Source organism: Sphingobacterium sp. NPDC055431 (assembly GCF_053644255.1).
Map to the genome: position 1 here is coordinate 57,672 of NZ_JBSHLH010000006.1, position 115,343 is coordinate 173,014.

The 115,343-nt window shown below is 41.0% G+C and carries 81 protein-coding genes and 1 tRNA gene (2 of these 82 cut by a window edge); 36 read left to right on the plus strand and 46 right to left on the minus strand.

Annotated elements, in window-relative coordinates; genetic code table 11:
• From ACWIB3_RS07870 to ACWIB3_RS07880, 3 genes are all read right to left on the minus strand, one after another.
• Nucleotides 1-2,792 carry the 5' portion of a DNA polymerase III subunit alpha gene (locus ACWIB3_RS07870; RefSeq protein ID WP_454291312.1) on the minus strand. It extends 145 nt beyond the left edge of the window, so only the first 2,792 of its 2,937 coding nucleotides appear in the window; the start codon lies at nt 2,790-2,792; its stop codon lies off the left edge, out of view.
• Nucleotides 2,793-2,931: 139 nt separating this feature from the next.
• Nucleotides 2,932-3,861 carry an endonuclease/exonuclease/phosphatase family protein gene (locus tag ACWIB3_RS07875; RefSeq protein ID WP_185210544.1) on the minus strand — a complete coding sequence of 310 codons (930 nt, stop codon included), beginning with the start codon at nt 3,859-3,861 and terminating at the stop codon, nt 2,932-2,934.
• Between the two features lie 70 nt (nt 3,862-3,931).
• A complete protein-coding gene (locus tag ACWIB3_RS07880; protein ID WP_185218237.1) occupies nt 3,932-4,969 on the minus strand; it encodes an endonuclease/exonuclease/phosphatase family protein in 1,038 nt (345 codons plus the stop codon).
• Nucleotides 4,970-5,176: 207 nt separating this feature from the next.
• Here ACWIB3_RS07880 and ACWIB3_RS07885 point away from each other — a divergent pair, with 207 nt between their 5' ends.
• The 3 genes from ACWIB3_RS07885 to ACWIB3_RS07895 are packed head-to-tail and all read left to right on the plus strand — an operon-like array spanning nt 5,177 to nt 8,560.
• Nucleotides 5,177-6,352: a glycosyltransferase family 4 protein gene (locus tag ACWIB3_RS07885; protein ID WP_313260000.1), complete on the plus strand. Its 1,176-nt coding sequence runs from the start codon at nt 5,177-5,179 to the stop codon at nt 6,350-6,352.
• Nucleotides 6,337-7,371, plus strand: coding sequence for a lysylphosphatidylglycerol synthase transmembrane domain-containing protein (locus ACWIB3_RS07890; RefSeq protein ID WP_185210549.1), 1,035 nt, complete (start codon nt 6,337-6,339; stop codon nt 7,369-7,371). The genes ACWIB3_RS07885 and ACWIB3_RS07890 overlap by 16 nt, the downstream gene beginning before the upstream one ends.
• Nucleotides 7,352-8,560, plus strand: coding sequence for a glycosyltransferase family 4 protein (locus ACWIB3_RS07895; protein WP_454291313.1), 1,209 nt, complete (start codon nt 7,352-7,354; stop codon nt 8,558-8,560). The genes ACWIB3_RS07890 and ACWIB3_RS07895 overlap by 20 nt, the downstream gene beginning before the upstream one ends.
• Here ACWIB3_RS07895 and dinB read toward each other — a convergent pair.
• A complete protein-coding gene (dinB, locus tag ACWIB3_RS07900; RefSeq protein WP_185210558.1) occupies nt 8,557-9,747 on the minus strand; it encodes a DNA polymerase IV in 1,191 nt (396 codons plus the stop codon). The two genes, ACWIB3_RS07895 and dinB, sit on opposite strands and share 4 nt — an antisense overlap.
• A gap of 61 nt (nt 9,748-9,808) precedes the next feature.
• Complete coding sequence (locus ACWIB3_RS07905; protein ID WP_313260006.1) at nt 9,809-10,612, minus strand: alpha/beta hydrolase; 804 nt, start codon at nt 10,610-10,612, stop codon at nt 9,809-9,811.
• Nucleotides 10,613-10,735: 123 nt separating this feature from the next.
• Between ACWIB3_RS07905 and ACWIB3_RS07910 the strand changes: the two genes are divergently transcribed.
• Nucleotides 10,736-13,486 (plus strand): DNA gyrase/topoisomerase IV subunit A, encoded by a 2,751-nt coding sequence (locus ACWIB3_RS07910; protein WP_454291314.1) that lies wholly within the window; start codon nt 10,736-10,738, stop codon nt 13,484-13,486.
• Between the two features lie 154 nt (nt 13,487-13,640).
• On the opposite strand, the gene ACWIB3_RS07915 is transcribed toward ACWIB3_RS07910, so the two are convergent.
• The 7 genes from ACWIB3_RS07915 to ACWIB3_RS07945 all read right to left on the minus strand — a co-directional run bounded on the left by ACWIB3_RS07915 (nt 13,641) and on the right by ACWIB3_RS07945 (nt 24,378).
• The gene (locus ACWIB3_RS07915) at nt 13,641-14,666 is read right to left on the minus strand and encodes a clostripain-related cysteine peptidase (protein ID WP_454291315.1); all 1,026 of its coding nucleotides are present in this window, start codon (nt 14,664-14,666) and stop codon (nt 13,641-13,643) included.
• A gap of 143 nt (nt 14,667-14,809) precedes the next feature.
• Nucleotides 14,810-15,853 (minus strand): endonuclease/exonuclease/phosphatase family protein, encoded by a 1,044-nt coding sequence (locus ACWIB3_RS07920; protein WP_254529751.1) that lies wholly within the window; start codon nt 15,851-15,853, stop codon nt 14,810-14,812.
• Nucleotides 15,854-15,858: 5 nt separating this feature from the next.
• Nucleotides 15,859-17,208, minus strand: coding sequence for a DUF5689 domain-containing protein (locus ACWIB3_RS07925; RefSeq protein ID WP_454291316.1), 1,350 nt, complete (start codon nt 17,206-17,208; stop codon nt 15,859-15,861).
• 12 nt (nt 17,209-17,220) lie between these two features.
• Complete coding sequence (locus ACWIB3_RS07930; RefSeq protein WP_454291317.1) at nt 17,221-19,968, minus strand: carboxypeptidase-like regulatory domain-containing protein; 2,748 nt, start codon at nt 19,966-19,968, stop codon at nt 17,221-17,223.
• A 71-nt stretch (nt 19,969-20,039) separates the two neighbouring features.
• A complete protein-coding gene (locus ACWIB3_RS07935; protein ID WP_454291318.1) occupies nt 20,040-21,446 on the minus strand; it encodes a fimbrillin family protein in 1,407 nt (468 codons plus the stop codon).
• Between the two features lie 31 nt (nt 21,447-21,477).
• The gene (locus ACWIB3_RS07940; protein WP_454291319.1) at nt 21,478-23,040 is read right to left on the minus strand and encodes a DNA/RNA non-specific endonuclease; all 1,563 of its coding nucleotides are present in this window, start codon (nt 23,038-23,040) and stop codon (nt 21,478-21,480) included.
• 303 nt (nt 23,041-23,343) lie between these two features.
• On the minus strand, nt 23,344-24,378 hold the full coding sequence (locus tag ACWIB3_RS07945; protein WP_454291320.1) for a N(4)-(beta-N-acetylglucosaminyl)-L-asparaginase: 1,035 nt from the start codon (nt 24,376-24,378) through the stop codon (nt 23,344-23,346).
• Between the two features lie 171 nt (nt 24,379-24,549).
• Between ACWIB3_RS07945 and ACWIB3_RS07950 the strand changes: the two genes are divergently transcribed.
• From ACWIB3_RS07950 to ACWIB3_RS07975, 6 genes are all read left to right on the plus strand, one after another.
• Nucleotides 24,550-25,767, plus strand: a complete 1,218-nt coding sequence (locus tag ACWIB3_RS07950) for a C40 family peptidase (protein WP_313260021.1) — start codon at nt 24,550-24,552, stop codon at nt 25,765-25,767.
• Nucleotides 25,768-25,769: 2 nt separating this feature from the next.
• The gene (locus ACWIB3_RS07955) at nt 25,770-26,822 is read left to right on the plus strand and encodes a dipeptide epimerase (RefSeq protein WP_185210575.1); all 1,053 of its coding nucleotides are present in this window, start codon (nt 25,770-25,772) and stop codon (nt 26,820-26,822) included.
• A gap of 73 nt (nt 26,823-26,895) precedes the next feature.
• Nucleotides 26,896-30,069: a SusC/RagA family TonB-linked outer membrane protein gene (locus ACWIB3_RS07960; protein WP_185218250.1), complete on the plus strand. Its 3,174-nt coding sequence runs from the start codon at nt 26,896-26,898 to the stop codon at nt 30,067-30,069.
• Between the two features lie 18 nt (nt 30,070-30,087).
• Entirely contained in the window at nt 30,088-31,539 is a 1,452-nt protein-coding gene (locus ACWIB3_RS07965) for a RagB/SusD family nutrient uptake outer membrane protein (RefSeq protein ID WP_454291321.1), read from the plus strand.
• A gap of 808 nt (nt 31,540-32,347) precedes the next feature.
• A complete protein-coding gene (locus tag ACWIB3_RS07970) occupies nt 32,348-35,500 on the plus strand; it encodes a SusC/RagA family TonB-linked outer membrane protein (RefSeq protein ID WP_185210580.1) in 3,153 nt (1,050 codons plus the stop codon).
• 11 nt (nt 35,501-35,511) lie between these two features.
• Nucleotides 35,512-36,933, plus strand: a complete 1,422-nt coding sequence (locus tag ACWIB3_RS07975) for a SusD/RagB family nutrient-binding outer membrane lipoprotein (protein ID WP_185210582.1) — start codon at nt 35,512-35,514, stop codon at nt 36,931-36,933.
• Nucleotides 36,934-37,222: 289 nt separating this feature from the next.
• Here ACWIB3_RS07975 and ACWIB3_RS07980 read toward each other — a convergent pair whose 3' ends face one another.
• The 15 genes from ACWIB3_RS07980 to ACWIB3_RS08050 all read right to left on the minus strand — a co-directional run bounded on the left by ACWIB3_RS07980 (nt 37,223) and on the right by ACWIB3_RS08050 (nt 55,568).
• Complete coding sequence (locus tag ACWIB3_RS07980) at nt 37,223-38,731, minus strand: M14 family zinc carboxypeptidase (RefSeq protein WP_454291322.1); 1,509 nt, start codon at nt 38,729-38,731, stop codon at nt 37,223-37,225.
• 1 nt (nt 38,732) lies between these two features.
• The gene (locus ACWIB3_RS07985; RefSeq protein WP_313190295.1) at nt 38,733-39,779 is read right to left on the minus strand and encodes a S66 peptidase family protein; all 1,047 of its coding nucleotides are present in this window, start codon (nt 39,777-39,779) and stop codon (nt 38,733-38,735) included.
• Between the two features lie 3 nt (nt 39,780-39,782).
• Nucleotides 39,783-41,117: a dihydroorotase gene (locus ACWIB3_RS07990; protein WP_185210585.1), complete on the minus strand. Its 1,335-nt coding sequence runs from the start codon at nt 41,115-41,117 to the stop codon at nt 39,783-39,785.
• A 72-nt stretch (nt 41,118-41,189) separates the two neighbouring features.
• Entirely contained in the window at nt 41,190-41,909 is a 720-nt protein-coding gene (locus ACWIB3_RS07995) for an ATP-binding cassette domain-containing protein (RefSeq protein ID WP_185210586.1), read from the minus strand.
• Nucleotides 41,893-42,183 carry a hypothetical protein gene (locus ACWIB3_RS08000; protein ID WP_185210587.1) on the minus strand — a complete coding sequence of 97 codons (291 nt, stop codon included), beginning with the start codon at nt 42,181-42,183 and terminating at the stop codon, nt 41,893-41,895. Before ACWIB3_RS08000 ends, ACWIB3_RS07995 begins: the two co-directional genes overlap by 17 nt.
• A 379-nt stretch (nt 42,184-42,562) precedes the next feature.
• Complete coding sequence (locus ACWIB3_RS08005) at nt 42,563-44,332, minus strand: RagB/SusD family nutrient uptake outer membrane protein (protein WP_454291323.1); 1,770 nt, start codon at nt 44,330-44,332, stop codon at nt 42,563-42,565.
• A gap of 13 nt (nt 44,333-44,345) precedes the next feature.
• Nucleotides 44,346-47,597, minus strand: a complete 3,252-nt coding sequence (locus ACWIB3_RS08010) for a SusC/RagA family TonB-linked outer membrane protein (protein WP_185210590.1) — start codon at nt 47,595-47,597, stop codon at nt 44,346-44,348.
• A gap of 337 nt (nt 47,598-47,934) precedes the next feature.
• Nucleotides 47,935-49,302 carry a sulfatase family protein gene (locus ACWIB3_RS08015; protein WP_454291324.1) on the minus strand — a complete coding sequence of 456 codons (1,368 nt, stop codon included), beginning with the start codon at nt 49,300-49,302 and terminating at the stop codon, nt 47,935-47,937.
• Nucleotides 49,303-49,394: 92 nt separating this feature from the next.
• Nucleotides 49,395-49,811, minus strand: a complete 417-nt coding sequence (locus ACWIB3_RS08020; RefSeq protein WP_185210594.1) for a cytochrome C — start codon at nt 49,809-49,811, stop codon at nt 49,395-49,397.
• Nucleotides 49,795-50,073: a hypothetical protein gene (locus ACWIB3_RS08025; protein WP_185218258.1), complete on the minus strand. Its 279-nt coding sequence runs from the start codon at nt 50,071-50,073 to the stop codon at nt 49,795-49,797. The genes ACWIB3_RS08020 and ACWIB3_RS08025 overlap by 17 nt, the downstream gene beginning before the upstream one ends.
• A gap of 2 nt (nt 50,074-50,075) precedes the next feature.
• On the minus strand, nt 50,076-51,074 hold the full coding sequence (locus tag ACWIB3_RS08030; RefSeq protein ID WP_185218259.1) for a cbb3-type cytochrome c oxidase subunit II: 999 nt from the start codon (nt 51,072-51,074) through the stop codon (nt 50,076-50,078).
• 11 nt (nt 51,075-51,085) lie between these two features.
• Nucleotides 51,086-53,221 carry a cbb3-type cytochrome c oxidase subunit I gene (locus tag ACWIB3_RS08035; protein ID WP_454291325.1) on the minus strand — a complete coding sequence of 712 codons (2,136 nt, stop codon included), beginning with the start codon at nt 53,219-53,221 and terminating at the stop codon, nt 51,086-51,088.
• A 300-nt stretch (nt 53,222-53,521) separates the two neighbouring features.
• The gene (locus tag ACWIB3_RS08040; protein WP_454291326.1) at nt 53,522-54,103 is read right to left on the minus strand and encodes a Crp/Fnr family transcriptional regulator; all 582 of its coding nucleotides are present in this window, start codon (nt 54,101-54,103) and stop codon (nt 53,522-53,524) included.
• On the minus strand, nt 54,104-55,132 hold the full coding sequence (locus ACWIB3_RS08045; RefSeq protein WP_454291327.1) for an SDR family oxidoreductase: 1,029 nt from the start codon (nt 55,130-55,132) through the stop codon (nt 54,104-54,106).
• A gap of 79 nt (nt 55,133-55,211) precedes the next feature.
• Nucleotides 55,212-55,568: a bleomycin resistance protein gene (locus tag ACWIB3_RS08050; RefSeq protein WP_185218263.1), complete on the minus strand. Its 357-nt coding sequence runs from the start codon at nt 55,566-55,568 to the stop codon at nt 55,212-55,214.
• A gap of 376 nt (nt 55,569-55,944) precedes the next feature.
• Here ACWIB3_RS08050 and ACWIB3_RS08055 point away from each other — a divergent pair, with 376 nt between their 5' ends.
• The 3 genes from ACWIB3_RS08055 to ACWIB3_RS08065 all read left to right on the plus strand — a co-directional run bounded on the left by ACWIB3_RS08055 (nt 55,945) and on the right by ACWIB3_RS08065 (nt 63,262).
• The gene (locus tag ACWIB3_RS08055; RefSeq protein WP_185218264.1) at nt 55,945-58,998 is read left to right on the plus strand and encodes a SusC/RagA family TonB-linked outer membrane protein; all 3,054 of its coding nucleotides are present in this window, start codon (nt 55,945-55,947) and stop codon (nt 58,996-58,998) included.
• A 17-nt stretch (nt 58,999-59,015) separates the two neighbouring features.
• Entirely contained in the window at nt 59,016-60,638 is a 1,623-nt protein-coding gene (locus tag ACWIB3_RS08060) for a SusD/RagB family nutrient-binding outer membrane lipoprotein (RefSeq protein WP_454291328.1), read from the plus strand.
• A gap of 218 nt (nt 60,639-60,856) precedes the next feature.
• Nucleotides 60,857-63,262, plus strand: a complete 2,406-nt coding sequence (locus ACWIB3_RS08065; protein WP_454291329.1) for an ABC transporter permease — start codon at nt 60,857-60,859, stop codon at nt 63,260-63,262.
• A gap of 48 nt (nt 63,263-63,310) precedes the next feature.
• Here ACWIB3_RS08065 and ACWIB3_RS08070 read toward each other — a convergent pair whose 3' ends face one another.
• Nucleotides 63,311-64,594 (minus strand): Gfo/Idh/MocA family protein, encoded by a 1,284-nt coding sequence (locus tag ACWIB3_RS08070; protein WP_454291330.1) that lies wholly within the window; start codon nt 64,592-64,594, stop codon nt 63,311-63,313.
• 171 nt (nt 64,595-64,765) lie between these two features.
• Between ACWIB3_RS08070 and ACWIB3_RS08075 the strand changes: the two genes are divergently transcribed.
• Nucleotides 64,766-65,443 (plus strand): response regulator, encoded by a 678-nt coding sequence (locus tag ACWIB3_RS08075; RefSeq protein ID WP_185210610.1) that lies wholly within the window; start codon nt 64,766-64,768, stop codon nt 65,441-65,443.
• Here the strand turns inward: ACWIB3_RS08075 and ACWIB3_RS08080 are convergent.
• Nucleotides 65,440-67,359: a 7TM-DISM domain-containing protein gene (locus tag ACWIB3_RS08080; protein ID WP_454291331.1), complete on the minus strand. Its 1,920-nt coding sequence runs from the start codon at nt 67,357-67,359 to the stop codon at nt 65,440-65,442. The genes ACWIB3_RS08075 and ACWIB3_RS08080 overlap by 4 nt on opposite strands.
• Nucleotides 67,360-67,554: 195 nt before the next feature.
• On the opposite strand from ACWIB3_RS08080, the gene ACWIB3_RS08085 reads away from it, so the two are divergent.
• The gene (locus tag ACWIB3_RS08085) at nt 67,555-68,349 is read left to right on the plus strand and encodes a hypothetical protein (RefSeq protein ID WP_185210614.1); all 795 of its coding nucleotides are present in this window, start codon (nt 67,555-67,557) and stop codon (nt 68,347-68,349) included.
• Between the two features lie 44 nt (nt 68,350-68,393).
• Here ACWIB3_RS08085 and ACWIB3_RS08090 read toward each other — a convergent pair whose 3' ends face one another.
• The 6 genes from ACWIB3_RS08090 to ACWIB3_RS08115 all read right to left on the minus strand — a co-directional run bounded on the left by ACWIB3_RS08090 (nt 68,394) and on the right by ACWIB3_RS08115 (nt 79,498).
• Nucleotides 68,394-69,509: a DUF4861 family protein gene (locus ACWIB3_RS08090; RefSeq protein ID WP_454291332.1), complete on the minus strand. Its 1,116-nt coding sequence runs from the start codon at nt 69,507-69,509 to the stop codon at nt 68,394-68,396.
• Nucleotides 69,510-69,568: 59 nt separating this feature from the next.
• The gene (locus ACWIB3_RS08095; protein WP_454291333.1) at nt 69,569-70,186 is read right to left on the minus strand and encodes a hypothetical protein; all 618 of its coding nucleotides are present in this window, start codon (nt 70,184-70,186) and stop codon (nt 69,569-69,571) included.
• A 1,110-nt stretch (nt 70,187-71,296) separates the two neighbouring features.
• A tRNA-Pro gene (locus ACWIB3_RS08100) sits at nt 71,297-71,370 on the minus strand.
• Between the two features lie 142 nt (nt 71,371-71,512).
• Complete coding sequence (locus ACWIB3_RS08105) at nt 71,513-74,551, minus strand: beta-L-arabinofuranosidase domain-containing protein (RefSeq protein ID WP_454291334.1); 3,039 nt, start codon at nt 74,549-74,551, stop codon at nt 71,513-71,515.
• Nucleotides 74,552-74,760: 209 nt separating this feature from the next.
• The gene (locus ACWIB3_RS08110) at nt 74,761-76,245 is read right to left on the minus strand and encodes a SusD/RagB family nutrient-binding outer membrane lipoprotein (protein WP_237219441.1); all 1,485 of its coding nucleotides are present in this window, start codon (nt 76,243-76,245) and stop codon (nt 74,761-74,763) included.
• A gap of 13 nt (nt 76,246-76,258) precedes the next feature.
• Nucleotides 76,259-79,498, minus strand: coding sequence for a SusC/RagA family TonB-linked outer membrane protein (locus ACWIB3_RS08115; protein ID WP_454291335.1), 3,240 nt, complete (start codon nt 79,496-79,498; stop codon nt 76,259-76,261).
• A gap of 387 nt (nt 79,499-79,885) precedes the next feature.
• Between ACWIB3_RS08115 and rplS the strand changes: the two genes are divergently transcribed.
• A complete protein-coding gene (gene rplS / locus ACWIB3_RS08120) occupies nt 79,886-80,230 on the plus strand; it encodes a 50S ribosomal protein L19 (RefSeq protein WP_093098782.1) in 345 nt (114 codons plus the stop codon).
• A 78-nt stretch (nt 80,231-80,308) separates the two neighbouring features.
• On the opposite strand, the gene ACWIB3_RS08125 is transcribed toward rplS, so the two are convergent.
• Entirely contained in the window at nt 80,309-81,298 is a 990-nt protein-coding gene (locus ACWIB3_RS08125) for a potassium channel beta subunit family protein (protein ID WP_454291336.1), read from the minus strand.
• 240 nt (nt 81,299-81,538) lie between these two features.
• On the opposite strand from ACWIB3_RS08125, the gene ACWIB3_RS08130 reads away from it, so the two are divergent.
• Together ACWIB3_RS08130 and yidC are read left to right on the plus strand one after the other, a co-directional pair.
• On the plus strand, nt 81,539-83,149 hold the full coding sequence (locus tag ACWIB3_RS08130) for a CTP synthase (RefSeq protein WP_185210656.1): 1,611 nt from the start codon (nt 81,539-81,541) through the stop codon (nt 83,147-83,149).
• 38 nt (nt 83,150-83,187) lie between these two features.
• Nucleotides 83,188-85,023, plus strand: a complete 1,836-nt coding sequence (gene yidC / locus ACWIB3_RS08135; RefSeq protein WP_454291337.1) for a membrane protein insertase YidC — start codon at nt 83,188-83,190, stop codon at nt 85,021-85,023.
• Between the two features lie 180 nt (nt 85,024-85,203).
• On the opposite strand, the gene ACWIB3_RS08140 is transcribed toward yidC, so the two are convergent.
• Nucleotides 85,204-86,553 (minus strand): acyl-CoA dehydrogenase family protein, encoded by a 1,350-nt coding sequence (locus ACWIB3_RS08140; RefSeq protein WP_454291338.1) that lies wholly within the window; start codon nt 86,551-86,553, stop codon nt 85,204-85,206.
• A 236-nt stretch (nt 86,554-86,789) separates the two neighbouring features.
• Here ACWIB3_RS08140 and ACWIB3_RS08145 point away from each other — a divergent pair, with 236 nt between their 5' ends.
• From ACWIB3_RS08145 to ACWIB3_RS08190, 10 genes are all read left to right on the plus strand, one after another.
• On the plus strand, nt 86,790-87,008 hold the full coding sequence (locus tag ACWIB3_RS08145; RefSeq protein WP_185210662.1) for a hypothetical protein: 219 nt from the start codon (nt 86,790-86,792) through the stop codon (nt 87,006-87,008).
• Nucleotides 87,009-87,222: 214 nt separating this feature from the next.
• The gene (purB, locus tag ACWIB3_RS08150) at nt 87,223-88,572 is read left to right on the plus strand and encodes an adenylosuccinate lyase (RefSeq protein WP_185210664.1); all 1,350 of its coding nucleotides are present in this window, start codon (nt 87,223-87,225) and stop codon (nt 88,570-88,572) included.
• 74 nt (nt 88,573-88,646) lie between these two features.
• Entirely contained in the window at nt 88,647-89,201 is a 555-nt protein-coding gene (locus ACWIB3_RS08155; protein ID WP_093098771.1) for a NifU family protein, read from the plus strand.
• A gap of 491 nt (nt 89,202-89,692) precedes the next feature.
• Complete coding sequence (locus ACWIB3_RS08160; RefSeq protein WP_185210666.1) at nt 89,693-90,541, plus strand: transketolase; 849 nt, start codon at nt 89,693-89,695, stop codon at nt 90,539-90,541.
• Between the two features lie 24 nt (nt 90,542-90,565).
• Complete coding sequence (locus ACWIB3_RS08165) at nt 90,566-91,519, plus strand: transketolase family protein (protein ID WP_185210668.1); 954 nt, start codon at nt 90,566-90,568, stop codon at nt 91,517-91,519.
• A 6-nt stretch (nt 91,520-91,525) separates the two neighbouring features.
• Nucleotides 91,526-92,071 (plus strand): RNA polymerase sigma factor, encoded by a 546-nt coding sequence (locus ACWIB3_RS08170; protein WP_185210669.1) that lies wholly within the window; start codon nt 91,526-91,528, stop codon nt 92,069-92,071.
• Nucleotides 92,072-92,105: 34 nt separating this feature from the next.
• Complete coding sequence (locus tag ACWIB3_RS08175) at nt 92,106-93,041, plus strand: hypothetical protein (RefSeq protein ID WP_454291339.1); 936 nt, start codon at nt 92,106-92,108, stop codon at nt 93,039-93,041.
• On the plus strand, nt 93,041-93,472 hold the full coding sequence (locus tag ACWIB3_RS08180; protein ID WP_214648388.1) for a hypothetical protein: 432 nt from the start codon (nt 93,041-93,043) through the stop codon (nt 93,470-93,472). Before ACWIB3_RS08175 ends, ACWIB3_RS08180 begins: the two co-directional genes overlap by 1 nt.
• A 118-nt stretch (nt 93,473-93,590) precedes the next feature.
• The gene (locus ACWIB3_RS08185) at nt 93,591-94,778 is read left to right on the plus strand and encodes an aspartate aminotransferase family protein (protein ID WP_313260174.1); all 1,188 of its coding nucleotides are present in this window, start codon (nt 93,591-93,593) and stop codon (nt 94,776-94,778) included.
• A gap of 45 nt (nt 94,779-94,823) precedes the next feature.
• Nucleotides 94,824-95,579, plus strand: coding sequence for an SGNH/GDSL hydrolase family protein (locus ACWIB3_RS08190; RefSeq protein ID WP_254529689.1), 756 nt, complete (start codon nt 94,824-94,826; stop codon nt 95,577-95,579).
• A 172-nt stretch (nt 95,580-95,751) separates the two neighbouring features.
• On the opposite strand, the gene ACWIB3_RS08195 is transcribed toward ACWIB3_RS08190, so the two are convergent.
• Nucleotides 95,752-96,936, minus strand: coding sequence for a class I SAM-dependent rRNA methyltransferase (locus tag ACWIB3_RS08195; protein ID WP_454291340.1), 1,185 nt, complete (start codon nt 96,934-96,936; stop codon nt 95,752-95,754).
• 172 nt (nt 96,937-97,108) lie between these two features.
• Between ACWIB3_RS08195 and ACWIB3_RS08200 the strand changes: the two genes are divergently transcribed.
• On the plus strand, nt 97,109-98,254 hold the full coding sequence (locus tag ACWIB3_RS08200) for a TlpA family protein disulfide reductase (protein WP_454291341.1): 1,146 nt from the start codon (nt 97,109-97,111) through the stop codon (nt 98,252-98,254).
• A 74-nt stretch (nt 98,255-98,328) separates the two neighbouring features.
• Here the strand turns inward: ACWIB3_RS08200 and thrC are convergent, their stop codons facing one another.
• The 3 genes from thrC to thrA are packed head-to-tail and all read right to left on the minus strand — an operon-like array spanning nt 98,329 to nt 103,112.
• Nucleotides 98,329-99,636 (minus strand): threonine synthase, encoded by a 1,308-nt coding sequence (gene thrC, locus ACWIB3_RS08205; protein WP_454291342.1) that lies wholly within the window; start codon nt 99,634-99,636, stop codon nt 98,329-98,331.
• A gap of 16 nt (nt 99,637-99,652) precedes the next feature.
• A complete protein-coding gene (locus tag ACWIB3_RS08210) occupies nt 99,653-100,645 on the minus strand; it encodes a homoserine kinase (protein WP_254529681.1) in 993 nt (330 codons plus the stop codon).
• Between the two features lie 19 nt (nt 100,646-100,664).
• A complete protein-coding gene (gene thrA / locus ACWIB3_RS08215; RefSeq protein WP_454291343.1) occupies nt 100,665-103,112 on the minus strand; it encodes a bifunctional aspartate kinase/homoserine dehydrogenase I in 2,448 nt (815 codons plus the stop codon).
• Nucleotides 103,113-103,593: 481 nt separating this feature from the next.
• Here thrA and ACWIB3_RS08220 point away from each other — a divergent pair, with 481 nt between their 5' ends.
• Nucleotides 103,594-104,169: a C40 family peptidase gene (locus tag ACWIB3_RS08220; protein WP_185210684.1), complete on the plus strand. Its 576-nt coding sequence runs from the start codon at nt 103,594-103,596 to the stop codon at nt 104,167-104,169.
• Nucleotides 104,170-104,272: 103 nt separating this feature from the next.
• On the plus strand, nt 104,273-104,788 hold the full coding sequence (locus tag ACWIB3_RS08225) for a phosphoribosyltransferase family protein (protein ID WP_185210686.1): 516 nt from the start codon (nt 104,273-104,275) through the stop codon (nt 104,786-104,788).
• A 45-nt stretch (nt 104,789-104,833) separates the two neighbouring features.
• On the opposite strand, the gene ACWIB3_RS08230 is transcribed toward ACWIB3_RS08225, so the two are convergent.
• From ACWIB3_RS08230 to ACWIB3_RS08250, 5 genes are all read right to left on the minus strand, one after another.
• The gene (locus ACWIB3_RS08230) at nt 104,834-106,285 is read right to left on the minus strand and encodes a lytic transglycosylase domain-containing protein (RefSeq protein ID WP_185216082.1); all 1,452 of its coding nucleotides are present in this window, start codon (nt 106,283-106,285) and stop codon (nt 104,834-104,836) included.
• Between the two features lie 150 nt (nt 106,286-106,435).
• The gene (locus tag ACWIB3_RS08235; RefSeq protein ID WP_093098747.1) at nt 106,436-106,651 is read right to left on the minus strand and encodes a Sec-independent protein translocase subunit TatA/TatB; all 216 of its coding nucleotides are present in this window, start codon (nt 106,649-106,651) and stop codon (nt 106,436-106,438) included.
• 75 nt (nt 106,652-106,726) lie between these two features.
• Nucleotides 106,727-108,004: a murein hydrolase activator EnvC family protein gene (locus ACWIB3_RS08240; RefSeq protein ID WP_185216081.1), complete on the minus strand. Its 1,278-nt coding sequence runs from the start codon at nt 108,002-108,004 to the stop codon at nt 106,727-106,729.
• Nucleotides 108,005-108,113: 109 nt separating this feature from the next.
• A complete protein-coding gene (locus tag ACWIB3_RS08245; RefSeq protein ID WP_454291344.1) occupies nt 108,114-108,896 on the minus strand; it encodes a DUF4292 domain-containing protein in 783 nt (260 codons plus the stop codon).
• Nucleotides 108,874-110,580: a tetratricopeptide repeat protein gene (locus ACWIB3_RS08250; protein WP_185210691.1), complete on the minus strand. Its 1,707-nt coding sequence runs from the start codon at nt 110,578-110,580 to the stop codon at nt 108,874-108,876. The genes ACWIB3_RS08245 and ACWIB3_RS08250 overlap by 23 nt, the downstream gene beginning before the upstream one ends.
• A gap of 914 nt (nt 110,581-111,494) precedes the next feature.
• Between ACWIB3_RS08250 and rplM the strand changes: the two genes are divergently transcribed.
• The 5 genes from rplM to ACWIB3_RS08275 all read left to right on the plus strand — a co-directional run.
• Nucleotides 111,495-111,938: a 50S ribosomal protein L13 gene (rplM, locus tag ACWIB3_RS08255; RefSeq protein WP_094255220.1), complete on the plus strand. Its 444-nt coding sequence runs from the start codon at nt 111,495-111,497 to the stop codon at nt 111,936-111,938.
• 11 nt (nt 111,939-111,949) lie between these two features.
• Nucleotides 111,950-112,336 carry a 30S ribosomal protein S9 gene (gene rpsI, locus ACWIB3_RS08260; RefSeq protein WP_094255221.1) on the plus strand — a complete coding sequence of 129 codons (387 nt, stop codon included), beginning with the start codon at nt 111,950-111,952 and terminating at the stop codon, nt 112,334-112,336.
• A gap of 18 nt (nt 112,337-112,354) precedes the next feature.
• Nucleotides 112,355-113,161: a 30S ribosomal protein S2 gene (gene rpsB, locus ACWIB3_RS08265; RefSeq protein WP_093098738.1), complete on the plus strand. Its 807-nt coding sequence runs from the start codon at nt 112,355-112,357 to the stop codon at nt 113,159-113,161.
• A gap of 191 nt (nt 113,162-113,352) precedes the next feature.
• Entirely contained in the window at nt 113,353-114,189 is an 837-nt protein-coding gene (gene tsf, locus ACWIB3_RS08270) for a translation elongation factor Ts (RefSeq protein WP_093098737.1), read from the plus strand.
• A 314-nt stretch (nt 114,190-114,503) separates the two neighbouring features.
• Nucleotides 114,504-115,343, plus strand: partial view of an AI-2E family transporter gene (locus tag ACWIB3_RS08275; RefSeq protein WP_185210694.1) — the 5' portion only. The gene runs 225 nt beyond the window's last position; 840 of the gene's 1,065 nt are visible here — the first part of the coding sequence; the start codon lies at nt 114,504-114,506; the stop codon falls past the right edge of the window.

A 115,343-nucleotide genomic window follows, 5' to 3' on the forward strand; every position in this document is an offset into this window, starting at 1 on the left:
TGCACGGTATCCAACCAGTCTCCCTCCACATCGAGAAATGTCCCGAAACACATCCGTTCTTTTTTAATGGTTCGGGTTTCTTTCAAGGTGACCAATCGGCCGATGATCTTGATCTGTTGGCCAAGGAGATCAGGCAACTGATTGACCAAGACCGAACCTTTCAGATGCTCCTTATTCAACAGCTCAAAGAAGTCGCCCACGACAAAGCCCAAGAGATCGAGTTCATCACGCAGGTCATCCATCCTGTTCTTTTCAAAATCAGGCAGGGAAAACTTGATTTCCTCTGTTTGGAAAAGCGTTACAGGATCATCTTTCTCTGTCCGTTTATTCCTGAAGTTTGCTTCCCATAGCAGGGTTTTCTTATCCAAGCCCGTGAACCGCAATGCACCGATCCGGATCAGGATATTGAGCTGTTCGGGAGCCGGATGCAATCGCTGTAGGACATCATTCAAGCTTTTATACGGTCCATTTCGCTGCCTTTCCTCCACGATCTGATGGGCAAACTCCTGCTCCAGACCTTGCAAGTGGATAAAACCGACATAGACCTGTTGCTCGGTAATATTGGTAAGATGATCGCTGTTGTTCAAGCATGGAAGTTGGATGATGCCGCCATTCCTCCGTAATTCATGGAAATAGAATTCCGTGCGATAAAAGCCGCCGAAATTATTGATAACGGCGACATAAAATTCACAGGGGTAATACGTTTTGAGGTAAAGGCTCTGATAACTCTCCACAGCAAAGGAGGCCGAGTGCCCTTTGGCAAAGGAATAACCACCAAAGCTCTCCATCTGCCGCCAAACCTCGGAGGTGACAGATTCATCATAGCCTTGTTCCCTACAGTTTGAAAAGAATTTCGCACGCATCAGCTCAAACTTATTTTCAGAACGGTACTTTCCGCTCATGGCCCGTCTCAGGATATCGGCCTCCTCCAAGGATATCCCACCGAAATGATGGGCAACCTTGATCACATCTTCCTGATAGACCATCACTCCGAAGGTCTCTTCGAGGAGTTCCTTCATTTTAGGGTGCAGGTATTCGATTTTATCGCGATCATGATAGCGTTCGATATACTGTTTCATCATGCCCGATTGAGCGACTCCTGGCCGAATGATCGAACTGGCCGCCACGAGGGTAAGGTAGTCAGAACATTTCAGTTTGCCCAAAAGCTGTCGCATAGCAGGGCTTTCGATATAAAAACAGCCAATGGTATCTGCCTTTCGGATCATTTCTGCAAGCTTGGGATCTTCAAAGAAGCGTTCCACCTGATGAATGTCGACATGCTTACCTTTATTTTTCTGCACCAATCCTAGGGCGTCTTTGATATGCCCCAAGCCACGCTGACTCAGGATATCAAATTTAAAGAGCCCTATCCTGTCGGCCTCGAACATATCCATATGGAGGGTCCGAAATCCCTTTGGCGGTAATTCCAATACGCCGTATTCATTCAATGGTTTTTCACTGATCAGCACCCCACCGGCATGGACACTGATATTGCTAGGGAAATCAACCAACAGGGCTCCATATTTCTGGATCCACCGTTGGATTTTATCCTCAGCACTCCATTCTCGCTTATGCACCAATTCATCGATCTCCTCTTTAGGCAGTCCAAATACCTTTCCCAGTTCCCTCACAATTGCCCTTCGCTGAAAAGTATTGTACATGCCCAGTAAAGAGACATGCTGACGACCATATCGCATAAACAGGTACTCAAAGATGGCATCACGATCTTTCCAGCTAAAGTCAATATCAAAATCGGGTGGAGAGGTCCGGTTGGGATTTAAAAACCGTTCAAAATATAGATCTAGCTTGATGGGATCCACATCGGTAATGCGCAGGCAATAGGCAACGACCGAGTTGGTACCACTTCCCCGCCCCACATGATAAAACCCTTGCTCATTGGCATACCGCAACATATCCCAAACAATCAAAAAATAGGAATTAAATTCAGATTGCTTGATAATGGAAAGTTCCTTTTCCACCCGCTCCATGGCCTTTTTGTTCTTGCTGCCATACCGGATCTTGCAGCCTTCAATAGCCAACTTTCTTAACAGTTCATGGTCATCATCCATGCTCGCAGTGAAGTGTTTCTTGTTTTTATCGATATGGAAGGTCATTTCAATCGAACAGCTCTTGACCACTTCCATTGTCTTGCTGATAACAGATGGGAACTTTGCATAGGCAGAGACCAAGCTTTCTTCATCCATCAAGGTCTCATTTGGTCTGGCATAATCCTCTTTGACCAATTTCGTCAGTAGCGTATTCTTAGCAATTGCCCTTAAGATCCGATGCAGGTCATAGTAAGTCTTATCTTGATAGGTCACAGGTTGCAGCACGACCCAGCAGTCAGCTTGAAGTGCCTCTTGCCAGCTCAATTTATTGAGGTCCTCCTTCCTTAATCCAATGAGTTCATTTGGCCTTAGCTGTTCGATCTCAGGATGATTCTCAAAAGTATAGATGACCCAAAGATCATCGGATTCAAAAGGTGGCTTTTTGGGGAAATCCAACTTCCTCTGTTTATAAAAGGAAAGGAAACTCTGGATGACGTATAGACCGGCATTGTTTTTCGCCAAAAGGATATAACATAATTCGTTTTCATTGCGTATTTCGACCCCTACAATAGGTTTGATGTTTGCTTCCTGACATTTGAGCACAAAATCCCAACAATCTGCCGTACTGTTGATATTTGTCAAAGCCATGGCCTTAATCCCTAAAGACTGCGCACTTTCTACCAAATCCTTTGTAGGAAAGGTTCCATAATGAAAACTAAACCAGGTCTTGCAATTCAAAAACATTTTACAAGATTAAGGTTTTTTTAATTCATTTTACTAAAAATATTAGCAAAAATACTTTCAAAAAAGCTGAACTATTGAAGCCCAGCTAAATCTAATATTACTAATTATATACTAAATGGTCAATCAGCTATTATGGAGATTAATCCTCCCAGGTCCAGTTCAGTTGCATGGAAACCGCCAAGTGGTCAGACAGGGCTTCTCCATCGGCACTTGTGAAATGCTGGATCTCGACCTGATAGTCCATTGGCTGAAATTTCAGGTGGTCGCTATTTCTAAAGAAAATCTTATCTAAACTCTCCGTGTCGTTGTTGAGGCTCAACATATGCTGCGCAATAAACTTGGGAATAACCTCTGGAAAAACACCTTTACGGAGGAATTGGACCCAACCATCAGACAGCCCCGTGGTCAGAAGGAACTCATGCAAATTGTCTCTTTTATAAGCATAATGGGCATTAAAATCACCCATGACGATTAAAGGCCTACCTGCGGAATTATCGTTGATATAAGTCGCCAACTGTCTAAAGTTTTCCCTTCTTGCCCGAGCTGCGCGAGCAACATCGCTTGAGTTTGCATGCACATTATAAACATCGACAGTTACTTGATTGGCCAATTGGATCTGCGCAAAGCTAAACCCTTTCACGGTCCAACAATCAGGACCACTGCAATGGCGCCATGGAATCCTTCTGTATTCAATGATAGGATACTTGGACAAGGTATTCAGACCATCGCCAATTGGAATCTTCCCTTTGGTCTGCGTACGATAAGGATGTAAGTTCTTGGAATAAAATGAAGTATTATAGTTAAAATCTTCTTGGACATTGACAATATCATAAGGCTCAACTTTTTCACCGATTTCGGCAATACTGAATTTCCTAGGGAGCTTTGCTGCCGAGATCCCTTGGGGTAACCCTGCGATATTATAGGTCAACAATGATATTTTCCCTTGCAAAAAACGTTCTGAAGAGGATTCTTCTTGGGGGATAGCTACGGAAATCAGCTTTCCCTTTAAGCTCTTGAAAACAAATAGTAAAACTATAATTACCGCTGCGAGTATAAAAAGTATGGTCATCTATTAACTTATATGAAATAAAAGTATCTTCTTCAAATTATCTAAATGGGAATTCAACATTAAGTTTTTGTTACTCACCACCATGGAAACCTTCTAATTGATCAATGACCTTAGATTTCTTATCAGAAGTCATCAAAGAATCGTTCAATTCCCATTCCAATTTTAATGAGATAGCACAATGATCGGAAAGAGGTTCGCCCGTATCGGTACTGAAAAGCTCATGTTGCACTTGGTAATTTTTTGGTTTGAATATCAACTGTTTGCTATTGCGAAAATAAATCTTGTCGATGCTCTCGCAATCGTCCGTTACGGTCAAAGCGTGCTGTGCAATAAAGTTTTCTTCATGCTCGGGCAACCGGCCTTGGTTTCGAAGAAAAACCCAGGTATCGACTAAGTCCATCTCTTTTTGGAAGGTCCGCACATTATCTTCAGCAAAGGCATAATGTGCATTGAAATCACCCATGATCAACAGAGGTTGTCCTGCAGATTTTTCTTTTATGTAGTTCGCGAACTGCTCTAGATTTTTCTTTCTTGCAACAACCGCAGACCTATTGTCCTGGGCTGTGGCATGTATGTTATAGACATCCAGGAACACATCCTTAGCAATCTCTAATCGGGCATAACTGAATCCCTTCGGTGTCAAGCAATCACTGCCGCTACAGTCTTTCCAGGAAATTCGCTCGGAGTCTTTAATAGGATATTTGGAAAGGGTACTCAAACCATCCCCGAAAGGAACAGTCCCCATGCTTACGGTTCGAAATAAATGCAGATTGGAAGCATACAATTCAAAATTGTAATTGAAATCTTCTTGAACATTGACGATGTCAAAGCGGTTGATCCGTTCACCAATGGTCCGGATACTGGCCGCCCTTGGAGTTTCGGCACTGGAAATCAGTTGCGGAAGCCCTGCAATATTATAGGTCAATAGCGATAATTCTCCAGATGAACGATGTTCCAGTTCAGGATAGTTCAGCAAGGGCATTGCTTTGGAGCCATTGCTGCGCTTGTAACTGAACATAAAAACAAGGGAGAAAATAATCGACATCAGTACTATAAACCTGAAATGCCACGCTTTACTTTTCTGAGGATAAGGAAGGTTGATCAGCATATCTATCAATCGTAATTCCTATAGCAAAACTACCGTACACGGTTAAATCTAATCTTAAGGTAAGATTAAAGGTTTGTTGATTTGATATTTAGGATTTATTAAGACTTCATCATTCCTAAACATTTCATTCACAATAGCATAACACCAAATTAGCAATAAAGAAACACTGAGCCTATACTTTTACCCGATAGACAATTTGAATTCTAAATGAAGAAAGTTGCTTTTTTTTCTGAGATTCTCATAGAAGATTTTGACGGGGCCTCAAGGACCATGTTTCAAATCATAAACCGAATCGATCACACGGCTTTTTCTTACCTTTTCATTTATGGAAAAGGTCCTGAAAACTTCAAGACGCATCAATCTTATCAAGTCCCGACCTTCCGCATTCCGATCAATGATGATTATTCATTGGCAGTTCCCCAATTATCAAAATGGAAACTGGAAGAGGCCTTGGATAATTTTGCTCCGGACGTGATCCATATCGCAACTCCCTCCCTTTTAGGGTTCTTTGCCATGAAATATGCAAGAAAAAGGAACATCCCGATCCTGAGTATCTATCACACCCACTTTATCTCGTATATCGCTTATTATCTCCGCAATCTATCTTCTTTGATCAGGCCTGCAGAATATTGGATGCGCAAGGCTATGCTCCGCTTCTACAACAGTTGCCATAAGATTTATGTGCCCGCCAATAATATCATGGATGAACTTAAGGAAATTGGGATACAGTCCGATCGTTTGACTTTATGGCAAAGGGGTATCGACCTGAGATTGTTTAACCCCGAGAAAGCTGACCGAGCCTATATCCGGGATATCACAAAAAACGACAAACCCAATATTTTGTTTGCAAGCCGCTTGGTCTGGGAGAAAAACGTGCAAACCTTAATCGACGTTTATCAGCATCTCAAAAAATCAAAATTTGAATATAACTTAATTATCGCAGGCGATGGAGCCGCAAGGGAAGAAGCAGAAATGCTGATGCCTACAGCTCATTTCTTGGGAAAATTAGACCATACTGAACTATCAAAACTATATGCTTCTTCTGACGTGTTCCTTTTCACCTCTACTTCGGAAACTTATGGAAACGTGGTAATAGAAGCCATGGCATCCGGTCTTCCCTGTGTCATTGCCAATGGAGGAGGGAGCTCCAGCCTGATTGAACACGGAAGAAATGGGTACAAATGTGTGCCCAACAATGCCTTGGAATACATGTATTTCATCCATAAGATCCTGAGCGATCCCCAAATAAAAAACGAATTCCAACAGGCTGGACTGAATTACGTGAGAAAATTGGATTGGGGGGAGTTGGCACAAACTTATTTTGATGACATCCATGAGTTAGCTTCCGAACCCATAAACGGTATTGCATGGGCAGGAAACTAAGGATCAGCAAAAAAACGGTCAAAACTGGGCTTATCCTCATCATACTTGGTTTTATAGCTGTCTATATCCTCAACACCGATTTCTCAGCTATAAAAAAGGAATTGCTAACAATTGGATATAGATTCATCTATCTCCTTGGGGTTACTTTCTTGGCTTATTTTTTTGGTACCTGGTCTTGGTATGTCTGTCTGGCTGAGGACCGCAAGAAAATCAGTTTGATGAAGATGTTTGCGGTCCGGCAAATTGGCGAAACCGTCGGTCAGTATAACCCGACGAGCATAGTCGGAGGAGATTTACTGAAAGCTGAAATGCTCAAACCTTATGGGATCTCCACCGAAGTAGCTTTAAGTTCTGTTGCGACTTCCAGGATCACAGTGGTACTTTCACAGATCCTCTTGTTCCTGATTGCCTGCCTTTGGCTGAGTGGCATGGAAGCTGGGCAAGCTGCATTGAAGAGCATAGGAGTTGCTTTCTATGTCTTTGTTGCATTCTTGATCCTGTTGAACTTAGTTTTTTTCTATTGGCTCATCTTTAGCAGATCCTCTTCAAAACCCGTGAACAGTGAAGATATCGATGGCTTTTGGAAAAAACTCAGATCAAAGGTCTTGCAATTGATATTCAATATCCGAAAGTCTTACCGGTTTAACCCAAGGTTATTTTGGTACTCTTACCTCTTAGCGGGTATCCATTGGATTATCGGCAGCTTGGAATTCTATCTCATCCTGCTTTTTTTAGGCTTTGAGGTAGAGCCCATGCATGGTTTGCTGCTGGATATGGGCGTCATTGTATTTAAAAGTGCGGGAGCCTTTGTTCCTGGACAATTGGGAGTTGAAGAGCTTGGGAACAAGATGATGCTACAGATCATAGGTATCAGTGCCTCTAGCATCTGGATTTCGGCCTCCATCCTTCGCCGTGCAAGACAGCTTTTCTGGATAGCTGTAGGGTTTATCCTATACCTATTTGTCAAAAAGGACAGTACACAATCATCTACGCTGAAAAATGGAAATATTATTTGTTAGTCATAAATATCCACCTGCAACAGGTGGTATGGAAAAACAAAGCTTTGAACTGATCAACAACCTTAGCAAGCATCCGCAGGTTCAGATCCATATGCTGGTTTATAGAAAAGGGGAAGAGAGCCTGTTGAAGTTTTTCTGGAACCTCAATAGCAATATCCTAAGGACATTGGAACTCCATCCCAATATTCAACTGATCCATTTTAACGACGGACTGATTGCATCGCTTGCGCTCTTTCATTCCGGCTATAAACATTTGAAAAGAGTGGTTACCCTACATGGTCTGGATGTGGTGTTCCCTTTGAGATACTTTCAGAAGAAAATCCTGCCACGTTTCAATGAATATGACCACATCATTACCGTTAGCTCAGCCACTGCAAAAGCTGCCATCCGTCGTGGCATTTCCGAAGATAAAATAACCGTTATCAAAAATGGCGTTGACCATGATATTGCCAAATCCAGACCGGCTCCTTTGGAACAGATCAAGCATTATTATCCACAGATTGACCTCAACAAGAAATACATGGTGACCTTGGGTCGTCCCGTGAAACGAAAAGGCTTCGCATGGTTGTTGAGGGAAGTTGTTCCTCAAATGCCATCCGAATTTCAACTGTTGATGATTGGCCCTTTCAATCAAAAAGCTAGTTTTACGGAAAAAATCCTTCGTCTACTTCCTAAAAAAATATTCCACTTGATTACTCTTTTTTTGGGATACCCTTCAGATGAAAGCGAAATCCGAAAACTTTTGCAAGACCCTATCATCGACTCTCGGGTAAAACATCTTGGCAAAGTTCCTTTTCAGCATCTTCAATCGCTTTTAGGGCATGCATCGGCTTTTTTGATGCCCAACATTCAGGTACCGGGTGATATGGAAGGTTTTGGATTGGTCTGCTTAGAAGCTTCAGTGGCTGGCACCTTGGTCCTTGCTTCTTCTCTGGAAGGAATAACCGACGCTGTTCAACATCAGAAAAACGGGATCCTTCTTCCTTCCAATGATTCAGACCGTTGGGTCGACCAGTTAAATGCAGTCCTAGATAATACAGATGGATATCAGGTCTTGGCAAAATCTTATCAAGCCTTTAGTTTAGAGCACTACGGTTGGGAAATCATGGCCTCATCTTATCTGCAGACCTTTCGACAGTTGACCTATAAGAAATCTTCCTTAAAGCTGTTGCACTCCAAGGAATGTTAAAAATGGGGACTCCGATCCTTTTTATTGATTTCTTTTAAGGATATCGCCCGTTTGATTGCCTCGTCACCATATCGAGCTCGCATGGCATCCATGGCTTGGTACAAGCGCACAGCCTCTTCAGTATCTTCAAATAGATTGATCTGTTGTGATCCCTGCACCAGATGGCTGAACCGAACCCCGATCAACCGGACCAGCATCCGGCGGTCGTAGAGCTTAGCAAAAAGTTCTTTGACCTTCTTCAGCAATACGGTATCAGAGGCGGTATAGGAAATCACCATCTGTTTACTGACCGTATCAAAATTGGCATACCTCAATTTTACCGTAACACAACCGGTCAATCGCTCCTGCTTGCGCAATTGAAAAGTCAACCGTTCTGTCATCCGGATCAATTCACTGTTCAGGAACTGCATGTTGATGGTATCTTGCAGAAAGGTTTCTTCCGTGCCGATGCTCTTTTGTTCAGAATAGGGAATAATGGGTGAAGGGTCGATCCCATTGGCTTTTCTGGAAAGGTCAATCCCGTTTTTCCCTAAAAGGTTATGCATCATTGGAACCGGGATCTCACTCAATATCTTGATCGTTTTGACGCCCATCTGCAGCAGGAGCATGCTGGTCTTATCCCCTATCCCCGGCATCCGTTGGATTTTCAGAGGAGCCAGGTAATCTTTTTCTAGGCCATGCAATATCTCCTTGCGTCCATCGGGTTTTGCATCATCGGTCGCCACTTTGCTGATCAGCTTATTGGATGCTAAAGCATAACTAATCGGCAGACCACTCTCCTTTTGGATCTTCCCTTTCAGCTCTATCATAAACTGACTGCAACCGAAAAAACGGTCAACACCTGTCAGATCCACATAAAACTCATCCACACTCGCCTTTTCCATTACCGGAACAGTCTCCCGAACCACATCGGTCACCACCCTTGAATAATAGCTATAACTGTCCATATCGCCACGTACCACAATAGCATGCGGACATAAACGCAAAGCCAGTTTCATCGGCATCGCACTATGGACTCCAAATTTCCGGGTCTCATAACTGCAGGCCGAAACTACCGCACGGTCGCTCAACCCTCCCACAATCAAAGGTTTACCAATGAACTTACTGTTCTTCAGACGTTCTACGCTTACAAAAAACGTATCCAAGTCCAAATGAGCCACAAAACGCTTATTATCAACCAAATTCATAGTAATTCCGAATATGAAACAATTCAAAATTACTAAAAATATTAGTAAAATAAACTTTTATTTATTTATTCAACCGTTCGATTTCTTTCAATAAAAGCGGGAAAGCGGGATAGGCCATTCCATGATCATACCCGTCTAATTCTAATAATTTAACCTGAGTGTGGCCAACTATCTTAAACATCCTAGCCAAGTAGGCATTCTCTTCATATCGACCGACCATTTCAAGCTCCCGGTCTCCTGTGATCAAGGTCATCGGAACATTGTTTTTCCGGACCCAAAAAAGAGGTGCAAATTCATCAACGACAGGTTGATTGATATGGATCCCTTTTTCGGCACGGGCCGTAAAATGGCTGATGCATTGAGCACTGAAGGGAACTACAGCAAATAGATCGTCTGAATTGACACCTTCATCAGCTAAATAGCGGGAATTTAAAGCAAGCATCAGGTTCAAATACCCTCCAGCAGAATGACCGGAAAGAACAATCTTTTTGTTGCTGCCTCCAAATTCAGCAATATGATCGAAAGTCCAGTGAACCGCTTTTGCAGCATCCTTGATGATATCTTCAACCTTGACATTGGGCGACAGTCGATAACCGACCCCTACTACGGCGACACCTTTTTCTTTCAGGTAAGCCGGAATCTCTTTCCTTCCTTCCGTCAATCCGCCACCATGGAACCACACGATGGTAGCAAAATCTTTCTTGTCCTTCGGGTAGTACACATCCACTTGACAGCGTTCCTTGCTATACGGATCCGCATTGGAAGGCACATAAGAAATATTCTCCTTCAAGCCATAATTTGCACTTTGGGCAAAAAGAAAATTCAGGAGGGAACAAAATAACAAGAGGGTCACAAGTCTTTTCATCTGATAGGGTTTTGATAGATTGTAGAATAATCCTAAAAATAAGACAAATAAAATGAATTTTGTATTTTTACGAGGTTTGCGGAAATCAATCCTGTAAACCCATCAAAATCTTACGAAAATTTCATGAGTGACGAAATCAACGATATAGAAGAGAATAACGACTCAAACCCAAATCAAGACCAACAAAGCAATACCATCCCCTTGTCGGGACTATATGAAAATTGGTTTCTGGATTACGCTTCTTATGTCATATTGGACCGCGCGGTACCACATATCAATGATGGTTTCAAGCCCGTTCAACGTCGTATCCTCCATTCCCTGAAGGAAATGGACGATGGACGATATAATAAAGCGGCAAATGTCATCGGTAATACCATGAAGTACCACCCACATGGGGATGCTTCCATTGGGGATGCGATGGTTCAAATAGGGCAAAAAGATTTACTGATCGACTGTCAGGGTAACTGGGGAGATCCGATTACCGGAGACTCCGCTGCTGCCCCTCGTTATATCGAAGGCCGACTGTCTAAGTTTGCCAATGAAGTGGTCTTCAATCCTGATACTACCGATTGGCAATTGAGTTATGATGGGCGGAATAAAGAACCGATCACCCTTCCTGTTAAATTTCCATTGTTATTGGCTCAAGGAGCAGAAGGAATTGCCGTAGGTTTGGCGACCAAGATCATGCCGCATAACTTTATTGAGCTGATCGATGGATCCATCCAAGTTTTAAAAGGTGAAAGACCGGCAATCTATCCGGACTTCCCAACTGGAGGGATGGCCGATGTAACGGGATATAATGAAGGACAGCGTGGTGGAAAAATCCGTGTCCGCGCAAAGATCGAGGAGCGGGACAAGAAAACATTGGCCATCACCGAAATCCCATTCGGCACTACAACCGGCTCATTGATCGATAGTATCGTTTCGGCCAATGAAAAGGGAAAAATCAAGATCAAGAAAATTGAGGATAATACCGCTGAGTTCGTTGAGATCATTGTGCACCTTGCCCCTGGAATTTCTCCAGATGTAACCATAGATGCATTGTATGCTTTCACCGGCTGTGAAACTTCCATTTCGCCAAATACCTGTGTGATCAAGAACAACAAGCCTCATTTTATGAGCGTGAATGATATCTTGATAGAAAACACAAAGCAGACCAAGAGCTTGTTGAAACAAGAACTTGAGATCAGGTTGCATGAACTTCAGGAAAAGATTTTCTTTAGCTCCTTGCTGAAGATATTTATCCAAGAAGGCATGTATAAGCATTCTGATTATGAAAATGCCGGCGATTTCGACACCGTGGTAGCAGTGTTGAACCAATTATTTGAGCCATTCTTTGATCAGTTCTACCGTGCGATCACACCTGAAGATTTCAAGAGGTTGATCGACAAACCCATGAGTAGCATCACACGCTTTGACGTCAAAAAGGCAGATGAGCAAATGAAAGCCCTTGAAGATGAGATCAAAGAGGTTAAAAAGAACTTAAGAAATCTTACAGAATACACCATTAAGTGGTTTGAATATATCCGTGGAAAATACAGTAAAGGAAGAGAAAGGAAGACTGAACTCCGTGTATTCGATAAGGTAGAAGCAACCCAGGTTGCCCTAGCAAATGCAAAACTTTATGTGAACCGCGAGGAAGGATTTATTGGAACCAATATGCGTAAGGATGAATTGGTTTCAGATTGTTCGGATATCGACGATATCATCGTTTTCCGCGCGGACGGTAAATATTCCGTTGTCAAAGTACAGGACAAGGTGTTCGTGGGTAAAGATATAATCCATGTTGCTGTCTTCAAAAAAGGCGATGACCGGACCGTATATAATGCCATCTATAAAGATGGGGCTACCGGTACCAGTTACATCAAGCGGTTCTCCGTGACAGCAGTCACAAGGGATAAGGATTATGATATAGGTAAAGCTAGTAAAGGCACTAAGATCCTTTACTTTACTGCCAATCCAAACGGAGAGGCCGAAATCGTAAATATCCAGCTCAAACCTCATTCAAAACTACGCAAGCTGAACTTTGATATGGATTTTGCTGAGATCGCAATCAAGGGACGTGCTTCCCAAGGAAACATTGTCAGCAAATACCCCGTTAAAAAGGTTGCCTTTAAAAGCGCAGGGGTCTCAACTCTTGCCGGTAGAAAGATCTGGTATGATGATATCCTAAAACGCTTGAATGCCGATAATCGAGGTAAGTTCTTGGGCGAATTCGATGGTGATGACAAAATCTTAATGGTTGTCAACGATGGAACCTATGAGTTGAGCAACTTTGACCTGAACAATCACTTCGACGAGAAAATGATCCGTCTGGAGAAATTCATTCCTGAACAAATCTATACGGCCATCCATCAGGACAGTAAATCTGGAACCTACTTTGTCAAGAGATTCAACTTTGATGATAATCCAGTAGGAAAACGAGTTCGTTTCATTCCTGAAGAAAGCAAATTGGTTCTGTTGACCAACAATGACACACCAATCGTTTCTCTGGATATCCTGAAAGGTAAATCCCAGACCCACGAACATCTAGAGCAGGAATTAAATGAAATCGTAGATGTGAAAGGAATGAAAGCGCAAGGTAATAGGTTATCATTCCATACGGTACAAAAGATTAAGCTTCTTTCTGAAGAAAAGGACCTTTCAACCTCACAAGAAACTGAGGTAAATGAGATCGCAGCACCTGAAACACAGGCTATGGTCGAAAAGGAAGTCAAGTCTGAAAAAACAACAGTAGAACTAGAAAAACCGAAGGAACCAAAACCTGCTGAACCGGATGATATTCCTTTTGAAATCACCAACCCTGATGATATCCAAATCGATACCAATGGGCAGCTGGGATTGTTTGGAGGCAACGAAGAAGAAGAAAATTAAGATAAAAGGGGACCAAGTCCCCTTTTTTATTTATGAATTACAAAATTTTTGCCCACCTCGTAATCGCAATATTTACTATTTTGGAAACAATGAAAAAAGGAGCCATAGTATCCTATGAACTCCTTTAAAAAAACAAGTAGTAATTATGTGATATTTATGATATCCAATGGAATAGTTTAAAATAGGATGAAGCTGAATTCCAAGCTAATCCTTGATAATATTTAGCAAATTCATTCTCAGATTGTGCAGGAATATAACAGGACACCCCAGAGAAAGAATTAATTGCTGTTCCTAAAAATTGAGGGGTTGCAACCTTAAAGAGGACAGTTCGATCGATTTGACTCTTAATCATGGCTACATGTTCCTTCGAATAATTTTTCTCGCAGAAATCCAAAAGATCAAATGCAGGTACGGTAGAAACCATATTCGGATCAAGATCCAACCTCTGCACATCATTCCTGGAAACTTGCCCATATTTTCCAGTTTGGATAACACTTTCCATGGCCTTAGCCAAATTGGTCATCTCTTTCATATTTATTAAGGAATAACTAGCTGAACGGAACAATCCCTTCTGGTTATTGTAAAAATCAAAGTAAAGCTGTGCTGCCTTTATGAGTCCTTTTTCCACATTCTTATCAAAAAAATGTTCAATGATCTTGTCATATGGCAGACCAACACTGATGACCTCTGTTGGGGAAGCTAATACATAGGGAACAATATCTTTTAATTCATACAGAACCTCCACAGAACCCATGGAGCAGGCATCAAAAATCAAATATTCTAAATTCCTTGGCAAAGCTCTTTTTAGGTCCATTACATCCATGGTCTCCCCATTATCGTCTCCAAATGATTTGACTTTTGCCATTTTCGAGTTCCCAGGATACCAATTGGTAGCATGGGACCATAGTATGGCCGCATAACTTTCTGCCTTTCCGAGTTGCTCCATATCTTCAAATATCATTCTCATGATATTTGGATCTGAGGCATTGTGTTCAGGATAATCTTTTAAAACCTTACTGACAATCTGTGGGGTATCATCATGAACGATTTCGTAAATCTTGGGATTTTGGCCAAAGACCTTGGCATAAACTAATAATTTCCCTCCAAAATCTGCATAGCCGGCCTCCATCTGATTGATATTTGCGTAAGCTTCCGGAGCTAAGTTGTTGTTTGCTGACATATAGACCATAACAGTCTTGGAAACTACTTGCCTTCCTTGAAGGTCCGTTTTGCTGCACGAGGCTAATAAAACACTAAATAACAGGACAAATCCTATTGTAAAACTTTTCTGAAAACATTTTCTCCTGTTGTTCATTTTTTTATTCAATCTAACTCTTTTAACAAATAAATTAATACGGGAAAGTGATCGGAATATCCATTCTGGAATAGATTACCAGAAAACGTCCTTAAGGGATATCCTTTGTACCGACCGTCCTTGGTAATTAAATAATCGGGATTATAGATTTCAGATTTCCAGAATTTCAAACTGCTCCTATCATCTCCTAATAGTGGCTCCGAAATAATAATCTGGTCAAAAAGGCTCCATTTGGCAAGATATCCTAATGTTCCAATACCTTGTGTATAATGCTTAAACATAGTATTGTACAATTCCCCTGGCCTTACATTTTCACTATAGCGTTTTGCTCCTAAAATCTCCTTTACGCTGATATCAACAGGGTCGTCATTGAGGTCACCCATGATGATGATCTTTGCTTTATGATTTTTCCTGTAAATGGAATCCACAGCGTTTCTGACTATGCCAGCAGCATGCTCGCGAAGTTCAGAGGATTTGGACCCAAACCTGGAAGGCCAATGGTTAATGAATACGTGGACCATCTCATTGGCAATTACCCCCTTGACCATTAAAATATCTCGAGTAACGTATTCCGGCCTACTTTCAATATGGTAAGGCAATATCTGGGCATGAACTAAACGAAAAAGCTTGGGATTGTAGAGCATTGCAACATCGATTCCTCGACGGTCTGGAGATTCGTAATGTACAACTTCATAACCATTATCTTTTATAGCACTTTGCTTGATGAGGTCATTTATTACCCTCCTGTTCTCAATTTCAGATAGTCCAATAATTACGGGCCCTGATTTACCATATTTCCTTCCGATACTGCTCAACACAGAAGCAATTTTCTCCTGCTTTTTCCAGTACTTGTCCTGGGTCCAGTTCATCCCGCCTTTTGGTGTAAATTCCTCATCTTGGATACTAGTATCTCTTTCTGTATCAAATAGGTTCTCTACATTATAGAATGCAATGGGATATACAGAATATTTCCTGTGCTGACTGAGGCCGTTCAACCATAGTGCTGCAAAAAGAAATAACAGAAGGTATTTTCTATTTTGAATACTAAACATATCTGTTATTTCAATTGAGGAATAATGATTTCTTTCTTTCCTCCATTTCCTGAATCCGCACCCACCAATTCTATATTATCTAACCTAAAGCCAATTTTGTTGTTAGCAGAGTTGGAAACAAACTCAATCCTCAAATTATTGGCTTGTGGAATCTTAGGAATACTGATGGTAAACCATTTGTTGTTGTCCCCCGCAGCATTCGATATAGGCTTACTTGGGACTGACATCAATTGCCCATTGACCTTGACCTGGATTTGGTTAAGGTCCGCCGATGCAGATGCATCAAACAGGTTTGCTGTCAGTTGATAGCTTAAGGTCACTTCGCCTTTACCTTGGGAATTGATTCCGGAAATCTCTACAGTAGCATCTCTATTGGCTGGCAACCAGATGTGGGCACCATTTCCTCCCGATATACTTCTAACATCGGCAATACTCGCATCTTCCTTATATTGAACCGGAGGCTTCATGTCAAAATCTTTAAAATCATTGATTTTTGGTCGATTTCCTGATGGATAGGTTCCCTGTCCAAAGGTTTCTTTGAAAAAACTGCCGGCAGTCGGTTTGACCTCTTCCGGATTTTCTCCACTAAAACTCAGAACATCGGCCTTTGTCCGCAACAAAAGCTGCCAGGTACCATTGAACCTTCCTAATATCCCAATAAGGCTACCGATCCCCCTAGGCAATAGGTCCTGGGAAAAATTCGAATAATTACTCGTCCGAACAACCAGCACTTTCCCATCCTGATCCCTTATTTCCTCATTGCTGGTGGCATTTTTTTCCGAAAAGGTCCTTTTTCCGCCATTGACAAAACGTATGTCCCTTACTTCAACGATTTGATGGACCAGATCGTCCGTCAGTTTATCAAACGATATTTCTTTATATTTTACATTCGCTGGGTTTGGCCATGAATTCATCTTGACCTTATCCTGAAAACTCTGCCAGGAAATCCTATTGGCATTGGTGGTCCCCAAACCGATCTGCAATTCACCACCATACTTTAAGATATATAAGTCCTTAAGGTTCACATAAACTTCCTGACCAACCTGATAGGTCACATAGACCGAATTTTGTTCCACGCCTAAATAAATGCCTGCCGTTCCATCCTGTACATAGATTTGCTTATAGATGTTGCCAGATTCATCATTTGCAGTCACAATCCCTTTTATGATTAATTCCTCCTCCAAAAATACCGGATCCTTAATATCCTTAAATCGTTCTTTTAACTGTTTTATACTGATGTTATCCGGTTTCCCCTTATAGACCGGTTCAGTCAAAGGTGGTGGGGTATACTCGCGTTCACATGCCAATAAAAGCATGCTGAATAAGAACAAATAGATTAACCTAATATTTTTCATCTAATAACTTTATTAAAACCTATAACTTGTATTAAAAAACACATTGAAACCCTGCATATAGAAATATCGAGAATTGAACCTATCTGGATATACTAGGTCCAACCTACCTTGTTCATAACCGCCAGTCCCAACATTTTTTTGGTTCAGTAAGTTCATAATCGACAGATTGAAGTTCAAGGCACGTCGGTTCCGAAGGTAGATCAACTTCCCAACCGAGGCATCCAAGGTAAAATTTCCTTTCAGCCTCTCTTGGCTTGTCAATTTCCTATATGATTCATAACTTTCTTGATAGGGGTTCACCGTGGAATATACTGAAGCCATTCTCCTCAAAGCAGCAGAGGACATGTAGTTCCAGCTGACAAGATTCCCACTCATCTCGAGGAACCAGTAATCGTAGAAATACCTGGCAGCAAAGATTCCGGCCGCCTGTGGCGTTCCAGAGACAAAGAGGTTCTTCATGTAAACTTTCTCCTCCAAATTCACCATAAGGCCATTTTCTGAGTTCATGGTCCCCATGGGATTGTTGCTATAGTAATATTCAGCTAGGGTACCAATAAAATCGAAATTCCAGTTTTGGTTCAGACTATAGGTTACACTTGCCTCTATTCCTCGATGTTTTCGATCAACTCCACTTAGGTTGTGAAAGACAAAGGTCCGCTGGGAATCATGGTAATAATTCATCCGTTCCAAATGATCATAGAAATTAGTCTGGAAGAGTGACAGCCGCCCAGATAGATGCGGCAAGGAAAAAACATAATTGATATCATTATGGAGGATCCTGCCACTAGAAAGTCCTTTAACGACGCGGTCTGTAACCCGCGGCATCACATATGATCGATCGGGAGCTGGTGGCTCTGTGATATAGGCAGAATTGGCAGAAAGGAAATTCCGGCCATCAAACTTATAGGTCAGGCCAGCTTTTACCGTAAAATCCACAAAGTCATATTTAGGACCTTTCCCATACGAATGGTCAGGGAACCGGCCGTTCCTCATATTTCCAACCCGACGAAAATCGGTATAGCTGATTTTTGTTCCGTAATAAAACTCTAAATTCCTGGATTGAAAACCATTGCTCAACCATGCATTCACAGCCTGAATATCTATATCGTAATCATAGCCGAAAATATCGCCCTCATAAACTTTTCGGTTGGGAAAAAGAAGGTCATTTTGCTTGACATTTTCATTACCTGGATTCTCCCGTTCGGCAAACTTGTCTAGATCAACGACATGGTCGGCTCCCAGCAGATCATCTATGGTCTTATACTGGTATGATCTCGTCTTTCTAGCCTCAATACCTGCTGTTAGATTAAAATTATTTTGATAAAGCTTATTGAATGTTATGTTCACTGTCCCTTCCATCAGGTCAGAATGCCTGCGTTCCAAGGTGTACAAAGCAGCACCGTTCGTTTTTCTAATATTCTCGGGGTTCAGATTCTGACGGTACATTTCTTCCCAGTTCAACTGGGTGACCTTAGGGTCCCTAGATTTCCAAAGCTGGGTATACTGTTCGATAGTCCTCATGTCAAGTCTAGGGGTAAACCTTGAAAAATTGGAGGGCAAATAACGATAATAATCAGGTCGTGGATCCATGGCGTTATACCAGTTCAATGCCGAATTACTGTATCGACCATAATGTATAATACCTCCAGAGGTCAAACTGCTCCTGTCATCAATTTTCCAGCGATGGGAAATGACCAAGGTCGGATCATAGGCATGGACCATTCTTGAATTACGGATCTTACCATTTTGATAGCCCCAATTTGGATTATATAGATTATCACCGACCAAGTCATAGACCTCCTGAAAAGAGGATCCTTGTTGGCCCCGAACTACTGGTGAACCAAAGCTGAGCACGGAAAGCGAATGATCGCCGCCCTGCCATTGTTTTTCCATCGACAATGCATAGGAAAAGTTTCTATAGGATGTCCCCGGAATAAATCCCTTATCAGAAAACCTACCACCGATAGCACCCGTAAATGCCCAACCTTTTTCATTTAGCCCTGTTGAATAACTGAACATGGAGCGTGCATAATAGTTCCTATTCGTGTAGGACAGTGTGAGCTTCCCTCCCTTTGCATAGGAGCTTGCTCGCATATTGATGTTTTCAGAACCTCCAATGGTTCCGAAAGTGTATGTTCCTATTTGATTGTAATTGACCACATCCCCATTTCGGGTCAGGTCATTTAACGCTCCGATTGAAGCATAATTAAAAACTCGGCGGTATTGGTCATTCGCCAAAATGCCGTTGATATAGATCTGTTCGTAATGTGGGTCGTATCCACGAACCCTAAAACGATAAGGAAAGAGCTTAAACCCTACTTTATTCAGGTAAAGGTCATTGGAGAGAATAACGGATGCCTGAATATCTTGTGAGCTCATGTCCCCTTCCGAGGAAATGATATCATCATCTATCACACCCAGAACGGTCTGCACATCGATCTGATTTTCAGCAACCAATTCTATATCCTCCAATCTCATGAAACTGGAATCCTTAATTTCAAATTCCATCTCATAGTTTCTAAATCCAGCTGACTGAATGATTAATTTTTCAGGTCCGGATTTCAAGTTGACAAAGACAAACTCCCCTTCCTCGTTGCTGCTGCTGTTCATCTTGTTCTGTTCCAGGTAAACCGAAACACCCACCAAGGGGATTTTCGTGCGGCTGTGGACCACCTTACCTGATAGTTGAATTCCTTCCTGCCCCAAGACGGCTACACAAAAGCAAGTCAACAAAAAGATTATGGAAAAAATCCTTTGCATATTCTTTAATATTCGAAAGGTTTCATTGAACAAGGAAGGGGAATTTTATCCCCCAACCTTGATTAAAATGATTATTTTGTTCCTACTAATTTGATATTATCGATACGATAACCACCCTCATTTAATGCTGAAATCGCATCAAATTCAATAGTGATCGGAGCTGCAGGAATACCTGTGTTAATAGTTTGAGTAGAGAAAGAATTTTGACCTCCCAATACGCCAGGTTGTTGCATTTCTTGACCATTGATTTTAACTTTCACATTCTCCACCTTCTGTCCAGGACGATTTGAAGCCATTGAATAGGTCAGTTTTAAATTAGTAAAGCCAGTTGTATTAATGTTTTGGATCTTTAACCCTGTGGTTCTATTTGCTGGCAACCAAACATGGGCATCCATGGTAGTGGTCCTACGGATGTCGGCATATTCTGCAGTATACAGATCTGAATAACTTACGGTCTTATTATAAAATCCTGTATACTGACCGATTCTAAACCTTTTAGACCTATCATCCATTGAGATATCACCAAAAGTTTCTTCAAAAATAGTTTGTTCAACACCAGTAGGAGTTGGAGGAGTAACTGTACCACCATCTTTGCCAATAGTATGTGTTCCACCAGTAACTGAGGTCCAATCTGTGATAATCGCATTTCCAGTAACGGCAACTAATCCGCCTACCTGAAGAGTGATATTATAAGTGTATTTCTTACCAGCTTCATAGTTCAAGTTTGCCGGTAAAGTCCATTTATAATTATCAGATCCAACTGTAAACACAACCTCTTTAGCACTATAATCAGAAGGAATTAAGATAGCTTCAACAAATTGATCCGCATTTTGAGCTGTAACCTTCGCGTTGATATTTGCATTGCTAGTTCCTGCTGCGATAGCTCCTGTCGAAAGTTCCATACTTGAAACGGTAGGTACATTATTATAAGCTGCTCTTAAACCTGTTAAATTGTTCACACCAGTTCCAGCCTTAACAATCAACTCGATTTTTGTCAGCTTATGTGCAAATTCCAAACTTGCAGGACCCGAATTTTTCCCCAAATTCTTTGCATTGTCTGAATACATCACATCAATCTTCGCTAAATTGCTCTGATCCGTAACATTAAAATCTAATCTTGTTCCATTTATCGCAGTTGAATAAGGATAATACGCAATAAAATCTACCTGTCCAGTTTCAGGATAATTGATGATATCACCTCCCGTTGCCGTAAAGTTCCCGTTTCCATTGGTGATGTATTTTTTGTTCGCCGCCAAGATATTTGACAATCCTGTACCTTGCTTCATAAATACACCAATTTCATCATTTGCATCCCACGCATTTCCATTTGCTTTTGTTGCAGTTGTACCTAGAATCCTAGAAGTGAACTTAACTTCCGATGGATTGGTTTTCTCCAACTTCCTGTAATCATCTTTTTTACAAGAAGATACCAAGGCGATAAACGCCAGGGTTGCAGCTAATAATTGTTTTGTTTTCATTGTAATTTATTTATTTGATTTATAGTAAGTCCTATCTCCAGATCGCATTATTGATCATGCTTTTTGTCGCTTCCGGAAGCCCCGGAAAAAAGCGATGTCCAGTCTTCCTTTCCAATTCAGCTACAGTCATTCGATAACTGTTAAAATGGGCACTGGCCTGCGTAGCCTTATTTTCCATATAGAAACCTATGGTATAATAATCCTGCCCCCTTTTTACGGCCAAAGCCTTATAGTAATATTTTGGTTTTGCAACATCCTCACCTCTATTATCCTTCACATATTCTACAGGAGCATTGCCATCCCTGATTCCGGCTCCTGTTACTACATACATGGTATCCACCCCCGAATTCCTTGCCCAAGAACGGATCTGATTTTCCAATCTTGCCCACAGCCCCTGGTTCAATGAGCTGTTCTGAGCAGTCATATTGGTATAATAAAATGTCGTGGAGTTTTCGGCATAATTCTTTGTCCTATCTGCACTCGGGATCTGATGACCACGGTCTATTCCTCCGATTCCAAAACCTCTTGATAATAAAGGTTGAGTAAAGTTGGAAAAGCTAGGGTCATAGGCCCAATTGTCCGTACGGGACTGCCCCCCTAAATAGTCACCACTCAATGGATAGGCCACCCAGTGAGCAATCCTATTTTTCTTGTCGTAAAGCATTGAAAAATTTCGTTTGGAACGATCAGGAGTCATCTTAAAATTATATTCAAGGTCTGCTGAATTTGAAATGACTGGCAATTCCATATAAGAGACAGTCGGGTTTGGATCCACCGTACCATCATCAGTCAAATCGATACTATACTGGTATCTATTTCCCCGCACATAATCTGTTGCCAACTTGCCAATTTCCCAGGTATAACGATCTCCTTTATTACTAGTAAACACCATTACAGATTGACCACTCAATTTTCCAGGAAAAATGACCCATTCGATTACCGTTTCTTGTCCTGTAGACAGGACCTTACCCTCCACGTCCTTGGAGACTTGACTAGGGTTTAACTGAGACTGATCAATTTGAAAAATTGCTTCCGTCAGTAAAGACCTTATTTTTGCAGTAACCGCATTGATCCCCGCTCCTTTTACTCGAACCTGGATCTTGGCCATCAGTCTTTCAAAATTCAATTGAACTGGCCCCTGCTGATAGCCCATGGCATTAGCACTGTGCCCAATCATATAATCAATGGTAGCCTGTTGTTGCTGATTGGATATGTTCAATTCCCTCTGCAGATCAGATCTTCGTTGAAAAGGATAAAATGCAACAAACTTAACTTGCTTATCCTTGGGAAAATCTATGGCGTCTGCCGATGTTTTGGGAGAAAAATTCCCGTTCCTTTGCGTTATAAACTGTTTATTGAACCCCGCAGGTATCACATTGCCTGCTGTCAGAGCCTCTCCCTGATACATAAAAATTGAAATGGAATCCTTTTCATCCCATTGCGTACCTGACATACGGGTCTGAACCTGGCCAGTAATCTTACTGGTAAACAAAACAGATTGTTCTTGCTTAACTTGGATATTACTGAAGTCTTTCCGACATGAACCCAAAAACAATAACGCAACTGCGAGAACAAAGAATAACCTCTTAATCATTAACTTAATATTTATTATATAAAAACCAATTATTTCTCATCATAATAAGTTTGGCTCAAAATCAAGACTTTTCCTGAGTTTTAATTTTGAATTCACCACCAAATTTACCTTTGAATTAATACAGTTTAATTAAAAAGATATTAAGAATATATTACTAATGAGGCTTTGGTTAAACTCTATGTTAAGCAACAAGATAAAAACCAAGGAATTAGCAAATTGAACAAGCTTTTAAGCCTTTATTAAGAGGACAAAAAAAGGCAGAAACAAATAATGTTTCTGCCTAGCACCTTTTATAAAAATTTCTTATTTCGGCTTGTAATGGAACTTACCTTTTTCTATCAGATCTTGTTGTTTTTCATCACAGATGGCAAAAGTAAATCCATCTTGCAATGCATACGAACCATATTCACCATTTTTATTTAAGGCTAAAAATCCTACCTGAATATCTTTGGCAATTTCAGGTTTTTTCTTGACGATCCTCATAACCGCTTCCTTGCAGGCATCTTCAGGGGAATAACCTTGACGCATTAATTCTACCACCAGAAAACTACCTACATTCCGGATCACTTCCTCTCCCACACCGGTTGAAGTAGCTCCTCCAACCTCATTATCAACATATAGACCTGCTCCGATAATTGGACTGTCGCCTACTCGGCCATGCATTTTAAAAGCCATGCCACTGGTAGTGCAGGCTCCAGAAAGATTACCGTCAGCATCTAGGGCCAACATGCCTATGGTATCATGGTTATATTTGTTTCCCGGCAGTCTTTCCGTGGCAAATGATTTATTTTCAATGTTCATGACCGGTTTGTAGTTCTTTTCCTTTAACCACTCTTTCCAAGCTTCCTCAGAACTGGGGGTCAATAAATTCTCGGCCTGGAATCCATTCTCCAGTGCAAATTGCCTTGCTCCGGCACCAACCAACATCACATGTGGCGTTTTTTCCATCACTAATCTCGCTACCGAGATAGGATGGGCAATATCTTCCATCGCCGCCACTGAACCACAATTACCAAGCTCATCCATAATACATGCATCCAAGGTCACATGTCCATCACGGTCCGGATAACCACCTTTTCCCACTGTTACATTCTTTAGATCGGCTTCAGGGATTTTCACACCTGCTTCGACCGCATCAAGGGCCCGACCATTTTTCTTCAGGATTTCCCAAGCAGCTTGATTGGCAGCAACACCAAAATCCCAAGTGGAAATCACAATAGGTTTACGAACCAATTTCGTGGATTTCTCTGTCGCTTGACAGGAAATAGCAGAAGCTACTGTACCTATACTGGCAGCCCCTATGATACCTTGTTTTATAAATTTTCTTCTTGAATGCATAGTAATTACAATATTAGGAATACAATTTACAAAGAACAAGGATTAAACAATTGTAAATTATGCGTTATTTCCAGTTAATTATTTGGAAAAAACGTAAAAATACGCTTAATTACAGTCTATTTTTCGCATATTTATGCGGTTTTACCAAGATAACAATTATTAAAGACTAGAATGATGATACGTATCACTGCGCTATTCTGCACATTTTTCTGTTTGAACAATATTTCTTTCGCACAAACAGACTCCACGATCTATAAAAAAGTGGATCAGATCGTACAAGACGCCAAACAACAATTTGCTCCGGATAAACGAACCAAAATCGTTGCCCTTACGCAAGCAAATGCGATCAATAATCAGTATGTCATTGAGTCGAGTGTTGCTGAAGCCAGCAACTTCATCAAGTCTCAAACAGCTAATATTCCTGCAACGATCCGAATCAATGCCCTTCCAGACTCTACCGTAGGTCAAAAAGTTCATGGAGTCGTCAATCTATCGGTGGCAAACTTTAGAACAAAACCAGGAAACGCCTCTGAAATGGCAACACAGGCCATTCTTGGAACAGAGGTTGACCTGTTGCAAAAAGTTGATGGTGAATATAGAGCAAGAACTCCTGAAGGCTATATTTCATATGTTCCAGCCTCCTCTATTGCAGCAATGGATCATGCCGCTTTAGAAAAATGGAGAAAGCTTCCCAAATTAATCTACACAGCTGAATTTGGAAAATCACTTTCTCAAGCTGACCCAAAAAGTGTCCGGGTTTCTGACCTGGTTTATGGAAATATCCTAGGCTTATTAGCTGAAGAAGGTAACTATTATAAAGTAACTTATCCCGACAATCGTATTGCCTTTATCCTAAAAGATGAAGCATTAACATTCGACAAATGGTTAGGCTCAAGAGAACTGACGGCAGACAATGTGATCAGCAGTGCCAAAACCATGATGGGGCTACCTTATCTTTGGGGCGGAACATCTGTTAAGGGTGTAGATTGCAGTGGTTTTACCAAAACTGCTTATTACATGAATGGCTACATCATCCCGAGAGATGCATCTCAGCAGGTATTGGCTGGTCAAAAAATTGACATCCTAGATAAAGACGGACATTTCGACGCTAAAAAAGCACTTAAAAACTTGAAACCGGCTGATTTATTGTTCTTTGCTTCTGGCAAAAACAGCAATCCTAATGCGCGTGTTACCCACGTTGCCCTTTATATTGGAAATGGTGAATTCATACATTCGGCAGGAACCGTTCGTATCAACTCCATGTTGAAAGATGCCGCAAACTACGATGACTTCCAGACCAGGACCGTCGTTGCAGCAAAAAGATATATCGGCGTGAAAGATCAGCAAGTGCAAAAAATACAAGAAAACCCTTACTATAACCAAAAATAACCATGAACAGCAACGAGTGGCAAAGCAAAAATATGGGGAAATTTACCCTGCGTTTCAAGCCCTATACGCTTGAACTACGCCATGTATTTACCGTAGCTTCTTTTAGTCGATCAACAACCCCTGTTGTCTTGACTGAACTCGAATATGATGGCATTATTGGCTATGGCGAGGCAAGCATGCCCCCTTACCTTGGGGAATCCCAGGAATCGGTCATGAATTTCTTGAACAAGATTGATCTTTCTAGGTTCAACTCCCCTTTCCAAACCGAAGAAATCCTTCAATACATCGATCAGGTCGATGCTAAGAACACGGCAGCTAAAGCTGCTGTCGATATCGCATTACACGATGTATTAGGCAAAATAATGGGCCAGCCATTTTATAAAATCTGGGGATTAAACCCTGATCTTATTCCGCCAACTTCCTATACCATTGGAATAGATACGGAAGAAATGATCCGCAAAAAAGTAGCTGAGGCTGAGCAATTCAAGATCTTGAAAGTAAAACTTGGTCTAGATACAGACAAAATGATCATTGATACGATCCGTTCAGTAACGGATGTCCCTTTATGTGCCGATGTCAACCAAGGCTGGAAGAACAAGGAAGAAGCTTTGGAAATGTCCCATTGGTTAAAAGAAAGAAACGTTGTTTTCCTGGAACAACCGATGCCAAAGGAAATGATCGATGAAAATGCTTGGCTAACTGAACGTTCTCCCATCCCTACCATTGCAGACGAAGGGTGCCAACGCCTTGCCGATGTGCCGGCTCTAAAAGATGTTTATACAGGCATCAACATCAAATTGATGAAATGTACAGGGATGCGTGAAGCTAAAAGAATGGCTGAATTAGCCCGCTCTTTAGATATGAAAGTGATGTTGGGTTGTATGACTGAAACCTCCTGTGCCATTACCGCAGCAGCTCAGTTAGCTCCATTAGTGGATTGGGCAGATTTGGATGGGGCCTTATTGATTGCAAATGATATCTACGACGGTATGCAGGTAAGAGATGGGAATTGCATTCTTCCCAACCGTCCTGGAATTGGAATTTTAAAAATATAAATTGGACAAAAAAACCAAAAAAACACATTACCTAGAAAAACAGATTACCTAAGAATAACAAATTACCAAAATTATGAAACATCACTTGCTCACAACTTTGTGCGTAGTGGCTTGCACGTCTATGCAGGTCGTTAATGCGCAACAAATCGCTGTGGCTGGGAAAGTTTCTGGATCAGATGGCACTCCGCTCGTTGGAGTAACTGTATCTGTGAAAGGAACAACAATCAGTACCAGTACCAACGAGAATGGCTTGTTTTCTCTAAATGCAGATCACAATGCCACCTTGGTTGTATCTTATATAGGATACACAAGCCAAGAAATCCCACTGAACGGAAGAAAAGCCATCAACATCACCTTAAATCAGGATGACCAAGCCATCGATGAAGTTATGGTTGTTGCTTATGGTACTGCCAAGAAGAGCTCCTTTACAGGTTCGGCAGCAACCGTAAATTATGAAAAAGAGGCAAAGGACATTCCCGTCACCTCCTTCGAACAAGCTTTAACTGGTCGCATACCAGGTGTTCAGATCAATACGACTTCGGGCCAGGCTGGATCAACCTCCAGTATCCGGGTTAGGGGAATTGGTTCCATGAACGCCTCCAACGAACCTTTATATGTAGTGGATGGAGTACCGGTAGTTTCTGGAAATGTGGGCCAAATGAGTGGAGCTCTTTCGGGAAGCAGCAACAATATCATGGCCACCATTAACCCTAATGACATCGAATCCATTTCAATTCTGAAAGATGCCGCGGCAGCTTCATTATATGGTTCGCGTGCAGCAAATGGGGTAGTGATCATTACGACCAAATCAGGAAAAGCCGGAAAACCAAAAATCGATTTCCGTACCTCCTATGCCGTAACTCCTAATTGGGCGACCGACAACTACAAACCTGGAAATCCTCAGGAACAGATCCAGTACTTCTACCAAATTTTCCACGATTACAGAACCTCCAACGGATATACCCAAGAACAGGCAAATCAATATGCCTTAAACCGTATGAATACGAGATTCGGCATCCACGGCTATGAATTCTCTAGCGAAGGAACCGGCTTGTATGACAAAATTATCATCAAGGGTAAAACGGACGGTGTTGAAAATAGAGACGGTCAATATTTTGATTGGAATGACGCTCTTTTCCGCACTGGAAAATATCAGACCAATGACCTTGCTGTGAGTGGTGCTAGCGATAAAACTAAATATTATTCTTCTTTGTCTTATACAACCGACAAAGGCAGAGCCTATACCAATGAGTTTGAAAGAATCGGCGGCCGATTGAATTTTTCCCAAAAACTTTCTGAAAAAGTCGAATTTGCCACCAACTTCAATTTAAACCATAACAACAAGGAAGGTTACAATGACACGCGTAACACAGGGACAAACTATATGTACCTTGCAAACAACCTATTGTTCCCTTTCTATTGGCCTACGGATTACAAAACAGGCAAAGAATACACAACACGCTATAATTCTTTAGGTTACAACCCATTATACTATGATAAACAATGGGAAAATAATTCAAAGACACTTCGTATTGTTGCTGCTCCATCCTTGACTGTAAAATTCCTTCCGGAATTGACCGGTAAAACCATCTTCTCCTACGATAATGCCGAGGTTAAGGATCATTTATATTATAGCCCTTTGCATTACCATACTACTTATGGTGCTACAGCTAACGGAACTGTTTTTGAGTACAGCACGAATTACAAGAAGTTGATTTCTTCTTCAACCTTGAATTACAACAAAACCTTTGCTACGGAACATACCTTAGATTTATTGGTAGGATTTGAAGCTGAAAAGAATGAAACAAATTATCAATTTGCAAGTGGTTCCAACTTGCCTTCCAGTTCGCTGCATACCGTAGCTACTGCCGGTATCAAAGACGCTGATGCATATATGTGGGGGAATAATATGATGTCTGTATTCTCTAGAGCTGAATACAACTTTAAAAACACTTATTTCCTTTCAGGATCCCTGAGAAGGGACGGTAACTCCAGATTAGGCCCTGATACCCGTTGGGGTAATTTCTGGTCCCTGTCTGCTGCATGGAACCTAAAGAATGAGAGCTTCATTTCGGATATCGAAGAAATCAATCTCCTAAAACTAAAAGCTTCCTATGGTACCAATGGAACTCTTCCTACTTCGAATTTCGGCTGGAGATCCTTGGCTTCGTATGGATATAACTACATGGACCAACCAGGTGGAATCTTGACTACCATTGCAGACAAGGATTTGAAATGGGAAAAGAGCCATACCTTCAACGTAGGTGCTGAATTTGGTTTGTTCAACAATAGACTTTATGGTACCGTTGAATATTTCAATAGAGATTCAAAAGACCTATTACAGGATGTCAACATCTCTTTAGTAACTGGATTTAACTCTACTCTTCTGAATGTTGGGGAAATCAACAATAAAGGTCTTGAAATTTCAATAGGTGGAGACCTCATCAAAAAAGATGATTTCCGTTGGTCCGCTAATGTCAATACCTCTTTCCTGAAATCGAAAGTTTCGAAACTTTATGGCGGTAAAGATATCACTTGGTGGGACCCAACAGGTGGAGATTCAAGAGTGCAATTCATGTACAAAGAAGGGGAAGATGTGTATTCATATTACATGGCTGAATGGGCAGGTGTAGATCCAAGCAATGGTAAGCCAATGTGGTATACCAATGATGGTACAGAAGGAGAATTCTTGCACAACGGACGTGGTGCTACCAATAAGGTAAGCGATGCAAAACAGGTTATCGTTGGCTCTCCGATCCCTAAAGCATATGGAGGTTTCAATACCGATATAGAATACAAAGGTTTCTCTTTGGGCTTAAACTTCACTTATAAAATCGGCGGAAAATTATTTGATGCGGGCTCAAGAGACGTTGCAGAAGATGGTTATTACTGGGAAAGGATCCGTTCATATTACGCCATACAGAACGTATGGACACCAGATAACACAGATGCACTTTATCCTTTTGTCAGTGGAAATGACCCAGAAGATGGTATCACACGCTCCACCCGTCACCTTTATGATGCATCATTCCTACGCTTGAAAAACGTGAATGTATCGTATCGATTGCCAAGTGCAGTAGTCAGCAAAATTGGATTTAGCAATGCTAGGATCTTCTTCAATGGTACTAATTTATTAACCGCTTCTAAATTTAAATGGGCTGACCCTGAGGTTAACCAGTTTGGAACAAGAGGTTGGGAAACTCCTTTCGGAAAAACCTACACCTTCGGATTAGAAGTTAGTCTATAACCTTCAATTATTATCATCATGAAAAAGAATTCATTATTTATCATAGCACTTGCAAGTTTATCGTTGTTTTCTTGCAAGGATTTCTTGGATGTAAAACCAACCAACTCCACCGATTCCAGTGTAACCATTCAAACAGTTGCCGATGCGAAGGTGATGATCAATGGTTTGACAAGACAGATTGTAAAATCAAGCTTATTTGGCCGAAACTTAATACTCTACGGAGATGCAAAAGGAGGTGATCTTACCATTGTCTCCCAAGGGCGCGGGCTGGATGCATTATATGTATTCAACCACTCCGTCAATAACAACAACTATTCTGATTTCTGGGCCGATGGTTATAATGCCATCATGCAAGCAAACAATATCATCAAAAGTATTGATGACCTCCAAGCAGCCGGAACTGAACTGGATTTCAATAATTTTGAAGGTCAAGCTTTGACCATCCGTGCCTTATTACATTTTGAATTGGTCAAACTTTACGGTAAAACCTATACACAAGACCCGAATGCATTAGGGGTTCCTATTGTTACTGAAGCATTAAGTACCTCTGCTCAACCCTTGCGTAATAAAGTTTCTGAAGTGTATGGGCAGATCATAAAGGATCTAACTGCTGCGGCAGAGTTGCTTCCTAAAACAAAGGCAAATGGTTACATAAATTACTATGCAAATAGGGTTATCCTTTCTAGGGTCTACATGACCATGGGAGATTTTGACAAAGCTTTGGCTGCAGCCGAAGAAGTCATTGACTCCAAGGTTTACTCCTTATACTCCAACAGCGAATGGGTACCTTCTTGGGCAAATCAATTTGGCAAAGAGTCGATTTTTGAAATCACCTTAGCCAAAGATCAAGGCGATTTAGGGTCCGCATCCTTGGGTTTCTATTATTTGAAGAATAAGGATAACAATGCACTTGGTAATTTCACAGCTTCAGACTATTTCTTATCACGTTTAGGACAAGATGAAGATGATGTGCGTTGGGGAATATTCACCAAAGATGAATTGGACCGTCAGGCAGCATGTTATAAGTACGTAGGCTCAGTTGAAAAAGATGGAGATGGCAAGGATACTTATACGGCTGTCAATATTAAAGTAGCCCGTTTATCTGAAGTCTATTTAAATGCGGCCGAATCAGCATTGAAAAAACCATCTCCTGACAAAGCTAAAGCGGCGAACTACCTGAACGAAATCCGCAAACGTGCTCCTGAATTGGCAGCAGCAACGGCTGCAACTGTTACAGAAGCCATGATCTTGGATGAAAAGAGCAAGGAGCTTTACGGCGAAGGTCAACGTTATTGGGATATGATCCGTACAAATAAAACGATCACCTTCAATGATGAACATGTTGGAGTTACCATGTCACATAGACAAAAATCCATCAACAGGACTTTCTTCAAAACCATTCTCCCTATTCCACAAGTGGAAATCAATGCAAATCCAGGTCTTGAAGCACAGCAGAACCCAGGATATTAAGAACCAATTATTATACAACATCAGGCGGTCAGATTGACCGCCTTTTTTTGACCCAAAATGAATGAGCAATGTCATTAAGTCTAGGTTTCTGTGTTCATGTTGTGTAACGAAGCATCTCGGATGCGAATTTTCAAAATTTAAGAAAACTAATATTGAATTGGCGTACAGATTCTCCATTGATCGTATAGAATTGCAAATGCACTAAAGAGGGATTCAGAGTGAAACGAAGAATCTATTCTTTAATTTTTTGTGGGTCGTGGTCATCTTGAGCACAGCGAAAGAACTGTTTTTTTTTAGAAGATTTATTGAAAAACATGTCACCCCGCTGGGGGTTGGCCGTAAAACGGTTTAAATTCCTAAAAAGATTTCATCCACGCTGTGGGTTCTAGAAACAAACATTTCACCTTCCAAAGGAAGCCCCTTAGCAACCGGCTCATTTCAATGGCGGAAAAATGGAAAGAATGCCGTTGCCCTGTGCGATGGGATTGCTAAATTAATTGAACCCTTCTAGGGTTCTCTTTATTGCAAGAATTCTGCATTGGCAGTGAGTAAAACAAGCATTTCACCTTCCGAAGGAAGCCCTTTACAAACAAAACCCTATCCTCTTTCCACATCCTATAAATATTCATTATTTATTTCTCTTTTTTAGCAAAATCTTCACAAAAACGCAAGGTTTTTAACAAATCCCTCAATATTTCGCAAATAGAGTAACTTAACAATAATGTCCTTTGCATTTTTTTGCAAATTTTTCATTGTTTTTAACATGAATCCGTTATATTCGTTTATCTAATAACCAATAACTCTAAAGATGAATTTACCAACTTGCTTATCAATTGCGGTTGCATCATTATGTTCCATTCAGATGCTCTCCGCGCAACAATTGTCCATAGCTGGAAAGGTGACCAACGCCGAAGGTGAACCCATTGTTGGGGCCTCCATTTTTGTAAAAGGCACACAGCAAGGTACTTCCAGTAATGAGAGCGGATTGTTTACTTTGAATGCACCAAGCAGCGGAACGCTGTTAATCCGTGCTGTAGGATACGCTCCTTTGGAAGTCCCTATCAGCGGAAGAACGAACATTTCCATTCAACTTCAACACGATGACAGTGAAATCGATGAAGTTGTAGTGACAGCTCTAGGTATCCAAAGAAGTGAAAAATCGCTAGGATATGGCGCCCAAAGTGTGAACAGTGCCACTTTGAACTCCAACAAACAACCCAACTTGGTCAATGCATTACAAGGTAAAATAGCCGGTGCGACCATCAGCTCTACCGGTGGTGCGCCTGGTCAAGGTGCAAATATCCAAATCCGAGGTATTAACTCCATCGACCCTACCCGCGATAATCAACCTCTTTTCGTAATCGACGGTATCCTAATGGATAACTCGACCTCTACACAAGGTGGTGCCGAAGTACGTGGTATGAGTAACCGTTCAGTGGATATCAACCCTGATGATATTGAAACCATCAATATCCTTAAAGGTGGAGCCGCCACCGCACTTTATGGACTTCGTGGTGCAAATGGTGTTGTCATCATTACTACAAAGAGTGGTAAAGCTGGTTCTTTGAAAATTGATTATCAAGGAACAGTTGGTTTTGAAAATGTCAACAAATTCCCTAAAATGCAGGACACCTATACCCAAGGATGGAAAGGTGTTTATGATAAAGATGATTTCTGGCCTGCTTGGGGACCTACGGTAGCTGAAGCTATTAAAGTAGACCCTACGCATCCAACTACACTATACAAACCTTTTGAAGAGGCATTCGAAACCGGAAACCAATTCCGGAACTCCTTAAGTTTCTCCGGAGGATCTGAAAAATTCAGTTTTTTAACGTCTGTATCCCAATTGAAACATAATGGGGTACTACCAGCAACAGATTTTAAAAATTATCAAGCTCGATTGAACACTAATTTCACCTTAAGTGAAAAATTAAAAGGTGGTTCTTCCCTTGCAGTGACCAACTCAGGAGGTTACCGCGGAAATGCCAATCGCTATGCCGAGCAGTTGATCTATTGGACCCCAAGATACAATGTAAGGGATTACCTCATGGAAAATGGAACCATGAAATCTTACGGTGAAACCGACAACCCTATCTATGTCGCACATACCAACAGATTTAAAGACGATGTATTACGCGTAATTGGAGGTTTTGACCTAACCTATTCTCCAGCAAAATGGGTGGATTTGATGTACCGCGTAGGTATTGACGCCTATAGGGATAATCGCGAAGGAACAGCTATTGGTTACCAAGGACTGGCAGATGAGCGTTTAGTTTATGATAATGGTGTTGAGGGTGCTGATGGACGCGGATTTTATAATGTCTACAACAATAATTTCAGGGCATTGACCAGTACTTTCATTGCAACCTTCAAACATGATTTCAACGATGACCTCAATGCTACATTACGTGTTGGACAGGATGTTTACGACCGATTCATTAAAAGAACAGCTACCGAAGGTGGAGATTTAACGGTTTATAACTGGTTTGATCTAGGCAATGCCAACATCATCAAAGCGGCCACATACAATGAAAAATATAGATTGATGGGCTTCTTCGGTGAGTTGAACCTAGCTTACAAAGATTATCTATTCTTAACCCTAACAGGTAGAAATGACATCACCTCTACCTTGAGCAAGAACAATCGTTCTTTCTTCTACCCTTCTGCCACATTAAGCTATGTGCTTTCAGACCAATTCAGTATGCCTGAAGCTATTAACTTTGCCAAATTGCGCTTGTCGTACGCACAGATCGGTAAAGACGCTGCACCTTATTCAACCAGTGCTGGTTTCGCTCCTTATACCAACCTGCCAACAGGTTATATCGGATTTACAAGACCTTCCTTATTGGGTGACCCGCAATTAAAACCTGAATTTACCGACACCTATGAGGTAGGGATGGAAATGAAGTTCTTACAATCTCGATTAGGATTAGATGTGAACTTCTATAACTCGGTAAGTAAGGACCAAATTATTCAAGTCCCTGTATCTTCAACAACTGGATTTGTTACCGCTTCGATTAACGCAGGTAGTATCCGTAACAGAGGTTTAGAGATCACCTTAAATACAACACCTGTTAAGAAGGACAACTTCACATGGAATTCAGACATCAACTTTTCCTTCAACAGAAACAAGATCCTGTACATCCGCGAGGATTTAGATGATGAAATTGTAGTTTCTTCTGAATATGGCTACTTGAACTCAACCGTTTCCATGCGTATCCGTCCAGGAGAGTCCTATGGTACACTTTATGGTAGAACGTACAAGCGTTACTATACTCCTGATGAAATCGCTCAGGGCTTGGATAAAACCCGTGAATACGACGAGAGCCGTCCTCTATTGATCGGTGCAAATGGTTTCCCTGTATTGGAATCAACCTCAGTTCCTAAGAAATTAGGCAATGTTCAACCAAGCTGGGTTGGCGGCTGGAACAACACCTTCAATTACAAGAGCCTATCTTTAAATGTATTGGTCGATGCACGTGTGGGGCAATACCGTTACAACCAATTAGGAAACTTTATGGCTGCATTCGGAGAGGCTGATTATACAGAAGACCGAAATGACTACAAAGTATTTGATGGTGTATTGGCTGACGGGTCAAAGAACACAAAAGAGGTATGGTTAGGCCAAGGAAAAGACCCTAAAAATGGTGTAGATTATGGGAATGGTTATTACCGAGATAACTTCCGTGGAAACTCCCAATTCTTTGTGGAAGATGCTTCATGGTTAAGATTACGATCTGTATCCATTGGCTATAGCTTACCACAACAATGGTTAGAAAACAAGTTTGTTAAGAACGCTAGAGTTTCTTTGATTGGAAACAATCTTGCCCTTTGGACAAAGTATTCAGGATATGACCCTGAAAACTCAACCACGGCAAGTGGATCGAATATCGAAGGTTTTGCAGGGATGACTTACCCTGCTGTCAGAAGCTTCTTATTTAGCTTAAATGTTGGCTTTTAATTCTTAAGATCATGAACAAATTCATCAAAATAGGTAAAATTTCCTTATTGGCCCTAGCCCTGTTCTCCTTGAACAGTTGCAAGGACTATTTCGAAATGACCGATAACCCTAACTTGGTTCAAACCCCGCCTTTGAACGCCCTATTGACTACAGCTACGCATAAGGCTGCATTCAACAACTATAGGATTGCATATTTCAACAATCAGTACTCGCAATATTTCGCGAGCCCTTCTGGTGGTTCGGATACAGATACTTACCAGATCACCAATAACTCCTCAACTTGGAACAACCTTTTTTATTCTTTAGCAGACCTGTATGACTTTATGGTCAAATCGGAAGAAGCTGGAGCTTCGCATCACCTTGCTGTCGCACAAGCTTTGACAGCGTATCAATTGGCCTTGGTCGCTGATACTTGGGGCTCTGTTCCTTTCAGCAAGGCCTTTGGAAAAGAAGAAACCCTTACCGTTCCTTTTGACTCCGAAGAAGACTTATATAAAGCGCAGGTCGACCTTATCAATAAAGCTTTGGAGAATTTCAAAAAAACGGATGCTACCCAAGAGCTGAGTGCCAAGGATGATCTTTTATGTGGCGCAGACCTAGACAAATGGATCAAACTGACCAACGGATTAAAAGCCCGCGTCCTGAACAAGATAAGCAAGAAAGCTGCATACAATCCAAAACAAGTTTTGGCAGCTGCCCAAGCTTCATTACAATCCAATGCTGAAGATATTGGTATGTCTACCTTTGATGGTGTAAATCCATGGGCATCCATCTCGATCAGCAACCTATTGAACAACTTGGACGGCTGGTTAGGAAGTAATTTCATTGATCAAATGAATGGTAAAACTTACGGAATTGTAGACCCAAGAATTTCCAAGATCACAGAAAAAACAGTTCATGGCGTTTATGTAGGTACAATAAGCGGTCAAGGTAACGTAGGTGCTGCCAATACGGTTCGCGATGAATGTTATATCAGTTCCAAATCACCTGTAAGCAGTGAATCTTCTCCATTGATGATCTTGACTTATGCTGAAGTAAAATTCATTGAAGCAGAAGCCGCATTTAGAGACAATAACAAACCTGTAGCTTATGCTGCTTTCCTTGCCGGTGTCAAAGCCAGTATGGATAAATTAGGTGTTCCTGCTGAAGATGCCACAAAATACATTACGGCAATCTCCGTAGGACAGGCAAACCTAACGCTATTGGACATTTTCCGCGAAAAATACATCGTCACCTACCTCAATGCTGAAGCATGGAACGATGTACGCCGCTTCGATTACAAGTACAAAGACTTCAAACTACCGATCGGCGCCGTATTAGGCGACAAATTTATACGCAGAGTAGCTTACCCTGCTGATGAAATCACCGAAAACGGATCCAATGTACCAGCTGAAGTACCATTGAGTACCGAGCTATGGTGGGATAAACCGTAAGGGAGTATTGAGATTTGAGATTTGAGTATTGAGATATTAACTCTACGAGGTATTGAGATATGAGATTTGAGTATTGAAATATCAACTCTAAAAAAAGGGGATCAAAATTGGTCCCCTTTTATAATTTCTATAAAATCTATCTTATCTCATTTCCTACATCTTACCTCTATAGACCCTTTTTATCTCACATCTCACATCTATAGCACCCTTTCTATCTCACATCTCATATCTCCCATCTCACATCTATAGCACCCTATCTATCTCCCATCTCACATCTCCCATCTCATATCTATAAAACCCTATTCTTCAATAGCCCAACCTCACTTAATGGTTTGGAAAGGTCTATGAGGTATCCATTGAGAACTGCGTATTTTAGGGTCCCGCTGGAATCACCGATATAGAAATTGGCGGTTCCACCAAGGTCTATAAAAGGTGTTGCTGCAAAAGCTTGGGTTCCAAAAATATGGATTGGTAAATTATGTAACATGCTGGCCTGTTCAGGTTTTAAGGTTGTTACCTGTACACCCATATATCCTTTTTTCAAGAGGTCATAGGCAATTTCCGGGGTAACGGACTCCAATGTTGGAACGGGTTTTTCGGCAATTTTACCTTGGATAAATCTAAGGCCATTTCCATCCACTTCATCATATCCAAAAGATTCAGGAAGGTCTCCTATATCCTCAACCCTACCCCGCACAAAGAAATCCCTGCCATCTGTCGTTTCACTGCGTCTGATAGCGATATCACTTTTCAATGGAATAGAATCTGATCCGAATTCCAAACCACGAATGACGATATCATGCATATTGCTTGCGTTGAATGGGATATCTTCATAACCTTTGGCATCATAGTTTTCATAGGTTCCTTGGGCTATTTCCATCAATGCATTTAGAATGATCACGAAATTCAATTTCCGGATTTCTTGTTTCTCAGGGTCACCTTTTAAGCCTCCCGACTCAATTAATACGGTACTTGCACCCCAAGATTGGAAGTTATCTCCAAACCCTCGTGGGGTATAGGTATCATCATATTTCGCAACCGCATCTGGAATATATTGCTGCAGGACTTTATTCATTCCCACAATGATCTGCATCGCTCCCTCTCGAACCTCATTGATCTCACGCTCTGTATTATAGGCGGGGGCCAATAAGGAGATGGTCACTGGATTCTTCGTACCTGGAACATTGTAATAAATATTCTGATCATGCAGATTGAAACCATAGCGAGGTTTTATTTCCTTAGCACGTGCTTTTAACAGTGCGCCTTCAACTGTCTGTCCAGCTCTGGCATCCCTATTGAGGTCAATACTCTGCGCATTCCTCCGAAGATATCGCTCTGCACCATCAGGGTTCAACATGGGTATGAAGTGAATATTCAATTGATCTTTCAGCAAGGTCCTGACGCTATCAAAACCATCATCCTTACCTTCCAAGAAATTAAACAGGTCAAACAAGGCCATGGTAGCTGTCGGTTCATCGCCATGCATCTGCGACCAGAGCATTACTTTTTTGTCACCATTTCCATATTCCAACTCATTGATCGAACGACCTTCAACCGATTTACCAATTTCAGAGATCTTAAAAACATTGCTTTTCTTATGCAGTTGCAACAGGGAGTCAACGTCTTTATGTTTAAATCGTCTTGAAAAAAGTGCGGATTCTTTATAGGTTGAATGAATCTTATTCATTTGTGCAGTATCCAGGTTATAACCTGGAATATTACCATTAGAGGATCCTGAAAATGGATTACTGCAAGTTGTTGCGGCCAAAAGGCCTAAGGAAATGACAAAAAATTTCATACTATACTAACGCTTTCTCTAAAATTTCTATTGTACCCTTATTGGCATCTATTCTAGCTCTAACTCCAACGGGCAGCAAGAACTGATCATTGATATGTCCAATTACCGCACCAGAATAGGATGGTATATTCAATGGCTTTATAAAATCCCTTAGGATCTGGTCAAGATTTAAGGAACCATAACCACCTGAGGGAGAACAATCGGTACATTTGCCAAAAACAAATCCTTTGATTTGCGAAAGAATACCAGCATTCATCAACTGGCAGAACATACGGTCCACCTTTTCTGGAGACTCGTTGATTTCTTCCAGAAACAAGATGCTGTCCTTGAAATCTGGCAAAAATTCAGATCCACAAAGGCCTGAAATCAAGGTTAAATTGCCCCCTAATAACTTTCCTTCTGCAACTCCTGGATTAATGGTCGTTATTCTATCTTTATATTGAATGATATCATCTCCTTTTTTCGCAGGGTTGCTATAGCTTACCAATTTGTTATCCACGAATTGGTCGGTAAAGGTCTTCGCGACAAAGTTACTCCATGTACTCGTCCCTACAGGACCATGGAAGGTAACCATGCCAATTTTGGCTTGGAAAGCCATAATCAACGCCGTGATATCACTGTAGCCCAATAAGGCTTTAGGATTCTTAGCGACCATATCATAATCTATACGTTTCAACAACCGGGAAGCACCAGCTCCCCCACGGATACATAAAATACCTGCGACAGATTTATCCGCAAACATATTATGCAGGTCCTCCAATCGTTGATCATCCGTACCAGCTAAATTGCCATAACGTTCGCGGATATATTTCCCTTCTTTTACCTTGAAACCAAAATATTCGAGAACCTCTCTTGTCTGGGTGATGGAATCTTCCCCAGTAACGGCACTCGCAGGGGCAATGATACCAATAGTGTCTCCGGCTTTTAAGACCTTCCCTTTTAGCAAAGGCTGGATCTGATTAGCTACGGCCATGGCCTCTGATTTTCCAAACAAAGGAATGGCGGCTAAACCTATCCCCAATGATTTAATAAATGAACGTTTATCCATAGGTTAACGATTGAAAAGTAAACGATGTCCTGAACCTACCTCTTGTATCTTGCCATCTGTATAGGCCAATAATCCAGAAACAAGCGTATGTTCAATGGTTGATGTAAAGGTATGGTTTTCGAAAGGAGACCATCCACATTTGGATAAAATATTCTCCTTAGTTACCGTATATGGTTTGTTTAAGTCAACCAAAACTAAATCTGCCCAATATCCTTCACGGATATAGCCTCGCTGTTCAATTTGGAACAAAATCGCTGTATTATGGGCCGTTTTCTGGACCATTTGCTCCAAGGTCATCTTTCCTTGTTTTACCAGATCCAATAGCGCCTGTAAGGCATGCTGTACCAATGGACCACCAGATGGTGCCTGTAAATAGGATTGAGATTTTTCCTCAAAAGTATGAGGAGCATGGTCTGTTGCAATAACATCAATATGTCCATCCAATACGGCCTCAAGAATAGCATCACGATCGGCTGCAGTTTTGACTGCGGGATTCCATTTTATGAAATTGCCCTTTGTTTTGTAATCAGCATCAGAAAACCAAAGATGGTGGATACAGGCTTCTGCAGTAATCCGTTTTTGCTCCAAAGGGATATTGTTTTCAAATAATGCTGTTTCCTTAGCCGTTGAAATATGCAGGATATGAAGTCTGGTATTATTCTTTTTCGCTAATTCCACAGCCTTGGATGATGAAAGATAACAAGCTTCGGCAGAACGGATCAAGGGATGCATTTCAATGCTGACATCTTCGCCATATTGCTCTTTGAACTTGGCCAAGTTCGCTTGAATGGTAGCCTCATCCTCACAATGTGTCGCTATTAAGGTTGGCGCTTGGCTGAAGATGGCTTCCAATGCTTTTTCATTGTCAACCAACATGTTCCCCGTGGAAGATCCCATAAAAACCTTGATACCACAGACGTCTCTTGGATTAGTTTTCAGGACTTCATCCAAATTATCATTTGCAGCCCCCATAAAGAAGGAATAGTTCGCCAGCGAATTGTCCTGCGCTATATCATATTTATCCTGAAGTAACTTTTGGGTCAAGGTATTGGGAACGGTATTTGGCATCTCCATAAAGGATGTTGTACCACCAGCTACCGCTGCTCTACTTTCTGTAAAGATATTCGCTTTATGGGTCAGACCCGGTTCACGAAAGTGAACTTGATCATCGATCAATCCTGGAAAAAGATGTAATCCTTCAGCGTTTATGGTTTGGTCGGCATTGGTTTCAATCGTATCGGCTATTTTTTCTATTCTGCCATTTTTAATAAAAAGATCCTGCACCTTAATGCTGCCTTCATTCACAACATGGGCATTCTTTATCAATATTGTAGACATGTAATTTATCTTTAAAGGTTATGCTAAGCAAATATACTAATTTCAAGGAGCCTACAGGAGTATAAGCACGATTTAAAAGCTGTTTTTACTGTCGTTTTCTGGGGAATTTCCACGGTCAAATGTCCCCAGCGGAACATAGAATTGCTCCAACTCTTCCTTTCGGTTTATCTTTCGACAACCACCATTCTCCAAAAGCAGCAACTCGGTCGCAATATCTAATACGTTCATATAATCATGGTCAGAAATCAATAAACCTTTGATTTTGGATTTTTCAACCAATACCTCCTGGATTTTCTCCTTTAGAATGGGCGATATGCCAGAAAATGGCTCATCCAATAAAATAAATGTTGCTTTCTGTTCGATTAATAGCATGATTTCTAAATAGCGTAACTCTCCTCCTGCCAAGTCCGCAATCTTATTGTTCAGGATAGGCATGATCAACTCATCGCTTTCAACTTTCGCCCGGCTCTCTTTATCGGATAGCATAAATTCAATGGCTTTCTTTACTCGAAAGGAAGTGGGCAAAAAGCTATCTTGGGGAAGATAACAAACTTCCCTGGTCGGGAAAGCCTGACTCACTTTATGACCATTTACCCTGATATATGCATTGTGGGCTCGCAAGGATCCAAAAATAATTTTCATGAGAGTCGATTTCCCAGTCCCATTGCGACCTAGTAGTCCGATAATATCGCCTACTTTCAATCCCAGATAGCCCCCTGTCAGCAACTGATTGTTATCAGTATAACTGAACTGCACCGAGTCCACAAATAATTCTTTATCCTTTGTATCCATAATGCATGATGATAATGAGGAGGAAGGAAATCAAAAGATTGGCTAGGAAGGTATATACGACCAAGTGCTTGCGGGATAATCCCAGATTAAAAAACAGGTATTTGGTATTGCCTTCAAAAAATCGAACCAATGCCGCCGAGGCTAAGTAGCCAACGGTCATAAACACAAAGGGAAAGTAGCCAAAATATTGAATGCTCATTGCAAGACTCAACACCAGGTTGATGAATAGAATTGGCTTATAAAATTGCCAGAGGTGTTTCAGTTCAATTGGCATAATTAAATCTACTAAGAAATTAACCAAGTCCAAAATAAATAATCTATTAATCAACAACTTGTTGAAAGTAATTTTTGCATAAACTAAAAACTTTGGCTCTAAAAGTTATTTATTAACCTAATCCTAATGAGCAAAATTTAATTTTACAGGATGAATCAACCTGAATAAATCTGAAGGAAAACTAGGCCTTATTCGAGACATATTCGGGGCAAGTTCCAAAAGTTTCGAACTGGATAGAATTATTCTCGAATATGTCTCGAATGATTCTCGAATCAGGTCAAAATAAAAACCATAAAATAGGATGATAATTTCTAATAAAATCAACCAATAAAGAAAGGGCTACCCAAATGGGCAGCCCTTTCTCCAATAAATGATTTCCTTATTCCATGCTAGGATTGAACTCCCCACCCCAGTCTTTATTTTGCAGCACCTTAGGGTTTCTGTCAATAATAGATTGTTGGATTGGGAAGAAATAATACGTATCAGGTACTTCACTAACCTTAACTCCATTTTTCGGAACTTGAAGAATGCTGTACTTGAAATTAGCTTCCTTCAACTGATAAGTTTTGGCCAAGGTATTTGCCTGTTTGATATCCATTTCAGCTCCATTTGCTTCGATAGCGATGGCTTCTACACCAAATTTGGTTCCTTTATCTAAGGTATTCAATTTCCGGCTTCTTCTCAGATCCCAGAAACGGTGTCCTTCGAAACAAAGTTCAATGTTTCTTTCTGCCAAGATAGCTTCGCGCATTTGATCGCGGTTAGTCGCAGTGATACCGTATTTTCCATCGGTACCAGCCTCGATTCCGGCACGTTTCCTCAATTGGCTCAACATATCCTGTGCTGTACCTAGATCACCGGTTTCGTTAGCAGTTTCTGCATAGTTCAACATCACTTCCGCCAGACGCATCAATACAAAATCTACATCGTATTGGGTTTCCACTTCCGTTTGTTTTAGGGACAGTTTACTGTTCTTTAAGATAAAGAATCCACTGTAACGGTCTTGATTTGTTGAGTTGATACCTGCAGCAGGATTGATACCAAAGTTGTCAAGGGCATCAGCAATACCTAGGGAGGTATATTGGCGTTTGCCAGCTTTTCCAGAAACTTCATACAACTTGCCGTTCCAAACAATGGATTTTTCAAATCTTGGATCTCTATTCATCCAATAGGATTGCAAGAAATCATCATCCGATTTAAAGTATTTGCCGGAAGGATCTGAATAGAGCTTACCATCTTTCATCGGGAATTCTTTTACAAAATCCCAGGTTGGAACCGACCCGGCAGGGCCACGGCTTTCTGAACCTGGACGCACACCATAATCCCAAGCAGCAACCTTATTAGGATAGGTATTGATTACTGCGAATACGACCTCTGGACCTTTTTCTTGCAGGGTGATGTTTGCATAATCAGGTGTCAGGGCATAATTGTTTTTGATCAATTGGTCATAAGCAGCTTTATTGGCTGCATTGGCTTCTTTCCAATATGCATTATTATAGGGATTGGAAGGGTTGAATTGAGGGGAAGCTTTGTAAAGCAATACTTTTGCTTTAAAGGCCGCAGCAAAGTTACCATCAATTCTACCATAGTTTGATGATGATTTTTCGATCGTTTGAGGAAGCAATTTAATGGCTTCATCTAAATCTTTTACCAAAAGCTCGAAAGACTCTTTTGTGGAATTTCTCGGCGAATTTAAATCATCTGTCGCTTGGTCCTGCGGTACGGTTATGTAAGGAATACCGCCATAAAGCCTGACCATATCAAAGTAAACAAATGCCCTTAAGAAATAAGCTTCACCCAAGGTGCTGTTTTTCACCTCTTGACTCAAGCTGCTGCTTTCCTGAACTTTTTGGATTGCGGTATTGATCTTACGGATATTGGTATAGTCCCATGTTTTGAAACCGCCTGCAGTCGGCGATATGGTATTCAATTGGAAAGGAACACCCACCAATTGTTCACTATATACATCTGCACCGGCACTCCAATTACCAAAAACGGTATAAAGGTTTGCCATGTATGCGTTAACTAAATTCGGGTCTTTCCAAACCTTTTCTTCATCCAAGGATTGGAGATCTTCGATATCCAACACATTTTTACAGGAAGTAAAAATGGTTGATAGTCCTAGTGCTACTAATAATATTTTTTTCATGATTCAGTTCCGGTTAAAATTTAATGTCCAAGCCAAAGGTGAATGTTTTCATTAATGGGTATGAGTCATAATTCAATTGTTCAGGATCATGAAACTCGGTCATTGGTGAGAAAACAAAAAGGTTAGTACCATTGAAGAACAAATTGATACTGTTCATTTTGATTTTTTCAGTGAAGCTCGTTGGCAATTGGTAAGCAACATTGAGGTCTTTCAATCTGAAGAAGGCTCCGCTACGCATCCAAAAGCTAGAAGGGTTCGTACCCGACTCTGCCCAGTTATAACCGATAGGTCTCGGATACTGTGCATTTGGATTTTCTGGAGTCCATACATCATCTGCCCAAATCGGGTAATAAGGACGGAAAGTTCCACCATGTTGACGCATACCGCCACCCTCTTGATTGGAGATCATACGGTCGTAATTAAACACCCCTTGGAACAGGGCATTGATGGAAATTCCTTTCCATGAAGCGTTCAAACCTAATCCATAATCCCATCTTGGAGAATTGTTGGTCGACAATAAGGTAACGTCATTTCCATCGATCTTTCCATCTGGGGTATCAGAATAACCCTGTCCACGGATATCTTCATATAAGATCATTCCTAAATAAGGATCCCTCCCATAAGTTTTGAATCCCTTGGCCAATAAATCATCCAATTGGGCTTGCGTACGCACCAACCCTAATGAATTTAATCCATAGATTACGTTGTTAGGTCTACCGATCCTGGATCTGAAATGTTCAAGTCCGCCTTCTGCATAAGCAGCAGGTTCATCGAAAATATCCCATTGATCAACGGCATATCCTAAATTTCCAGAAATGCCATAAGCAACCTCGCCTATTCTGTCATTCCAGTTTACAGAAACCTCACCACCTTTATAGCTTCTCGCAGCATAGTTTTCAGGCGCCAAGGCGCGACCATAAGTATCCGGCAACAATACGGTTCTAGGACCTAAGATATTAGTTTCAGCACGTTTGAAGACCTCAATGGAACCATTCAATTTGTTGTTGATGAATCCGTAATCCAAACCTAAGTTGTAGCTTTCTGACCTTGTCCAGGTAATGTTGGGGTTAGGGGTTGAGCCATAAGCCAAACCATTGTAGTATCGATCACCGAATATAAAACCAGTAGTCGTTGCATATTTCTCAGCAAAAGAGAATGGATTGATTGCATTTCCATTCACATCCAAATAGTTACCGGTAGCACCATAAGCAAATCGAAGTTTCAAGTCGGAGAATTTATCCTTGATTCCAGCGAAGAACTCTTCTTCAGAAATTCTCCATGCTGCAGAAATCGAAGGGAAGAAACCGAATCTTTTTTGCTCAGGAAACAAAGCCGCTCCGTCATAACGGAAAGAAGCTTCAGCTAAGTATTTACTACCATAAGCATAGTTGAAACGACCAATAATGGATTGCCTTGCATCAATTCCTTCCAGACCATTGGTATACCTAAAATTGCGGTCAGTTGGGTAGACATGCATTTGATCCAGTGCAGTGATTGGGCTTTGTGCAGTGGAGGTGATATTGGTGTATCCTTTTTCACCTTGTTCAAATACCAAAGTCGCACCTACATCATGCTTTCCAAAAGTCTGCATATAATTGATGAAGAAGTTCATCTGGTATTCCCATTTACGTTGGGTATAATAATCCATAAATGGATTTTGCTGACTGAAGGTGAAGACGTTTATCCTATCTTCCGAAGGTGGCGCAGGGATAAAAGGGTTTCCATCTGGATCCAAAGAAGTGAAAGTATAGTTCTTTTGGAAACTCATATAGCGCTTACGCAGATAATCTTCAGCGATATAGCTACCAACAAATTTCGTTGATAGACCAGGAACCAGTTTATCCAGTTTCAGGTTCAAGGAAAGAATTGGGTTGATCTGCCTCACCTTACGATCGATATAACGATCGCCGATCACCTGATCGATTACGTTCCAAGCCTGCCAGCTACCCATTGGCGTCTGTACCGGATATTCCGTTGGTTCATTACTAGGTGTACCATCTTGGGTCAAATAGAAGGGATACATTTTTGGCCAGTTGAAAGTTACGCGATAAAAATCGGAAACATCAAAATCATCATCATTTGATGAGGTACTGAAAGGCCAATAGAAACGATTGGAGTTCTGCTGGTTTGCAGAAATATTCATATCGATACTGAAGGCATCGGTAATATTCGCTGAAACATTGGACCTTAAATTGAATTTCTGATGGTCTACCGATTTATAGGAACCATTTTCATTTCTAAAGCTCAGCAAATTGTAATAGGTAATTTTATCACTACCTCCAGAAACGGAAATTGACTGCCTATGGCTGACAGGATTTCTCCAGATCACATCGTTTACACTATAACTTTTATCCTTGAAGTAAGCAAATTCCTCCTCACCATTGGGGATTGGTAAACCTTGAAATTCGGCAACCCTATTTTGATAGGTTAATTCATCTGTAGCGGTAGTTAAATCGGCCAGCGGTGTCATCGTCGGGTTACTGATGGCCACATTGCTTTGGATATTGAATTCAGGCTTTTTAACCGTTCCTTTTTTAGTGGTCACAATTACAACACCATTACCCGCACGGGTACCATAAACCGCAGCTGCACCAGCATCCTTTAAGAAAGACATCTGATCCACCTCATTGGCCTCTAGAGCGTCGAATGCGGCTTTATCGCGTACAATTCCATCAATAACGAACAAAGGTTCAGCAAAACTACCTCTAAATCTGATTTTAGAGGTAGCTCCCGAAAGGCCAGATGTTCCAGTTACCTTAACACCAGGTGCACGACCGGCGATGGCATTGGAAAGGTTGGAAGGAGAGACATTTTTTAGTGCATCACCATTTACGGTGGAGATTGCCGAAGTAATATTAGCACGTTTTTGGGTACCGTATCCCACTACCACTACCTCATCAATATTAGCATTATCAGGTGCTAGGGAAATATTGATATTTTGGGCATTTGATACCGTAACTTCTTGGGTCAGATAACCTAGGTTTCGGATAATAATGATGTCACCATTATTGGCAGTGATCGAAAATTCTCCCTTGGCATCGGTACTAGTTGCTCTTGTTGTCCCTTTAACGAGCACTGTAGCACCTACAATAGGGTTCCCCGCATCATCTTTAACAGATCCTGAAATACTTTGTTGCCGAACAGCAACAGCTGAATGGGCAAAATTTCCTTTTTCGGCGAAGACTTCCGGTGAGCTCATCAATAAGCACATCGCAAGCAACGACAAGGATTTTGCCCCAAAAAAAACACGATTTTTTTGAGTCATTATAGTAATAATTGAGAATAAAAAGATTGCCTAAAAGGCTTTAATAAAGGTTCTGTTTGTAATAGGTGTTCGGAGTTAGGATAGCTTATTTCACGTTCATAATTTAATAGTTTTTAATTAGATTGGGAGAAAAATAGGAGAATCCAACCTAAATACAAAATCATTTTTTCAGGCAACCAATTTAAATTTGAAATATATTCCCCTAAGAAAATAATAGCAATTTTCAAGGTTTAAAATATCAAAATAATTAAAATATAAACATTAATTAAGCTTAATAAATGTTTTTCAATAAGCAATTGTAACAAGTTAAAATTATAACCAATATCCTTCCAGCAAATTATTCCATTTTCTTAAATGTGGGCAAGTCTTTCCACCATTTCATCAAAGCCTTGCTATATTTTTTCACGAGATGTTTTCTTTCATCAGCAAGATTTACACTTTCGTTGGGATCGGATTTGAGGTTGTACAGTTCGGGGTCACTACCATCTTGATTCATCATAAATTTCCATTCCTGATCTCGGATTGCCAGAGCTGGGCTACGGTTTATTTTCTTGGGGAAGCTGAATACGGTTGAATCATTCCTTCCATATTCCCAGATGAGCGGTTTGTTTCGGGTAATGGGATTTCCAAGGATTGCACCGCTGAGATCTTGACCATCAAGCCTCTTGGTATTCTTCAGCGGAGCTTCTGCCAACTTAGCTAAACTTGGGAACAAATCAAGTGCGGAGATAATGGTCTGATCATCTACCTTTCCGGCTTTAATCCTTGCTGGCCACCTCATCAACAAGGGCATCCGGATTCCGCCTTCATATAAGGAGAGTTTACTACCTCGCAGCCCTGCTGAACGGTCCTGTCTGAAATTAGGCAATGGGCCATTATCGCTGATAAAAATGACCAAGGTATTTTCATCCAGCCCCATCTCTTTCAAGCCTTCCATTAATCTTCCTATTTCTCGATCATATTCTTTGAGGACAAACTTAAAGCTTCTCTCCTCCTGGGGTTTCCAATCAAACTTTCCGGTTTCATCATCACCTGCAATCCAAGGAGTATGCACATCGTCTGTCCAAATATTGATAAAGCAAGGTTTATCTCGATTCTTTTGCAAGAAATCAAGGGTTTTGTCCACAAAGTATTTTGTCCGGTTCCATCTTTTCACACTGTCCTGGTCCGACCAAATCCAATCCGTTGCGGTGATTGCTGGGTCGGGATCGGGGCTTTCATAAGTTCCTGCCCAAGCATCAAAACCGTATTGATCGAAGTTAGGCGCGTCGGTTACGTCGCGACCACCACCGAGATGCCATTTACCAAAATGTGCTGTCTTATAGCCCTCAGCTTTTAGCATATCGGCCATGGTCAGCATATCAGGGTCAAGAAAGTCTACCTGTTCTTTTTTCCTGTTGTCTTCACGGGTATTCAGAAAGGTTGTAAAATGGAGTTTCGCAGGACGCTGACCGGTCAGTAGGCCAGCACGGGATGGGGAGCAAATTGGGGAAGCACTGTAATAGTTGTTGAATCGAATCCCTTCTTTACTCAATTTATCGAGATTTGGCGTTTCATATCGCTCATGGTAAGAACTTAAATCGCCTATTCCAAGATCATCTGCAAGGATCAAGATAATATTGGGCTGTTTATTGTTTTGAGCAATGCTATACTGGACAAACAAGGACAGTAAAACAAAAATAGCAGGTTTTAAGGCGTTCTTCATGACATTAGGGTAAGTATCCTGGATAAACATTTACCCAATTAACGACACAAAGCCCAAAAAGTTTGAAAAAGAACGCCTTGACCTGCTAACACTCAATTAACCGAAGTTGGTAAATACAGGTACATGAATACATAGTACATGGCCCAGCCCATGAAAACGATTATGATGATCCATACCCACCAAGGAATCCCCTGAGGAGTTTCACTTCCATCAATCATAAAGGTTTCGGAATTTCCTTTCCCATAGGCGTTGATCATGATGGGCACCAAGTCATCGATCACGGCGTTTTCTTTGATTCCGGTAATTTCGATCGCTGGACCGTTTCGGACTTCAAAAGGAATAATCCTTACCCCTTCTTTTCCTCCAGGGTCTTGGCTGACAATTCGAAGTTGGTGTTTTCCGTCGACTAGTTTGCGAGTATCCAGTTCAAAATTAACAGGACTATATGTTTCAGCTATTGGGATCTTTTCATCGTCGATGAAAATAAATATTTTACTTCTTTGGCTCATAGTTATCAGAATTTAGAATAAACCTTTTGATATGGTCAGACTGTTTTTCCCCTGGTTTGATGATCATTTTCAAGAACATTCCCAAAGCGATCAATGAAATCAGGATGATAGCGATGACCATGATGTATTCGAGGTTGCTTTTTGGAGCTGTACCATGTACCCAGCCTCTTAAAATTTTAGGTTGATTTCTTTCACATACCGGGCAAGCCATCAAAAAGGTAATGCAAGTACTAAAAAGCAGTGTCAATTGAAATTTTTTCATGATTATTTGGATTGAGTCTTTACAAAATCTACGATTTGCTTGATATCTTCAGCTTTTACTTTTTCACCATTATTACCCCAACTGGTCCTTTCATAATTGATAATGGCGGCTACTTCTTTTTCAGTAAACCCAGCATTTACTCCTACCGCTGCCATCACACCATAATCAGGTCTGCTATCATAACCGTTCATAATGATATCGATATAAAGCTCCAGATCATCGCCAGTTACGACAGGACTGCCCTTTAAGGGAGGAAAAGCTCCTGGTAGCCCATTGCCATCAGCTTGGTGGCATGCTTGACAATGTGCTACATATAGGGCCTCGCCGTCCAATTCTTCTTCGGCTGTTCCTTGGCCAGCGGCGGCCTGAGCTTTTCTTTTATATAGAAACTCTGGAACATCAGCTTCCAGTTTAACTTGTTTCAAGGACTGTAAATAGGCTATCAATTGCATAGCCTCTTTACTTGCTACGACTTTCTTCCCATTACTGGGTGCAAAGTCTTCGGGAATATTGACCACAACATCTTCCTTGTCTGGTATGGATTTATATTCAAACAGGAAGGGATAAGCGGGCATAATGGATTCCTTGACCACTATACGAGGGTTATAAAGGTGGACCAAATTCCATTCTTTGCTGGGTTGGCGATTACCTACATCAGTCAGGTCGGGGCCAGTTCGTTCTGTTCCCATCAATGTTGCAGTATTTCTCCAAACATCCAGTCTTTCATTATGTGCATAATCAGCTGCTACACTTGGTCGCTGACCAAAAACTTTATCCATATCTACATTTCTGACCTGTTGAGTATGGCAAGCCACACAGCCGTTGGCAATAAATATAGACTTGCCAGCAGCAGCATCTGGTGAGAGCGGTTCGGATTGAGGTAGAGGTGCATTTATCAACTGGTTGTTCAATGCGGGAAGAATGGCAACAAAAATCGTCAATACAATAAAGAAGATTGCTGCAGTAATAAATAGTTTCTTATGATCGTCGAAAAACTCCATGATCGTTTATTTTATTTTTGAACTTTAATAGTTGATTGGTTTTCAAATTGGCTTGTAATTTCTTCAGCAATGTCTAATTCTTTTACATCAGCCATCATCTTATATAAGTTATAGGCGAAAATGAGGTGCGACAGCCACATCAGACTACCTCCGATGGCTCTCCATAACCAGTAAGGCGCCATAAAGGCCACACCATCGATAAATGGCTTGCCTTCTAACCACATAATTCCTTTCAGGGTGGATCCATACATCAATGGTACGGTATACATCAACATTCCGATGAAAGCGAACCAGAAATGGGCTCCAATACTGATTTGGGGCGCCTCTCTTCCAGTAAATCGCGGTACGATGGTGTATATGGATGCCCACAAGAAAAAGCTGATAATGCCGTACATGGTTAGGTGGGAATGGGCAACGGTAAAGTCAGTAAAGTGCCAGATCAAGTTGGTTTCGCGGAAGGCTTCGGCGGTACCTTGCATCGATCCGGTGAAATAAAAGATGATGCCGACCAAGAAAAATGGAAGGATATAACTATCGCCCAATTTATACCAGGATCCTTTAAAGGTCATGAGGAAGTTGGTCGTTCCGGCAATAACGGGAATGGCCATACCGGCACTTCCGACAATAGCAACCGTCTGTAACCACCAGGGAATGGAGCTGAACACAAAGTGGTGGCTTCCGATCAGCGTATAGAATAAAATCTGTGTCCAAAACGCAAGAATCCCTAAACTATAGGAATAAATAGGCCTATTGAGTTGCTGTGGAAGGAAATAGTACACGAGGCCTAGACAAAAAAGCATAAACCACATACCGACACCTTGGTGCATGTAATAGCCTTGAATGATTGTCTCTCCGAGGCCATTCTGCCAAAAAGGCAAATAGGCTGCTAGGCTAATCACAATAGTAAAGATTACCGCAGCGACTATATACCAGTTTGATATATAAATTTCCCGAGTTGTCCTTTTTGCAATGGTTTTATAATAATTGATTAGTGTCAAAACCAATGCAATTCCAAACAGCAACATAATAGGCCAGATATATTCCCTATACTCGCCTCCGCTATTGTTAATTCCTGCCATCAGGGAAATGGTTCCCACGAACACACAGACATTGATCAAAACAAGGCTGTACCAGCCTAGTTTTAAGCTATAGAGTTTGGTGTTACTGACCCTTGGGACCACATAATAACCTAAACCGATCATGGCTAGGGATGCCCATCCCCAGAAGACGGCATTGGTATGGACTGGCCTTAACCTCCCGAAGCTAAGCCAGCTAAAACTCTCCATGTCTGGAGCGACGAATTTAAAACCGAGGTATTCACCGATGGTGGTTCCAAATACCAACCAAACGGTTGCCGATATCAAGTACCAGTTGACCATCTTGGATAGGTCCACGTCAAAGTTGGTCCTATCGGTTGATCTTTTCTTTTTGGATACGATCGGGATTCCATGGTTTTCATTGATGGACAATAGCCCTTTGGGATCCTCCGCTTGATTGGAACCAGACAGTACATCAGCTTTCAATCTATAATCAGCAGCTTCCTGAAAGGCTAATAGTTCATTTTCAACCTCAGCTAAAGGCCTGTTTTCCAATTCTTGGACAATTACTTTTGCTTCCTCTTTTTGAGCGTTAATGTTCAACTTAGATAACCTCCGATTGATTCTGACGAACAATAAAACTAGAATGAAAATGGTCGGTATCAAGAGCAACACTAAGGTGATAATAACGCCTGCCTTAGACCAGATGGATTCACTGGTACCATCAATGGAAACAGTCTGTGCTAAGGATTCCAGGGGGAACAAGGATGTTCCAAGGAGGAAAAAGGCCAGTAACCAAGATTTCAGCTCCTGCCTGCTCTTTTGCTTGATAATTCGCGCAATTTGGCTGGAGTTCATTTTCTTGAGTGAGTTTTTCCAAAGATTAACATTCCGTTTGGATTTCTCTTTTAAGAGAAAGGTGCTGACCTGTTTAATGCGATCGATCAAAAGGAGAACCACAATGAGGATGGAAAGGAAAACTAGCAGTAGAAAACCTATCCAAAACTCAACCGGACTGATCTTAGAATGGAAAAAAATGGATTGTGTGAGTAAATCTTGGACGGAATTACCGTCCGAAAGGATTAAATTAAGAGTTAAAATAGAATTCATGTTAAATTCGATATGATCTTTGAATTTAGATTAAGCCATATTCTTAAATAAAATGAATTTGAAGAATTCGCGATTTGATGAAAATGTTAGTTTTCAGGAAGTCGTAAAAGTATTGCTGGAATGCAACCTACCCTCGCTTGGATTTATTTGAACAATTCAATGACTTAATTGAACAAAGTTAAGACTTGAATTAATAAAAGACAAATTTATCTTTTATTAATTGCAAAGAAATTTAAACGACACTGTTTATAAATGATTTACAAAAACACCAATCCTATTTTCAGAAGGATTAAGCGGAATTTATTGTTTTGGCTGGGCAAGTTCGCGTCTTATCCTGCTCAAGGATTGCGGGGTGATTTTAAGGTAGGAAGCGATATATTGTTGCGGAACCTGTAAAGCTAGTTGAGGATATCGTTTAACAAATTCAAGGTACTTGGTTTTAGAATTGCCAAAATTTAAAAAATCATTGTCTTTAATCTTATTCAACAATGTGGCTTCTGTAATCGTTTTGAGAAAGATAAAGAAATTGGGGATCTCTTGGCATAATCTTTCTACAACCAACTTATGGATAGCATATATTTCTGTTTCGACCACTGCCTGGAAAGCTTCACTCGCCGGAATACTGGAATAGTAACTTTCCAGATCAACAAAGAATTGATTCTCCTTAAAGAAATACTTGGTGATTTCATTCCCTTCATGATCAGGTTTAAAAATCCTGACGATACCGGATTCAATAAAAGCGATTTCGTGAGCAATCTGTCCTATTTCCAAGAAATATTCGGACGCCGCTAACTGTTTCTGCTTGAAGTTGGAGGCAATGACCTCGATGTCTGCATCAGAGAGTATTGCCCCAAATCTCAATATGGATTTTAACCTTTGCATTTACTTAACGATTCCTAGTTCTATAACACTATTTGCACAATCTAAAATGGCCTTCTCCATCGAATGTCCTTTCCAACCTAATTCCCTTTTGGCTTTGGAAGCATCTACCTTTCTTTTTAAACCCAAATCCAATAATACAGGTTTTAAGGCAGGTTCAAAAATTGACATTATTCTAGCCAAAAAATTAGGGAGGATGGCGGTACTGATTTTCCTGTCAGGGAAATGGGTTTTTAGGACTTCAGCTAGCTCCTTCATCGACATGTGACCTTCACTTGCCATATATCTATTTCCAGCAGCATTTTCCAGTTCCATCGCATCTACCAATAATTTTGCAACGGAACGCACATCAACTATTTCAAATCCTATTTTTGGCATGGCAGGCATGCTACCTGATAAGATCTTAACGATAATATTGGCGGAGGTACCATAATCCTCCTCTAACACAGGTCCTAACATCGCACCAGGAAGAATGCTGACTAATTCCATCCCCTTGCCTTCTTCTTTGATAAAGTTCCATGCAGCTTTTTCAGCAATGGTCTTGCTCCTCATATACGGAGCAGTATCCTGTTTATTGCTTTCATCGGTCCAGTGCTCCTCAGTAAAAACCCTGTCCATTTCATCAGTTTGTTTTCCATATACCACTGTGGAAATGGAGGATACCAAAACCACTCTTTTTACATGGTTATGCTTGGCAGCTTGAAGAACATTCAATGTCCCCTCTTTTGCTGGGATGATTAATTCATGCTCATCCTTAGGTAGTTCTCGCGGGAATGGAGAAGCTGCATGGATGACAAAATCCTGATTTTCGCAAGCTTTTAACCATGCTCCTTTATCGAGCAGGTCTGCCTGTACAAAAGATAGGTTATTTATACTCTGGGTATGTTTGGCGATTACGTGCTGTATAGCGTCTGCACGTTTCATGTCCCGTAGAGACCCTGTAACCTGATATCCTCTGTTGAGCAATTCAATAGCTGTATGAGAACCCAAGAAACCGGTCACTCCTGTCAATAATACTTTTGATTTGTTCATGACTTTGAAATTTGATTAATACAAAGTACCTGAACAATCCGATGCCCTCAATTACCAATTGGTAAAAAATGAAAACAGATTAAATAGCTTGCCCAAAGGTAATTAGGTTACTGTCAGGATCGAGGATAGCGAATTCTTTCTGTCCCCAAGGTTTTTCCGTTAAGCTTCCATTAGGATGAATGTTGACGCCACGGTCAATCAATTCTTGGTAAAGCTCTTCGATATGGTTCACACGGATATAAACCTGACCATAATTTTCTTCGGGAACAAGATCCAAAAAGATAAAGAAATGAAGTTCTGCATCATCTTTTTTCAGGATCATATAGCTTTCAAAATTTGCAAAACCAATTTCTTGAAAACCTAATTGCTGAACGTAAAAGTCTTTGGTTACGGTCTTTACGCGCATGGGTAATTTGGGGCAAGCAGCTGTTAACATAATTGAATTATTTAATTGTTAAAATAAGTATAATTTTTGGAGTAGAGAGTTGGCCTTTTCTCTATTTTATCTTCAATATGAATAAATCACCATCCAAATTTCATACCATAATAGTTAATAATTTTACATCAATCGATAATATTTTTAAACATCAAAAAGCATAGGCTATAAAAAATGAGATGGAATAAAAATAGTTCAAAAAATAGAAATCTTTCTAATTGATTAACTATCAATTATATAATACTACCAACATCTGATATTCACCTATATTCAATAAGATTTAACATAATTAGACAAAATATATCCAAAATATGTTCGTTTTTGTATCAATTGTATCATTGCCGTTACAATGATATCTCATACTTAAACTTATATTATGTATAAAACACTAACCCATCTATTTTTATGGCTATTTGCTATACAATTATCTTATGGACAGGATCGAACAGTAAAAGGAAACGTTGTTGACGAACAGACGAAATCACCTATAGTCGGCGCGACAGTCCGTTTAGACGCCAGTAAAAAGGCAACCCAAACCGATGATTCCGGAGCTTTCAGTTTAGAAATTCCTGCAGGCGCTGTAAACCTGACCATCAGTGTGTTAGGCTATAACACAGTGAAACAGGCTATAACAGCAACAGACTCCGTTATTTCCATTTCCATGACCGCACAGACCGCAAGGATTGATGATGTCGTTGTCACGGCCTTGGGAGTACAGCGAAAATCAAAAAGTTTAACCTACTCTACCCAAACGGTTAAAGGGGAAGACCTGACCAAAGTCAAGGATGCAAATCCGATGAATAACTTGACAGGGAAGGTCTCTGGGATGCAGATCAACCGAAGTTCTTCGGGTATCGGAGGTTCGGTCAATATCGTCCTTCGCGGTTTTAAATCCAACCGGAACAACCAGCCACTTTATGTGATCGATGGTTTGCCGATTACCAATACAGGTGGATCGGGATCTGAAGGAGCATTTGGTGGCGGGCCAGACCGTGGAGATATCCTGAGTACCCTGAATGCAGATGATATCCTGAGCATCAACGTCTTGAAAGGAGCCTCTGCCTCTGCCCTTTACGGTAGCCAAGGTGCAAATGGTGCCATCATGATCACCACCAAAAAAGGTGCTGAAGGTAATCTGAAAATCGATGTATCCTCAAGCATTACCGCTGACCAAGCCTTCTACCTTCCGAAGTTACAATACCGCTATGGCCAGACAACAGAGGGATCAGAAGAGAGCTGGGGTGAGAAAGGTTCATTCCAAGATCCTGTAGATGGATTCTATAATACTGGAACAACTTTGATCAATACCGTTTCCTTGAGCGGAGGAACTGAAAAGATGCAGAACTATTTCTCTTATGGCAATACCACCAACAAAGGTATATTGCCAACCAATTCGTTTAATCAGCATTCAGCAACCTTTAGAAATTCCACTAATTTTTTCGATAATAAACTAACCTTCGACGGTAGTATGATGTACTCTAGACAGGATATCCACAACCGTCCAACATCTGGCTTGTACTTTAGCCCGATTGCCGGTCTTTATCTGTTCCCAAGAGGTTTGGATTTTGATAAATACAAAAACAATTATGAGTACCTATCCCCTACGCGGAATCTATACCTGCAGGATTGGTGGAATATCAATGCAGATGCAGGTTTGACGGGTACACACCATTCACAGAATCCATTTTGGGTATTGAACCGCAACCCAACATTCCAATTGCGTGACAATATCATTGCCCAAGGGCAATTGAAATATACCATCAACGATTGGTTATCAGTCAGTGCAAGAGGTACACTGAACAAGCGATGGGATAAATGGGAAAGACATGTCTATGCCGGTACGCAAGGTGTTCTTTCTGGAGAGAAAATAGAAGGTGTTTTAGATGATAATGGTCGATATACCCGTGACCAGACTGAAAGTACCGCTTTATATGGTGATTTACTCTTCATCGGTAACAAAACATTTGCCGAGGATTGGGACCTGAACTTTACAGCTGGAACTTCAATCAATGATACTAGATCCACAGGTTGGAACCTTGATCAGTTAAAACTAGCTGTGGCCAATAAGTTTTTATTGAGCAATATTTACAGGGATGCGCCAATCAATGTATTAAATGAATCCATCAGCAGGCGCCAGTTGCAATCGGTATTCGCGTCGACCAACTTGGGCTATAAGGACAGGATATTCTTGGATTTAACGGCACGTAACGATTGGGCTTCAACCCTAGCCAATACTCCGCAGGAGAAAAAAGGATACTTCTATTGGTCAGCAGGTTTATCGGCAGTGCTTTCGGACATGATCAAAATGCCAAGTTTTATTACCTACAGTAAATTAAGGTTGACCATGGCGGAAGTAGGAAATGATGTCGGAATTTACAGTACTATCCCGACAAACAGCCTGGCAACCGGTATTTTGAACGCAAATGTTTCAGGGCCTTACCAAGGATTACCTTTGCGTCCGGAGATCAGCAGAAGTTATGAAGTGGGCTATGAGGGAAGGTTTTGGAACGACCGCATCAATTTTGATTTGGCCCTTTACAAAACAAACACAAAGGATCAATATTTCTCATACGAAGCCCCAGTTGGACAGGTATTCACGACCGTTTTCCTAAATGCCGGAAATGTACAGAACAAGGGTATTGAGGCAGCCTTGGGTGTTGATGCAATCAAGAAGGATAACTTCAGTTGGAATACGTCTGTGAACTTCACGGCAAATCGCAATAAGATCCTGGAACTGGCACCCAAACTAGGCGAACGTTATTCTGTAGGCGGCAATTTCAATGTGCTTCGTTTAAATGGATCATTTGGAGATTTCTGGGCAAGGACCTTCTTGCGTGATGAGAATGGGGTGATGGTGGTTGATGATACCGGAAGGCCGCAGATTGGACCGGAAGGATATATTGGAAATAACAATCCTAAATCCATAGTTGGCTGGAACAATACCATCAATTACGGAAAATTCGGTTTAAGCTTTACGATAGATGCCCGATTTGGAGGTCAGGTCATCTCAGTGACCGATGGTTATTTGAACTCCTTCGGTGTCAGTGAGGTTAGTGCTGCAGCAAGGGACGCAGGAGGGTTGGATATCCCTGCCGTTAAACTGGACGGTACCCCTTGGTCAGGTAAAATCCCAGCACAGGCCTACTATAGCGCGGTGGGAAACAGAGATGGGATTATCGAAGGCCAGGTGTATGATGCAACAAATATCCGGATGCGTGAGATTTCATTGAGTTATGGTCTTCCTATCAAATGGAAAGGTGTAAAGAGCGCGTCCATATCATTGACGGGCAGAAACTTGTTTTTCTTCCGTAATGACGCACCATACGATCCCGAGCTCAACACCACAACCGGTGTAGGAGGACAGGGCTATGATAGTTTTGCCTTACCTGCTACCCGCAGTTATGGATTGAACCTTAAAGTATCCTTTTAATAACCAAGAGAAAAGAAATGAAGACATTAAAATCATATTATAAACTGTCAGGAATATTATTGAGCAGCCTTTTCCTGACGATGAGCTGCACCAAAGACTTTACGGAATTAAACACGAACCCTGCTGGGGTAACGGATGAAGAAGCCATGGGAGACTTTGCCTTGGTCGCTTCATTCCTTGCACAAGGACAACGAGCTATTCTTTCTGAAAATGTAGGTGAGTATCAAGTTTCAAACAACTTGACCAGCGATGCCTATGGCGGCTATTTTGGGGCTGAGGCGCCCTTTGTTGGGAATGCCAACAACCTGACCTATAGTTTAGTGCCAGGTTGGTATTCTTCCTTATGGGTTGACCGGTATATCCGAGCGATGAATCCCTTATCGAGAGTAGAGTTACTGACCAGGAACGACGAAAAAATGAAAGACATTTTTGCCTTTGCCAAAATATTGAAAGTGTCTGCCATGCATCGTACCTCCGATAAGGTTGGACCTATCATCTACAGTAAATACAATGCGCCAGATGAGAATGATCAGATCCATTATGACAATCAGCAGGATGCCTATAAAAACTTTTTTAAAGATCTGGATACCGCTACGACAATACTAAAAACCTACAAAGGCAAAGAGGTGTCTGCGGCCATGAAAAAGTCTGACTTGGCTTACACAGATAATAATTACGATCGCTGGTTGCGAATTGCCAACACCCTACGATTAAGACTTGCGCTTCGTATCGCATTCAAGGATGCTGCATTGGCTAAAACTGAAGGTGAAAAAGCCTTGAACCCTGAAAACGGAGGTTTATTGGAAGCCACAGCAGATAACTGCTTTATCAAATTAAGTACGGACCATCCATTGAACATCATTACGACCACATGGAGTGATACACGGATGCATGCCAGCATAGAAACATTTCTGGGCGGTTATAAAGACCCGCGTCTAGGAAAATTGTTCCAACCTGCTACGGACCCAGCGGTCAAAGGACAATTTAAAGGAATCCGTACCGGAATTGACATAGATGCAAAGAGCCGATATGATAACTATTCAAAATTACAGCCATTACCAAATAAGATGCAACTAATGGTATCCTCTGAGAGTTGGTTCTTAAAGGCAGAAGCGGCATTGAGAGGCTGGAGCAATGCAGGCAATGCCAAAACCAACTATGAAACTGGGATTGAAAGATCATTTGAAATGTACGGTTTGGGCGCACAGGCAACAGCTTACAAAAACAATGCTACCGACAAACCTATGCCTTACATCGATCCAAAAGCAATCAAGGCCGGACAGAACGATATCAAGGCTGGCTCTCCATATTTGAGCACCATCAGCATTGCTTGGAATGAAGGCGATAGCAAGGACAGGAAATTGGAAAGGATCATTACACAGAAATGGATTTCCATGTTCCCTGACGGAGATGAAGCTTGGGCAGAGTACCGCCGTTCGGGATATCCGATCTTGTTCCCAGTGGTGGTCAACTACAGTAACAACACGATCCCAACAGTCCCAGGAATAAGAAGGATGCCGTATCCGGAAAGAGAATACAACAGCAATAGTGCAGCAGTAAATGAGGCCGTGAAAATGCTGGGAGGGCCAGACAATGGCGGAACTCGGTTATGGTGGGATGTAGAAAACAAGAAATTATAGTAAATGATTCAGTGGTAATTTCAGGAGCGGAGAGGATTATTCCTTCTCCGCTTTTTTATTTCCGTTCATTATCGAACAAATAATGTCCGAAAATGAACAACTTAAGGACTAATCAAATCACAATTAATTGATTATAACCCAATTGATGCAATGGCAATAAAATTGCAAGCTGTTATCCATATCTATAGAACACAACTGCATCTGCTAAAATCTTAACAATGAATTGGAGCTATATAAAAATTGCTTGGCGAAATATCAGTAAGAAAAAACTTCAGAACATCATCAATTTAATCGGATTGATCTGTGGCATTACTTTCATCATGATCGTCGGTGCCTATATCTGGGATGCAAAGCAGGTGAATGCACATCTAAAAAACAAGGATCAGCAATATCTATTGCAGAGTTCATATAAAAAGGAGGGTTTAGGATTAGACATCACCACTGTGGGTGCACTTCCGAAAGCACTGGCTGAGGAGTATCCTCAACTTGTTAAGAATTACTACAGACTCGACGGCCTGACTTGTATTGTGTCCAATGGTACAGATAAGTTTGAAGAAGGGGCAAGTTTGGGCGACCCAAGCTTATTAGCCATGTTTGGATTTGAGCTCCATGCAGGAGATATTAATACGGCTTTAAAAGACCCTTTTTCATTGGTCATAACGGAAGCAGCCGCCATTAAATACTTCGGCAGAACCGATGCCCTTGGTGAACAATTATCCATTAGAAACTTCAATGGGGAAAAGCATGATTTTATGATAACTGGGATAATCAAACCAAGTTATCAAAACTCAGTCCTTGAATTAACCCCTGCCCTACGCAGTGATTTCTTTCTTCCTATTGCTTCTGAGAAATACTTTGGAAGGGACATTGATAACTGGGAAAATCCATACATCATTGGTTTCTTGGAATTACAGCAAAACGTATCTCCAGGGCAGCTCACTACAGCTATAAAAACCTTAGTCAGCAAACATACTGACAAGACTTTTGCAGACAATTATAGTCCGGATCTAAAACCGCTGAAGTCCTATTACCTGGAAAGCAATGATGGAGCTATTCAAAAAATGATTGATATCCTGCTTTACATTGCTGGGTTCATCCTATTGATGGCAATCATTAATTTTATCAATTTTAATCTTGGTCAAAATATAGGTCGTTTAAAAGAAATTGGAATCAGGAAAATAATGGGAGCCCAATCCAATCAGATAGCATCTTTATTGCTAACGGAATATGTAATTCTACTATGTTTGATTTTATTGATCTGCCTTCCATTGTATATCCTAGCCAAACCACTTTTTGAAAATATATTCATGCGCAGGCTACCGCAATTAACAGAATTGCCCTATTATTTCTATTTGGGTATTTTGTTATTTTCGATTTTGATCGGGTTAATTTCAGGCCTATACCCTGCTATCAAACTTTCAAGAAACAGCTTGTTAAATTCAGTAAAGCTTCAGTTTGACAAAGTAAAAAACAAACACAGCATTCGAAAAGCTTTGCTGTTCCTTCAGTTTACTACAGCAATAGTCATTTTGACTTCCACCATAATCATTGCCAGACAGATCCACTTATTTGTCAATAGCGATTTGGGATATAATAAAGAATATATCCTCACGGTCCAGACGACTCGAGATTGGAGCCCTGAAGGTGTTCGGAAAACCCAAACTATCCAGCAGGAATTGGAAAAACTAAATGAAATTGAAGATATCAGCTTATCCTATGAAACCCCAAATAATATAGTTGGGAAGGCAGAAATTGCATTGATGGATAAGTCTGATGAACCAATCAATTCTCAAATGATTATTTCAGATTCCAAATTTGCTGACACCTATCAAATCCCGATGCTGGCAGGTCAATTCTTTAGCTCCAACTTGGTAGATTCCATGGCCCCTCAAGAGGTGGTAATCAATCGAAAAGCGATGAATGTTTTAGGGTATGAGCATGCTGATGATATAATCGGCCGGAATTTAAGAATCAATGGATCAAATGACCCGATAAAAGTCGTTGGGATTACTGAAAATTTCATTCCCAACTCCATGCACAATCCAAATACTGCAATTATCTGGCTGAATGTGGCCCAGAATAATTATTATCGCTATTTCAATATCCGAATGAAACCAGGTTCCATTTCAAATTCTATTCAAAACATTGAGAAGAAATGGCATTTCCTAATGCCCGATGCTCCATTTGAATACCATTTCATGGAAGAAAATATCCGGAAAATGTATGAAACCGAACTGCAGTTGTACAGAGCTTCCATTTCAGCTACGGTTATTACTTTAATTATCGTTTGCTTAGGCATTATCGGTTTGGTCTCCTTATCAATCAGTGCGAGAAGTAAGGAAGTAGGCATGCGAAAAATATTGGGCGCAAAACTATCAGATCTGCTGGTCTTATTTTCAAAAGAATATTACCTGTTGTTTATAGCATCTGTCCTGACGGCAGTTCCTATCAGTTTCTTTATGATGAAGAAATGGTTAACCAATTACGAATTTAGAATTCAGATTTCTGCCTGGAACTACCTATTACCAATCCTTCTGCTTTTGGCATTATTGGCTGGATTAATCCTCTTCATCTTATATAGAAACGGAAGAGGTAATCCTATCCATAGGTTGAAGGAAGATTAATTAATAGATCAATAAAAAAGCCGGCTTGAACCGGCTTTTTTCATATTTCTATACCTTCGGGATTTGATACCCGTTATTGTATTTCGCTGCTAGATAGCCATTCGCTTCTTCATCCGTAAATTTCGCCTTATCCTTATCCCAATAGAGCTTCTTACCAATTCTGTAGGCAATATTCCCCATTTGGGACAAGATAGCAATATGAGCTCCAGCTTCCACAGGAGCATGTAAGATGCTCTTGTCCTTTGTGCGGATTGCGGTCACAAAGTTCTCCATATGTTTCTCCAAACCATTATCTTTTGAAGGTTGATGTGGCACTGCTTCCATCCTACCTTTCTCCGGAATGACTTCCCAGCCACCTCTATTCACCACCAAGGTACCATTGTTCCCAATAAACGAAACGCCATGATCTTTTCCATAAGGACCTAAATCAATACCTGTCGCTTGTTCCCATTGCAGGTAAAAGTCGTCAAATGCGAATACAGTAGTTAGGGAGTCCGGTGTTTCAGCGGCATCATCTGGATAAGCAAACTTACCGCCTGTTGCCATGATGGAGTTAGGGTTAGACACTTTCATACCGATCAAGGCAAAGTCCAACATATGCACACCCCAATCAGTCATCAGGCCACCTGCATAATCCCAGAACCACCTGAAATCAAAATGGAAGCGATTAGGATTGAATGGCCGCTTTGTTGCCGGACCTAACCATTTATCATAGTGCACTCCAGCTGGAGGAGCAGAATCTGGCTTTACAGGGATACTCTTCATCCAACCCTGATAAGCCCAAGCCTTGACAGACCTAATTTTCCCTAATTTGCCACTGTGCACAAAGTCCATCGCATCTCTAAAGTGCTGCTGACTACGTTGCCATTGTCCTACCTGTACAATCTTATCGTACTTTTTGTCCGCTGCCAACATCACTTCACACTCTTTGATGGAATTCCCCAAAGGCTTCTCCACGTACACATGCTTACCTGCCTTTACTGCATCGACCATCATCATGCAATGCCAATGATCGGGCGTTCCAACGATGACAGCGTCTACATTAGGATCTTTCAATAGATCCTTATATTCAATATATTTTTTGACCTTGATGTTTTTTTGTTCCAGTTCCGAGGATCTTTTGTTCAGCACATTTTCATCGACATCACATAAAGCAGTACAGGTAACATTATTTATTTTTAATATCGCATTCAGATTGGACCAACCCATGCCGTTTGTACCGATTAAACCTATACGCAAAGGGGTATTCTGATTAGCGAAAGCTTCCGTTCTAAAAAGCAAAGTCGAGGCGGCGAGCACGCCGGCACTCTTGAGAAAATCTTTTCTTTTCATTTATTGTTGTTGTTTTAGGTTTTAAAAAATTAGGTGTGTAATAAAAGTATTATTTACATTTCATCAAGATACAAAAAATCTGAAAAATTTAAGGCTATTTGATTTCAAAGAATTGACTGTTAGTAGTTAAGGATATTTTAGTATATTGTTATAAGCAAAAAAATGCACCCTATGGAAGAAAGTATCCCTTTTAAGCCGATAAACTTGCTTATTGTCGAGGACCAACAGATTATCGTGGATGGCTTGATCATGATCCTCAGCGGACACCCGAAATTTGGCGAAATCAATGCTTGCACAGATACCAAGGAGCTTTTGCATGCCATCGACACCTACAAACCCGATGTCATCTTAATGGACTTCAACATGCCCCATATGGATGGTATGCAATGTATTGAAGTGGTACTGGAAAGCAATCCAGACCAGAAAATACTGATGCTGACTGGTTATGATGACACCGAACTTATTCGTGAAGCGTTACGAAAAGGAGCTTTAGGCTATGTTCTGAAAAACATAGCAAAAGATGAATTGATCAAAGCTATCGTTGCCGTTAATGAAAGGAAGAGGCATCTGGACCAACAGGTACAGAACAAGGTCGTTGAAGCATTTTTAATGAATGAGGAGCATAATAAAGTCGAACAAACCAGCAATAAAGATGCTTTCAATCTATCGAATCGTGAAATTGAAATCTTGAAATTGATCGCTGAGGGTAAACCGAGCAGCAAGATAGCCGATCAACTCTTTATCAGTGCCAATACCGTAGATACCCACCGAAAAAACATCATGGCAAAATGTGGGGTCAAGAAAATAACAGAACTGATCACCTTTGCCAATAAGAATCAACTTCTTTAGCTTTTGAGAGGCAGGGTAATTGAAAAAAACGAACCTGCATCCAATTTGCTGTCTACTTCAAACTTTCCTCCAATTAACTGGGATCGGGTCAATATACTCTTTAGACCTAACCCTAACGTATTTTCAGGTTCATAAATAAATCCTTTCCCATTATCCTCCAGACTGATGATCAACTCCGATTCATTATCGATCAACTGAATATTGATTTCCGATGGCTGGGCATGCTTTACCATGTTGTTTAGCAACTCTTGGATGATCCTATAGATATGGACTTCCATGCTGGCCGATAGGTTTTTGGAATCATATTGCTGGTAAAGGTTGAACTTGATATTCGGGTAGCTCGATTTGATATGGTTGACCAGTTCCTGAATGGCGGATTTCAAGCCCAGTTTACTGAGCGAAATAGGCATCAGATTATGCGAAATGGTCCGGATATCAGCATTGACCCGATCGACATCCTGCATCAATCTTTGGATATCCTCAGCAGCCTTTGGACTATCCAGATGATCCTCAAGATGGGTCAGTTTCATTCGGATGGCTGACAACTGGACTCCAGAGCTGTCGTGCAGTTCTTGGGCTATCCGCTTCCGCTCCTGTTCCACCGTCGCCATCAAGAGCTTGGTGTCTTCTTCCTGCTTCTTACCCAGTTCCATCAACATGGCATTGTGCTGCTCATACATCTTCTTCAACCGCAGCATCATCAGGGTAAATACAATCAGGACCTCCCAGACCATAGACCAAAGCATCATGTTCTGAACGTGAATGGTCCATAGAAAAAATGGCACCTTGGAGATCACATCGAGCTCCAAATTGAAATAATACTGCCCAAGTTGTCTGATACTTGTAGTCAGGATCGTATAGGCATGAGGTGCAAAGGCAATCATAAACCAAATCGTTTCGGTCTTGTTCCTTTGCCGGGTCAACAATATTACCAATATGTACAAAATAATCCCACAGGTAATGGAGAACATAACCGTATTCAACTTTTGGATCAGAGAAAATATGGAGTGTGGGATCCATTGATAAAACATCGCAATAATGGTCAGCAGCAAAGAACATAAAACAAAAACCCAGAGTACCTTATCCAATCTCTTGACAAAACGACGGGTGACAAAATATTCCCGAAAAAAACTGACCCCAAAAATCAAATACAGGTTGGTGAAGATATAACTGGAGATATTTTGAACCGATGGATAATCTCCCCACAAATACTTATAGGAGAGTCCTAAATCGGAATAGATATAGCTGGCTCCAAAAAATATATAAAAGAAAAAAGCCCATTGCTTTCTTTCTTTGGTCAATACCAAGGTGATGCCCAAGATAAAAAGGAACGCTGTGGTAATGAAAAAGAAGTAGGAAATGGTTGTCGTTTCTTTTAGGTAATAAGCCTCCCGTTCATGTTTATCCCACAGCAATAAATTGAAATTGATGGCCGAATAGTCGGAATGAACCTTCACAAAGTAACTTCCAATTTCCAATGGTTCCAATTCTATGGAGAAGATCAGGTTTTGATGCTTAACCGTACGATTGGCAAAAGGATAACTGGAACCAAGGATCTTGACCAGTACAAAGCGATCTCCAATTTTTTTATACAAGGTCAGCGAATTGAGATTGGGATTGGTAAATTCTAAATATAGGTTTCTGGCAACAGAATCCTGATTAGCCAAATTGACCCGCACCCATAGGTTACCATCTACTTTTCCAAAATTATAAATGGGCTCCTGAAAGGGTTGAAATTGATTCTCAGCAGGAAGGCTATCGCTAGCAGTGTTATCATAGTAGTAGGCTGTAGAAGTGGAAATATTGAGGTGCTCGGTCGTATCAGGCAACAAAATGGTCTGCGCTTCCAATCGACTGGAAAACAAACTGAGGAGCAGACTAACTGCCAGTGTCCATATCAAACCATGCAGCTTCATTATCCTAATTTACAGTTTAATCCTGTAGAAAACCTAGCTAAAGCACTATAAAATAAGGCTATCTGACCGAATATCACCTTTTCAGGTTACTGAAATACACCAAAAAAGGGATTTGATTAAAATCCTCTTTTTGGATGTTTTATGCGGTTAAAATTTGTCGTCATTTTGAGTTAACAAATCAGAAAGGAGAAAAATATGAAAACCTTAAAAATAAAATCGCTCTTATTCGGCCTTGCTTTGATTGGCTTAAATTATCTTCAAAGTTCTTGTAGCCGCTATTACTATCAGCCCAATGCGGTGAATGCTCCAATGATGAAAGAAAAAGGAGATTTAAAAATTGGGATATCAGGAACCACAAGCTCTGAGGATCTGAACGGTACCAATACCAGTTCATCCATTATCAATCTGCAAACAGCCTACTCACCCATCAAACATTTAGGTGTGATGGTCAATTACTCCAATTACAATTACAACTTTAATGAGGAAGATCCATCAATAGGAAATGTGGATGCCCATGCGGGGCTATTTGAAGGTGGCGTCGGTGGTTATTATCCCATTATTGCCCGTGAAAATGGATTTGGTCTGATTGCCGATACTTATGTTGGATACGGCGGAGGTAAATTGAGCAGTGACGTGAACATGAATTTTAACCGGACCTTTATCCAACCAGGTATAAACCTTACTTTTCCATATTTTGATGTAGGTCTAGCGACTAGGATTTCAGGTATCAAATACAGTAATTTTGACGCCAATGGCATGACCCCTGAATATATCACCGAACATAAATTGGACAATATCACAGATAAAAGACATTATTTCTTTGAACCGGCATTTACCTTAAGGGCAGGATATAAATTTGTCAAGGCAGAATTGCAGGTCGTGGGAAGTACCCCAATGAGTGAGATTGATTGGGAAAGCAAAGGAACAGTTGTCACCTTCGGGATCCATTTCTCCTTGATGGATGCTATAAAATTTGCAAAAGATAGATAGTGAATCATCCAAAAATAACGGAGCAAATGTTTGCTCCGTTATTTTTATTTAAGCACCCACTTTAAGGATTTCTTTATCTTTTCATACTCCGCTTCAACAGCCTTATTCCATTCTTCAGCTGTGGTTACCTTTCCAGCTCGATTCCAAACCGCACCATTGTAATACACAAAATCTTCATCGTTCCTAGCCTCGCTTGATAGCAAGAATTGCTCAGGCCTTCCGGAATCTAAAATGACCTTTTGCTTTGGGATGATGACCGCTATTCCGGTCTGTCCATTATTTGCAATTTCCGGCTCCCAATAGGCCAATGTTTCATTTTTTTGCCCAACTGCAATTTTTGGCTGATCTTCTTTCCGTTTAGCAACCCCGATCGCAATTGCAGTGTTACTGGCTTTACTATTTTGAACCTGCAACACTATTTTATTGAAATTACTGCCCGCATCCAAGCTTATTATCTTATTCAATTTCACTTCCTGCCCTTCCAACTCCTCTGGATCATACTCCAATTTAAAGGTGGTCCTTAAGGGTCCGTTATCCAAGATCTGGTATCGACGATAATGCTTTGTAAATTTCAAACCTTTATTGGAAAGTAAAGCTACATCTCCTGCACCAAGCGTTTGCCCCACGGTATAATAATCCATTCCTTCCCCGTTATCCTGATGGTAGTTTTCTACCTTATACCATTTATTTATGATCAATTTATCGGTTCTCTTCGCCCAATAGTCCATCCCTTGACCATCATCTTTTCTGCCTTCCAATGCCTTTCCATATAAGCGGAAAGCCACGACATCATTTTCCCAAGCAAAATCATCAAAACGTTCAGGCACATAGCGAGCAAAGGTTTTTGGTTCTATCACAGTTCCTGCTTCTTTGTCTAGCTTATATTTTATGGTAGTCAGGGCAGGAAGCTCCACTTGGATCAGTACATTCACAGGAATGTCAGCACCCAATCTTTCTAATTGAAAGGGAACATGCTGATTGCTTTCATCGAGAATACTAAAGACCGTATCGACCTTAAAATGTTCCTTAAATTTTTGAAATGGAATGGAAATCAGTTCTTTTCTAGGATGCTTACTTGGATTTTTCACCTCAATATATTGGGCATGGCTAATTGCCAAACAGTGTATTATGATTAGGCAAGTCAATAGGAATCTCTTCATAGCTACTAATTTCAGAAAATGAATCTATCGAAAAAAGAGATATTTTACCCCAACCCTCCTCAAATCGCCTGAATGCTTTTGATATTTACACCATTGAAGCACCCATCTTGACAATTGCCCTCAACATAACCAGCTAAGGAAATCATACCGTTGTTTTTAGTTTCAAAATACAGCACTGCATTTTTACGCTTGATTATCCAATCCGTTTCTGCTAATTTATAAATTTCATCTAGGGTCCTGATTTGGGATGCATACCCTACTTTTGCACCTAATTTCCCAAGATTATTTTCGTTTTCGGTCCACTGTAAGAATTCAAGAAGTGTTATACCCTCCTTTTTTAATTGTTCCTCAAATTCTATCCCCTTTTTCTTAAGGATCTCATCTAGCTCATTCGATGTCCAGCCATTTGCCGGCAATTGCACAGATTCAAACGCAGTAAAATAAAACTCGCGTTTTACAACCTTTCCAGACTTAATCGTCAGCTTTGTCTCCCAAGAATATCCAAAATATGAATTCCCCGTAACAATGTAAAAGTAGCTGTTGTTGCTGTTCGCTTTAAACTTCTGAAAAACATCATAACTGTCCTTAAATTCAGATTCATATTTAAGATCTGACTTCTCACAGGATAAAAATAAAAAAGGAATCAGCAAGGAAATAATAATTGATTTAATTCGCATAACTTTAAATTTTTAGGTGTATAAACATTAGTTTTAAACTAAAACGAAAGACGGATAGATTTTGCCACAGGGAATCAAAAAAACTACTCCAAGTTGAGGTCTTTTGATTTCTGGATTTTTATTAGGGGGAGTGTGTTAATTCAACACACATCGGCATGGAAGAAAATTACTGCATTTCATTTTGACCTTATTCGAGACACATTCGGAATTTTCGCAAGATGTATAAATTGATATCCAAAAAATGTTCAAAAAATATTCGAATAATTGCTAAATGAATAGCAAATTTTGTAAGGGAAATCGTCTAAATAAAACGAGAAAATTTCTGGGCATTTCCCGAATATGTCTCGAATGAGACTCGAATGGAAGTAAGATGATTGGGTAAGTTTTATTGAAAGAGATAAGGGGATGGTCGGATGGAAGATGTGAAAGATATTTTTTCGTTTTTTAAAAGGTCAAACCTTTCTAATTTACCTTAAATATCTGAATACTATTTTTAAAGTTCCTAGTCATTGATGGATTCTGAAGGATTAGAAATTGACATTCTTGTCAATAAAAACATTTGTGCTTCAGTAAATCTAGCCTTATGGCAACCCCAACCTAGACGGCAGAAATAATCTAAACACTAAATACTCTCTACTAAATACTACGAAACCACGGTTCGAATCTGCCACACCCGAACACAAAAAAAGCCCAACCTAAGTCGAGCGTAAACTCCATTATTATACTTTAATAGCACAGCAAAAAGGCTCTAAATACTAAATACTCTCTACTAAATACTACGCAAGGATGGCAGGATTGCTTCAGCCCCACAGACCCCAAACTCTAACCCTGAAGCTCCTTCGGATCGAACCACGGTTCGAATCTGCCACACCCGAACACAAAAAAAGCCCGACCTAAGTCGAGCGTAAACTCCATTATATACTTTAATAGCACAGCAGAAAGGCTCTAAATACTAAATACTCTCTACTAAATACTACGCAAGGGTGGCAGGATTGCTTCAGCCCCACAAGCCCCAAACTCTAACCCTGAAGCTCCTTCGGATCGAACCACGGTTCGAATCTGCCACACCCGAACACAAAAAAAGCCCGACCTAAGTCGAGCTTTTTTGTGTCGGGGTGGCAGGATTCGAACCTACGACCTCCACATCCCAAATGTGGCGCGATACCGGGCTACGCTACACCCCGAAAAGGTATCACCTTTGATTTTGTGTGGCACAAATATAAGGGGATATTTTTTAAATCCAATACCTTAAATAATTTTTCTGTGTAACCCATTGACTATTTGATGGATATTTTTAAAATCCATCGTAAAAAGCAGATAAAAAGACTATTTTAAGGTCACATCCAAATACACTGAATGACGGCCATACATATCATAGAACGGTTTATAAACCACGCCGTCAATCTGGAATTCCAACTTCTCAGGATTGCCACTGATGGATTTTCCTAAATCCTTTGCGTCTAAGGTTACCTTCCTCCACTCCTTTTGAGGTTCGGTTTCTTGTGCCGCCAATAGAATTGGACCATAGAATAAACTCGCAATATTGGGTTGATCCATGACCGGATCCAAATGGAAGTCAAATGGCATGGTCAATTCTATGTTATCGCCATTTTTCCAGTCCCTTTCAATTGCAAGATAAGTACCGGGCTTAGCTTCCACTTTTTGATCTTGACCGTTAATCTTCACAAAGAATCCTTTTGTTGCCCAATTAGGTACACGAACATTTACTGCAAACCTGCCATTTCCCTTGATGTCCAAGCGGGTGCTATTTTGTTTAGGATAGCTGGTAATCTGCGTTAAAGTGATCCCTTTCTCCTCCCAGTTCAGGGTAGATGGAATAAACAGATTCACATAAAGTGCATTATTGTCCTTACTTCTAAAATAGATCGTATTCTGCAATTTTGTACTGCTTTCGATTGCGGTACCATTACAACAGGTAAATCCTTTCATGTCGGGGTTACCAAATTGCTTGTTTGCTCCCGGTCTCAAGGATACGTGGTAGGTATTTGCAGGGCTGTTTTCAGCTACTGAAGCCAAGATATGGTTATAGAGCCCTCTTTCATAATAATCCATGAGTTCTGCGCGCTGATCGAAGCGGAACAGATCACTGGTTAATTTCAACATGTTGTAGGTAGCACAGGTTTCATTCTGCCCACCAGCTGAAAAACCGTTCTCATATAGTGTAGCTGGCTGGCTGATAAAGCACTCTGCATTTGCAGGGTTTCGTGCTCCTGCCACACCACCAATGCTGTACATATAGTCATTGACGGCCTTGTACCAAAAGTTATCCGCAATCTTGAAATAATTCGGATCATTGGAAGCTTTGTACATTTCAATACTTCCTACAATCTGAGGAATATGCTGGTTGGCATGTAATCCACGGAAGGTATCTACGTTCTTTGCTAGGCCATGTGAATGTTCAGGATCACCATAGAACATTTTGATATTATCGAATAACTGGGCCGTAGCAAAGAAATGAGGGTTCTTCGTGATCTCATACAACCTCGCCATGGATTCATTCATCCCTCCAAACTCACCTGCGATATAGGTGTTCCACATTTTGATCAGGTTATCCTTCGGAATCTTATTCAAGCGTTTATAAACCCACTCGCCCATTCCTTCGGCTACCTGAAGCGCTTTTTTATTTCCAGAAACCTGATGGATATCAATAAGTCCAGCCAATATCTTGTGCAGGGTATAATAGGGTGCCCAAACCTGGGTAACCTTGGTGCCATAAGTAGCTCCATTCTCCAGCATGATGAATTGATCCGGTGGATAGGCACTGATAAATCCTTCGCCCCAGTTCCAATAATCGGTACGGATACCAGCTTCTGTTAAATCAGAATCAAAAGCGGTTTTGCCTGGGCCAACTGGTATGGCAGTGGGGTCTGAAACATGTTCGCCTCCATTGCCTTTAGCTTTTCCAGACAACTGAGCTAAATCATACAAAGTATTCACCATGTAGTCCATTTTTTGGGCAAAGTTATCCTGTAGAGTCTTATCATAGGCGGTACTCGCATAGGCCTGAGCAATAGCAGTCAAATAGTGTCCTGTGGCATGTCCGCGGAGTTTGGTATCCTGACTGTCCCACACCCCTAAAGGAATGGCTCCAGCAGGCTGTTTCTGGCCAAAGGCATGGCGAAACATGTACAAGAAAGAGTTTGGGTCGGTGTTGGCTAAAGTATTGACGAACTTATCACGGTTTTCGATAAATTTAGTTTCTTCATTATAGCTATCCGCATTCAATGATACCTGGCTCAGTTCAAAAGGCAATAGTTTCTCGGATGGGGTATTGCTGTCAGCAAAGCCCTTCACCGTTACAAAAGCTTTCGGTTGTAAGGCTGTTCCTGGAATCCGCCCAGTTACCACATATTCTCCGGCTTTCAATACCGCATCGTTATCAATATCTGCTGGCCATAGAACACGAACCTTCGGTCCTTGAAAACCTTCTTTATACTCACCCTCCACGAAAGAAGGCAATCGAGGAAGCTCACCCAATGCAGTCTCCACGTTAACGTCCGAAACTTTAAGCAAATACTGGTTATAAAGCTGTGCTTTTGTCAATTCATAGGTCGGAAGATCATCTTCTGCCTTTCCCATTGTTTTCTTGTCCTCACGAACGGCATTCTGACCGTTAAAATAGATTCCCGAAACCTGTTTTTTGGTCAGGGCAACTCTATAGATTCGGAAATCATGAACTAACGCATTTAAAGTAGACCCATCAGCTGACAAGGATTTCCCGATATTGAACTTTCCAGAGGGTTCAAACAACTTGGCAATTTCTTTAGGGATTTCATTGCCTTCAGCGACCTGTTTTCCATCTAGATAAGTAATGATGTTTTTCGAAAATACATCGACTACAATTGCAACATGTAGCCATTTATTCAATGCAGGGACTGCTGCAATGGCTCCGCCTTTATTTTCTCCTTGCTCGGTGATCAATGCCTGAAAACCCTTTTGAGAGGAAGTCCCAAAAGGTGCAGCAAAGAAATGTTGGTTATTATCCTTTCCAAAGTCAAAGATATACTGTCCTGATCCGTCCGATTTCAAGGAAAGCCAAACCGAAATACTTAAGGACTCCAAGCCGTTTAAGGTCCCAGCAGGCAAGGTCAGATAATCATCCTTTCCTCCAGAAAGTGAAAGCACATTGCCGAACTTTTCATCTTTAATGAATTTGGGCTGGTTGTTTTTCGAATTGGCATGCAAGCCATTCCTTGACCAATCCTTGAGATTACCATCAAACACATACCGTGCGATCATGCCAGTTTCACCGATTCCATCCAATATCTGATCCCCCGACTCTTGAGCTACCAACAGGTTAACTCCGCCAATCCAAACGATCAACAACCCAAATATCTTTGCCATGCTATTTGTAAGACCCATAAAAATTCTTGAATACTTAAATAAATAATGTTTTTCCTGATCTAGATTTCTCAGATTTTAAAGTTGGAAAAAAACTTCCTATATCTTCAATCCCTTTTTAGCCAGTATTTACAGGATTTTAACTTCCGTAAAAAACAAAAGAGCCATCCGTTGATGGCTCTTTCTAGGTTTAGGTTTTTGTTTAACAATAATTAAAATTTTCCAGTTCTTTTATCCCACCACATCTGTTCACCCCAAACAAAATCTTTCAGTTTTTCTGCTTCTTTATTTACATTGGCTGCATTATAAAGGTATTCATTGTTTGGATATGGTAATCGGAATGGCTGATCGTTATGCGCTTTGCCATAAATAGAGTTCAATGAAGGGTAATTGGTAGACGGAATACCGGTACGACGGTACAGGGTCCATGCTTCGAAATTATTCTTGAACAAGGCTACCCACATATCCCAATAGATACGGTCTTTCGTATTATTCCATTTTCCTTTGCCAGCCAAATATTTCACGATATCAGCTTCTGCAATCTGGTTGTCTTCCATAGAAATCCTGACTGCTTTTTCATAAGCCTGTTGAGCGGTCATTTTAACATTATAACCAAGCATCGCAGCTTCAGCTAGGATATAAAAAGTCTCAGAAGATTTATAGAATGGCGTAAATCCAACGGGATCGTTCATGTATTTATCACCAATGAATGAAATGGAAGTTAAGGGAGTAGGTCCGCTTTTCGCTCCATTTTGATAGCCACGATAAACTCCATCGGAGGTTTTGTTTGCTACTTTGGCAATCCTTGGATCTTCTGTTTCCAATAAATGATCGATAAAAATATCAGCCATCCCAAAATTGTCTATACGCTTGCCTACGATACCGTTGTTATACCAAGGTTCGTAATATGGAGCTGCTCCAGGATATTTAAGGTAACAGTTCTCGGCATTGGTTTCCAAAACGGGGTATTTGGTTGAATTGCCTGCAATCTCTTCAATGGTCGATTTGGCTAATGCTGGAGCCACCCCCGAAATACGCATGGCAAGGCGAAGACGAAGGGAATTACAGAACTTCTGCCATTTTTCCATATCACCTTCATAGATGAAATCGCCGGCACCCAGCTCATCTGTCCCTAATCCTGCCGCCATTTCATCAGCAATGGTTTTTAAGTCCTGCAAAATCTTAGGATAAATATCCTCTTGCTTATCATAGGCAGCCTTTAGGATATTGCCCTTATCTTCCGCCCCTTTCAAGGCCTCTGAATAGGGAACATTACGCCATCCATCGGTCAAATAGGACCACATATAATTTTGCCAAATACGGGACACAAAACGGATGTTTTTAAAACCATCCGGACTTGCATCGGTTAATTTCATCAGTTCCTGCAACTGCGTGTTGTTATAATAACATGCCGCCCATCTATTTCCGAAGGTATTATTGGTAGGGACCAATCCCCCCATATAGTCCATATACTGGATCTTCACGATATAACCTGCAAAAGTACCGTAGCCATCCACATCACCCCCAAAAGATTCACCGGTATTGCGCAATACATTGGCCAAGATATTGGTTGGCGGCACCTCGGTCAGCGCATCAGGATCAGTGTTGACTTCTTCAAAAGATTTGGTACAACTAGATGTTGCCAGCCCTATCATCAAAAAGCAAGCAATTGTATATCTATTAAATTTAATTCTCATGATTTCTGTTTTCTTAAAATGTAACCCCCAACTTAAGACCGATACTGCGAGATGAAGGCACTGAAGCTTGTTCAAAACCTACCCCACGGCTATCACTCGATACACCTCCTGTTTCAGGATCTATCCGCATAGTATTGGATTTATGTGTCCAAAGCAGTGCTAGATTGGAACCAATCAAAGACAGATTTACTCGTTTGATACCACGCATATTCTGTAGGTATCTAGAAGGAACATTGTATGAAAGATATGCTTCCCTTAGTTTCAGGAATGAACCATCAAAAACATAGGTCTGAGCAATACCACCGCTTTCAAACCAAGTCTGCGCGTCAGTTTCGATTGTATTTTCAACCCAGTTTCCGTTTGCATCCTGCATAACGAATTTTTCATCGGTCATCACATCTCTACCTGCCACGATCGCCTTTTCACGAATTCCGTTCTCGGCAGTGATGGATGCAACCCCAGCTGTATAAGAGTGGCTCATGGTTTGTGACCAGATATCACCTCCAACGCGTAGGTCAAACATAAAGCCCATGGAGAAGTCCTTGTACCTGAAATCATTTCGCCAACTGGCTAAAAACTTAGGCGTAGTATTTCCAATAATCTGTGCATTCTTATTCACTACCAAACCTCGGTTATTCACCTTGATCGCACCTTTCATCGGTCCGTCTTCAACGCGGTCATATCCCCCGCCAATCAACGAGCCCCAACGTTCGCCTTTACGGGCAACATTGGCTATACCCCAAGTCCATCCAATCTGATAAACATTTAAGTCCAGCTCTGGATAGAGTTCGATAACCTTACTGTTATCTTTGGCATAATTGATATAGGTCGTCCAATTAAAGCCCTCTTCTTTTCTAATCACATCTCCTCTTAATTGCACCTCAATACCTTTATTCTCAATTTCTCCAGCGTTTAGCAGCATGGAACTAAATCCAACCACATTGGAAGTCGTTACCGCCAAGATCTGATCTTTTGTTGATTTATAGTAGTATACGACATCGGCATGGATTCTATCATCCAAGAAACCGATCTCGGTACCGATCTCCCAAGTCCTGATTTGCTCTGGTCTTAGGTTTTCATTCGGGAACACCATCGAGCGAAACATCTGTGCTACCCCGCCAAATGCGTTGTTCTGTGGGTAGTAATATGCTCTATTCTGGTATGCTGTAGTACCCGCACCAATCTCTGCCCAGCCACCTCGGATTTTCCAAAAGTTCAACACACTATTTTTCAGACTCGGGAAACTACTCGTAGGCAACCAGCTCATACTGATGGAAGGATAAAAGAAATCATCCTTGATAGTGGAACTCCAATCATTTCTGGCACTCAAGTCCATATAGATCTGGTCTTTCCAGCCTAGGTTGGCAGTCGCAAAAACAGAATTCGAACGGACATGGCTATGGTCCATTGTGGTAACCGCATCACCGACCCTATTGGCAATGGTATATACTCCCAGAACCGTCAAAGCATCCGCTCCCATTACATTGGTTTCCCACATCAGGTTCCTGTAATTCGCTCCAGCAGATGCCAAAACGTTGAAATCGCCGAATTGCTTGTTGAAGGTTGCAATGAAATCGAGGTTTAATTCTGTATTGTCTGTCTTGCGGTCGCGGAATCCACCATAAGGAAAGGCACTGTTATAATAATTTTGCTCAAAGGCCTTTAAATTGTAATAATCCAGACCGGCACGTCCTTCGAATTTCAAGAATTCAAAAGGTTGGTAATACAAGGAACTCTTTCCGAAAAAACGATCCCTTTTGTAGGAGTTCGTATTCTCATAGATATTGAAATAAGGGTTCACATGATAATTGGTATTCCAGTTGTAATAGGTATAGTTTCCTTGTTCATCCCTTTGATCCCAATTGTCTTTTAGGCTTTGCATATTGATTTGCCTACCTGACCAGATAAATCCGTTCATCGGGTTGTTGCCATCATAACCTTGGTTCAAGATATTATCGCTCTCTGTACGGGTATAATTGGTGCTCACATCGAATGAAACTTTTTCTGAGATGCTAGTATTGTTGTTCAACTGCAGACTGTACCTTTTTTGGTCGGTATTCGGAACTGTACCATTTTGGTCCCTAAATGACAGGGAAGCACGAGTGCTCGATTTATCACTTTGGGCTAAAATGGAAAGGTTATGGTTCATCGAGAATCCAGGTTGGAAAAAGTCTCGGATATTATCTTTTTGAGAAACCCAAGGCGTAGGAGTCCGAACCCCATTATTCACCGGACTATCAAATTGCGGCAGTTTCAGCCCAACATCCAAACGCGGTCCCCATGATTCATCGAATCCATCCCATACCCCTGTTTGCCCTGTTCCATCCACATAGGCGAAACCTTTAGTCTGCGCATAATCTTGATAAGAGATCTTGCCATTCGTTGCCTGAAAGTCATTATAGTGTTTTTCATCACCATTATATCCTTGACCGTATATGTTTTGGACTTTTGGCAAGTAGGCCGCTTGGTCCACAGAGAAGTTACCATCATAGGATAACTGTATGCCTTTGTCACCTCGCTTACCTGATTTGGTTGTAATCAAGATTACACCATTACCCGCACGCATACCATATAAGGCAGCTGAACCTCCTTTAAGGACGGTTATTGTTTCGATATCTTCAGGATTGATATCGTTTATTCCTGATCCGTAATCGACACCAGAATAGGTATTATCTCCGGAACGCTGAGTATCATTGGAAATAGGCACCCCATCGACTACGATCAAAGGTTGCTGATCAGCCTTTACAGAGGAGTTTCCCCTTAAACTGATCCGGGATGACGCTCCTACTGTTCCTCCAAATTGATTGACCTGGACCCCTGCTACCTTTCCAGATAGTGCACTGGTCACATTCAACTGACCAGCTTGGGTCAGCTCTTTCGCCCCTACTTCCTGCACCGTATATCCCAAGGATTTCTTTTCCCTAGAAATACCTAATGCTGTTACTACGACTTCATCTAGCCCTTCGGTACTGGGATCCAGTATGATTTCTAGAGTGGTCTGATTTGATAAGTTGATAACTTTTCTGCTGTATCCCAAGGCTGAGACATTCAACTGTCCAGCTTGATCATAAGAGAGAGTAAATTCACCATTGGCACCGGTTTGAGTCGCAGTACCATTTTTCAATGCTAGTGTAACTCCTGGGATTGGTGCCCCGCTTTCGTCGACTACTCGGCCTTTAAGTTGTGTTTGAGCAAACAAAACGGTCGAGAAGAATAGACTAGCTGCCAAAGAGGTAATAAATCTTTTGTTCATCTAGTTAGTGTTTATTGGTTATTCAATTTCTGACCTCCTAATTTCCAAAGATTTAAGACAGCATAGTGACCGTATTATACCCTATTCCAACCGTATTTTAACCTTAACATTTAGATTTTAACCTTTCGGTAAACATTAGTGTAATCAAGAAAAACAGCGCCTAAAAAGCTCATTTATTGCGCTTTAGCCAGATCAAAAAATAATAATTTAAAAAACAGGTGGATATTCAGGAATAAATATGGAATTGGTTTATATTTTTTTTACTTTTGCAGGCATTCGACGAAATGTGGAATATTTTTAAAAAAGAATTTTCAAATATCAAAATAAAGCTGTAATATTGCATTCCGATTTTTACAGGTTAAATATCGTTATTAATTACTCAGAATCATGGATTTAGTAAAATTTGTAGAAGAACAAGCGGTAGTAAAAAATGAAAATCCCGCTTTCAAAGCCGGAGATACCATCAGCGTTCATTATAAAATTCGCGAAGGAAATAAAGAGCGTGTACAGGTGTACCAAGGTGTGGTAATTCAATTAAACAGCGAAGGAGCTAATGCTACTTTTACCGTTCGTAAAATCTCTAACGGTATTGGTGTAGAGCGTATTTTTCCTGTAAACTCTCCTAACATTGAGAAAATAGAAGTTAACAGCATTGGTAAAGTACGTCGCGCTAAATTATTTTATTTACGTGGTCTTACCGGAAAAGCTGCTCGTATCAAATCAAAAAGATAATCGAGAGACTTTAAAAATTATATTTAAGGGCTTCGCATTTGCAAAGCCCTTATTTATTTGCCCTTCAACCAAGCGCGCTTAATTCTGTATGACAACAGGCTTGGTTCCCATAATCTCATCAATCTTTTCTTTCACTTCTGCTGTAATCAGGGGAAGTACATCCAATGCTTTTAGGTTTTCGGTCAACTGACTTTCTTTGGTCGCTCCCAAGATTGCCGTTGTTACATTCGGATTGCTGATGCACCATGCTATGCATAAAGTTGGCAGTGAAACTCCAAGCTCATTGGCGAAAACTCCTAGCGCCTTCACCCTATTCAATTTATCATTAACGACAGCCTTATCCCGCAACCATTCATATCCTTCCAGGGACATTCTTGAACCTTCTGGAATGCCATCATTATATTTACCAGTCAAAAGCCCAGAAGCCAAAGGACTCCAGATGGTAGTGCCTATGCCAACATTTCTAAAGATTGGATCATAATCTACTTCAATCTTTCTTCTGTTGAACAGGTTATACTCAGGCTGTTCTACTGATGGACCTTCCATTCCTAGATCCCTGGCAATCATATGTGCCTCCATGATTTCAGCCGCAGACCATTCCGAGGTCCCCCAATAGAATATCTTTCCTTGTTGGATCAAAGTGTTCATCGTTCTGACTACCTCCTCAATGGGGACATTTTGATCAGGCCGATGACAATAATAAAGGTCCAGATATTCAACCTGCATCCTTTCCAAGGCTTCATGACAGGCTTCCATCAAATGCTTTCTGCTCAATCCATGTTGGTTCGGCTTCTTGTCTACGCCTTTCCAGCCAAAGTAAGCTTTGCTAGACAGGACATAGGACGACCTATCCCAGTTCAGCTTTTTCAAAACCCTGCCCATCATTTCCTCAGAAAGCCCAGCAGAATACACTTCAGCATTGTCAAAGAAATTTACGCCGGCCTCATAAGCCTGTGCCATCAGGCGCTCATTGGTGTTATCATCAGTTTGTCTGGCGAAAGTGACCCATGAGCCAAATGACAGCGCACTCAGCTGAAGGCCACTCTTTCCCATTCTTCTGTATTCCATATAATTTGATTTTTACCCTAAAGTTAGCAGAATTCCAATTCCACAACCATCTGTGGAAAGTAAAAAAACGACTAAATACCGTTCCAACTGATTGACTTTCGTTTCGTTAACCTCACAATTGGTTTCGAACGATTTTTTTTAGGCCTTATTTAATAAAAATTCGTACCTTTGTATCCCGTACATAGAGCAGATGAACGATGCTTTTTATCTAGGCATCTAAGTTAGAAATCCATTATTGTTATGACTAAATATATCTTTGTTACGGGCGGCGTAACTTCGTCGTTAGGGAAAGGAATTATTGCAGCTTCCCTTGCCAAGCTTCTCCAAGCACGTGGTTTAAAAGTAACCATCCAGAAATTTGACCCGTACATCAATATTGATCCAGGAACATTGAACCCTTATGAACATGGCGAATGTTATGTTACAGAGGACGGTGCAGAAACGGACCTTGACCTAGGTCACTACGAACGTTTCCTGAATGTCCCTACTTCCCAAGCAAACAACGTTACAACAGGCCGTATCTACAGCCATGTGATTGAACAAGAACGCGCTGGTGCCTACCTTGGCAAAACCGTTCAGGTCGTTCCTCACATTACGGATGAGATCAAACGCCGCATGTTGCTATTGGGTCAATCTGGTGAATATGATATCGTCATCACTGAATTGGGTGGTACCGTTGGTGATATCGAATCCCTACCTTTCATTGAGGCAGTACGTCAATTACGTTGGGAGTTGGGCAATAACGACTCTTTGGTAATTCACTTGACCTTGGTCCCTTACCTCGCTGCTGCTGGTGAGCTAAAGACCAAACCTACTCAACACTCCGTAAAAACATTATTGGAATATGGTGTTCAACCAGACATCTTAGTATGTAGGACTGAACACAAACTGAACAATGACATCCGTAAAAAGTTAGCTTTGTTCTGCAATGTAAACATCAATGCCGTAGTGGAATCTATCGATGCTCCTACAATCTATGATGTGCCATTGAATATGTTGAAAGAGCAATTGGACAAAACTGTTTTGGCGAAATTGAAACTTTCAACCAAGAATGAACCAGATCTAGAAAACTGGAAATCATTCCTAGGCAAATTGAAGAACCCAACAGACGAGGTGAACATCGGTCTTGTAGGAAAATATGTGGAACTTCCAGATGCCTACAAATCTATCGCGGAAGCCTTTATCCATGCAGGTGCTACCAATGAAACCCGCGTAAAAGTAAAATATATCGCCGCAGAAAGTGTCAACCAAGAAAACGTTGCTGAAAAACTGAAAGGTTTGGACGGTGTATTGGTAGCTCCAGGATTTGGAGAGCGCGGACTTGACGGAAAGCTAGAAACGATCCGTTACGTTCGTGAAAACAAAATTCCTTTCTTCGGAATCTGTTTAGGCATGCAATGTTCGGTTATTGAATTTGGAAGAAACGTATTGGGCCTAAAAGGTGCCAACAGCTTCGAAATGGATGAAAATACGCCACACCCAGTAATCAACTTGATGGAAGAACAAAAGAACATCAAAAACATGGGTGGAACCATGCGTTTGGGTGCTTATGATTGTGAAATCAAAAAAGGAACAAAGGCATACGGCGTTTATGGCAAGTCAAAAATTACTGAAAGACACCGCCATCGTTACGAATTTAACAATGCGTATCTAAAAGATTACGAAAAGGCCGGAATGATTGCCTCAGGTATCAATCCAAGCACTGGTTTAGTGGAAATCGTGGAACTAAGGGACCATCCTTTCTTTGTTGCTGGACAATTTCATCCAGAATTAAAGTCAACAGTGGTAAATCCTCACCCACTTTTTGTTAGCTTTGTAGCCGCTGCATTAACACATAAAAAATCAAAGTAGAGTTTAGACCTCTATATATTAATAGTAATTAATAAACAATGGATAGAAATAACATTCTAGGTTTCATCTTCATCTTTGCCATTTTGGCTGGATCCTTCTACTTCCTGAAGCCATCCGATGCCGAGATCAAAAAGGAACAACAACATCAAGATTCAATCAAAAGAGCAAAAGAAGGTTTGGCACCGATCAGCGACTCCTTAAAAGCTGCTACCACTACCACTCCTGCCGTTGCAGATTCTGTGCTGTTGAGCCAACCTTTTGGTTCTGCTTCCGTAGGTTCGGAGCAGATCGTTACGTTGGAAAACGAACTCCTTAAAGTAAACGTAAGCACCAAAGGTGGTCGTGTAAAATCAGTTGAACTTAAGGGTGAGACCAATTTTGACGGATCTAAACTTATCTTATTCGAAGGCAATGACAACCGTTTTGGCCTTGAATTCAATATCCCTGGAAAGGCTGTAAAAACGAATGACCTGTTCTTCCAAGCCCAAGGAGCTAGCTTCTCGGTCGCTGGACAGGACGCCAAATCATTGACCATGCGCCTTTCATATGCTGCAGACAAATACATTGATTATATCTATACCTTAAAAGGCAATGATTACAACGTTCAGTTTGACATCAAAACCGTTGGAATCGGAAGCTTGGTGGATGTAAGCTCGAATAAAATGTTATTGAACTGGGAAACCACTTTAATGCAAAAAGAGCGTAACGTAAAGTCTGAACGTGAGAAGTCGGGAATCTTCTATAAAGAAGTAGACGGTTCTGTAGACCATCTTTCAGAAACTAGCGATGATGAAGAGAAATTAGAAAAGAAAGTATCTTGGATTGCTTTCAAACAACACTTCTTCTCTAGCATCCTGACCAGCAAAGAAGGTTTCGTAAATGCAGACCTTAAATCTACCTTGATCACTCAAGACAGTGTGGTAAAACATTACCGTGCTTCCACTGAACTGGCATTAAACAAACAAAATGAAAGCCTTCATGGCTTCAGCTTCTTCTTCGGTCCTAACCAATACAAAACGTTAAAGGCTGAAGGGAATGGTTTCGACAAAATCATTAATATGGGCTGGGGACCAATGGGCTGGATCAATAAATTCATCACCGTTCCTATCTTCGATTTCTTAGATGGTTTCAACATGAACTATGGTATCGTGATCTTGATCCTTACCTTGTTCCTTAAACTCCTAATGTTCCCATTAACCTACAAGTCTTACCAATCTATGGGTAAAATGCGTGTGTTAAAACCTCAGTTGGACGAGATCAAAGCAAAAGTTGGTGATGACAATCCAATGTTATTGCAACAGGAACAGATGAAGCTTTACAAACAAGCTGGAGTAAACCCACTTGGCGGATGTCTTCCTCTATTGCTTCAGATGCCTTTCACCTTAGCATTCTTCTTCTTCTTCCCGAACTTGTTCGAATTACGTGGAGAAAGCTTCATGTGGATCAAAGACCTATCAACATACGATGCACCGATCACCTTTGCACCTCTTCCTTTATTAGGTGTAGACCACATCTCGTTCATGTGTATCTTGATGACCTTGACAACCTTGTTGACCACTTGGTACAACAACTCCACATCAGGAGCTGTAAACAACCAAATGAAATACATCGGGTACATCATGCCATTGGTATTCTTCTTTGTACTGAATAGCTTCCCAGCAGGTCTGAACTATTACTACTTCCTGTCTGCGGTTCTTACCTTCTTAACCCAAGTGATCATCCGTCAATTCGTAAACGACGACAAGATCCTTGCAGGTATCGAAGCAAACAAAAAGAAACCAGCATCTGAAAAGAAACAATCCTCCTTCCAAAAGAAAATGGAAGAAATGATGAGAGCTCAACAAGCCGCTCAACAGAATAAGGACAAAAAATAAAACAACAATCCCCGGTCAGAAAAAACCGGGGATTGTTGTTTTATAGTATTGAGATGTGAGAATTGAGATATGAGATATCAACCGTAATAACTATTTTATTAGTACTGAGATGTAAGTACTGAAATTTGTGATTCAACACATTCTATCTCAAATCTCCTATCTCATATCTCACATCTCCCTTTACACAAAAGCACTAAATCCCGTAATACTTCTTCCAACGATCAAGGAATTGATTTCTTTGGTTCCTTCGTAAGAGTAGATAGCTTCGGCGTCTGCAAGGAAGCGAGCTACGTTATACTCCAATAGGATACCGTTTCCGCCCATTACCTCGCGGGCCTTGGATACGATATCGCGCATGCGAAGGGTACAGAAGACCTTGGCCAAGGAAGCATGTTCATCTCTAAGTTTTTCGTCGTCCTGTAATTCCGAAAGACGGAAAACCAGCGTTTGCATGGCGGTCAGATTGGACAACATTTCAACCAGGTGGTTTTGGATCAACTGGAAGGAAGCGATGGGTTTACCAAATTGTTCTCGCTTGATGGTATAGTCCAATGCATTTTCATAGGCTCCACGAGCACATCCAACAGCCATCCACGCCACTCCAGCCCTCGTCATCTGAAGCACCTTGGCCGTATCCTTGAAGGAATTGGCATAAGGCATACGATCTGATTCCGGAACAACACAATCTGTCAAGGTGATCAGGCCATTCTGCACAATGCGCAAGGCCATCTTATCCTTGATCTTCTCTACGGCAAAGCCAGGATTCTCCTTGCGGACAATAAAACCTTTCACCTGTTGGTCATCCAGGTCCCTTGCCCAGATTATGGTGATATCCGAAAAGGTAGAGTTACCTATCCATTTCTTTTGACCGTTCAATATCCAATTATCTCCATCACGTTTACAGGTCGTGGTCAAACCACCAGCTGTCGCAGAACCCACCAAAGGTTCCGTCAAGCCGAAAGCACCAATCTTGTTCAGCTGTTGCATGGCCGGCAACCATTCATTTTTCTGCTCATCCGAACCACACATATAGATAGACCCCATGGCCAAACCGCTCTGTACACCCAGGAAGGTAGCAATGGAAGGATCGACGCGGCCGAATTCAGTGGCAATAATACCATCCATAAGGGAAGTACCACCTGCACAGCCATAACCATCATAAACATAACCACAGACATTGAGTTCCCTCAACTTGGGAATGATCTCGAAAGGAAATTCATCATGTAACCAATATTTATTGACGATGGGCTGTATTTCAGTTTCCAGGAAGGTCCTGACTTTCATCTGCAGGGCTCTATCCTCTTCCGAAAGTTTTGCCGATATATCATAAAAGTCAGCATTGATTGGAGGTGGATCTTTTTTCTTTTTACTTCCAGTCAACATTTTCATGGCCATTTTGAGCTGATTTTCGTCCATTTTCGAAACAGCACCCAAAACTTCCGCCAAATCCACTTTCTTCGATATCTTATCCAATTGCTCTAAATCCACTGATTTCATGAGTTTTAGGATGTTCTGTAGTCTTTCTAGCATAGTATTCTTTTAAAAATTTAACAGAAATATAACAATTTTTGTTTTTTCTTGTTGCAAATCAGCAAAACAGTAGTATATTTGCGCTGCCTTAAGGAAAATATTTAAAATCAAACGACTGAAAATCAAAAGGTTCAATAAAAATTTTAAAAAAACATCTTTTCTTGGGTTACCTTTTTAGGTATTGGGTATTAAGAATTAAATAAACAAATTTGTTTCAACTAAATAGAAAATTAAAAATGAAAAATTTATTCAAATTCGGATTCTTAGGTTTAGCATTAACTATCGGTGTTGCTTCTTGTAACAACGCAGAAACTAAAACTGAAGCTACTGCTGACTCTTTGTCAAACGTTGTAGATTCAACTACTGAAAACGTAGCTGATTCATTAGAAAATGTTGCTGATTCAGTTCGTGCAACTGGTGATTCTATCGCTGATTCTTTGAAAAACGTTCAATAATCCGAACAGATTTTAAAAATACATCAAGAGCTCGTTTAAGAAACGAGCTTTTGTTGTTTTAGGGCTTTTTTAGACATCAGACAACAGACATCAGACAACAGAAAACTCTCCGTCTATTAAAAGCTAAATCAAAACAGTACCCTGTCTTGTGTCTTATGTCTTGTGTCTTATGTCTAATATTTCTTATTTTTGCATCCGTACTAAAGAAAATAAAATGACTTTATCCCCATTGACTGCAATCACACCCATTGATGGCAGATATTACAATACCACCAAAGATCTATCGAATTACTTCTCAGAGTTCGCATTAATAAAATACCGTGTCTTAGTTGAAGTAGAATACTTTATCGCGCTCAGTGAATCAGGTATTCCGCAATTGAGCCATTTTGATGGTAGCTTAAATGATAAGTTACGTGATATCTACAAAAACTTCAGTTTGGAAGATGCGCAATGGATTAAGGATACAGAAAAGGTAACGAACCATGATGTGAAAGCCGTGGAGTACTTCCTGAAAAATGAATTTGAGAAATTAGGTCTGCATGACTCCCTCGAATTCATCCACTTTGGCTTGACATCCCAGGACATCAATAATACCGCAATCCCGCATTCCTGGAAGGATGCCCTGAAAGAGGTTTACCAACCTGCCATCAGCGAATTGCTGGAGGAATTGAAAAAACTGAGTGCAGAATGGGAGAATGTTTCCATGTTGGCCCGTACACACGGACAACCTGCCTCTCCTACCCGTTTAGGAAAAGAAATCAAAGTATTTGTAGAACGTATCGAAAAACAGTTGCACCTGTTGAACCAAGTTCCATTCTCAGCTAAGTTCGGCGGAGCAACTGGAAACTTAAACGCGCACCATGTTGCCTACCCAAATCATGATTGGGTGGCCTTCGGCAATAAATTCGTTAACGAAACATTGGGCCTTGATCGATCGCAAACCACTACCCAAATTGAACACTATGATAACTTCGCTGCCAGCTGCGATGGCTTAAAGCGAATCAACAATATCATTATCGACCTTTGTCGTGATGTATGGACCTATATCTCCATGGATTACTTCAAACAAAAGATTACTGCAGGACAGATTGGTTCCTCAGCGATGCCACATAAGGTAAACCCTATCGATTTTGAAAATGCTGAAGGAAACCTAGGCTTGGCAAATGCGGTATTGGAACACCTGGCAGCAAAACTTCCAATCTCCAGATTACAGAGAGACCTGACCGACTCCACTGTTCTCAGAAACATCGGCGTTCCATTCTCCTATACCTTGATCGCAATCAAATCTACTTTGAGAGGATTGAGGAAATTGATCTTGAACGAAGCAGCCTTCCAAGCCGACCTTGAAAACAACTGGGCCGTGGTAGCAGAAGCAATCCAAACCATATTGAGACGCGAAGGCTATCCAAAACCTTACGAGGCATTGAAGGACCTGACCCGCACCAATACCCACGTGACCAAGGACACGATTGCGGCATTTGTGGATCAGTTGAATGTTACAGAAGAGGTGAAAGAAGAGATCAAAGCCATCTCTCCAAGCAATTACACGGGCGTAAAGCTGTAAGCTTTTACGAAGTAATGACGCTTAGCAATAGGTATTAACAGTATATTTGTGTTTTTATTTTACAATTAATATTCATGGCAACGATTAACGTATATACAGAAAGCACCCCAAATCCAGCAACAATGAAGTTCTTGGTCAACAAACTGTTGATCAACGGAAGCTTGGATTATCCAGATAGAGAAAAAGCACAGGAATCTGCTTTTGCAAAGGAACTGTTCAAGTTCAACTTTGTAAATGGCGTTTTCTTCGCCAGCAATTTCGTTACCATTACCAAGACTGAAGATGCAGAATGGGATGATATCGAAGCCTTATTGAAAGAATTCGTTAAGGGAGCTGTAGAATCTGAATTGGCAGTGAAACCTGTTGAACATTCAGAAGACGTAGTCTTTGAAGGAAATGATGTAGAAATAAAAATCCAACAGGTATTGCACGACTATGTTCGCCCAGCGGTAGAACAGGACGGTGGTGCTATTGCCTACAAATCCTTTGACAATGGAACAGTTACCGTGGAACTCCGCGGATCGTGTTCAGGTTGCCCATCTTCAACCATTACCTTAAAAGCCGGAATCGAAGGTTTATTGAAGCGCATGGTCCCTGAAGTGGAGGAAGTGGTAGCAAATGCAATGTAATATAGAACAGAAAGTATTTAGTAGTTAGTATTTAGACCTTGTTTGAAGGGATTTAGATTTTAAGTATTAATAAACTGAGTCAAAAATTATAGGGAAGAGTTGCCTGAAAGGGCGACTCTTTTTTTGTGGCATTTGGTTCCAAAATGGACAAAAAATGTGGCATGGGCTTCGGGAATACTTTTACCCATATTCGAGACATATTCGGAAAATTCAAAACATGTCTCGAATAAGAGCAAATTAAGGCTCGGATGCTTTGGTAGATGACAATCGGAATTTTAGGTTTTAGTTATTCTAAACCATTCCAAAAATATGCGTATATTCAGAGCAGGTCAATTGACAGCCTAGACTTTAAATTTTCAGATAAATGTTAATTGTGGACAAAATTCCTTTGGAACCGTTGGTTACGGTCTAAATAATTCAGCTTTTTCAAGGGCACTCCATTAAAAATCACTAACTTTATCGGCAAAATAATCGAAACTTTATACTTTAAAATGAGTGCAGATATAAACAAATTAGAACAGATCGCTTCGCAAGTAAGAAGAGACATTGTTCGTATGGTGCATGCATGCCAATCAGGACACCCAGGGGGATCATTGGGTTGTACTGACTACTTTGTGGCCTTGTACTTTCACGCGATGAAAAATGACCCATCTTTCAACATGGATGGCATTGGTGAAGATATTTTCTTCTTGTCTAACGGTCACATCTCTCCAGTTTTCTACAGTACATTGGCTAGAGCTGGTTATTTTCCAGTGAGCGAATTAGCTACTTTCAGAAAAATCAACTCTCGTCTTCAAGGTCATCCGACTACACATGAGCACCTTCCAGGAATCCGTATCGCTTCAGGTTCTTTAGGCCAAGGTCTTTCAGTGGCTATCGGTGCAGCACAAGCTAAAAAGTTGAACAAAGACAACAATTTGGTTTATGTATTGATGGGCGACGGTGAATTGCAAGAAGGTCAGGTTTGGGAAGCTGCTATGTACGCGCCTCACAATAAAGTAGACAATTTGATCGCAGCAGTGGATTACAACCGTGCGCAGATCGATGGTTCAACTGATGATGTATTGTCATTAGGAAACCTACGTGCTAAATGGGAAGCTTTTGGATGGGACGTATTGGAAGTGAACAAAGGTAATGACATGGCATCTGTAATTGCTGGATTGGACGAGGCTAAATCTCGTACTGGAAAAGGCAAACCAGTGATCATCTTATTGCACACTGAAATGGGTTCAGGTGTTGATTTCATGATGGGCTCACACAAATGGCATGGAGTTGCTCCAAACGACGAGCAATTAGAATCTGCTTTAAACCAAATCCCTAGAACCATAGGCGATTATTAATCACTGTTTACGATAGTATTTGTAATGAAAAAATATACATACACAGAATCAAAAGATACACGTTCAGGTTTCGGTGCTGGTTTATTGGAAGCTGGCCAGAAAAATGAGAACGTAGTAGCCTTATGTGCTGACTTGATCGGTTCATTGAAAATGAACGACTTTATAAAAGCTTATCCAGAGCGTTTCTTCCAAATTGGTATTGCGGAAGCGAACATGATGGGTATCGCTGCTGGTCTTACCATTGGAGGTAAGATTCCTTTTACTGGAACTTTTGCCAACTTCTCAACTGGTCGTGTTTATGACCAAATTCGTCAATCAATTGCGTACTCAGGCAAGAACGTTAAGATCTGTGCTTCACACGCTGGTTTGACTTTAGGAGAAGATGGTGCTACTCACCAGATCTTGGAAGATATCGGTCTGATGAAAATGTTGCCTGGTATGACGGTGATCAATCCATGTGACTACAACCAAACAAAAGCGGCTACTGTTGCGTTAGTAGACCATGAAGGTCCTGTTTACCTTCGTTTCGGACGTCCAGTAGTTCCTAACTTCACTCCTGCTGACCAAAAATTTGAGATCGGCAAAGCGGTGATGTTAAATGAAGGTACCGATGTTACGATCGTAGCAACAGGTCATTTGGTTTGGGAAGCGATCCAAGCGGGTGAAGAATTGGAGAAATTAGGCATCAATGCTGAAATCATCAATATCCACACCATTAAACCATTGGATGAAGAAGCGATCCTAAAATCAGTGACCAAAACAGGCTGTGTGGTTACCGCTGAAGAGCACAACCGTCTTGGCGGTCTTGGCGATAGCGTGGCGCAATTATTGGCACAGAAATTACCTACTCCACAGGAGTATGTTGCAGTGAACGATAGCTTCGGCGAGTCGGGAACTCCAGCTCAATTGATGGAAAAATACGGTTTAAATGCTGCAAATATTGTTAATGCAGTACGTAAAGTCATTACAAGAAAATAACAATCTATGGAAGATTCCCTGATAATAGCAAAGTTTGCGGATGAAAAAACTCGTGAAGAGGCATTCCGCTTATTGCTTAAAAAATATCAGCAAAAGATTTATTGGCATGTCAGACGTATGGTCATTGACCACGACGATGCCGATGATGTTGTACAAGATATCTTTATCAAAGTATGGCGCAATCTTGAGAAATTCAGGGAAGATTCGCAATTGTATACTTGGTTATACCGCATTGCTACCAATGAGTGTATCACCTTTTTGAACAAGAAAAAGCAAAAGCAGAGTGTTTCATTGGATGATGATAGCTCTGCTTATCTTGCCGACTCCTTGGCAGACGGTGCCTATTTCAATGGTGACAAGGCACAAATGAAATTACAGCAAGCTCTTTTGATCTTGCCGGACAAACAAAGGCTGGTCTTTAACATGAAATATTTCGAGGACATGAAGTACGAAGAGATATCCGAGGTGTTAGGAACCAGTGTCGGAGCCTTAAAAGCTTCGTACCACTTAGCAGTTAAAAAAATAGAGAACTTTTTTGCCTCAAACGATTAAACCTTTTGCCGCAAAAACTATCTATTATGGTACTATGAAAGAAAATAACACATATTACGAAAACTTAGGAGGCAACCAACTACCTAACTCGTTGCGTGTCAACCCTTTCATTGTACCTGAAAATTACTTTGAAAAGCTAACCGAAAGAAGTCTGTTCTTCGCTAAACTTGATCAAATTTCAGACACAGGAAAAGTAGGATTGAGCACTCCAAATGGATTCTTTGAACAACAAGAGTCCCAACTGTTAGGTCAGATCAAGATCGACCAGTACAGAGATGCTGAAAACTTCAGTGTGCCTGAGCAGTATTTTGATCAATTGAGTGAGCAGATCCTTGGCCAAGTCCACATAGACGGGGTCAGAGAAATGGAAGAAACAGAAGTTCCTGCTGGTTACTTTGATAACTTGACTGCTCGTATTCTAGACAGAATTGAAGAAGAAGAGTTAACGCTAGAGATAGCTGAACCAGGATTTACCGTTCCTGAGGGTTATTTTGAAGAAGCTGATGATCAAATCATGGCTTCAATCTATACCGAAGAATTGAAATCTAAAGTTCAGGCAGATGGGTTTGAAGTACCTGCGGGTTATTTCGATCAGCTGTCAACCGCTATCCTTGACAAAGTTCAGGACAAGAAGATCATTCAATTGCCTTCACGTAATGAGTCTGAAACTTCAGTTTCTGGGAAGAAAAGAAAAGTGTATGCTTGGTTGAGCTCGGCCGCTGCAGCCTGTGTAGCCGCAGTGATCGGGGTATCTGTTTACAATGCAGAATACAACCAACCCATGCAAGCGGAAAAGGTGTCGTTGAATGAAATTCCAGAAGATGAAATTATCAACTACCTTTCCAATTACAGTGATGCTTCTGACCTAGAGTACTATGCAGAGTACATCTATCAGCCAGAGGAAGCACTAAATGTGGGGGAGGGAATCGATAAGGAAGTTTTAGAAGATTACTTAAATTATAATTTATAATGATTCGTTTAAAACATATTATTTCAACGCTCTGTTTGATTTGGATAGCTTGTTTTGTTGCGAATGGACAGTCACGCCAAGAAAGATTTGAAGCAATTGAGAAGCAGAAGGCGGCTTATATTACCAAACAACTGAGATTAACTCCAACCGAAGCACAGCAATTCTTTCCACTGTACAATCAGTACTCGAAAGAAATCAGAGGTGTCAAGTCAAAGAAATCGCAAGGTCACAGCAACAGTGGCAATCGCGGCAATTCCTTCAGACCCGGCAATGATGTAATAGAATACGATGCGCAGGAAGTGGATATCAAGAAAAAATACCGGTCCAAGTTCGCCGATGTCCTCGGGCAATCCCGAGCATCTCAGTTCTTTGCCGTAGAACAAGAATTTATAGAGTTGCTGTACAAAGAACTGAACAGCAGAAGACATTAAAGAAAGAAGCCCTAGGGCTTCTTTTTTTATGCGCTATTATAATAAGGCTGTAAATTCACGGTCCTTCCCTTCTTAAAGGTTCATGAAAGTTTTTGTTTATGCCTATCTTTGCCACATCATGATAAGTAATAGAGAACTCTTCCTAAAGAACACTGCCCAAACCTCAGATTCACCAAGATTGCTAGAAATCGACCGTGCTGAAGGTATATATCTATATGGGCCAAATGGAGAGAAATATATGGACCTGGTGTCTGGTTTCAATGTCAGCAATATTGGCCATCGACATCCCCAAGTTTTAAAAGCAATCCAGGAACAGCTGGACCGTTTTATGCACGTGACGGTTTATGGTGAGTTTGTCCAAGCCCCACAGGTGCTGTTAGCTACGGAACTATTAGAAGTCTTGCCTGACTCCTTCCAATCGGTTTACTTTACCAATTCGGGAGCGGAGGCTGTAGAAGGTTCGATGAAAGTGGCCAAGAAATTCACCGGTCGCAGGGAAATCATCGCTGCCAAACAGGCCTACCATGGCAGTACGCAAGGCGCCTTGAGCCTTATCGGCAATGATGAATATCGTGTAGCCTATGCCCCACTCCTTCCTGAGATTTCCTTTATTGAATACAATAACCTGCCTGACCTGGATAAGATCAGCGATAAGACAGCAGCGGTCATCGTGGAAGCCATTCAAGGGGAAGCCGGTGTTCGGGTACCTAGCAAAGAATATATGCAAGCCCTGCGCAAGAAATGCACGGAATCTGGAGCGCTCCTGATATTCGATGAAATACAGACTGGATTCGGTAGGACAGGGAAATTATTTGCCTTTGAACATTTTGGTATCGTACCGGATATCCTGATGTTGGCTAAAGGTATTGGTGGCGGAATGCCCTTAGGTGCTTTTGTAGCCCCAAAGGAAATGATGGACGTGATCAAATCAAACCCGATGCTTGGTCATATCACCACCTTTGGCGGCCATCCGGTGAGCTGTGCTGCAGCAAGGGCATCCCTGAAGGTGATACAAGAGGAAAAGCTTGTTGAATCGGTAGAGCGCAAGGCCAATCTGTTTAGGGCGGAGCTCAAAATTCCGCAAATCAAGGAAATCCGTGGCTTGGGACTGATGATGTGCCTGCAACTGGACAACTTTGACCAAGTCTACCAAGTGAGCAATTATTGTGCATCCAAAGGCTTGATCATTGACTGGTACCTACATTGTGAAACGGCATTGCGCATTGCCCCTCCATTGACGATCAGTGAGGAAGAAATCATCCAATCCTGCAAAATAATTAAGGAAGGGATTGAAAAATTCTGTTAGAATAGCTAAATTGCTGTAACACTATCAACCTATTTAATCATAAAAATGGAGAACAGAAGAGACTTTTTAAAGAAAAGCTTGTTGACATTGGGAGCAGCCGGCTTAGGAACATCATTCGCAAACGCCATAGATTTTTCTACGGGTGCTAAGGCTAAACTGAGCATCAACCAAGGGGATGTCATCCTCTTTCAAGGTGACTCGATTACCGATGCAGGCAGAAATAAGGAAAACCTGAACCCTAACGATGGCAATGCTTTTGGAAACGGCTATGCTTTTATGGCAGCAAGTACCCTTCTTAATAAATATGCCGACAAAGATATCAAGGTCTATAATCGCGGAATCAGTGGAAACCGTGTTCCTGACCTAATCAATCGCTGGCAAAAGGATGCATTGGACCTAAAACCCAATATCCTGAGCATTATGATCGGTGTAAACGACTTCTGGAGAACCATGGATAGTGGCGCAAAAAATTCGCCTGAGCAATATAAAGCGCAGTATAAAGAGTTGCTGGACAAAACCAAAGCAGCCCTTCCTGATGTAAAATTGATTATCATCGAACCTTTTGGTGTCAAGAACGTAAAGCATGTTACGGATGCTTGGTTTCCTGAGTTTCCAAAATACCTGAACGCAGCCAAAGAAATCGCTCAAGAATATGGCGCTATCTTTTTGCCCTACCAAAGCATCTTTGACCAAGGCCTGAAAAGAAACAGCAACGGCGGCTACTGGACCACCGACGGTGTACATACCACGATGGCCGGTGCCAACCTGATGGCCGAATCTTGGCTTAAATTGATAAAATAAAAAAAACTCGCCTCAGATAAACTGAGGCGAGATTTTTTTATTTTAGACATAAGACAATGGACAAAAGACATAAGACCTTTTCTATTGTCTAATCTATACTTCCCTCAATTATAAATAGAGCCAAATTTCGCTATACTGATCTAAAGTCTGGTGTCTCCTGTCTAATGTCTCTCTATAGCACCCTAACCAACAAACCTTTCAGATACTCACTTTCTGGGAATGAAGCACGGACAGGATGGTCTTCGGGTTGGCAATATTGATAGATAAATTGGATTTCTTTACCGGCGTCTAGAGCGGCCCAAGCGATGACCTGTTTGAAGGTATCGATGTCCATGGCTCCTGAGCAGGAAAACGTAGCCAGAAGGCCTCCGCTATTAAGAAGCATAAGCCCGCGTCTATTCAGGTCTTTGTACGCTCGGGAAGCTTTTTCTAAAGCAGACCTTGTTGGTGCATATTTTGGTGGATCTAAAACGATGACATCAAACTTCTCCCCCTGCTCCCCCAATTCCCTCAGGTATTTATTGACATCAGACTGTACAGCGGTATGTTTGCTGCTATCAAATCCATTGAGCTTGATATTGTTCTTTAAGGTTTCGATAGCCAGTCCTGAGCTGTCAACAGAAGTAATGGAGCTCGCACCTTCGCGAAAGGCATTCAGGGTAAACCCTCCAGAGTAACTAAAGCAATCTAACATCTTCTTATCCTTTGCATAACTCGCCGTAATGGCTCTATTTTCGCGTTGATCGCAATAAAAGCCAGACTTCTGCCCTTCTACGATATTGACTTGATAATGTATACCATTTTCAATGACATCAACGAATTCAGGAGGTACGGTTCCAAAAAGAAGACCATTGGTATCAGGGAGCCCTTCATATTCTCTAGACTTCAGGTCACTGCGCTCATAGATCCCTTTGGGTTGTAATAACTGAACGAGCTGATCGACGATAATATCCTTTACTTTTTCAATTCCTGCGGAATGAACCTGTACGGAAATAAAGTCGGCATATTTATCGGCTATCAATCCTGGAAGGAAGTCGGCCTCTGCGAAGATCAATCGAACGGTATTGTTGCTATCGTGCAATAAGCTCAAACGGTTATTGACCGCTTTGCTTACCCGATTGCGCCACCATTGTTCAGTGATCTCCTGACTAGGGTCCCATTCCAATAAGCGGACCGCAACCCTCGAGTTACCATTGTATATACCGTAGGCAATAAATTCATCTTCCATGTTGTAGACAGAAACGATATCTCCATTTTGCGGTTTGCCCAGGGCAGCTGAGATTGCACCGGAAAAGACCCATGGATGTAATTGCCAAGCGGCTTTATCCTTTCCTTTATTCAGGATTATTTTATTCATGAATGCAAAAATAAATAGAATTGAAAGAAATTAATTCATCATGGAATAAAAAACTTTGAATAACAGACTCCCTTTCATGATTTTTATCATCTTCTTTTCTTACCGTTGGAACCTTTATTCTCTTTCAACATTTATTTTCATTATATTCATAACAACCACTAATAAACATCTTATGAGACTTTTCATCACTATCTTCCTATTTATTTCGATTTTCTTTCAATCCCTTTCTGCACAAGAGGTAACCATCAAAGGCACGATCAGCAACTTTGGCGACAGCATAAAGTATGTTCACCTATCCAGTTTTAATGGTTTTCAAGTGCATAAATTGAGTAACAATACTTTTGAATTTAAGATCCCTGGTGAATTGCCTAAGGAACAGGTAAACCATTCTTTCTTTGTACTGAGCAAAAATGAATATCCAACATTCGATGAGTTACATGATGAATTGTTAAATAGAAAGGAAATTACCTATGAAAGAGATGCATTGCCTATAATCGTGGATAATAATAACATGATAATAACCTTAGATGCAAAAGAGAAAAAAGCATCTGTAGAGGATAGTGAATTGAATAAGCAACTAGCTGAAATGAATGCTCTCCGAGAACAACAAAGGGAGAAATATAAGAAAAAGGAGGCCTCATTAGAAGAGATTACAGAATGGGGATTTAATGAAAAGATCAATGCACTAAATAAATACCCAAATTCCTTATTGACGGTTGAATACTTAGGAAATTTCTTAACGAATCCGTTTATGTCTACAGGCTTTCCAGAATTATCGCCGAAGCATTTGGAGCAAATCGAGGAACTAATAGCCAAAGTTAAGGAGCAAGACCTCTCTCAGAACAAAATCAATGAGCTGCAGAATCAATATGATATGGTAGACCATAAGAATAAATTGATGACTAATATAGATTTTCCTTTACTAAAGTTAAGTAACCTCAAGAATGAAAAACTCAATATCAAAGATTTATACAAGGAAGCAGACTATATCGTTATTGATGTTTGGGCAACATGGTGCGTTCCTTGCCTTCAACAGCATCCTGAATATGAAAGGATTGCAGGTACAAGTAAAAAGAACATCAAATTTATTGGGCTCTCCATTGATCAAAAAGAAGATGTTTGGAAAAACCACCTAGCCAAAGAACCAAAGAAATATGATAATTTTTGGTTAGATAAGTCAGAAGTAAAGGTTTTGGAAGATTCTTTGTCCGTACAAAGCTACCCTACCTATATGATCATCAATACAAAGACTGGGAAATTGGCGAAAATCAGGTTCCCTTTAGATAAGCTGGAAGAACTATTGGCAACTCTGGAATAACTTGCTTTATTAGAATAAAAAAAGGATCAATGCGATATTCTTGAATTGATCCTTTTTTGCATGTATAGAAGATATTAATTGTTCTCTATCAAGTAAGCCTTGAAGGCGTCGTAATCTACTTTCAACTCTACTGCCAGCTTTGGTTTGCCTTGCAGCTTCTCAGCACCCTCTGGTAGTTTAACTTCTTTATAGACCTCCTCTGAAATCGCTTCTGGGAACTTACAAGGATGTGCCGTGGATAGGAACACCGAAGCATATTCGCCAGGATGATCTTTCCTGTAGGCTTCGGACGCTAGGTAAGCAATCGCTGTATGCGGACAGGCCACATATTTGAACTTCTCATACAGCTCATCCATTCCTTTTGTGGTTTCTTCGTCATTGTAGGTGTATGAACTGATTATTCCCTGCAATTCCGAAAGATTATTATGGAATAGGTCTTGGATACGGACCCAATTACTTGGGTTTCCAACATCCATGGCATTTGCCAAGGTCTGAACGGAGGCTTTTGGCTCGTACTGACCTGATTTCAAGAAACGTGGCACCGTATCATTGACATTCGTACCTGCCACGAAATGCGAAACCGGTAATCCCATCTTATAGGCCAATAAGCCCGCTCCAATATTCCCAAAGTTTCCACTAGGTACGGTGAAGACCACTTCTTGCATACCCTGAGCTTTCAACTGCGCATAGGCCCAGAAATAATAGAAGGTCTGCGGAATCAATCTGGCAATATTGATAGAATTCGCGGAAGTAAGCCTTAGTTTTTTGTTCAGCTCAGGATCATTGAAAGCCTGCTTAACCAAGGCTTGGCAATCATCAAAGGTGCCTTCCACTTCCAATGCCCGGATGTTTTGGCCATTGGTAGTCAATTGTTCTTCCTGAACCTTAGAGACCTTGCCCTTTGGGTATAGTATGGTCACTCGGGTACCTTCGACGCCAAGGAAGCCTAAAGCCACAGCCCCACCGGTATCACCAGAGGTGGCTACCAATACGTCTAACAGTTGTTCGCCTTGTTTTGAGTAGTATCCCATAACACGGCTCATAAAACGAGCACCAAAGTCCTTAAAAGCATAAGATGGTCCATGGAAAAGCTCCAACACCGCAGTATCAGGACTTAAAAACCGTAATGGTGCATCAAAATTGATAGCGTCATTGATGATAGCCTTCAAGTCTTTCTCAGGAATATCATTCCCGATAATCGCATTGGCTATCTGAAAGGCAATCTCCTGAAAGGAGTATTGCTGTATATTTTTAATGAAAAAAGGATCTAGGCTTGGGATATTCTCCGGCATATAAAGTCCCTTATCTTGAGGAAGGGAATTAAAAACTGCCTCTTGAAAGGATACGCGTAGATCTTTATTGTTAGTACTATAGAATTGCATTGTAATAAGTTTAGGTTTAAGAAAGAATTTTGGGTCCTTCCGCATTGACTGCAGAGACAAACTGTAAGCTATCGATACCATTAGCTGTCAAATGCTCTTGAATGCGGTCTACCGCCAATTGAGCAGCCTCAGCACCCTTGCTGATAGCAACCACGGAAGGTCCGGAACCCGAGATCCCAAAGCTTAGCACGCCAGCTTCCATCGCTATGCGTTTCATTTCATAGAATTCAGGTATCAAGATCGCCCGCGTAGGTTCGATCAATACATCATGCATACTTCTGCCGATCAAGTCATAATCACTACGGTATAATCCTGCCACAAGACCTGCTATATTGCCCCATTGATTAACCGCATCTTTTAAGGATACTTTTTCCTTGATCAATTGCCTTGCGTCCCTTGTCGGAACATCCACTTGTGGAAACACAATACCAGCTACTAAATCTTCTGGTACAGGCAGATTGATGATATCTAGGGGTTCATAACCTCTGATCAAGGTAATACCACCCATCAGAGCAGGAGCAACATTATCGGCATGGCCATGACCACAGGCCAATCGTTCACCCTCTACACAGAAAGGCATCAGCTCATTCTTGGTCAAAGGATTCCCCAAAAGGGCATTTATGGCAAACAAACCTGCCACCGTACTCGCCGAACTAGAACCTAATCCACTTCCAATAGGCATGTGCTTGATCAGGTCGATTTCTACGCCGACTTCATCTTCAAGCCCTAAATGGCTCAACAACATCTTGACACATGCGCTCACGGTATTCTTATCAGGGTCTAATGGCAAACGTCCATCGTCTCCTTGGATGGAGCGAATCCGAACTCCAGACTCTTTCACCCGTTGCATATAAACCTCATCTCCAGGTTTATCTACGGCAAAACCCAATATATCAAAGCCACAGATCATATTTGCTACCGTTGCTGGAGCAAACACCCGTACTTCTTTTAACCATTTATCTGGATTCAATATGTTTCCCTTATTTACTAATTGTTCAGGATTTGACATGATTTCTATTGTTTTAGAATTAAGCTCCGACGTTTACTAAATCTGCGAACACCCCTCCAGCGGTAACTTCCGCCCCAGCACCAGGACCTTTTACCACCAATGGACGTTCTTTATATCTTTCCGTCGTAAATGAAATAATATTATCGCTTCCTGATAAGGCATAGAATGGATGGCTCTCATCGACCATTTGCAAACTGATTGCAACTTTACCATTCTCTAATGTACCGATGTATCGAATTACCTTACCTTGCTTTTCTGCTTCTTCTTTCAAACTATTGAAGTAATCATCAGCTTTTAACAGCTCTGCATAGAATTCATCTACGGAATCTGCTTTTAAGCAGCTTTCTGGAAGAATATTACCCAATTGAACATCTGTAGACTCAATCGGATATCCAGCATCCCTACCCAAGATCAACATCTTACGCATAAAATCGATCCCTCCTAAATCATCACGGGGATCAGGCTCTGTAAATCCTAACTCCTGCGCTTTCTTAACTACATCGTAGAATGAAGCATCTCCCTTGAAATTATTAAAGATATAGGAGATGGTTCCAGATAGGATAGCCTCTATCTTCAACAAGCGGTCGCCACTCATCATCAAGTCCTTAAGAACCCTAACGATCGGCAGGCCAGCACCAACATTGGTTTCATAGAAGAAATCTACACCATGCTTTCTAGCCGTCTCATGCAATAGTTTATATTGAGCATAATCTCCAGAGTTTGCGATCTTATTACAGGTTACAATTGAGATATTCGCCTTAAAGATATTTTCATAATAGGTTGCGGGCAATTTACTCGCCGTATTGTCGATAAACACACAGTTTGGTAGGTTCATCTCCTGCATCTTTGCGATAAAGGTTGCTAAATCCGCCACTTCACCGTTAGCATCCATTTCTTCTTTCCAATTGCCAAGGTCTATTCCATCGGCATTGAAATACATCCTTCTGGAATTAGAAATACCTACTACTTTGACTTCTATATCATTTTGTTCTTCCAAGAAAGCGTGCTGTTTATGTAATTGGCTGAACAAAGTAGAACCAATATTGCCTGTTCCAATATTGAACACATGAAGCGTTTTCTTTAACTCGGCAAAGAAGGCATCATGTACTGCGTTCAGCGCCTTAGAAAGGTCTTCCTTATTGATGATGACTGAAATATTGAATTCTGAAGAGCCTTGAGCAATTGCACGCACATTGATACCATTACGTCCAAGCGCATGGAATAACTTACCCGACATGCCAGGCGTACGTTTCATGTTCTCCCCTACGATTGCCAAGATGGATAGGTCACTTTCCACAACTGGCAGGGATAACTTATTGGCCAAAAGCTCTAGTTCGAATTCATTCTGGATAAGCTCAACGGCCTTTTGCGAATCACTTGGATTTACAGCAAAAGTGATACTGTGCTCGGAAGAAGATTGCGTAATCAAGATGACGTTAATCTGCTCCCTAGCCAATAAGGTAAACAGACGACCACTGAATCCGGACTTACCAACCATTCCACTACCCGTAAGGTTAATTACCGACACATCGGAAATCGAAGAGATACCTTTGATCGGAAAACCTGACTTTCCAGTCTCAAACTGGATTACCGTTCCAGGGAATTTAGGTTGAAAGGTGTTGCGGATTACAATCGGAATCTTTTTCATAAAAGCCGGAACCATCGTTGGAGGATAGATGACTTTCGCTCCAAAATAAGAAAGCTCCATAGCTTCAGTATAGGAAAGGACAGGCAACGAAAAAGCTTTCTTAACAATTCTAGGGTCTGCGGTCAACATCCCGTTCACATCTGTCCAGATCTCAATTGCTGAAGCATTCAGCACCGAACCGAAGATGGCAGCGGTATAATCTGAACCACCACGCCCTAAAGTTGTAATCCTGCCTTTATCATTAGAACCGATGAATCCAGTTACAAATAGGAGTTTATCGGCATGTGTTTGAGAAAGTGCTTGGATTAATTGTGCAGTAAGCGGTTCGTTGAGGTGGGCATTTCCAAAATTGGAATCTGTTTTAATATAGTGGGATGCGTTGATGTATTCTGCTTCGGGGACTTCCTGTTCCATGATCTTGGCGACCAAATAATTACTGCAGCGTTCGCCATAAGAGATGATCAGGTCTTTGCTCTGATTACTAAGTTCCTTTAAAGCGGTAACCCCTTGCAGCAGGTCTTCCAATTCATTGACCAAGAGTTTCAATCTTGTTAACACGGGATTTTGAAACTTCACGGCAATTAATTTTTTGACCACTTCAAAGTGTTTCTCTTCCAAGAGTTTCAGATCCTCGGCAAAAGGCTTACCTTCCGCTGCATCTTCAGCCATTTTTGTCAACAAGTTGGTGATTCCTGACATCGCTGACAACACGACCAATGGCTTTTCTCCAGCTTCGTAAGATTCCTTTACGATGGCTAATACTGCTTTGATACTTTCTACGGAACCTACGGATGTCCCGCCAAATTTTAGAATTTTCATGCTTTCTTGCTCTGTTTATTTACTGTTTGTTTTATCGGAAATAAAAAAAGCCTTCCTCAAAAGAGGAAGGCTTCTAATATCTGTACTAATTACTATACAATAGAATCACTTCCTCCTGGTATTGCCCCCGGTGGTAATGATAATTGTAATAATAATAGATGCGTTTAACATTAATTTTGTTTTTGAATGTCCAAATATATTATTAAATTTTATATAACAATGTAGTTTTATTAAAAAAATTAAAAAAAATTATAAAAAGTAGCCCTATATCAGATTAAGCCAATATTTAAATGTAAATCGACAAATGAAAGGTTAAACAGGTAAAAAATCCAAATGTTAAAAGTGTTAAAACTTTGTTAAATTTCTTTAAGAATGTTTTGAATTCTATACAGTATGTATTAGATTTGCTTCAGCTCGTTTGAAAAATTACAAAAAAATGAAGGTTTTCAGGGAGCTTATGGTTGTATAAATTAGCGATTTAATGAAAACAAAGAAACTAGTGGCAGTGATGCTATTCATAGGCTTATGTCTATTCTCGCAGGCTCAAACCAGCCAAAAATCCTCAGACCCTGATAACCTAGCAAAAGAATACTTCTCTCAAATCATGGGCGTTGCATCAAACGCTACTACCAACACAAAACTTTATCAGTTTGTTTACGAATGGTTAGGAACTCCTTATCGCCTTGGAGGTGATTCTAAAAGAGGGATCGACTGTTCTAAATTCTCGTTGGCAGTTTATGAGAATGTGTTCAACACCACGATCGGTTATAATAGCCGCAATCAATATTCCAATGTAACCCCTATTCGTAAGAATGATTTACAACCTGGAGACTTGGTGTTCTTTAAGATCAGAAGCAGAAGCATTACCCACGTAGGTGTTTATTTAGGAGATGATAAATTTGCACATGCATCATCTAGTAAAGGTGTCATGGTAAGTAACCTAAATGAAGCTTACTGGAAGCGATACTACTATAACGGTGGCCGTCCTAAATTGGAAGATGGCGAGCGTATCATGACTGCTGATGCCAACCCAAATCAGAAAAGCAATCTTCACTAGATCAAACTAGAGTTATAAAATATTAAAATAAAGTCCGAAAGTCATGCTTTCGGACTTTATTTTTTAAATTTTTGCTAAATTTACCCCTATCAAAAAAGCAACAATGTCATCTAAGAAAACACTTATCCTCAATAAAGAGCAGATCCTTCAAAAGTCCAAACGTATTGCCTATCAAATCGTAGAAGATAACTTTGACGAGTCTACAATTGTTCTTGTTGGTCTAGCTGACCGCGGTTATGTATTTGCCGAACGCTTACAGAAGATACTTATGGAAATAGCACCTGACAAAACCTTTGAATTGATCAAGGTAACTGTGCAAAAAACCAAGCGTAAACTGGAAGCGACAACAGATGTTCCGATTGAAACAGCAAAGGATAAAGTAATCATCTTGATAGACGACGTTTTAAACAGCGGTAGGACCTTGGCTTATGGCCTGGGTGTGTTTCTTAACGTTCCATTAAAACGCATGCGTACAGCCGTTCTAATCGACCGTAGCCACCATCAGTTCCCGGTGTTCAGTGATTATTATGGATTAAAGCTTTCAACCATCCTCAAAGAACACGTTGAGGTGGTCCTGGAGGAATTCGATAAAAAAGAAGATGCGGCATATTTATCATAGCCGCATCTTCCTTTTAAAATTCTATTTGTTTAGGTATTCCCTCTATTAACTCTTACCCTTATAAATCTTCAGCTTCTGACCAATGCGTAGGTTAGACCCACGAAGGTTATTATCTGATTTTATCTTGTTTACGGTAGCCCCACGGTGCTTTCCAGCGATCTCTGACAAGGTATCCCCTTTACGCACCACATAGGTTACATAAGTAGGGTTACTTTTCACGGCGGTCTTTGCACGGGTTGCTGCCAGCACATTCTTGGACAGTTCCTCATCAATGGCTCTTGAAACCACCAAGGTCCTTCCTGTAATCGAACTTCTTGAAGTCAGGTTATTCCAAGCCATTAAGTTTTGGACGCTGACGCCATATTTTCTAGAAATAGTCTGCAAGGTCTCCCCTTTTGTTACCTTATGGTCCTTGTCCTCTTTTACATCCACTGCTGCGATGGCTTTTTGAATAGCCTCGTCCTGCGGATTATGCAGGGCAGCATAGATCAACGAATCGCTCATCGATTCATTAATGGGAATCACCAAACGTCTTTGTTTCTCAGGACTTGCAACCACCACTTCGCGCTTATAACCTGGATTCAATTGCTTCAACAGTTCAGGAGAACAGGTCAAGGCAGATGCAAGTTGCTTGATATTGACCGATTTATCCAGCATCAGGACCTTATGGTCTGTCTGCAGATCATTCACCTCCGAATCCAAGCCATACAGCTCTGCATGGTTCAGCACATAGGTCATCGCAATGAATTTCGGTATATAGTTTTGGGTTTCTTTAGGAAGGAATGGCGACAGTTCCCAGTAGTTCGGGCTGTTCAATCCAGAACGGATAATGGCGCGACGCACACAGCCTCTACCGCAGTTATACGAAGCCAGGGCCAACAACCAATCATTGAATTCATCATAAGCCTCCTTTAAATAACTGGAGACCGCATAGGTTGTCGAGTATACATCCTTTCGCTCGTCAAAATTAGAATCCATGGTCAGGTTATAGACCTTCGCGGTGCCATAGATAAACTGCCATGGGCCAACGGCTCCAGAAGTGGAAACGGTATGCGGGTTTAGGGAAGATTCAATAACGGACAGATACTTTACCTCATCGGGCACGCCTTGTTCGGCAAAGATCTGGTCATAGATCGGGAAATAATATTCGCTCAAGCCTAGCAGTTTTTCCATATAAGGCTTGTAATTCCTGGAAATATATTTATCCAGATAAGCCTTGACGCGGACATTATATTCCAAAGGGACCGTTTTCTGGATCCTTTGGATCCGCTGGGCGATATTGACGTCCTCTTCACTGAAGACTACGCCGCCACCTGCCACTTGCTTGACAGAATCCAACATCAGGAAAGTCTTTTCCTTATCTTTCTCTAATTGGTCAATAATATTGGCCTGAAAGGTTTCCCCAAAGACAGTTGGGTCCACCTGCTGTTCCTGTGCGTATCCAAACTTCAGGACACACAAGCCTATTGTAACTAGGAAACTAATTTTTTTGTTCATAAGTAATCGCTACTGTAAAAACTATCTGTGTTAGTTCTTCGCTTATCGTTGGCAATTTGTGCCAATTCATTTTGGTTAGCTATAAAAAAAAGTTTCACCAGACACATGACGTATCCAGTGAAACTTTATAAAATCTTTTAATGAAAATAATTAACCTTGTTTGTTAACTGTATCATTATTAGCTGTTGTATTTGTGTTGCCTTCAGCATTTGGATCATCTTTTTGGCCTTCTTTGAATTCTTTCACGCCACGTCCTAACCCACGCATCAATTCAGGAATTTTCTTTCCCCCAAATAACAATAACGCCAATACCACGATAATGATAATCTCATTGGTACCGATAAATAATAATCCTGATGTATACATATTCTACTAATTTACTGATTCTTTTCTTTTAGTGTATCTAACAAATATATAGATAAATAATTTAAATCCCTGTAACTATCTTGCTATCCATATTGATGGATTCATCGAAGTTGTACCGCGATAAACGCTCAAGTCTATATAGGAATAACCTACCTCTGGATCGGAGTCTGCAGCCCCGATTACGGTCCCTGTAGAGATCTTCTGACCCTTGCTTACATTTACCGATTTCAGGTTAGAATAAGCCGTCAGATACTCACCATGTTGAACCACCACGGCATACGATCCGATATTGATAACCTGCAATACCGTACCTTCAAATACCGTTTTTACAGGTGCCCCATCCGATGTACGGATACGGATATAATCATAGAAGTCACGAACTCCACGCTCTACCGTAACACTACCGTAGTTACGTACAATATTACCCTGTCCAACCGGCCATGGCAAACGTCCTCTGTTGGATGAGAAACCAGCCGACAACTTGGTTGCTTCCGGTGAGTTGTTCAATACAGCTGAACCTGTTTTCTTTTCAATTTTCTTCTCGGCTTCTGTAACAGTGGTACCTGTTTTCTTAGCCTCAGCTTCCGCCAATCTTCTTCTGCGTTCTTCCTCAGCTCTACGTGCTGCTTCTACCTCACGGGCAATGGCAGTCTTGATCGCTGCATCCAGGCGTTTCTTTTCTTGTTGTTTTTTCGTCAACTGACCGCGGAACGTACGCTCCTCACGAGCCAATTGGTTCAACTCCTGAGAGTGGGCCGCTTTATCCTTGGCTATGGTATTACGCTCAGCTTCCTGTTCTTTCAACAGGGACTGTTGCGTCTTTTTATCTCTTTCCAATTGCGCAATCTTCAGCTCGATCTGTTTCTTGGTTCCCTCGATCTCGGCAACCTTGACCTTTCGGGCATCGGTAAATTGCTGCAGGTATTTTACCCTTTTAAAGGCTTGGTTAAAGTCCTTTGAAGCGAAGATAAACATCATCTTATTGTAGGAGTTCTTGTTCCTAAATGCAAATAGGATCATCTTTTCATAATCCTGTCTCATTTTTTCCAACTCCGCCTTAAGCTTATCTACGATGGCATTATTTGATGAAATGTTTTTGTTGATAATGCGCAACTCCGAATTGATGGTACTGATTTTATTCTCCCTGAGGTCCAACTGCTTGCTCAGCGCAGCAACTTCCTGTTGGGATAGGATCTTCTCCTGGGTCTTGGCACTTAATATTTTTTGGAGCTCAGCAATTTCTCTATCTATTCTTTCCCTTTGTTTCTTTAATTCCAAACTACTTTGTCCATAGCTCAAGCCAACAAATAGCAATAAGGAAAATATACTGAGTACAATCTTTTTAAAATCCATGAAATGTTAAATTCTTTCGTCTCTATTTTACAGAACTTCCAAAAATAAGGATATACTTAATACGAAAATAATAAAAACACAATTTCTTTACATTCAATCAGCCTAGCAATTAATTGATTGCCTTATATCTGGACGGAATACTGAAGTTAAGTTCCACGCCTTTATTGAATTCCGACTTGTTGTAAAGCATGTCTGAAGACACTTTCGCACCACTACCTTCAATGTTTAACGTGAATCTCTGTGGAAAATTATGTCCGTCAATTACAGCAAACTCACTGTACTGAGCTTCCAATTTATTGGATTTGCCCAGCTCCATCAAGTTGAACAGGGTCGGTCTGTTACTTTTGTTCACACCGTAATGAAAGGTCAATCCATCCTTCACCCCGATAACCTGCACATCGTCTTCACTGGTCGCGATCTGCAATTGATCGGTACGCAACATCTCTGTTGATATATTGCCTACCAAGATATCCTGCAACATCCAAAAGGAAATACCAGGATTGGTATACCTATATATATAGGAAAATGGTTTAGCGATATACTCGCTCTGCAATCTATTGATGATCTTTACACTGTCTGGAGTAATCAAGACCCGGGCAGCTTCAATCCCCAAGAGTGCAGTAACCGAAATCCAAATGGCCTTATCCCGTTCCATACGCACATTCAAGGTTACGTTCTGGGTCTCTTCACCAAACTGCACCCTTGCCTTTGCCCGACCTGAGAAGGTGATAAAGTTCAAATTGTTCAATTCATAGGTGCTCAAAAGGTCCTTACCCTTTGCTGTAGCAGCGGCATCCTCCTTCTTAACGGTTGCCTTTTTACTGGCACAGGCTGATGCAAGCATCAATACCGCCAAGACCAAACTGATTTTACTCAATATATTTCTTCTCACTGATTTTCTGTTTTAACTTTTCCTTATCCAAGGCACTTCCTTCCGAATAGGTCATCGCCTTCTCCCATTGCTTCAATGCTTCCTTGGTCTTTCCTAATTTGATCAGGATATCACCATAATGATCATATAATACGCCAGATGGTTCCGAATTTTTGATCGCTTTCTCGATCCATACCAAGGCTTCCTGATATTTCCCTTGTTGGAATAGCACCCAGGCATAGGTATCTTGGAAGGTTCCAGAATTTGGCTCCAACTCATTTGCCTTCTTGGCGTATGCAGCAGCTTTATCCAGATCTTTCTTCTGTAGCGAAAGATAATAGGCTGCATTGTTCATCACCGTTACATTGTTGCTATCCAATTTGATTGCTTCCTCGTACGCCACTTCAGATGCCGACTCCATCTTGATCTCATGGTAAAGGTCACCCAAACCACCGTAAATCATAGACTTCACGAAGTCATTCTCATTGCCGCTCTGATCCAGGGCACGCTCAAGGAACAACCGGGCGTTGTCGGTATCTTTTTTCATCATATAGGCAACCCCAACAAAATAAGTGATGATCACATTATTGGGATTATGGCTCAATGCCTCTTTTCCATCCACGATGGCTTCATCTAATTTGTTCTGCGCCAATTCCACATTGATCAACTTACGCCATGCATCCACATGCTGCGGGTTCATGCTCACCGTTGTCAAGTAAAGTGACTTGGCCTGATCAAGGTCACCACGCATCCAAAGGATATCTCCTTTAAACATATGACTATCGGGCATCCTTGGGTGCTTTAACACCAAGGTGTTCGCCAAGTCCTGCAATTGGTCTTTCGTAAAATCCTTATTGTTGTTCACCAGGTTCATCATGACCCGATGCTTGTCGATAAAGGTTACCGCGTCTGATTGAAAGGCCTTTTTGATATTCTCAAAAGCCTGCGAGCCTTTTTTCAGCGCCATATTGGCATCTGCCATATCCAGGTACAGCAGATCATCTTTTGTCGTGGCCAGCCCTTCATCCAAAACGGTCAGGGCTTCCTTCGGTTTCTTTTCGTCCAGCAAGATATAGCTCAGGCTACTGTACACCTGGCGAATCGGAGATTTTTTCTTTCTCCACTGTTGAAGAACTTCATTGGCTTCTCGTGGGCGATCCATATCCATCAGAATTTCAGCCTTCAGGACATCTAGGGTATCCGTTTCACCGAACTTAGCTTTCGTTTCTTCATATGTCTTCAATGCATCTTCCGATTTTTTACCGGCATGCTGCATCATGATCTTTTCACGATATACCTGCGGATTGTTGGGTTGCTTCTTGATGAACTCATCCAATAACTCGACAGCAGAGGTGAAATCACCTTTGCTCTTGTACAGTTCCAGAAGATGGTTGTTGTATATGATATTCTCAGGAGCAATCTTCACGGCCTCCTCAGCAGCAGGCAAGGCAACATCAAAGTTTCTAGCTTGAGCATATAACAAGGATTTCGCATAGTAGACCTCTGCTCCATTCGGGTATTTCTCCAGGGTCTCTTCAATACTTTGCAGTGCATTTGCTAAATCCCCACTTTTCAGCTTGGACTCAATAGATGCCAATTGCTCCTTATAACCCTTATCATCCTTCAATTCTTGCGCAAACAACACTTGTCCCGCCATCAACATTACTCCCAGAACCAGGGGTTTGCACCAATGTAATCTTCTCATCTAAATCTCTTTAATTATTCACCTTTTATCTTGCTTAGCGCACAGTCTAAGGCTATTCAAGGTAATAAATTAATTTTAAAGAGTACAAAAATGCAGAAAAGTTTAAATGAATATCTTTAAGAAATGTTAAATCACGATAAAATCACCTATAAATATGCCTTAACAGGAGGGATTATTCCTTGAAAGCCGTTTATTTCTAAAAGGTCATTGGTTAGGTAATTTGGATTAGATAACTGGAACTAATTCACTGAAGGCTTCTGCAGCTTTTCCTGCAAGGGCTTCCTTTGGAGGGATAAATGTTTTTATAAATTGGGAAACCCCAAGAAGGGGTGAAATCTTTGTAGACTCAAGGAATTCCTCATGGAGAACTCACAGCGTGGGTGAAATGTTTTTCTGAAAATCTTCTTTAATTGGGTGAACTTAATAAAAAATAGTTTCTTCATCTGACAATTTCTGAAAGACCCCAAATTCAAAAAAAAAAAAAAAAATAGATTCTTCGCTGTGCCCTGAATCCCTCTCAGGAATATCAAATTCTGAACGATGTGTGAAGAATCTGTGCGTAGATATCTCATAACCTGCTGTCTTCCTACACCTGCGGTGTAGGACCTGTTCACCAATACAATTATGATTGAATTGTTCCGAGACACTTCGGAGAACCTTCAGCATGACACCAAAAAAAACTTATTTTGCGATACCTAGCCACATGGGGGGCTGCATTATTTTAGATGAATGGTTTCAAACAAAATAGGGCATGTTGTGGCTTTTCTGCCATGTAGCTAAAGCCATGAAAAACAGCTGGAAACAAAAAGTAAAATTGGCTTTGAGAATTAAATATAATTATTGTACCTTTGCAGACCTAATTGTAGTGATTACAATAGGATTTAAAACATTATTAATTAATTAAATAAAAGCAAGTGAATACGTTAAGTTACAAAACTGTCTCTGCTAACAAGAACACCGTTAACAAAGAATGGATCGTTGTTGACGCTGAAGGCGAGATTTTGGGGCGCTTGGCAAGCGAGATTGCGAAAGTGATCCGTGGAAAGCACAAGCCTTCATTCACCCCACACGTAGACTGTGGAGATAACGTGATTGTTATCAATGCAGACAAGATTAGATTGACTGGAAACAAGTTGGGCGACAAGGTATATGTTCGCTACACAGGCTACCCAGGTGGTCAGCGTTTCGTTTCTCCAAAAGAGTTAATGGCAAAGCACCCAGAGCGCATCATTGAGAAAGCTGTTCGCGGGATGTTGCCTAAGAACCGTTTAGGACGTCAGTTATTTAAGAACCTATATGTTTATGCTGGAACAGAGCACAAGCATGAGGCTCAGAATCCAAAACCAGTTAAATTTTAAGGAGAACGATTATGTCAACAACTAACACTTCAGGAAGAAGAAAAACTGCTGTTGCCCGCATCTACTTAACAGCTGGCAATGGAAACATTACCGTAAACGGTAAAGATTACAAGGAATATTTTCCTACATTACCTTTGCAATACATCGTTACTCAATCGTTATTGGTAGCAGATTCTCTTGCAAATTTTGACATCAATGTTAACGTTCAAGGTGGTGGGGTAAAAGGCCAAGCAGAAGCAGTTCGTTTAGCGATTGCAAAAGCTTTGGTAGAGCTTAACCCAGAAGTAAAACCTGCTTTACGTTCTAAAGGTTTGATGACACGTGATGACCGTATGGTTGAGCGTAAGAAACCAGGACGTCGTAAGGCACGTAGAAGATTCCAATTCAGTAAACGTTAATATAAGGAGGATCAAAAAATGGCAAGAACAACATATCAAGAATTATTGGATGCAGGTGTTCACTTTGGTCACCTTACTCGTAAGTGGGATCCGAAAATGGCTAAGTACATTTTCATGGAACGCAATGGTATCCACATCATCGACTTGAACAAGACTCTTACAAAATTAGAAGAGGCAGCATCAGCGATCAAACAGATCGTAAAATCAGGTCGTAAAGTTTTATTCGTAGCTACAAAGAAACAAGCGAAAGAAATCGTGGCAGAACAAGCGAAAGCGGTAAACATGCCTTTCGTGACAGAACGTTGGTTAGGTGGTATGCTTACTAACTTTGCAACAGTTCGCAAATCAATCAAGAAAATGTCAAACATCGATAAAATGCAGAAAGATGGCACTTACGATGTATTGTCTAAGAAAGAAAAATTGATGATCCAACGTGAGCGTATCAAGTTAGAGAACCTTTTAGGAGGTATCGCAGACTTGAACCGTTTACCTGCTGCATTATTCATTATCGACGTTAAGAAAGAGCATATTGCGGTTGCAGAAGCGATGAAATTAAACATCCCTACTTTTGCAATGGTTGATACAAACTCTGACCCTACAAACATCGACTTCCCTATTCCAGCGAACGATGACGCGACTAAATCAATCAGCTTAATTGCAAGCGTAATTGGTAAAGCTATCATTGAAGGATTGGAAGAGCGCAAGCGCGATAAAGAAGAGGACGCGGAAAAAGAAGCTGCTGCTGCTAAAGCTGCAGTTGACAATGGTGAAGCTACTGAAGCGACTCCAGGAAAACGCACTCGTAAAGCGAAAGACGTAGAATAATCTTATTCTATAATATAAGCCGGATAGACAAGTGTTGGTTTCTGGAAGATCTGCTTCCTTTTACCGCCCCTGTCTTTCCGGTTTTTTTGCTGAAAGGCAAGAACCTATTGAACATTAAAAGTTAACATTCTGTTGATTTTAATTCAAGGAATGCTTAACACATCAATTGTAATTTTAACAAAAAATATACTATGTCAGTACAAATTTCTGCATCAGATGTAAACAAATTGCGTCAACAAACTGGCGCTGGTATGATGGACTGTAAAAAAGCATTAGTGGAAGCTAATGGTGATTTCGAAGCTGCTGTTGACTACCTTCGTAAAAAAGGTGCTAAAGTTGCTGCTAGCCGTCAAGACCGCGACTCAAACGAAGGAGTAATTATTGCTAAAGCTGCGGCTGATGGCAAATCAGGTATCGTAGTTGAGGTAAACTGTGAGACTGACTTCGTAGCGAAGAACGCTGATTTCGTTGCATTTGCTGAATCAGTAGCTGACGCTGCATTAGCGAACAGCCCTGCTACTCTAGAGGACCTAAAAGCATTGGAAATCGGTGGAACTAAAATCGCTGACTTATTGATCGAACAAACTGGTAAGATCGGTGAGAAAATCGACGTTTCTAAATTCGAAACTGTTGCTGCTGATAAAGTTGTTGCTTATATCCACGGTAACTACCGTCTAGGTGTATTGGTAGGTCTTTCTGCTGATGCTGCTGGTGTTGAAGAAGCTGGTAAAGACGTAGCTATGCAAATCGCTGCGATGAACCCAGTGGCTATCGATAAAGATGGTGTTGATACGAAAACTATCGAACGCGAACTTGAAATCGCTAAAGAACAAATCCGCGCTGAAGGTAAACCAGAAGAAATGGTAGAAAAAATCGCTCAAGGTAAATTGAACAAATTCTACAAAGAAAACACTTTATTGAACCAAGAGTTCGTTAAAGATTCTTCTAAATCTATCGCTCAGTTCTTGGATTCAGTTGCTAAAGGATTGACTGTTACTGCTTTCAAACGTGTACAATTAGGCGCGTAAGCATTATAAAATAAGAAAAGCCCATCCCCAAAAAGGATGGGCTTTTCTTATTTTATAGACTAAGAGACATTAGACATCAGACATTAGACCTATCCTTGCCAAGCAAGTTTTGACAAGCACAGATGGCTGAATTGTTTCAAGCAAAGCTGTTTGGTTTTTATGCGATAGGCTCTGTGAAAACGTCAAAAACATTGTTGGAAAAATTAAGTTAATATTAAAGCAGCAAGCTCTATTTAGGGTTATACAGTGGTCTTATGTCTTATGTCTATTGTCTGTTGTCTAAAACACTATATTTACCTAAATTGCTACTGAATATGAGAACGAAGCAGATTAACAACAATTCCATCAACCAGATCATGTTGATTATCATCATTATCTTGGTATGTATCCTAATTTTCAAGAACCTTTACTATTATTTGCCGGGCTTCCTAGGTGCCATTACTTTATATGTGCTATTCCGTAATAGCTACTTTAAATTGACAGAACGGAAAAGATGGAACAAGATCCTGACCAGTCTCCTGTTTATTCTCATATCCATTGTCTTTATTGTATTGCCTATTTGGGCCTTGGTGGATTATCTGGTTCCACAGATCACCAGTTTCTTGAACAATACGGATAAGATCGTCTCCCAGTTCAATCTCTTGAAGGAATATATGGCCGACAAGCCATTCCTGAAGGATATTGACATGTCGGATGAAGCTTTGCTCAATATGCTGCAGCGATTTACCAAATATGTACCAAGCATATTGAACTCCGTGGCCGAGGTCATGATCAATATTATAGTGGCTTTGTTTGTGCTTTATTTTATGTTGGTGTATGGTAGGCAAATGGAAAGTTATATCTCCAGTGGTGTACCCTTCTCACCAAAAAGCAAACAAGAACTATGGAAAGAGTTTGATTCCATGGTCCGTTCCAATGCTATCGGTATCCCTATCTTGGGATTTTTCCAAGGTTTAGTAGCCATGTTGGGCTATTGGATCTTTGGGGTAGATAATTTTATTCTGATGGGCATGCTGACCGGTATTGCTTCCATAGTTCCGGTATTAGGGACCATGACCATCTATGTTCCACTGGGTATCATTACCTTAGCCGGAGGTGAAACTGCCAATGGAATCGGTATCCTCCTCTATGGATTCCTATTGATCGGTAGTATC

Coding starts and splice junctions, on each gene's coding strand:
- ACWIB3_RS07875 (WP_185210544.1), bottom strand. CDS start 3,861: ATGACCATACTTTTTATACTCGCAGCGGTAATTATAGTTTTACTATTT.
- ACWIB3_RS07880 (WP_185218237.1), bottom strand. CDS start 4,969: ATGCTGATCAACCTTCCTTATCCTCAGAAAAGTAAAGCGTGGCATTTC.
- ACWIB3_RS07885 (WP_313260000.1), top strand. CDS start 5,177: ATGAAGAAAGTTGCTTTTTTTTCTGAGATTCTCATAGAAGATTTTGAC.
- ACWIB3_RS07890 (WP_185210549.1), top strand. CDS start 6,337: ATGGGCAGGAAACTAAGGATCAGCAAAAAAACGGTCAAAACTGGGCTT.
- ACWIB3_RS07895 (WP_454291313.1), top strand. CDS start 7,352: ATGGAAATATTATTTGTTAGTCATAAATATCCACCTGCAACAGGTGGT.
- dinB (WP_185210558.1), bottom strand. CDS start 9,747: ATGAATTTGGTTGATAATAAGCGTTTTGTGGCTCATTTGGACTTGGAT.
- ACWIB3_RS07905 (WP_313260006.1), bottom strand. CDS start 10,612: ATGAAAAGACTTGTGACCCTCTTGTTATTTTGTTCCCTCCTGAATTTT.
- ACWIB3_RS07910 (WP_454291314.1), top strand. CDS start 10,736: ATGAGTGACGAAATCAACGATATAGAAGAGAATAACGACTCAAACCCA.
- ACWIB3_RS07915 (WP_454291315.1), bottom strand. CDS start 14,666: ATGTCAGCAAACAACAACTTAGCTCCGGAAGCTTACGCAAATATCAAT.
- ACWIB3_RS07920 (WP_254529751.1), bottom strand. CDS start 15,853: ATGTTTAGTATTCAAAATAGAAAATACCTTCTGTTATTTCTTTTTGCA.
- ACWIB3_RS07925 (WP_454291316.1), bottom strand. CDS start 17,208: ATGAAAAATATTAGGTTAATCTATTTGTTCTTATTCAGCATGCTTTTA.
- ACWIB3_RS07930 (WP_454291317.1), bottom strand. CDS start 19,968: ATGCAAAGGATTTTTTCCATAATCTTTTTGTTGACTTGCTTTTGTGTA.
- ACWIB3_RS07935 (WP_454291318.1), bottom strand. CDS start 21,446: ATGAAAACAAAACAATTATTAGCTGCAACCCTGGCGTTTATCGCCTTG.
- ACWIB3_RS07940 (WP_454291319.1), bottom strand. CDS start 23,040: ATGATTAAGAGGTTATTCTTTGTTCTCGCAGTTGCGTTATTGTTTTTG.
- ACWIB3_RS07945 (WP_454291320.1), bottom strand. CDS start 24,378: ATGCATTCAAGAAGAAAATTTATAAAACAAGGTATCATAGGGGCTGCC.
- ACWIB3_RS07950 (WP_313260021.1), top strand. CDS start 24,550: ATGATGATACGTATCACTGCGCTATTCTGCACATTTTTCTGTTTGAAC.
- ACWIB3_RS07955 (WP_185210575.1), top strand. CDS start 25,770: ATGAACAGCAACGAGTGGCAAAGCAAAAATATGGGGAAATTTACCCTG.
- ACWIB3_RS07960 (WP_185218250.1), top strand. CDS start 26,896: ATGAAACATCACTTGCTCACAACTTTGTGCGTAGTGGCTTGCACGTCT.
- ACWIB3_RS07965 (WP_454291321.1), top strand. CDS start 30,088: ATGAAAAAGAATTCATTATTTATCATAGCACTTGCAAGTTTATCGTTG.
- ACWIB3_RS07970 (WP_185210580.1), top strand. CDS start 32,348: ATGAATTTACCAACTTGCTTATCAATTGCGGTTGCATCATTATGTTCC.
- ACWIB3_RS07975 (WP_185210582.1), top strand. CDS start 35,512: ATGAACAAATTCATCAAAATAGGTAAAATTTCCTTATTGGCCCTAGCC.
- ACWIB3_RS07980 (WP_454291322.1), bottom strand. CDS start 38,731: ATGAAATTTTTTGTCATTTCCTTAGGCCTTTTGGCCGCAACAACTTGC.
- ACWIB3_RS07985 (WP_313190295.1), bottom strand. CDS start 39,779: ATGGATAAACGTTCATTTATTAAATCATTGGGGATAGGTTTAGCCGCC.
- ACWIB3_RS07990 (WP_185210585.1), bottom strand. CDS start 41,117: ATGTCTACAATATTGATAAAGAATGCCCATGTTGTGAATGAAGGCAGC.
- ACWIB3_RS07995 (WP_185210586.1), bottom strand. CDS start 41,909: ATGGATACAAAGGATAAAGAATTATTTGTGGACTCGGTGCAGTTCAGT.
- ACWIB3_RS08000 (WP_185210587.1), bottom strand. CDS start 42,183: ATGCCAATTGAACTGAAACACCTCTGGCAATTTTATAAGCCAATTCTA.
- ACWIB3_RS08005 (WP_454291323.1), bottom strand. CDS start 44,332: ATGAAAAAAATATTATTAGTAGCACTAGGACTATCAACCATTTTTACT.
- ACWIB3_RS08010 (WP_185210590.1), bottom strand. CDS start 47,597: ATGACTCAAAAAAATCGTGTTTTTTTTGGGGCAAAATCCTTGTCGTTG.
- ACWIB3_RS08015 (WP_454291324.1), bottom strand. CDS start 49,302: ATGAAGAACGCCTTAAAACCTGCTATTTTTGTTTTACTGTCCTTGTTT.
- ACWIB3_RS08020 (WP_185210594.1), bottom strand. CDS start 49,811: ATGAGCCAAAGAAGTAAAATATTTATTTTCATCGACGATGAAAAGATC.
- ACWIB3_RS08025 (WP_185218258.1), bottom strand. CDS start 50,073: ATGAAAAAATTTCAATTGACACTGCTTTTTAGTACTTGCATTACCTTT.
- ACWIB3_RS08030 (WP_185218259.1), bottom strand. CDS start 51,074: ATGGAGTTTTTCGACGATCATAAGAAACTATTTATTACTGCAGCAATC.
- ACWIB3_RS08035 (WP_454291325.1), bottom strand. CDS start 53,221: ATGAATTCTATTTTAACTCTTAATTTAATCCTTTCGGACGGTAATTCC.
- ACWIB3_RS08040 (WP_454291326.1), bottom strand. CDS start 54,103: ATGCAAAGGTTAAAATCCATATTGAGATTTGGGGCAATACTCTCTGAT.
- ACWIB3_RS08045 (WP_454291327.1), bottom strand. CDS start 55,132: ATGAACAAATCAAAAGTATTATTGACAGGAGTGACCGGTTTCTTGGGT.
- ACWIB3_RS08050 (WP_185218263.1), bottom strand. CDS start 55,568: ATGTTAACAGCTGCTTGCCCCAAATTACCCATGCGCGTAAAGACCGTA.
- ACWIB3_RS08055 (WP_185218264.1), top strand. CDS start 55,945: ATGTATAAAACACTAACCCATCTATTTTTATGGCTATTTGCTATACAA.
- ACWIB3_RS08060 (WP_454291328.1), top strand. CDS start 59,016: ATGAAGACATTAAAATCATATTATAAACTGTCAGGAATATTATTGAGC.
- ACWIB3_RS08065 (WP_454291329.1), top strand. CDS start 60,857: ATGAATTGGAGCTATATAAAAATTGCTTGGCGAAATATCAGTAAGAAA.
- ACWIB3_RS08070 (WP_454291330.1), bottom strand. CDS start 64,594: ATGAAAAGAAAAGATTTTCTCAAGAGTGCCGGCGTGCTCGCCGCCTCG.
- ACWIB3_RS08075 (WP_185210610.1), top strand. CDS start 64,766: ATGGAAGAAAGTATCCCTTTTAAGCCGATAAACTTGCTTATTGTCGAG.
- ACWIB3_RS08080 (WP_454291331.1), bottom strand. CDS start 67,359: ATGAAGCTGCATGGTTTGATATGGACACTGGCAGTTAGTCTGCTCCTC.
- ACWIB3_RS08085 (WP_185210614.1), top strand. CDS start 67,555: ATGAAAACCTTAAAAATAAAATCGCTCTTATTCGGCCTTGCTTTGATT.
- ACWIB3_RS08090 (WP_454291332.1), bottom strand. CDS start 69,509: ATGAAGAGATTCCTATTGACTTGCCTAATCATAATACACTGTTTGGCA.
- ACWIB3_RS08095 (WP_454291333.1), bottom strand. CDS start 70,186: ATGCGAATTAAATCAATTATTATTTCCTTGCTGATTCCTTTTTTATTT.
- ACWIB3_RS08105 (WP_454291334.1), bottom strand. CDS start 74,551: ATGGCAAAGATATTTGGGTTGTTGATCGTTTGGATTGGCGGAGTTAAC.
- ACWIB3_RS08110 (WP_237219441.1), bottom strand. CDS start 76,245: ATGAGAATTAAATTTAATAGATATACAATTGCTTGCTTTTTGATGATA.
- ACWIB3_RS08115 (WP_454291335.1), bottom strand. CDS start 79,498: ATGAACAAAAGATTTATTACCTCTTTGGCAGCTAGTCTATTCTTCTCG.
- rplS (WP_093098782.1), top strand. CDS start 79,886: ATGGATTTAGTAAAATTTGTAGAAGAACAAGCGGTAGTAAAAAATGAA.
- ACWIB3_RS08125 (WP_454291336.1), bottom strand. CDS start 81,298: ATGGAATACAGAAGAATGGGAAAGAGTGGCCTTCAGCTGAGTGCGCTG.
- ACWIB3_RS08130 (WP_185210656.1), top strand. CDS start 81,539: ATGACTAAATATATCTTTGTTACGGGCGGCGTAACTTCGTCGTTAGGG.
- yidC (WP_454291337.1), top strand. CDS start 83,188: ATGGATAGAAATAACATTCTAGGTTTCATCTTCATCTTTGCCATTTTG.
- ACWIB3_RS08140 (WP_454291338.1), bottom strand. CDS start 86,553: ATGCTAGAAAGACTACAGAACATCCTAAAACTCATGAAATCAGTGGAT.
- ACWIB3_RS08145 (WP_185210662.1), top strand. CDS start 86,790: ATGAAAAATTTATTCAAATTCGGATTCTTAGGTTTAGCATTAACTATC.
- purB (WP_185210664.1), top strand. CDS start 87,223: ATGACTTTATCCCCATTGACTGCAATCACACCCATTGATGGCAGATAT.
- ACWIB3_RS08155 (WP_093098771.1), top strand. CDS start 88,647: ATGGCAACGATTAACGTATATACAGAAAGCACCCCAAATCCAGCAACA.
- ACWIB3_RS08160 (WP_185210666.1), top strand. CDS start 89,693: ATGAGTGCAGATATAAACAAATTAGAACAGATCGCTTCGCAAGTAAGA.
- ACWIB3_RS08165 (WP_185210668.1), top strand. CDS start 90,566: ATGAAAAAATATACATACACAGAATCAAAAGATACACGTTCAGGTTTC.
- ACWIB3_RS08170 (WP_185210669.1), top strand. CDS start 91,526: ATGGAAGATTCCCTGATAATAGCAAAGTTTGCGGATGAAAAAACTCGT.
- ACWIB3_RS08175 (WP_454291339.1), top strand. CDS start 92,106: ATGAAAGAAAATAACACATATTACGAAAACTTAGGAGGCAACCAACTA.
- ACWIB3_RS08180 (WP_214648388.1), top strand. CDS start 93,041: ATGATTCGTTTAAAACATATTATTTCAACGCTCTGTTTGATTTGGATA.
- ACWIB3_RS08185 (WP_313260174.1), top strand. CDS start 93,591: ATGATAAGTAATAGAGAACTCTTCCTAAAGAACACTGCCCAAACCTCA.
- ACWIB3_RS08190 (WP_254529689.1), top strand. CDS start 94,824: ATGGAGAACAGAAGAGACTTTTTAAAGAAAAGCTTGTTGACATTGGGA.
- ACWIB3_RS08195 (WP_454291340.1), bottom strand. CDS start 96,936: ATGAATAAAATAATCCTGAATAAAGGAAAGGATAAAGCCGCTTGGCAA.
- ACWIB3_RS08200 (WP_454291341.1), top strand. CDS start 97,109: ATGAGACTTTTCATCACTATCTTCCTATTTATTTCGATTTTCTTTCAA.
- thrC (WP_454291342.1), bottom strand. CDS start 99,636: ATGCAATTCTATAGTACTAACAATAAAGATCTACGCGTATCCTTTCAA.
- ACWIB3_RS08210 (WP_254529681.1), bottom strand. CDS start 100,645: ATGTCAAATCCTGAACAATTAGTAAATAAGGGAAACATATTGAATCCA.
- thrA (WP_454291343.1), bottom strand. CDS start 103,112: ATGAAAATTCTAAAATTTGGCGGGACATCCGTAGGTTCCGTAGAAAGT.
- ACWIB3_RS08220 (WP_185210684.1), top strand. CDS start 103,594: ATGAAAACAAAGAAACTAGTGGCAGTGATGCTATTCATAGGCTTATGT.
- ACWIB3_RS08225 (WP_185210686.1), top strand. CDS start 104,273: ATGTCATCTAAGAAAACACTTATCCTCAATAAAGAGCAGATCCTTCAA.
- ACWIB3_RS08230 (WP_185216082.1), bottom strand. CDS start 106,285: ATGAACAAAAAAATTAGTTTCCTAGTTACAATAGGCTTGTGTGTCCTG.
- ACWIB3_RS08235 (WP_093098747.1), bottom strand. CDS start 106,651: ATGTATACATCAGGATTATTATTTATCGGTACCAATGAGATTATCATT.
- ACWIB3_RS08240 (WP_185216081.1), bottom strand. CDS start 108,004: ATGGATTTTAAAAAGATTGTACTCAGTATATTTTCCTTATTGCTATTT.
- ACWIB3_RS08250 (WP_185210691.1), bottom strand. CDS start 110,580: ATGAGAAGATTACATTGGTGCAAACCCCTGGTTCTGGGAGTAATGTTG.
- rpsI (WP_094255221.1), top strand. CDS start 111,950: ATGTCAACAACTAACACTTCAGGAAGAAGAAAAACTGCTGTTGCCCGC.
- rpsB (WP_093098738.1), top strand. CDS start 112,355: ATGGCAAGAACAACATATCAAGAATTATTGGATGCAGGTGTTCACTTT.
- tsf (WP_093098737.1), top strand. CDS start 113,353: ATGTCAGTACAAATTTCTGCATCAGATGTAAACAAATTGCGTCAACAA.